Annotated in this window: 103 protein-coding genes and 3 pseudogenes; 59 read left to right on the top strand and 47 right to left on the bottom strand. The window is 72.7% G+C overall.

Going from position 1 to position 104,434, the window contains the following annotated elements; all coding sequences use genetic code 11:
• Window positions 1-54 precede the first annotated feature (54 nt).
• The gene (locus ASD06_RS18510) at window positions 55-534 is read right to left on the bottom strand and encodes a pyridoxamine 5'-phosphate oxidase family protein (protein WP_162248060.1); all 480 of its coding nucleotides are present in this window, start codon (window positions 532-534) and stop codon (window positions 55-57) included.
• Between the two features lie 145 nt (window positions 535-679).
• On the opposite strand from ASD06_RS18510, the gene ASD06_RS09720 reads away from it, so the two are divergent.
• From ASD06_RS09720 to ASD06_RS09685, 8 genes are all read left to right on the top strand, one after another.
• On the top strand, window positions 680-1,183 hold the full coding sequence (locus tag ASD06_RS09720) for a flavodoxin domain-containing protein (RefSeq protein ID WP_200941999.1): 504 nt from the start codon (window positions 680-682) through the stop codon (window positions 1,181-1,183).
• Between the two features lie 153 nt (window positions 1,184-1,336).
• Window positions 1,337-2,563, top strand: a complete 1,227-nt coding sequence (locus tag ASD06_RS09715; protein WP_056676256.1) for a NarK/NasA family nitrate transporter — start codon at window positions 1,337-1,339, stop codon at window positions 2,561-2,563.
• Window positions 2,563-3,042, top strand: a complete 480-nt coding sequence (locus ASD06_RS09710; protein ID WP_056676253.1) for a hemerythrin domain-containing protein — start codon at window positions 2,563-2,565, stop codon at window positions 3,040-3,042. Before ASD06_RS09715 ends, ASD06_RS09710 begins: the two co-directional genes overlap by 1 nt.
• An 85-nt stretch (window positions 3,043-3,127) precedes the next feature.
• A complete protein-coding gene (locus ASD06_RS09705) occupies window positions 3,128-6,880 on the top strand; it encodes a nitrate reductase subunit alpha (protein ID WP_200941998.1) in 3,753 nt (1,250 codons plus the stop codon).
• Window positions 6,880-8,628 carry a nitrate reductase subunit beta gene (gene narH, locus ASD06_RS09700; RefSeq protein ID WP_056676251.1) on the top strand — a complete coding sequence of 583 codons (1,749 nt, stop codon included), beginning with the start codon at window positions 6,880-6,882 and terminating at the stop codon, window positions 8,626-8,628. Before ASD06_RS09705 ends, narH begins: the two co-directional genes overlap by 1 nt.
• Window positions 8,625-9,341 carry a nitrate reductase molybdenum cofactor assembly chaperone gene (narJ, locus tag ASD06_RS09695; RefSeq protein WP_056676248.1) on the top strand — a complete coding sequence of 239 codons (717 nt, stop codon included), beginning with the start codon at window positions 8,625-8,627 and terminating at the stop codon, window positions 9,339-9,341. Before narH ends, narJ begins: the two co-directional genes overlap by 4 nt.
• Entirely contained in the window at window positions 9,338-10,063 is a 726-nt protein-coding gene (gene narI / locus ASD06_RS09690; RefSeq protein ID WP_200941997.1) for a respiratory nitrate reductase subunit gamma, read from the top strand. The genes narJ and narI overlap by 4 nt, the downstream gene beginning before the upstream one ends.
• Window positions 10,060-10,431 (top strand): cupin domain-containing protein, encoded by a 372-nt coding sequence (locus tag ASD06_RS09685; RefSeq protein ID WP_200941996.1) that lies wholly within the window; start codon window positions 10,060-10,062, stop codon window positions 10,429-10,431. The genes narI and ASD06_RS09685 overlap by 4 nt, the downstream gene beginning before the upstream one ends.
• Before the next feature lie 82 nt (window positions 10,432-10,513).
• On the opposite strand, the gene ASD06_RS19850 is transcribed toward ASD06_RS09685, so the two are convergent.
• Entirely contained in the window at window positions 10,514-10,951 is a 438-nt protein-coding gene (locus ASD06_RS19850) for an Lrp/AsnC family transcriptional regulator (protein ID WP_056676245.1), read from the bottom strand.
• A 106-nt stretch (window positions 10,952-11,057) separates the two neighbouring features.
• Here ASD06_RS19850 and ASD06_RS09675 point away from each other — a divergent pair, with 106 nt between their 5' ends.
• The 5 genes from ASD06_RS09675 to ASD06_RS09655 all read left to right on the top strand — a co-directional run bounded on the left by ASD06_RS09675 (window position 11,058) and on the right by ASD06_RS09655 (window position 17,643).
• Entirely contained in the window at window positions 11,058-12,188 is a 1,131-nt protein-coding gene (locus ASD06_RS09675) for an aromatic acid exporter family protein (RefSeq protein ID WP_056676238.1), read from the top strand.
• Between the two features lie 99 nt (window positions 12,189-12,287).
• Window positions 12,288-13,673 (top strand): tryptophanase, encoded by a 1,386-nt coding sequence (locus tag ASD06_RS09670; protein WP_056676524.1) that lies wholly within the window; start codon window positions 12,288-12,290, stop codon window positions 13,671-13,673.
• 57 nt (window positions 13,674-13,730) lie between these two features.
• A complete protein-coding gene (locus ASD06_RS09665; RefSeq protein ID WP_056676237.1) occupies window positions 13,731-15,122 on the top strand; it encodes an NAD(P)/FAD-dependent oxidoreductase in 1,392 nt (463 codons plus the stop codon).
• Entirely contained in the window at window positions 15,119-15,970 is an 852-nt protein-coding gene (locus ASD06_RS09660) for a GNAT family N-acetyltransferase (RefSeq protein WP_056676236.1), read from the top strand. Before ASD06_RS09665 ends, ASD06_RS09660 begins: the two co-directional genes overlap by 4 nt.
• A gap of 200 nt (window positions 15,971-16,170) precedes the next feature.
• Window positions 16,171-17,643, top strand: a complete 1,473-nt coding sequence (locus ASD06_RS09655) for a C40 family peptidase (protein WP_056676230.1) — start codon at window positions 16,171-16,173, stop codon at window positions 17,641-17,643.
• A 25-nt stretch (window positions 17,644-17,668) separates the two neighbouring features.
• Here ASD06_RS09655 and ASD06_RS09650 read toward each other — a convergent pair whose 3' ends face one another.
• Window positions 17,669-18,202 carry an inorganic diphosphatase gene (locus ASD06_RS09650; protein ID WP_056676228.1) on the bottom strand — a complete coding sequence of 178 codons (534 nt, stop codon included), beginning with the start codon at window positions 18,200-18,202 and terminating at the stop codon, window positions 17,669-17,671.
• 158 nt (window positions 18,203-18,360) lie between these two features.
• Between ASD06_RS09650 and dacB the strand changes: the two genes are divergently transcribed.
• The 10 genes from dacB to ASD06_RS09600 all read left to right on the top strand — a co-directional run bounded on the left by dacB (window position 18,361) and on the right by ASD06_RS09600 (window position 29,466).
• A complete protein-coding gene (gene dacB / locus ASD06_RS09645; protein ID WP_056676226.1) occupies window positions 18,361-19,782 on the top strand; it encodes a D-alanyl-D-alanine carboxypeptidase/D-alanyl-D-alanine-endopeptidase in 1,422 nt (473 codons plus the stop codon).
• 48 nt (window positions 19,783-19,830) lie between these two features.
• On the top strand, window positions 19,831-20,889 hold the full coding sequence (locus ASD06_RS09640) for a zinc-dependent metalloprotease (RefSeq protein WP_056676225.1): 1,059 nt from the start codon (window positions 19,831-19,833) through the stop codon (window positions 20,887-20,889).
• Window positions 20,890-21,009: 120 nt separating this feature from the next.
• Complete coding sequence (gene hpt, locus ASD06_RS20000; RefSeq protein ID WP_082537883.1) at window positions 21,010-22,530, top strand: hypoxanthine phosphoribosyltransferase; 1,521 nt, start codon at window positions 21,010-21,012, stop codon at window positions 22,528-22,530.
• Window positions 22,531-22,713: 183 nt separating this feature from the next.
• Window positions 22,714-24,750, top strand: a complete 2,037-nt coding sequence (gene ftsH, locus ASD06_RS09630) for an ATP-dependent zinc metalloprotease FtsH (RefSeq protein WP_056676224.1) — start codon at window positions 22,714-22,716, stop codon at window positions 24,748-24,750.
• A gap of 14 nt (window positions 24,751-24,764) precedes the next feature.
• Window positions 24,765-25,331 carry a GTP cyclohydrolase I FolE gene (folE, locus tag ASD06_RS09625; protein WP_056676521.1) on the top strand — a complete coding sequence of 189 codons (567 nt, stop codon included), beginning with the start codon at window positions 24,765-24,767 and terminating at the stop codon, window positions 25,329-25,331.
• Window positions 25,332-25,335: 4 nt separating this feature from the next.
• Window positions 25,336-26,238: a dihydropteroate synthase gene (gene folP, locus ASD06_RS09620; protein WP_056676518.1), complete on the top strand. Its 903-nt coding sequence runs from the start codon at window positions 25,336-25,338 to the stop codon at window positions 26,236-26,238.
• Entirely contained in the window at window positions 26,235-26,630 is a 396-nt protein-coding gene (folB, locus tag ASD06_RS09615) for a dihydroneopterin aldolase (RefSeq protein ID WP_235502286.1), read from the top strand. Before folP ends, folB begins: the two co-directional genes overlap by 4 nt.
• Complete coding sequence (gene folK / locus ASD06_RS09610; protein WP_200941995.1) at window positions 26,627-27,175, top strand: 2-amino-4-hydroxy-6-hydroxymethyldihydropteridine diphosphokinase; 549 nt, start codon at window positions 26,627-26,629, stop codon at window positions 27,173-27,175. The genes folB and folK overlap by 4 nt, the downstream gene beginning before the upstream one ends.
• A complete protein-coding gene (locus ASD06_RS09605) occupies window positions 27,172-27,660 on the top strand; it encodes a DUF3180 domain-containing protein (protein WP_056676223.1) in 489 nt (162 codons plus the stop codon). Before folK ends, ASD06_RS09605 begins: the two co-directional genes overlap by 4 nt.
• Window positions 27,661-27,789: 129 nt before the next feature.
• Window positions 27,790-29,466: an HD-GYP domain-containing protein gene (locus tag ASD06_RS09600; RefSeq protein WP_056676222.1), complete on the top strand. Its 1,677-nt coding sequence runs from the start codon at window positions 27,790-27,792 to the stop codon at window positions 29,464-29,466.
• Window positions 29,467-29,504: 38 nt separating this feature from the next.
• Here ASD06_RS09600 and ASD06_RS09595 read toward each other — a convergent pair whose 3' ends face one another.
• Genes ASD06_RS09595 through ASD06_RS09585 form a run of 3 tightly spaced genes read right to left on the bottom strand, consistent with a single transcriptional unit; the run spans window position 29,505 to window position 32,107 of the window.
• The gene (locus ASD06_RS09595; RefSeq protein ID WP_056676219.1) at window positions 29,505-30,050 is read right to left on the bottom strand and encodes a dihydrofolate reductase family protein; all 546 of its coding nucleotides are present in this window, start codon (window positions 30,048-30,050) and stop codon (window positions 29,505-29,507) included.
• Window positions 30,051-30,063: 13 nt separating this feature from the next.
• Window positions 30,064-30,894, bottom strand: coding sequence for a hypothetical protein (locus ASD06_RS09590; protein WP_056676215.1), 831 nt, complete (start codon window positions 30,892-30,894; stop codon window positions 30,064-30,066).
• A 55-nt stretch (window positions 30,895-30,949) separates the two neighbouring features.
• On the bottom strand, window positions 30,950-32,107 hold the full coding sequence (locus ASD06_RS09585) for an ABC transporter ATP-binding protein (RefSeq protein ID WP_056676214.1): 1,158 nt from the start codon (window positions 32,105-32,107) through the stop codon (window positions 30,950-30,952).
• Between the two features lie 35 nt (window positions 32,108-32,142).
• On the opposite strand from ASD06_RS09585, the gene ASD06_RS09580 reads away from it, so the two are divergent.
• The 3 genes from ASD06_RS09580 to ASD06_RS09570 all read left to right on the top strand — a co-directional run bounded on the left by ASD06_RS09580 (window position 32,143) and on the right by ASD06_RS09570 (window position 34,681).
• Window positions 32,143-32,832 (top strand): ABC transporter permease, encoded by a 690-nt coding sequence (locus ASD06_RS09580; protein ID WP_369853715.1) that lies wholly within the window; start codon window positions 32,143-32,145, stop codon window positions 32,830-32,832.
• Window positions 32,829-33,551, top strand: coding sequence for an ABC transporter permease (locus ASD06_RS09575; RefSeq protein ID WP_056676508.1), 723 nt, complete (start codon window positions 32,829-32,831; stop codon window positions 33,549-33,551). The genes ASD06_RS09580 and ASD06_RS09575 overlap by 4 nt, the downstream gene beginning before the upstream one ends.
• A 131-nt stretch (window positions 33,552-33,682) precedes the next feature.
• The gene (locus tag ASD06_RS09570) at window positions 33,683-34,681 is read left to right on the top strand and encodes a glycine betaine ABC transporter substrate-binding protein (protein ID WP_056676213.1); all 999 of its coding nucleotides are present in this window, start codon (window positions 33,683-33,685) and stop codon (window positions 34,679-34,681) included.
• On the opposite strand, the gene ASD06_RS09565 is transcribed toward ASD06_RS09570, so the two are convergent.
• Both ASD06_RS09565 and ASD06_RS09560 read right to left on the bottom strand, forming a co-directional pair.
• Window positions 34,682-35,338 (bottom strand): DUF1684 domain-containing protein, encoded by a 657-nt coding sequence (locus ASD06_RS09565; protein ID WP_056676212.1) that lies wholly within the window; start codon window positions 35,336-35,338, stop codon window positions 34,682-34,684.
• Window positions 35,339-35,975: 637 nt separating this feature from the next.
• Complete coding sequence (locus tag ASD06_RS09560) at window positions 35,976-37,079, bottom strand: NADH-quinone oxidoreductase subunit D (protein ID WP_082537913.1); 1,104 nt, start codon at window positions 37,077-37,079, stop codon at window positions 35,976-35,978.
• Between the two features lie 133 nt (window positions 37,080-37,212).
• On the opposite strand from ASD06_RS09560, the gene ASD06_RS09555 reads away from it, so the two are divergent.
• From ASD06_RS09555 to ASD06_RS09545, 3 genes are read left to right on the top strand one after another with little or no spacing between them, the layout of a single operon-like run.
• Window positions 37,213-37,695, top strand: coding sequence for a PH domain-containing protein (locus ASD06_RS09555; protein WP_200941993.1), 483 nt, complete (start codon window positions 37,213-37,215; stop codon window positions 37,693-37,695).
• Window positions 37,692-39,191, top strand: coding sequence for a PH domain-containing protein (locus ASD06_RS09550; RefSeq protein WP_082537881.1), 1,500 nt, complete (start codon window positions 37,692-37,694; stop codon window positions 39,189-39,191). Before ASD06_RS09555 ends, ASD06_RS09550 begins: the two co-directional genes overlap by 4 nt.
• Window positions 39,188-40,444 (top strand): cytochrome P450, encoded by a 1,257-nt coding sequence (locus tag ASD06_RS09545; RefSeq protein ID WP_082537880.1) that lies wholly within the window; start codon window positions 39,188-39,190, stop codon window positions 40,442-40,444. The genes ASD06_RS09550 and ASD06_RS09545 overlap by 4 nt, the downstream gene beginning before the upstream one ends.
• 4 nt (window positions 40,445-40,448) lie before the next feature.
• Here the strand turns inward: ASD06_RS09545 and ASD06_RS09540 are convergent, their stop codons facing one another.
• From ASD06_RS09540 to ASD06_RS09530, 3 genes are all read right to left on the bottom strand, one after another.
• Window positions 40,449-41,003 (bottom strand): hypothetical protein, encoded by a 555-nt coding sequence (locus ASD06_RS09540; RefSeq protein WP_056676201.1) that lies wholly within the window; start codon window positions 41,001-41,003, stop codon window positions 40,449-40,451.
• Between the two features lie 74 nt (window positions 41,004-41,077).
• Entirely contained in the window at window positions 41,078-42,103 is a 1,026-nt protein-coding gene (locus ASD06_RS09535; RefSeq protein WP_056676198.1) for an SAM-dependent methyltransferase, read from the bottom strand.
• On the bottom strand, window positions 42,100-42,822 hold the full coding sequence (locus tag ASD06_RS09530) for a methyltransferase domain-containing protein (protein ID WP_157371613.1): 723 nt from the start codon (window positions 42,820-42,822) through the stop codon (window positions 42,100-42,102). The genes ASD06_RS09535 and ASD06_RS09530 overlap by 4 nt, the downstream gene beginning before the upstream one ends.
• Window positions 42,823-42,936: 114 nt before the next feature.
• Here ASD06_RS09530 and ASD06_RS09525 point away from each other — a divergent pair, with 114 nt between their 5' ends.
• The 4 genes from ASD06_RS09525 to nadC all read left to right on the top strand — a co-directional run bounded on the left by ASD06_RS09525 (window position 42,937) and on the right by nadC (window position 47,430).
• A complete protein-coding gene (locus ASD06_RS09525) occupies window positions 42,937-43,857 on the top strand; it encodes a Rossmann-like and DUF2520 domain-containing protein (RefSeq protein WP_235502285.1) in 921 nt (306 codons plus the stop codon).
• A complete protein-coding gene (gene panC, locus ASD06_RS09520; RefSeq protein ID WP_056676193.1) occupies window positions 43,854-44,762 on the top strand; it encodes a pantoate--beta-alanine ligase in 909 nt (302 codons plus the stop codon). The genes ASD06_RS09525 and panC overlap by 4 nt, the downstream gene beginning before the upstream one ends.
• A 7-nt stretch (window positions 44,763-44,769) precedes the next feature.
• On the top strand, window positions 44,770-46,434 hold the full coding sequence (locus ASD06_RS09515) for an L-aspartate oxidase (protein ID WP_200941992.1): 1,665 nt from the start codon (window positions 44,770-44,772) through the stop codon (window positions 46,432-46,434).
• Between the two features lie 96 nt (window positions 46,435-46,530).
• Window positions 46,531-47,430, top strand: coding sequence for a carboxylating nicotinate-nucleotide diphosphorylase (gene nadC / locus ASD06_RS09510; RefSeq protein WP_056676495.1), 900 nt, complete (start codon window positions 46,531-46,533; stop codon window positions 47,428-47,430).
• Between the two features lie 73 nt (window positions 47,431-47,503).
• On the opposite strand, the gene ASD06_RS09505 is transcribed toward nadC, so the two are convergent.
• Window positions 47,504-47,734 carry a helix-turn-helix transcriptional regulator gene (locus ASD06_RS09505; RefSeq protein WP_056676191.1) on the bottom strand — a complete coding sequence of 77 codons (231 nt, stop codon included), beginning with the start codon at window positions 47,732-47,734 and terminating at the stop codon, window positions 47,504-47,506.
• Window positions 47,731-48,444 (bottom strand): DUF2975 domain-containing protein, encoded by a 714-nt coding sequence (locus tag ASD06_RS09500; RefSeq protein WP_056676189.1) that lies wholly within the window; start codon window positions 48,442-48,444, stop codon window positions 47,731-47,733. The genes ASD06_RS09505 and ASD06_RS09500 overlap by 4 nt, the downstream gene beginning before the upstream one ends.
• A 112-nt stretch (window positions 48,445-48,556) precedes the next feature.
• Between ASD06_RS09500 and lysS the strand changes: the two genes are divergently transcribed.
• From lysS to ASD06_RS09490, 3 genes are all read left to right on the top strand, one after another.
• Window positions 48,557-50,089: a lysine--tRNA ligase gene (gene lysS, locus ASD06_RS09495; RefSeq protein WP_056676186.1), complete on the top strand. Its 1,533-nt coding sequence runs from the start codon at window positions 48,557-48,559 to the stop codon at window positions 50,087-50,089.
• A 44-nt stretch (window positions 50,090-50,133) separates the two neighbouring features.
• The gene (locus ASD06_RS19340; RefSeq protein WP_200941991.1) at window positions 50,134-50,277 is read left to right on the top strand and encodes a hypothetical protein; all 144 of its coding nucleotides are present in this window, start codon (window positions 50,134-50,136) and stop codon (window positions 50,275-50,277) included.
• Window positions 50,278-50,468: 191 nt separating this feature from the next.
• Entirely contained in the window at window positions 50,469-50,810 is a 342-nt protein-coding gene (locus ASD06_RS09490; protein ID WP_056676183.1) for an Lsr2 family protein, read from the top strand.
• Between the two features lie 36 nt (window positions 50,811-50,846).
• On the opposite strand, the gene ligD (ASD06_RS09485) is transcribed toward ASD06_RS09490, so the two are convergent.
• Window positions 50,847-51,764, bottom strand: a complete 918-nt coding sequence (ligD, locus tag ASD06_RS09485) for a non-homologous end-joining DNA ligase (RefSeq protein ID WP_056676180.1) — start codon at window positions 51,762-51,764, stop codon at window positions 50,847-50,849.
• Window positions 51,757-52,707 (bottom strand): non-homologous end-joining DNA ligase, encoded by a 951-nt coding sequence (gene ligD, locus ASD06_RS09480; RefSeq protein ID WP_056676178.1) that lies wholly within the window; start codon window positions 52,705-52,707, stop codon window positions 51,757-51,759. The genes ligD (ASD06_RS09485) and ligD (ASD06_RS09480) overlap by 8 nt, the downstream gene beginning before the upstream one ends.
• Before the next feature lie 95 nt (window positions 52,708-52,802).
• Here ligD (ASD06_RS09480) and ASD06_RS19335 point away from each other — a divergent pair.
• Window positions 52,803-53,774 (top strand): annotated as a pseudogene (locus ASD06_RS19335) (Ku protein); the annotation flags it as partial.
• Between the two features lie 72 nt (window positions 53,775-53,846).
• On the opposite strand, the gene ASD06_RS19330 reads toward ASD06_RS19335, so the two are convergent.
• From ASD06_RS19330 to ASD06_RS09460, 3 genes are read right to left on the bottom strand one after another with little or no spacing between them, the layout of a single operon-like run.
• Window positions 53,847-54,458, bottom strand: coding sequence for an LUD domain-containing protein (locus tag ASD06_RS19330; RefSeq protein ID WP_056676493.1), 612 nt, complete (start codon window positions 54,456-54,458; stop codon window positions 53,847-53,849).
• Between the two features lie 14 nt (window positions 54,459-54,472).
• Complete coding sequence (locus ASD06_RS09465) at window positions 54,473-55,978, bottom strand: lactate utilization protein B (RefSeq protein ID WP_056676173.1); 1,506 nt, start codon at window positions 55,976-55,978, stop codon at window positions 54,473-54,475.
• The gene (locus ASD06_RS09460; protein ID WP_056676172.1) at window positions 55,975-56,727 is read right to left on the bottom strand and encodes a (Fe-S)-binding protein; all 753 of its coding nucleotides are present in this window, start codon (window positions 56,725-56,727) and stop codon (window positions 55,975-55,977) included. The genes ASD06_RS09465 and ASD06_RS09460 overlap by 4 nt, the downstream gene beginning before the upstream one ends.
• Window positions 56,728-57,060: 333 nt before the next feature.
• Here ASD06_RS09460 and ASD06_RS09455 point away from each other — a divergent pair.
• Together ASD06_RS09455 and ASD06_RS09450 are read left to right on the top strand one after the other, a co-directional pair.
• Window positions 57,061-59,557: ATP-dependent Clp protease ATP-binding subunit (locus ASD06_RS09455; protein WP_157371631.1), on the top strand; the 2,497-nt coding region annotated here is incomplete at its 5' end.
• Between the two features lie 88 nt (window positions 59,558-59,645).
• On the top strand, window positions 59,646-60,218 hold the full coding sequence (locus ASD06_RS09450; RefSeq protein WP_056676167.1) for a GNAT family N-acetyltransferase: 573 nt from the start codon (window positions 59,646-59,648) through the stop codon (window positions 60,216-60,218).
• Window positions 60,219-60,222: 4 nt separating this feature from the next.
• On the opposite strand, the gene ASD06_RS09445 is transcribed toward ASD06_RS09450, so the two are convergent.
• From ASD06_RS09445 to ASD06_RS09390, 12 genes are all read right to left on the bottom strand, one after another.
• Window positions 60,223-61,785 carry a diguanylate cyclase gene (locus ASD06_RS09445; protein ID WP_056676164.1) on the bottom strand — a complete coding sequence of 521 codons (1,563 nt, stop codon included), beginning with the start codon at window positions 61,783-61,785 and terminating at the stop codon, window positions 60,223-60,225.
• A gap of 112 nt (window positions 61,786-61,897) precedes the next feature.
• Window positions 61,898-62,566, bottom strand: a complete 669-nt coding sequence (locus tag ASD06_RS09440) for a hypothetical protein (RefSeq protein ID WP_056676162.1) — start codon at window positions 62,564-62,566, stop codon at window positions 61,898-61,900.
• 29 nt (window positions 62,567-62,595) lie between these two features.
• The gene (locus ASD06_RS09435; RefSeq protein ID WP_056676158.1) at window positions 62,596-64,047 is read right to left on the bottom strand and encodes a GH1 family beta-glucosidase; all 1,452 of its coding nucleotides are present in this window, start codon (window positions 64,045-64,047) and stop codon (window positions 62,596-62,598) included.
• Between the two features lie 77 nt (window positions 64,048-64,124).
• Window positions 64,125-65,009 (bottom strand): carbohydrate ABC transporter permease, encoded by an 885-nt coding sequence (locus ASD06_RS09430; protein WP_056676155.1) that lies wholly within the window; start codon window positions 65,007-65,009, stop codon window positions 64,125-64,127.
• On the bottom strand, window positions 65,006-66,052 hold the full coding sequence (locus tag ASD06_RS09425) for a carbohydrate ABC transporter permease (RefSeq protein ID WP_369853713.1): 1,047 nt from the start codon (window positions 66,050-66,052) through the stop codon (window positions 65,006-65,008). The genes ASD06_RS09430 and ASD06_RS09425 overlap by 4 nt, the downstream gene beginning before the upstream one ends.
• A gap of 15 nt (window positions 66,053-66,067) precedes the next feature.
• Window positions 66,068-67,360 (bottom strand): ABC transporter substrate-binding protein, encoded by a 1,293-nt coding sequence (locus ASD06_RS09420; RefSeq protein ID WP_056676149.1) that lies wholly within the window; start codon window positions 67,358-67,360, stop codon window positions 66,068-66,070.
• A 130-nt stretch (window positions 67,361-67,490) separates the two neighbouring features.
• Entirely contained in the window at window positions 67,491-68,513 is a 1,023-nt protein-coding gene (locus ASD06_RS09415) for a LacI family DNA-binding transcriptional regulator (protein WP_056676146.1), read from the bottom strand.
• Window positions 68,514-68,524: 11 nt separating this feature from the next.
• Complete coding sequence (locus tag ASD06_RS09410) at window positions 68,525-69,559, bottom strand: B12-binding domain-containing protein (protein WP_056676143.1); 1,035 nt, start codon at window positions 69,557-69,559, stop codon at window positions 68,525-68,527.
• Window positions 69,556-69,882, bottom strand: coding sequence for an antibiotic biosynthesis monooxygenase (locus tag ASD06_RS09405; protein WP_056676140.1), 327 nt, complete (start codon window positions 69,880-69,882; stop codon window positions 69,556-69,558). Before ASD06_RS09405 ends, ASD06_RS09410 begins: the two co-directional genes overlap by 4 nt.
• Window positions 69,879-71,141, bottom strand: a complete 1,263-nt coding sequence (locus tag ASD06_RS09400; RefSeq protein ID WP_056676137.1) for a PP2C family protein-serine/threonine phosphatase — start codon at window positions 71,139-71,141, stop codon at window positions 69,879-69,881. The genes ASD06_RS09405 and ASD06_RS09400 overlap by 4 nt, the downstream gene beginning before the upstream one ends.
• Window positions 71,138-71,629 carry an ATP-binding protein gene (locus ASD06_RS09395; RefSeq protein WP_056676134.1) on the bottom strand — a complete coding sequence of 164 codons (492 nt, stop codon included), beginning with the start codon at window positions 71,627-71,629 and terminating at the stop codon, window positions 71,138-71,140. Before ASD06_RS09395 ends, ASD06_RS09400 begins: the two co-directional genes overlap by 4 nt.
• The gene (locus ASD06_RS09390) at window positions 71,626-72,018 is read right to left on the bottom strand and encodes an STAS domain-containing protein (protein ID WP_082537875.1); all 393 of its coding nucleotides are present in this window, start codon (window positions 72,016-72,018) and stop codon (window positions 71,626-71,628) included. Before ASD06_RS09390 ends, ASD06_RS09395 begins: the two co-directional genes overlap by 4 nt.
• Window positions 72,019-72,156: 138 nt before the next feature.
• Between ASD06_RS09390 and ASD06_RS09385 the strand changes: the two genes are divergently transcribed.
• Both ASD06_RS09385 and ASD06_RS09380 read left to right on the top strand, forming a co-directional pair.
• On the top strand, window positions 72,157-72,678 hold the full coding sequence (locus tag ASD06_RS09385) for an amino-acid N-acetyltransferase (protein ID WP_056676129.1): 522 nt from the start codon (window positions 72,157-72,159) through the stop codon (window positions 72,676-72,678).
• 22 nt (window positions 72,679-72,700) lie between these two features.
• On the top strand, window positions 72,701-73,513 hold the full coding sequence (locus ASD06_RS09380; protein ID WP_200941990.1) for a polysaccharide deacetylase family protein: 813 nt from the start codon (window positions 72,701-72,703) through the stop codon (window positions 73,511-73,513).
• On the opposite strand, the gene ASD06_RS09375 is transcribed toward ASD06_RS09380, so the two are convergent.
• From ASD06_RS09375 to ASD06_RS09365, 3 genes are read right to left on the bottom strand one after another with little or no spacing between them, the layout of a single operon-like run.
• Window positions 73,483-74,532: an ATP-binding cassette domain-containing protein gene (locus ASD06_RS09375; RefSeq protein ID WP_082537874.1), complete on the bottom strand. Its 1,050-nt coding sequence runs from the start codon at window positions 74,530-74,532 to the stop codon at window positions 73,483-73,485. The genes ASD06_RS09380 and ASD06_RS09375 overlap by 31 nt on opposite strands.
• Window positions 74,529-75,338, bottom strand: a complete 810-nt coding sequence (locus ASD06_RS09370; RefSeq protein WP_235502283.1) for an ABC transporter permease — start codon at window positions 75,336-75,338, stop codon at window positions 74,529-74,531. Before ASD06_RS09370 ends, ASD06_RS09375 begins: the two co-directional genes overlap by 4 nt.
• Window position 75,339: 1 nt before the next feature.
• Window positions 75,340-76,134, bottom strand: coding sequence for an ABC-2 family transporter protein (locus ASD06_RS09365; protein WP_056676123.1), 795 nt, complete (start codon window positions 76,132-76,134; stop codon window positions 75,340-75,342).
• A gap of 28 nt (window positions 76,135-76,162) precedes the next feature.
• Here ASD06_RS09365 and ASD06_RS09360 point away from each other — a divergent pair, with 28 nt between their 5' ends.
• Entirely contained in the window at window positions 76,163-76,675 is a 513-nt protein-coding gene (locus ASD06_RS09360) for a hypothetical protein (RefSeq protein WP_056676120.1), read from the top strand.
• Between the two features lie 16 nt (window positions 76,676-76,691).
• Here the strand turns inward: ASD06_RS09360 and ASD06_RS09355 are convergent, their stop codons facing one another.
• From ASD06_RS09355 to ASD06_RS09325, 8 genes and pseudogenes are all read right to left on the bottom strand, one after another.
• The gene (locus ASD06_RS09355; RefSeq protein ID WP_235502282.1) at window positions 76,692-77,618 is read right to left on the bottom strand and encodes an A/G-specific adenine glycosylase; all 927 of its coding nucleotides are present in this window, start codon (window positions 77,616-77,618) and stop codon (window positions 76,692-76,694) included.
• 124 nt (window positions 77,619-77,742) lie between these two features.
• Complete coding sequence (gene disA, locus ASD06_RS09350) at window positions 77,743-78,828, bottom strand: DNA integrity scanning diadenylate cyclase DisA (RefSeq protein WP_056676117.1); 1,086 nt, start codon at window positions 78,826-78,828, stop codon at window positions 77,743-77,745.
• A 178-nt stretch (window positions 78,829-79,006) separates the two neighbouring features.
• Window positions 79,007-80,398 (bottom strand): DNA repair protein RadA, encoded by a 1,392-nt coding sequence (gene radA / locus ASD06_RS09345; protein WP_056676114.1) that lies wholly within the window; start codon window positions 80,396-80,398, stop codon window positions 79,007-79,009.
• A gap of 79 nt (window positions 80,399-80,477) precedes the next feature.
• Window positions 80,478-80,831, bottom strand: a complete 354-nt coding sequence (locus tag ASD06_RS09340) for a hypothetical protein (protein WP_157371612.1) — start codon at window positions 80,829-80,831, stop codon at window positions 80,478-80,480.
• Between the two features lie 58 nt (window positions 80,832-80,889).
• Window positions 80,890-81,321: pseudogene (locus ASD06_RS19650) on the bottom strand (class I SAM-dependent methyltransferase); the annotation flags it as partial.
• Between the two features lies 1 nt (window position 81,322).
• Window positions 81,323-81,584 (bottom strand): DUF1698 domain-containing protein (locus ASD06_RS19995; RefSeq protein ID WP_369853711.1); only part of this gene is annotated, 262 nt, incomplete at its 3' end.
• Window positions 81,581-82,384: a hypothetical protein gene (locus ASD06_RS09330; protein WP_056676483.1), complete on the bottom strand. Its 804-nt coding sequence runs from the start codon at window positions 82,382-82,384 to the stop codon at window positions 81,581-81,583. The genes ASD06_RS19995 and ASD06_RS09330, both read right to left, overlap by 4 nt.
• Window positions 82,385-82,483: 99 nt before the next feature.
• Window positions 82,484-84,532, bottom strand: a complete 2,049-nt coding sequence (locus ASD06_RS09325) for a zinc ribbon domain-containing protein (RefSeq protein WP_157371611.1) — start codon at window positions 84,530-84,532, stop codon at window positions 82,484-82,486.
• 100 nt (window positions 84,533-84,632) lie between these two features.
• Here ASD06_RS09325 and ASD06_RS09320 point away from each other — a divergent pair, with 100 nt between their 5' ends.
• The 7 genes from ASD06_RS09320 to ASD06_RS09290 all read left to right on the top strand — a co-directional run bounded on the left by ASD06_RS09320 (window position 84,633) and on the right by ASD06_RS09290 (window position 90,062).
• Window positions 84,633-85,439: a sugar phosphate isomerase/epimerase gene (locus tag ASD06_RS09320; protein WP_056676479.1), complete on the top strand. Its 807-nt coding sequence runs from the start codon at window positions 84,633-84,635 to the stop codon at window positions 85,437-85,439.
• Window positions 85,436-86,032: a TetR family transcriptional regulator gene (locus ASD06_RS09315; protein WP_056676106.1), complete on the top strand. Its 597-nt coding sequence runs from the start codon at window positions 85,436-85,438 to the stop codon at window positions 86,030-86,032. Before ASD06_RS09320 ends, ASD06_RS09315 begins: the two co-directional genes overlap by 4 nt.
• 167 nt (window positions 86,033-86,199) lie before the next feature.
• Entirely contained in the window at window positions 86,200-86,916 is a 717-nt protein-coding gene (locus ASD06_RS09310) for an ABC transporter ATP-binding protein (protein WP_056676104.1), read from the top strand.
• Window positions 86,913-87,647 carry an ABC transporter permease gene (locus ASD06_RS09305; RefSeq protein WP_056676103.1) on the top strand — a complete coding sequence of 245 codons (735 nt, stop codon included), beginning with the start codon at window positions 86,913-86,915 and terminating at the stop codon, window positions 87,645-87,647. Before ASD06_RS09310 ends, ASD06_RS09305 begins: the two co-directional genes overlap by 4 nt.
• Before the next feature lie 33 nt (window positions 87,648-87,680).
• Window positions 87,681-88,616: a proline dehydrogenase family protein gene (locus tag ASD06_RS09300; protein WP_056676101.1), complete on the top strand. Its 936-nt coding sequence runs from the start codon at window positions 87,681-87,683 to the stop codon at window positions 88,614-88,616.
• A 2-nt stretch (window positions 88,617-88,618) separates the two neighbouring features.
• Window positions 88,619-89,464, top strand: a complete 846-nt coding sequence (gene proC / locus ASD06_RS09295) for a pyrroline-5-carboxylate reductase (RefSeq protein ID WP_235502280.1) — start codon at window positions 88,619-88,621, stop codon at window positions 89,462-89,464.
• A 79-nt stretch (window positions 89,465-89,543) separates the two neighbouring features.
• Window positions 89,544-90,062: a GNAT family N-acetyltransferase gene (locus tag ASD06_RS09290; protein WP_056676098.1), complete on the top strand. Its 519-nt coding sequence runs from the start codon at window positions 89,544-89,546 to the stop codon at window positions 90,060-90,062.
• A 115-nt stretch (window positions 90,063-90,177) separates the two neighbouring features.
• On the opposite strand, the gene ASD06_RS09285 is transcribed toward ASD06_RS09290, so the two are convergent.
• Together ASD06_RS09285 and ASD06_RS09280 are read right to left on the bottom strand one after the other, a co-directional pair.
• Entirely contained in the window at window positions 90,178-90,846 is a 669-nt protein-coding gene (locus tag ASD06_RS09285; RefSeq protein WP_056676095.1) for a TrkA family potassium uptake protein, read from the bottom strand.
• The gene (locus ASD06_RS09280; RefSeq protein WP_056676474.1) at window positions 90,839-92,203 is read right to left on the bottom strand and encodes a TrkH family potassium uptake protein; all 1,365 of its coding nucleotides are present in this window, start codon (window positions 92,201-92,203) and stop codon (window positions 90,839-90,841) included. Before ASD06_RS09280 ends, ASD06_RS09285 begins: the two co-directional genes overlap by 8 nt.
• A 211-nt stretch (window positions 92,204-92,414) precedes the next feature.
• Between ASD06_RS09280 and ASD06_RS09275 the strand changes: the two genes are divergently transcribed.
• The 4 genes from ASD06_RS09275 to ASD06_RS09260 all read left to right on the top strand — a co-directional run bounded on the left by ASD06_RS09275 (window position 92,415) and on the right by ASD06_RS09260 (window position 95,672).
• On the top strand, window positions 92,415-93,602 hold the full coding sequence (locus tag ASD06_RS09275) for an acetoin utilization protein AcuC (protein ID WP_056676092.1): 1,188 nt from the start codon (window positions 92,415-92,417) through the stop codon (window positions 93,600-93,602).
• Window positions 93,603-93,760: 158 nt separating this feature from the next.
• Window positions 93,761-94,528: a CHRD domain-containing protein gene (locus ASD06_RS09270; RefSeq protein WP_056676090.1), complete on the top strand. Its 768-nt coding sequence runs from the start codon at window positions 93,761-93,763 to the stop codon at window positions 94,526-94,528.
• Window positions 94,528-95,295: a class F sortase gene (locus ASD06_RS09265; RefSeq protein WP_082537871.1), complete on the top strand. Its 768-nt coding sequence runs from the start codon at window positions 94,528-94,530 to the stop codon at window positions 95,293-95,295. Before ASD06_RS09270 ends, ASD06_RS09265 begins: the two co-directional genes overlap by 1 nt.
• A 176-nt stretch (window positions 95,296-95,471) precedes the next feature.
• A complete protein-coding gene (locus ASD06_RS09260) occupies window positions 95,472-95,672 on the top strand; it encodes a helix-turn-helix domain-containing protein (protein ID WP_056676087.1) in 201 nt (66 codons plus the stop codon).
• A gap of 60 nt (window positions 95,673-95,732) precedes the next feature.
• Here ASD06_RS09260 and ASD06_RS09255 read toward each other — a convergent pair whose 3' ends face one another.
• A complete protein-coding gene (locus tag ASD06_RS09255; RefSeq protein ID WP_082537870.1) occupies window positions 95,733-99,020 on the bottom strand; it encodes a M36 family metallopeptidase in 3,288 nt (1,095 codons plus the stop codon).
• 180 nt (window positions 99,021-99,200) lie between these two features.
• Here ASD06_RS09255 and ASD06_RS18495 point away from each other — a divergent pair, with 180 nt between their 5' ends.
• The 3 genes from ASD06_RS18495 (at window position 99,201) to ASD06_RS09245 (ending at window position 101,586) form a co-directional block, all read left to right on the top strand.
• Window positions 99,201-99,299 carry a 30S ribosomal protein bS22 gene (locus tag ASD06_RS18495; RefSeq protein WP_003792170.1) on the top strand — a complete coding sequence of 33 codons (99 nt, stop codon included), beginning with the start codon at window positions 99,201-99,203 and terminating at the stop codon, window positions 99,297-99,299.
• Window positions 99,300-99,388: 89 nt separating this feature from the next.
• Window positions 99,389-100,420 (top strand): NAD-dependent epimerase/dehydratase family protein, encoded by a 1,032-nt coding sequence (locus tag ASD06_RS09250; RefSeq protein WP_056676086.1) that lies wholly within the window; start codon window positions 99,389-99,391, stop codon window positions 100,418-100,420.
• On the top strand, window positions 100,417-101,586 hold the full coding sequence (locus tag ASD06_RS09245; RefSeq protein WP_235502279.1) for a lysophospholipid acyltransferase family protein: 1,170 nt from the start codon (window positions 100,417-100,419) through the stop codon (window positions 101,584-101,586). The genes ASD06_RS09250 and ASD06_RS09245 overlap by 4 nt, the downstream gene beginning before the upstream one ends.
• Here the strand turns inward: ASD06_RS09245 and ASD06_RS09240 are convergent.
• Complete coding sequence (locus tag ASD06_RS09240) at window positions 101,579-101,935, bottom strand: hypothetical protein (RefSeq protein ID WP_056676083.1); 357 nt, start codon at window positions 101,933-101,935, stop codon at window positions 101,579-101,581. The two genes, ASD06_RS09245 and ASD06_RS09240, sit on opposite strands and share 8 nt — an antisense overlap.
• Here ASD06_RS09240 and ASD06_RS09235 point away from each other — a divergent pair.
• On the top strand, window positions 101,925-102,506 hold the full coding sequence (locus tag ASD06_RS09235; RefSeq protein WP_157371610.1) for a M15 family metallopeptidase: 582 nt from the start codon (window positions 101,925-101,927) through the stop codon (window positions 102,504-102,506). The two genes, ASD06_RS09240 and ASD06_RS09235, sit on opposite strands and share 11 nt — an antisense overlap.
• On the opposite strand, the gene ASD06_RS18490 is transcribed toward ASD06_RS09235, so the two are convergent.
• Complete coding sequence (locus ASD06_RS18490; protein WP_157371609.1) at window positions 102,451-102,807, bottom strand: hypothetical protein; 357 nt, start codon at window positions 102,805-102,807, stop codon at window positions 102,451-102,453. The genes ASD06_RS09235 and ASD06_RS18490 overlap by 56 nt on opposite strands.
• 19 nt (window positions 102,808-102,826) lie before the next feature.
• On the opposite strand from ASD06_RS18490, the gene ASD06_RS18485 reads away from it, so the two are divergent.
• Both ASD06_RS18485 and ASD06_RS09225 read left to right on the top strand, forming a co-directional pair.
• Complete coding sequence (locus ASD06_RS18485) at window positions 102,827-103,363, top strand: L,D-transpeptidase (protein WP_157371608.1); 537 nt, start codon at window positions 102,827-102,829, stop codon at window positions 103,361-103,363.
• Window positions 103,364-103,385: 22 nt separating this feature from the next.
• Window positions 103,386-104,183, top strand: coding sequence for an LLM class flavin-dependent oxidoreductase (locus ASD06_RS09225; protein ID WP_082537908.1), 798 nt, complete (start codon window positions 103,386-103,388; stop codon window positions 104,181-104,183).
• Between the two features lie 76 nt (window positions 104,184-104,259).
• Here the strand turns inward: ASD06_RS09225 and ASD06_RS19990 are convergent.
• Window positions 104,260-104,434 (bottom strand): annotated as a pseudogene (locus ASD06_RS19990) (VOC family protein); the annotation flags it as partial.

The following is a 104,434-nucleotide window of genomic DNA, read 5'->3' as shown; positions in this document are numbered from 1 at the left end:
ATGGGGGTGGCGCGGGTGGGGTGGGTGGGGTGCGGTGGTCAGTCGTGGGGGTGGTCAGTCGCGGGGGGAGACGTCGCCCGCGCCGTCGTGCAGGTCGTCGGCCTTGGTCACCTGCAGCCCGCGGATCTGCTCCACGCGCAGCCGCAGGACGACGTCGGTGGCTCCGCTGCGCCACGGCAGCGGCAGGTGCGACTCAGGGGCGTCGTCGTCGCGCTCGAGGGACCCCGAGGCGATCACCGACCAGCCTGAGCGCCCGGCCGACGACACGCTGTCGACCTCGAGCTCCACCGGCACCGACGCGCCGCCCTCGGTGAGCGCCGCGAGCCGCGCGTCGACGTCCGTGCGCAACAGGACGTCGTCGCCGTCGGTGCGGTGGTTCATCACCACGATGCGCGGACGCCCGCCGTCGACGAAGGCCACCCGGGCGACGCGCACGGACGCCAGCAGGTAGCGGCAGTGCTCGGCGTCCATCGCGACGTCGGACTCCGCGCCGGGACGCGGTTCGCGGTCGGGGGACGGAGGCGGTGCGCTCATGTGCCCACCGTGGCACGAAGGCCTCGCCCGCGCCATGCCCCCCGGCCGACTCACTCGCCGTCGGCGGGACCAACGGCTCTGACCGCCCGCGCCCCCGCCGGTGACAGTGGGACCGACAGGACGCCGAGCCCCCGAGGAGGACGTCGTGCGCGCACTGGTCACGGCAGCGAGCAAGCACGGGTCGACCGCCGACATCGCCGCGGCGGTGGCAGACGGCTTGCGTCGGCGCGGGCTCGAGGCCGATGTGCGGCCGCCCGAGGCCGTCGTCGACCTCGAGGGCTACGACGTCGTGGTGGTCGGCAGCGCCGTCTACGCCGGTCGTTGGATGAAGGACGCCAAGGACTTCGTCGAGCGGCACGCGTCGGCGCTGCGCTGGCGCGACGTCTGGCTGTTCTCCAGCGGCCCCCTCGGTGACCCGCCGGAGAAGGTCGAGGAGCCCGCGGACGTCGTCGCGCTGCTGAGCGAGTCCGGTGCGCGCGGCCACGCCGTCTTCAGTGGACGCCTCGACCCTCACGACCTCGGGCTCGGCGAGCGGCTGGTGGCGCGCGCCGTCCGGGCGCCCCTGGGTGACTTCCGTGACTGGAAGGACGTCGACGCCTGGGCCGGGCGCATCGCGCAGGCCGTGGGTGCGTCCGGAGCGACCGGCTGACAGACGGGCCTTTGGTCCCTGTGCCGTCGTGCACAGCGTGACGAGGATACGTAGTGCAGCGAGCCGGCCACCGAGGGTGGCCGGCACGTCTGCTGCCCGGAACCGAGCACGCCGCTCGGCTCCCTCGACCCGCGACGAGAGTACAAAGACGTGATGACCGCCACCCGCCCCACGACCACCGAGGCACCCACCGCCCGCGGCGGTCAGCCCCTGCTGATGCTCGTCCTCGCGACGCTCGGCTTCGCGATCAACTTCTGGGCGTGGGCGCTGCTCAGCCCCCTCGGGCCGCGCTTCAAGGAGCTGCTGTCGCTGTCGTCGTCGCAGCAGGCGCTGCTCGTGGCGGTACCCGTGATCGTCGGCTCGGTCGGTCGCATCCCGGTCGGCGCGCTCACCGACCGCTTCGGCGGCCGGGTGATGTTCCCGATCGTCTCGGCGGCCACGATCGTGCCGGTGCTGGCGATCGGCCTGGTCGGCCAGGGGTCGTTCGCCGCGCTGCTGGTGGGTGGCTTCTTCCTCGGCATCGGTGGCACGGCCTTCGCGGTCGGCGTGCCGTTCGTCAACGCCTGGTTCCCGCCGCAGCGGCGCGGCTTCGCGATCGGTGTGTTCGGCGCCGGCATGGGCGGGACGGCGATCAGCGCGCTCACCACCGTGAAGCTCGTCAAGGGCCACGGCGAGTCGGCGCCGTTCGTCATCACCGCGCTCGCCCTCGCCGCCTACGCCGGGGTCGCGCTGCTGGCGCTGCGCGACGCGCCGGGGCGCACGGTGCCCACGACGTCGCTCGGTGCCCGTCTCGCGGCCACCGTCAAGCTGTCGGTCACCTGGCAGGCCTGCATCCTGTACGCCGTGGCCTTCGGCGGGTACGTCGCCTTCTCGGTCTACCTGCCGGCGTACCTCAAGACCGCCTACGGGCTCGAGCAGGCCGACGCCGCCAACCGGATGGCCGGCTTCGTGCTGCTGGCCGTGCTGATGCGGCCGGTGGGCGGCTGGCTGTCGGACCGGATCGGGCCCGTGCGAGTGCTGCTCGCCGCGTACGCCGTCGTCCTGGTCGGTGCGATCGTGCAGTCGTTCACGCCCGACCTCATGCCCGTCGGCACCATCGCGTTCCTCGCCATGGCCGCCGCGCTCGGCGCGGGCAGCGGCGCGACCTTCGCGCTCGTGGCCCGGCTCGCGAACCCCGCGCAGGTCGGCTCGGTCACGGGTCTGGTCGGTGCAGCCGGTGGTCTCGGTGGCTTCGTGCCGCCGCTCGTCATGGGATTCGTCTACGGCCGCACCGGCTCGTACGCGATCGGCCTGCTGCTGCTCGCCGTCGTCGCTGCCGGCACGCTCGTGCTCACGGGCACCGTGGTGCGCCGCGAGGCGAGCGCTCGGCCGGTCGCCTGATGTGCGAGTACTGCGGGTGCCAGCAGATCGCCGTCATCGACGAGCTCACCCGTGAGCACGACGCCGTCGTCGCCCTGATCGCCCGCGTGCGCGAGCTGCTCGCCGCGGACGACGTCGACGGGGCCGCCGCGGTGACGCGCCAGATGGCGGTCGTGCTCGCACCACACACCCTGGTGGAGGAGGACGGCCTGTTCCCCGAGCTGGCCGACGAGTTCCCCGAGCACGTCGAGGCGCTGCGCGCGGAGCACCGGGTCGTGGAGGCGGTGCTCGACGAGGCCTCGCGCGGCACGCCCACCGACCCGACGTGGCCGGCTCGCCTCAGCGACGCCCTGCACCTGCTGCGCGACCACATCCTCAAGGAGCAGGACGGCGTGTTCCCGGCGGCGCTGACGTCGCTGGACGCCGACCAGTGGGAACGCGTCGAGGTCGTGCGGGAGCGGGCCGGCAGTCCGCTCGCCACCCCGGTCACCAACTCGTGACCCAGGCGTATGCCGTTGAGGCACAAGGGTTCGCTAGGTTGAGTACTTGTCGGCACGCAACCGACACGATGGGGAGGCTCGCACTGTGACCACCGAGACCGGCGAGGCTGCGGGGCGCCCAGGCGACCAGCAGGCTCACGCGCACCTGGACGACCCGCTGAGCGAGGCCCTCGTCGGCACGCGACGGTTCTTCACCAAGGCCGAGATCAGCGCCGACCGCAGGGCGATGTTCCAGCAAGGCGGTCGCGAGGCCGACACCTTCTACCGCGACCGGTGGAGCCACGACAAGGTCGTCCGCTCCACGCACGGCGTGAACTGCACGGGCTCCTGCTCGTGGAAGGTGTACGTCAAGGACGGCATCATCACCTGGGAGTCGCAGCAGACCGACTACCCGTCGGTGGGTCCCGACCGACCCGAGTACGAGCCGCGCGGCTGCCCGCGTGGCGCGGCGTTCTCCTGGTACACCTACTCGCCGACGCGGGTGCGGTACCCGTACGTGCGCGGCGTGCTCCTCGACCTCTACCGCGAGGCCAAGCAGCGCCTCGGCGACCCGGTGCTGGCGTGGGCCGACGTCGTCGACGACCCCGAGAAGGCCAAGCGCTACAAGGCCGCCCGCGGCAAGGGCGGCCTGGTGCGCGCGTCCTGGGACGAGGCCACCGAGATGGTCGCCGCGGCGCACGTGCACACGATCAAGAAGTGGGGCCCCGACCGCGTCGCCGGCTTCTCGCCGATCCCCGCGATGTCGATGGTGTCGCACGCGTCCGGCGCCCGGTTCGTCAACCTGCTCGGCGGCTCGATGCTGAGCTTCTACGACTGGTACGCCGACCTCCCGGTGGCCTCGCCGCAGGTGTTCGGCGACCAGACCGACGTCCCGGAGTCCGGCGACTGGTGGGACGCCGGCTACCTCATCATGTGGGGCTCGAACCTGCCGGTCACCCGGACGCCGGACGCCCACTGGATGACCGAGGCGCGCTACCGCGGGCAGAAGGTCATCGCGGTGTCGCCCGACTACGCCGACAACGTCAAGTTCGCCGACGAGTGGCTGCCCGCCGCCCCGGGCACCGACGCCGCGCTCGCGATGGCGATGGGTCACGTGGTGCTCAAGGAGTTCTTCGTCGACCGCGAGACGCCGTACTTCAACGACTACGTCAAGCGCTACACCGATCTGCCGTTCCTGGTGCGGCTCGAGGAGCGCGACGGCGAGCTCGTACCCGGCAAGTTCCTCACGGCCTCGGACCTTCCGGGGGCCCAGGCGCAGAGCGAGAACGCGCACTTCAAGACCGTGCTGATGGACGCCGCCACCGGCCGGCCCGTCGTCCCCAACGGCACGCTCGGCCACCGGTTCGGCGCCGAGGGCGAGGGGCGCTGGAACCTCGAGCTCGGTGACGTCGACCCGATGCTCAGCATGGCGGCGGACGCCGGCGTCGTGGCTCACGATGCCGCGCCGTCGTCCGTGCAGATCACCTTGCCGCGCTTCGACGCTCCCGACGGTTCTGCTGCGCTGCTGGTGCGCGGGGTGCCCGTGCGACGGGTCGGCGAGCACCTGGTGACCACGGTGTTCGACCTGCTGCTCGCGCAGTACGGGGTGGCGCGCGAGGGCCTGCCGGGCCAGTGGCCCACCGGCTACGACGACGCCGACGAGCCCTACACCCCGGCGTGGCAGGAGGCCATCACCGGCGTCCCGGCCCAGGCGGCCGAGCGGATCGGGCGGGAGTTCGCGGCCAACGCCGAGGAGTCGCGCGGACGCTCGATGATCATCATGGGTGCCGGCACCAACCACTGGTTCCACTCCGACACGATCTACCGCACCTTCCTCACCCTGACGACCATCACGGGGTGCCAGGGCGTGAACGGCGGTGGCTGGGCGCACTACGTGGGGCAGGAGAAGGTGCGTCCGCTCACGGGCTACACCCAGGTGGCCAACGCGCTGGACTGGACGCGGCCGCCGCGCAACATGATCCAGACGGCGTACTGGTACCTGCACACCGACCAGTACCGCTACGACCACTTCGGCGCCGACACCCTGGCGTCCGCGTCGGCGGGTGGCCAGCTCGCAGGCAAGACCACTGCCGACGTCCTCGCGCTGTCCGCCCGGCTGGGCTGGATGCCGTCGTACCCGACGTTCGACCGCAACCCGCTCGACCTGGCCGACGAGGTGCCTGAGGGCACGACCGTCGCCGACCACGTCGTCGGCAAGCTCAAGGACGGCAGCCTGCGGTTCGCCGTGGAGGATCCCGACGCCCCCGAGAACTTCCCTCGCGTGCTCTCGATCTGGCGGGCGAACCTGCTGGGCTCGTCGGCCAAGGGCAACGAGTACTTCCTGAAGCACCTGCTGGGCACCGACTCGTCGGTGCGGGCGCACGAGACCTCGCCGCAGCAGCGCCCCAAGGAGGTCGTCTGGCACGACGAGGCGCCCGAGGGCAAGCTCGACCTGCTGCTGACACTCGACTTCCGTATGACCAGCACGACGATCTTCTCGGACGTCGTCCTGCCGGCCGCCACGTGGTACGAGAAGCACGACCTCAACACCACCGACATGCACCCGTTCGTGCACTCCTTCAACCCCGCGATCGCCCCGCCGTGGCAGACGCGCACCGACTGGGACGCCTGGCAGACGATCGCGCTGAAGTTCAGCGCCCTCGCGCGCGAGCACCTCGGCGTCCGCAAGGACGTCGTGGCGGTGCCGCTCATGCACGACACCCCGGACGCGCTCGCCACCCCGCACGGCGTGGTCGCTGACTGGAAGGCCGGCGAGTGCGAGCCGGTGCCCGGCGTGACCATGCCCAAGCTCGTCGTCGTCGAGCGCGACTACGGCGCGGTGGCCGACAAGATGAGCGCCCTCGGGCCATTGATGGACACCCTCGGGGCGACCACCAAGGGCGTGACGTTCGATCTCAAGCGCGAGGTCGAGTACCTCAAGCACAAGAACGGCGTCATGCGCGGTGGGGTCGGGGAGGGGCGTCCGTCGCTGGTGCGCGACGTCCACGTCTGCGAGGCGATCCTCGCGATGTCGGGCACGACCAACGGACACCTTGCGACACAAGGGTTCGAGACGCTCGAGAAGCGCACCGGTGTGCAGCTCGCCGACCTCGCGGCCGAGCACGAGGGCAAGCAGATCACCTTCGCTGACACGCAGAGCCGGCCGACGCCGGTCATCACCTCGCCCGAGTGGTCGGGGTCGGAGTCTGGCGGACGTCGCTACTCGCCGTTCACGATCAACGTCGAGCGGCTCAAGCCGTGGCACACGCTCACTGGCCGCATGCACTTCTACCTCGACCACGACTGGATGGCCGAGCTCGGCGAGCAGCTGCCCGTGTACCGCCCGCCGCTCAACATGGCCGCGCTGTTCGGTGAGCCGGAGATCGGCGAGACCGGCGAGCTCGGCGTGACGGTGCGCTACCTCACGCCGCACAACAAGTGGTCGATCCACTCGGAGTACCAGGACAACCTGTTCATGCTCTCGCTGTCGCGTGGCGGCCAGACCATCTGGATGAGCGCGCAGGACGCCGCGAAGGTGGGCGTGAGCGACAACGACTGGATCGAGGCGGTCAACCGCAACGGCGTCGTGGTGGCCCGCGCGATCGTGTCGCACCGCATGCCCGAGGGCACGGTGTACATGCACCACGCGCAGGACCGCCTCATCGACGTGCCGATCTCGGAGACGTCCGGCAAGCGGGGCGGCATCCACAACTCGCTGACCCGGCTGCTCATCAAACCCAGCCACCTCATCGGCGGGTACGCGCAGCTGGCGTTCGCGTTCAACTACCTCGGGCCGACGGGCAACCAGCGCGACGAGGTCACGGTCATCCGCCGTCGTTCCCAGGAGGTGCAGTACTGATGCGCGTGATGGCTCAGATGGCCATGGTGATGAACCTCGACAAGTGCATCGGGTGCCACACCTGCTCCGTCACCTGCAAGCAGGCGTGGACCAACCGCAGCGGCACCGAGTACGTGTGGTTCAACAACGTCGAGACGCGGCCCGGCCAGGGCTACCCGCGCGGGTACGAGAACCAGGAGGAGTGGAAGGGCGGCTGGACGCTCAACAAGCGCGGGCGGCTGACTCTCAAGGGCGGCAACCGGTTCAAGAAGCTGCTCACCATCTTCTCCAACCCCAAGCTGCCGTCGATCGACGACTACTACGAGCCCTGGACGTACGACTACGCCACGCTCACCAACGCGCCGGCGCAGGAGCACACGCCGGTCGCGCGACCCAAGTCGCTGCTCACCGGCGACGACATGAAGATCTCGTGGTCGGCCAACTGGGACGACGACCTCGGCGGCTCGATCTCCCACGGCAGCAAGGACCCGCTGCTGAAGAACATCGCCGACAAGGTGAAGTTCGAGTTCGAGCAGACGTTCATGTTCTACCTGCCGCGCATCTGCGAGCACTGCCTCAACCCGTCGTGCGCGGCGTCCTGCCCGAGCGGCGCGATCTACAAGCGCAGCGAGGACGGCATCGTCCTGGTCGACCAGGACCGCTGCCGCGGCTGGCGCATGTGCGTCTCGGGCTGCCCCTACAAGAAGGTCTACTTCAACCACCGCACCGGCAAGGCGGAGAAGTGCACGTTCTGCTTCCCGCGCATCGAGGTGGGCATCCCCACGGTCTGCTCCGAGACGTGCGTCGGTCGGCTGCGCTACATCGGCCTGATGCTCTACGACGCCGACAAGGTGCTGGACGCGGCGTCGACCACGGATGACAAGGACCTCTACGAGGCCCAGCGCAGCGTCTTCCTCGACCCGTTCGACCCCGAGGTGATCCGCGAGGCCGAGCTCGCCGGCATCCCGCGGGACTGGCTCGACGCCGCGCAGCGCTCGCCGATCTGGGCGCTGATCAACACCTACAAGGTCGCGCTGCCGCTGCACCCGGAGTACCGCACCATGCCCATGGTCTGGTACATCCCGCCGCTGTCACCGGTGGTGGACGTCGTCAAGGACACCGGCTACGACGCGGAGGACAAGGGCAACCTGTTCGCCGCCATCGACGCCCTGCGCATCCCGATCGAGTACCTCGCCGAGCTCTTCACCGCAGGTGACGTGAAGCCGGTCGACTCGGTGCTGCGCAAGCTCGCTGCGATGCGCTCGTACATGCGTGACATCAACATGGGCCGCGAGCCGGACGAGTCGATCGCCACGGCCGTCGGCATGACGGGGCAGGAGGTGCGCGACATGTACCGCCTGCTGGCCATCGCCAAGTACGACGAGCGCTACGTCATCCCGACCGCCCACGCCGAGCAGGCGCACTCGCTCGAGGAGCTCGCCACCGAGTGCGCGCTCGACTACGACGGCGGCCCCGGCATGGGCGGTTCGGGCCCGTTCGGCGAGGGCTCCGGCGCGCCGACGCCGATCGCGGTCGAGAACTTCCAGATGCTGCGCAACCGGCAGGAGAGCGACTCGGTCACGGCTCCGTCGGACAAGCGCGGCCGCGTCAACCTGCTCAACTGGGACGGCAAGGGGGCCCCGACGGGGCTCTTCCCGCCGCGCTCCTCCGGGCCGGACGACCCCGACGAGGGCGCGCGTGCCGGCTCGGACGGCGCCACCGGCCCCGGCGGCACGGCCGGCCTCACCGGCGGGGCGGACCACGCATGACCGCGACCCGAACGCATCCCGCGCCGGGGCTGTCAGCGACCGACCTCACCCTCGCCTGGCAGAGCGCGTCGCTGCTCATCGGCTACCCCGACGAGCAGCTGGTGTCACGGCTGCCGCTGCTGCGTGACGCGGCGTCCCGGCTGCCCGCGAAGGTGGCGGGCCCGCTGCTGCGCTTCATGGACCACCTCGAGAGCACGCCTCTCACCGAGCTGGCTGCTGACTACGTGGCGACCTTCGACCACCGTCGCCGCGCGTGCCTGTTCCTCACGTACTTCTCCACCGGCGACACCCGCAAGCGCGGCGTGGCCCTGCTGTCGTTCAAGCAGGCCTACCAGGCGCACGGTCTGGAGCTGTCGGACGACGAGCTGCCCGACCACCTCGCCGTCGTCCTGGAGTTCGGGGCCACGGGTGACCAGGCCACCGCCTGGCAGCTGCTGCTCGACCACCGAGCCGGCCTGGAGCTGCTGCGGATCTCGTTGCGCGACGGCGGTTCCCCGTGGGCGCCGGTGGTGGAGTCGGTGTGCGCGACGCTGCCGCCGTTGCGCGGCGGCGAGCGGGACGCCGTCCTGAAGCTCGCCGCCGAAGGGCCACCGGACGAGGAGGTCGGCCTCGCGCCGTTCTCGATGCCCGAGCTGGTGGGCTCGCCAGCCGGTGGCGGCGCCGACGCCGGCCCCGTGTCTCTCCCCATGCCGACGTTCGGAGGGCGATCGTGAGCACCGTCGACACCCTGCTGTGGGTCGTGTTTCCCTACGTGTGCCTGGCGATCTTCGTCCTCGGGCACCTCTGGCGCTACCGCTACGACAAGTTCGGGTGGACCACGCGTTCCTCGCAGCTGTACGAGAAGCGCCTGCTGCGCCTGGGCAGCCCGCTGTTCCACTTCGGCATCCTGTTCGTGCTCGGCGGCCACGTGATGGGCCTCGGCATCCCGAAGTCGTGGACCGAGGCGGTCGGCATCTCCGAGGGCCTGTACCACTTCATGGCGGTGAGCATCGGCACGATCGCGGGCTTCTGCACCGTCGTGGGCATGGCGATCCTGATCTACCGACGGCGCACGGTGGGCCCGGTGTTCTCGGCCACCACGAAGATGGACAAGACGATGTACGTCTTCCTCGCCGCGGTGATCCTGCTCGGGCTGGCGAACACCGTGGTGGCGAACATCTTCGGGCACTACGACTACCGCGAGGGCGTGTCGATCTGGTTCCGCGGGATCTTCCGCTTCTCGTTGCACCCCGAGCTGATGACCGAGGCGCCGATCACGTTCCAGCTGCACGGGTTGGTCGCGTTCGCGCTGTTCGCGCTCTGGCCGTTCACCCGGCTGGTGCACGTGTTCAGCGCGCCGCTCGGGTACTTCACCCGGCCCTACATCGTCTACCGCAGCCGACAGGACCGCCTCGGGCAGACCGCGCCCAAGCGGGGATGGGAGCGTGTGCGATGACCAGCGAGCACGAGCTCGGCGACGAGACGGCGCAGGAGGCCCTAGAGGGAGTCGTCGGCCTCGTCGACGTCGGTGAGGGCCTGCTGCGCGATGCCCGCAACCAGCCGGCCCGGCGGGCGGCGCGCACGATCATGGCCAGCACGGTGATGCGCTCGACCCTCATCGCGCTGCTCGACGGCGCGGAGATGAACGAGCACGCCTCGCCGCCCGCCGCGACGCTGCAGGTCGTCACCGGCCACGTGCAGCTCGTCGTCGGGGGAGAGCAGCACGACCTGCGCGCCGGCGAGCTGGTGCGCATCCCGCCACAGCGGCACGGCGTCCGCGCGCTGGCCGACGCCGTCGTCCTGCTCACCGTCGCCCTGCACTGACTCTTTCCGCAGATACCCGCGGTTCTCCGGTCGGATCGGGCCGTTTCGGCGCTGATCCACCGGAGAACGGCGGGTACCTGCGTCAGGTGGGCGGCTGGACAGGGCGGTCGGCGACCACCTCGTCCAGCACGAGGCTGCTCGTGGGCTGCCCGTACGCCGCGAGCCGGTCGAGCAGCGCCTCGAACGCCGCCAGGTCGGTGCACGCGACCACCAGCACCGAGCAGTCCTCGCCCGTCACCCGGTACAGGTCGCGCACCTCCGGCCACTCGGCCACCGCGGGGTCACGCAGCAGGCAGGTGGGCCCGTAGCAGTGCATCCGGACGACGGCCCGCACCGGACGCCCAGCGGCCGCCGGGTCGACGCGCGCCGAGTAGCCTGCGATGACACCGGAGTCCTCGAGCCGGCGCACCCGCTCAGCCACCGACGGCGCGGCCAGGTTGACGTTGCGCGACAGGGCGTTGAAGGACAGGCGCGCGTCGGCCTGCAGCTCGGCGAGGATCCGCCAGTCGACCCGGTCCACACACCCTCCTCGGCGGCGAAGGACGTCGGCGCCGTCCGCCGTCACGCTACACAGGCAGCGAGGTCACGACAGGCGAAGCCGCAGGACTGCCGCCACACTGATCACGATGAGTCGCCTCGCCGAGCAGCGTGCGGTGGTGCGCCGTCTGCGAGACACCGGGGGAGCGAGCCGACTGGTGCGCCGCTTCATCCTGCACGCCCGCACCCAGCTAGCCGCCAAGGCCACGCTGGCCGCGGTGCTGGCCTGGCTGGCGGCGGCCAGCTTCGCCGGCTCCGACATCGAGAAGTTCCGCTACTACGCGCCGCTCGGCGCCGTGGTCACGACGTACCCGAGCATCGCCTCGACGGTGCGCCAGAGCTGGCACGCGGTGCTCTCGGTCGGCGTCGGCGCGACGCTCGGCCTGGTCGTGCACGCCTGGCTGTCCGACACCGTGGTCGCGCTGGTCGTGGTCGTCGCCACCGGCATCGCGGTGGCCGGCTGGCAGGCCCTGGGCGACCAGAGCAGCTACGTGCCCATCGTCGCGCTGCTCGTCGTGGCCATCGGTGGCCACCACCCCGGCGAGTACGCCCTGGCCTACCTCAGCTTCACCGGCATGGGCGCCGCGATCGGCATCATCGTGAGCCTGGCTCTGCCGTCGACGCGGCTCAGTCCCGGCCACGACGCCGTGCGCCGCGTCGAGCGGCTGCTCGCCGACCGCATCGACGAGATCGCCGACGTGCTGCGCAGCGGCGAGCCCCCCGAGCGCGAGGAGTGGGAGCGGCGCCTGGGCGCGCTGGCGCCGTCGATGTCGCGCATGCGGCTGCGGGTCGACGAGGCGGCGGAGGCCCAGCGCGGCAACCCGCGGGCCAAGTGGCGCGGGTACCCCGCCGAGCGCCAGGTGAAGGTCGCCCGCGGCCTCGAACGGGTCGACGCACTCGTCGAGGACCTCGTCGAGATGCTCGCCCGCACCTACCGCGACGACCTGCCGCAGACGCCGCTCGCACCGCCGCTCGCCGAGCGCGCCGGTGAGGCCCTCGACCGCCTCTCCGACCTGGTGCGGCACTACCACCGCTCGCTCGATCCCGACGCCGATGCGGTACGCGCGGCCCGCGAGGCCGTCGACGACCTCATGCAGGAGTTCTCGCACGTGCCCAACGACCCCGACGACCTCGCACTGGTGGGTGCGGTGGTGGCGACCATCCAGCGCTGCCTCGACAGCGTCACGCCCGCTCGCCGTGAGCCTTCGTCGCAGTCGTAACCCGCTGCGCGGCAACGGCTCACGTTCGACAGCTCGCCCCGCTCCAACACGTTGCGCGCGCCATGTCACCGGGACGTCGCGGCCAGCACCATCGTGGTCATGACCACCGAGGCGTTCAGCACCATCATCGAGCCGTTCCGCATCCACTCCGTCGAGCCCCTGCGGCTGACCACGCCGGAGCAGCGCCGGAGCGCCGTCCGCGACGCCGGCTACAACCTGTTCCAGGTGCGCGCCGAGGACGTCCTCATCGACCTGCTCACCGACTCCGGCACGGGCGCGATGAGCCGCGACCAGTGGGCCGCCATCCAGCACGGCGACGAGTCGTACGCCGGATCGCCGTCGTACTACCGGTTCCGCGACGCCGTCCGTGAGCTCTTCCCCTTCGAGCACGTGATCCCGACCCACCAGGGGCGCGCGGCGGAGAAGATCCTGTTCGGCGTCCTCGGCGGGCCCGGACTCGTCGTCCCGAACAACACGCACTTCGACACCACGCGCGCGAACGTCGAGGCCACCGGCGCGACGGCGGTGGACCTGGTGATCCCCGAGGGCCGCGACCCGCAGTCGCTGCACCCCTTCAAGGGCAACCTGGACGTCGACGCGCTCGAGGCGTTGCTCGCCGAGCGCGCCGACGACGTCCCCGTGGTGTTCGTGACCATCACCAACAACAGCGGTGGCGGCCAGCCGGTGTCACTGGCCAACCTGCGGGCGGTGCGCGAGGTCTGCGACCGCTACGGCAAGAGGCTGTTCCTCGACGCGTGCCGCTTCGCCGAGAACGCGTGGTTCATCCGCGAGCGCGAGCCGGGCCAAGAGGGCCGCGCCGTCGTCGACATCGTGCGCGACATCGCCGCGCTCGCCGACGGCATGACGATGAGCGCGAAGAAGGACCCGATGGGCAACATCGGCGGCTGGCTCGCCATGGACGATGACGACCTGGCCGCCCGGTGCCGCAACGTCCTGATCCTCACCGAGGGCTTCCCGACGTACGGCGGGCTGGCGGGCCGCGACCTCGAGGCGCTCGCGCAGGGGCTCACGGAGGTGGTCGACCACGACTACCTGCGCTACCGGATCGCCTCCACCGCCTACCTCGGCGAGGCGCTGCGCAAGGTGGGCATGCCGGTGCTGCAGCCGACGGGTGGGCACGCGGTGTACCTCGACGCGCGGGCCCTGCTGCCCCACCTGGACCCGCTGCAGTACCCCGGGCAGTCGCTCGCCGTCGCCCTGTACGAAGTGGGCGGCGTGCGCAGCTGCGAGATCGGCACCGTGATGTTCGGCCGCCAGCCGGACGGCTCGGAGCGTGCGGCGTCCCTCGACCTCGTGCGGCTGGCGATCCCGCGACGCACCTACACCCAGAGCCACATCGACTACGTCATCGAGGTGTGCGAGCGCGTGGTGCGCACGGCGGACGACCTGCCGGGGTACCGCATCGTCGACGAACCGCCGGCCTTGCGGCACTTCACCGCCCGCTTCGAGCCCCTGCCGAGCTGACCCGAACCGCGGGTATTCAGGTGTCTGCGAGAAGGGCCGCGGTGGCAAGATCGCCGCATGAGCGACCAGCGCAGTGCCGACGTCATCGTCATCGGCCTCGGCCCGGGCGGTGAGGACGTCGCGGGCCGGCTCGCTGAGGCCGGGCTCGACGTCATCGCCGTCGACCGCGGGCTCGTCGGCGGCGAGTGCCCGTACTGGGGCTGCATCCCGTCGAAGATGATGATCCGCGCGGCGAACGCGCTGGCCGAGGCCGCCCGTGCGCGCGAGGTCGCGGGCGACGTCGGCGACATCAAGCCGCGCTGGCAGCTCGTCGCCGACCGCATCCGCGACGAGGCCACCGACGACTGGGACGACACCGTGGCCGTCGAGCGCTTGCAGGGCAAGGGCGCTCGTTTCGTGCGCGGCCACGGCAGCATCGAGCGGCGCCAGGACGACGGCGGCCTGGTCGTGAGCGTCGAAGGCACCGAGTACGTCGCCCGCAAGGCAGTGGTCGTGGCCACCGGCACCACGCCGGCCGTCCCGCCGATCGAGGGCATCGGTGACGTCGACTACTGGACCAACCACGGCTTCGTCGAGGCGCGCGAGCTGCCGGACTCGCTCGTGGTGCTCGGAGGGGGCGCGATCGGCTGCGAGCTCGCCCAGGTGGCGGCGCGTTTCGGGGTGCGCGTGACGGTGGTCGAGAAGGCGCCGCGGCTGCTCGCCGTCGAGGAGCCACGCGCGAGTGAGCTGGTCGAGCAGGCGCTGCGCGACGACGGCATCGACGTCCGCACCGGCGTGGGCGCCACGCACGTCGAGGCCCACGGCACCGGCGGCGCAGTACGGCTGCGACTCGACGACGGCAGCGAGCTCACGGCCGACCGGCTGCTCGTGGCCAGCGGTCGCCGGGTCGACGTGCGCGCCGCCGGGTTGCACACGGTCGGTGTCGACCCCGACGCCCGCGCGGTGCCGGTCGACGAGTGGGGGCGCGTCACCGACGGCGTCTGGGCCCTCGGCGACATCGTCGGCCACGGCGCCTTCACGCACATGTCGATGTACGAGGCCGACGTCGTGGTGCGCGACGTGCTGGGTCAGGGCGGCCCTGCGGCCAGCTACGACGCGATCCCGCGGGTCACGTTCACCGACCCCGAGATCGGGGCGGTCGGACTCACCGAAGCCCAAGCGCGCGAGCGGTTCTCGAACGTGCGCGTCGGCTCGGTGGACGTCGCCACGACCACGCGCGGCTGGATCCACGGGCCTGGAGGGGCGGGCTTCATCTCGGTGGTCGAGGACGCCGATCGCGGCGTGCTCGTGGGCGCCACCTCGGCCGGCCCGACCGGTGGCGAGGTGCTCGGCTTCCTGGCCCTCGCCGTGTCGGCGCAGGTGCCGGTGCAGCAGATGATCGACATGCCGTACGCGTACCCGACCATCCACCGGGGGATCCAGAACGCGTTGAAGGACCTCGGCTCGTGACGCTCGACCCCGCCGCGCTGCTCGCCCGCTACGACGAGCAGGAGCGCTCCGGCACCCACGCGCGCGACGGCGAGACCACCGAACGCGTCGGCGGGGTGCTGCGCACGCTCTACGCCGCCGACCAGGGGTTCGTCACCGCCGTCGGCCTCGACGAGACGACGGCCGACGCGGCGATCCGCGAGCAGGTGGAGTTCTTCGCCGCCCTCGACGGCGGCCGCGGCCGCCGCTTCGAGTGGAAGGTGTACGGCCACGACCGTCCCGCCGACCTCGGCGCCCGGCTCGAGGCGGCCGGCTTCGAGCCTGACGACGTCGAGGCGCTCGTGATCGGCTCGACCGACGACGTGCTGCGAGCCACCGAGGGCACGCAGGTCCCTGCGGGAGCACTCCTGCGCGAGGTGGGCGACGAGACCCTGGACGACGACGCGCGCCGCATCGCCGACCTGCACACCGAGGTGTGGGGCGAGCCGATCCCCGGCTACGCCGAGCGCCTGGTGCACGACAAGCGCGCCGACCCGCGCGGGGTGCGCCTCTACGTCGTCGAGACGGACGACGACGCGCGCCGCGTGCTCAGCGCGGCCCGCCTCGAGATGCGCCCCGGTGCCGAGCCCGGCGCCGCGCCGCTCAGCCACTTCGCCGGGCTGTGGGGCGGTGCCACCGTGGCCGACTGGCGGGGGCGGGGGATCTACCGCTCGCTCGTGCGGCTGCGCGCCCAGCACGCCGCCGAGGCCGGCGTGCCCTACCTGCAGGTCGACGCCTCACCCGACAGCCGGCCGATCCTCGAACGACTCGGCCTCGTGCAGGTCGACTGGACGCGCCCGTACGTGTGGTCGCCGCCCGGCGTCGACTGACACCTCAGCGAAACGCACCAGCAAAAACACATCGGTGTAGTTCGGCGTGTCGAGTGGCCGACCAGGGCCCGGCGCCGCAACACTGTCTCGGGACCTGTGTGACTGGTGTTCCATCTGAGGCGAGAATCGCCTACCCTCGGTCGAGCGTGCGTTGCACTGTGCGCACTCAAGTACGGCTCGTAGCTCGACGAAGGGTCCTCATGCGCGCTCGACTCCGCTTCCGCGTGCGCCGTCCGGTCGCACTCGCGGTGAGCGCTGTGGTCGCGGCGGCCGGTGTCGTCGCCATCTCGGCTCCGACGGCAACCGCCGACCCCGTCTACCCGAGCGCCGACCAGGTCGCCGGCGCGAAGCGAGCCGTCACCGACGCCGCGGCCACGGTGTCGGGGCTCGAGGCCTCGCTGGCCGTGGCGTCGTCGCGCCTGGAGGCGTTGCAGACGCAGGTGCAGATCGCGGCCGAGGCGTACGACGCGGCGCAGGTCGAGCTGCAGCAGCGCACCCAGGCCGCGAACGCCGCTGCGGCGTCCGCCCGGGCGGCGGTGGCCGCGGCCGAGCAGGCGCAGGACGACGTCGGGCAGCTCGCCGTCGACTCCTACTACGACGGTCAGGGCCTCGGCGGCCTCGAGGTGCTCATGGGTGCCAGCACCCCCGCCGAGCTGCTCAACTCGGCCGCGAGCTACCGGATCGCCAACACGGTGATCGAGCAGACCTTCGAGCGCGCGCGGGCTAGCCGCGTCGTCGCGGGTGTGATGCAGCGGCAGGCGGCGGCAGCCCTCGCCCAGCAGCAGGCGGCGGCCGCCCGGCTGGAGCAGGCGCGGCAGAACGCCGAGGCCAAGGCGTCCGCGGCGCAGGCCGAGGCCGGCACGATCGCCGCCGAGCGCTCACGGATGATCACCCAGCTCGCGTCGCTGCGCCAGACGTCGGTGCGCCTGGAGACCGAGCGGCAGGACGGCATCGCCGCCGAGCGCCGGCGGCGCGCCGAGCAGGCACGAGCGGCGGCGGCCAAGCGCGCCGCCGAGGCCGCCGCGAAGGCCGCCGCGAAGGCGGCCGCGGAGCAGGCGGCGGCCGATCGCCGGGCCGCCGAGCAGCGGGCTGAGGCCGAGCGCCGACGCCGCGAGCGCGAGAAGGCGAACCAGGGGTCGTCGGGTGGCGGCGGATCGTCGTCCGGTGGGTCGTCGGGCGGGAGCGGTTCGGCGTCGGGTGGCTCGGGTGGCTCGTCCGGTGGCTCAGGTGGCTCGTCCGGTGGCTCGGGTGGTGGCTCCGGCGGCGGGACGTCGACGGGTGGCTCCGGAGGGACGGCGCAGGGTTCGTCGTCCGCGGGCCAGGCGGCGGCGAACTGGGCTCGCAGCCAGCTGGGCAAGGACTACGAGTGGGGCGCCGACGGGCCGTCGACGTACGACTGCTCCGGCCTCACGCTGCGCGCCTGGCAGCGAGGTGGCGTGAGCCTGCCGCACTCCTCGCGGATGCAGTACGACGTCACCCGGCACGTCTCGTACAGCTCGCTGCGGCCGGGTGACCTCATCTTCTACGGCTACGGATCCGACCCCTCGACGATCCACCACGTCGGCATCTACATCGGCGGCGGGCAGATGGTCGAGGCGCCGTACACGGGCGCGCAGGTCCGCGTCGCCAGCATCTGGCGCTCGGGCATGATGCCCTTCGCCGGCCGTCCCTGACCTGATCCCGCCCAGGCGGGGTGCCTCAGGCGTGCGGTGCCTCGGCGCCGGGCGTCGTCTGCACCTTGGCGTGCGGCGGCGCGGACTTGGCGCGCTCGTACGACGCCGTGACCTCGGCCTCGGCCTCGGCCCGGCCGGCCCAGTGAGCTCCCTCGACCGACTTGCCGGGCTCGAGGTCCTTGTAGGTTTCGAAGAAGTGCTGGATCTCGAGGCGGTCGAACTCCGACACGTCGTCGAGGTCCTGGATGTGGCTCAGCCGCGGGTCGCCGGCCGGCACGCAGAGCAGCTTGTCGTCGCCGCCGGCCTCGTCGCGCATGTGGAACAGGCCGATCGTGCGCGCCCGGATGAGACAGCCGGGGAAGGTCGGCTCCTCGAGCAGCACCAGCGCGTCGAGCGGGTCGCCGTCCTCACCGAGCGTGCCCTCGACGTAGCCGTAGTCGGCCGGGTAGCGCGTCGAGGTGAACAGCATGCGGTCGAGGCGGATGCGACCGGTCTCGTGGTCGACCTCGTACTTGTTGCGCTGTCCCTTGGGGATCTCGATCGTGACGTCGAACTCCACAGCCTGGTCCCTCTTCCGCTGGTGGTCGGTGCGACGGCTATGGTCGCCGTGTCAGTGATCGCGGTCGCGCGCGGTTGCCGCACCGCTCAAGGGGTGCGCATCGCGCGTGACCTTCGCCAGTGTCCCGCACCCGGGCCAGGCACGCCCAAGGGGGGTCGATGCGCAGCCGTGCACCGCGCACCGGCCAGTGGGTCGCAGGCGCTCTCGTCGTGCTGGGGCTCGCGGGGTACGCCACCGCCGACGCCCTCGACGTCGTCCCGGGGGTCCTCACCACCGCGCCGCCTGCCGCTCCCGCCACCGCGCGCCCGACCCCCAGCGACCCGGCCCCGCAGACGGCGCAGCCCGTGCTGCCGGCGCTGTCCGACCAGGCCCCCGCGCCGTCCAGCGCGGGACTCGGGCGCGTGCTCGGCCCGTTGCTCGACAACCCGGCGCTCGGCCCGAACGTCTCGGCCGCCGTCGTCGACGCCCGGTCTGGCGAGCTGCTGCTGGGCCGCGACGTCGACCGCGGCCACGTTCCGGCGTCCACCACCAAGCTGCTCACCGCTGCCGCCGCGCTGACGACGGTGGGCGGTGACACCACGCTCGCGACCCGGGTGGTGCAGGGCGTCACCCCCGACGAGGTGGTGCTCGTCGGCGGCGGTGACGTGCTGCTCGGCAGGGGGGAGTCTCAGCCGGAGCAGACCGTCGGACACGCCGGCCTGGCGACGCTGGCTGCCCAGGTGGCCTCGGCGCTGAGCGGCGAGGGCCGCCACGAGGTCGCGGTGCGGTACGACGACAGCCTCTTCGAGGGCCGCGCGGTGAGCCCCACCTGGGACCCCTCAGACCTCACTCACGGCTACGTCGGCCACGTCACGGCGCTCGGGCTCGCTCGCGACCGGCCGCACACCGGTCACCCCGGCGCCGGGGACCCGTCGAAGGCGACAGCCGCGGCCTTCGTGCAGGCGCTGCGCCGGCAGGGAGTCACCGTCACCGGGACGCTCGCGCGCTCGCGCGCCACGGTCGACGCCCGGGTGCTCGGCGAGGTGCGGTCAGCGCCCGTCGCCAGCATCACCGAGCTCGCGCTCACCGACAGCGACAACCTGCTGGCTGAGGTGCTGGCCCGGCTGACCGCCCGCGCGATGCAGCGGCCGGCGACCTTCGAGGACTCGGCGCTCGCCGTGCTGGACGCCGTCCGGGGTCTGGGCATCGACGTCGGCACCGCTCGCATCGTCGACGGCAGCGGGCTCGGCCACGGCAGCCTGGTGCCCGCACGGGTGATCGCCGACCTGCTGGTGCTGGCGGCCGGTGACAAGGACCCTCGGCTGCGGCCGATCCTGGTCGGCCTGCCCGTCTCCGGCTTCTCGGGCACGCTCGCGCACCGGTTCACCGGCGTCAGCACGCACCGCGCCGCGGGTCTGGTGCGCGCCAAGACCGGCACGCTCACCGGCGTCAGCGCGCTGGCGGGTCTCACCGTCGACGCCGACGGGCGGGCCCTCGTGCTCGTGTTCATGGCCGACGACGTCCCGCCCACGGGCACGTTGGCGGCCCGCGACGCGTTCGACAAGGCGGCGGTCGCCTTGACCGCGTGCGGCTGCCGCTGAGCCCGGCTACGAGTCGCGGGGCCCCTGCTACCGGGTGAGGATGTGGCGATGAGCGAGGAGCTGCTCGACCGACTCGTCGACTGGGACCTGGCCGCGGCCACGGCCCGGCGGCTGGCCCGTCCCGGCCCGCAGGTGAGTGCCAGCGAGGCCACCGACGTGGTGCGCGAGGTGCGCGACGCCGCCGTCGCGGCCCGCCCGCACGTCGCCCGGATCACCGGCCTGCAGACCGCGGACGCCGAACCCGTCGTCCTGGTCGTCGACCGGCCGCGCTGGGTCGAGGCCAACCTGCAGACGCTGCGCGCCATGCTCCTGCCGGTGGTCGACAAGCTCGCGAGCCGCCGGCACCTCAACAGCACGAACGTCGTCGCCGCGCTCGGCGGCAAGGTGACGGGCGCCGAGGCCGGCGGCCTGCTGGCGTTCCTGTCGAGCAAGGTGCTCGGGCAGTACGACCTCGCGCCCGGCGGGACGCCCCGGCTGCTGCTCGTGGCGCCGAACCTCGTGCACGTCGAGCGTGAGATGGGGGTCGACCCGCACGACTTCCGGCTGTGGGTGTGCCTGCACGAGGAGACCCACCGCGTGCAGTTCACCGCCGTCCCGTGGCTGCGCGAGCACCTGCTGGCGCAGGCGACGTCGCTGGCCGGCGACCTCGCGCCCGACCCCGCCCAGCTGATCACCACGCTCGAGGACGCCGCGCGCCGGCTGCCCGAGGTGCTGCGCGGCGAGGGTGGCTCGCTCATCGACCTGTTCGCCTCGCCCGAGCAGCGCGAGCGCCTGCGCGGCGTCGCGGCCGTGATGTCGCTGCTCGAGGGGCACGCCGACGTCGTGATGGACGAGGTGGGCCCGGAGGTGGTGCCCAGCGTCGCGACGATCCGGGCGCGCTTCACCGCGCGCCGCGCGGGTGTCGACCCCTTCGACCGGATGATCCGCCGGCTGCTCGGGCTGGAGGACAAGATGCGCCAGTACCGCGACGGTGCGGCGTTCGTGCGCGGCGTGGTGGCGGAGGTGGGCATGGACGGCTTCAACGCCGTGTGGACCTCGCCCGAGACCCTCCCCACGCCGCAGGAGATCGCCGACCCGCGGGCCTGGGTGCGCCGCGTCCACCCCTGACCCGACCTCTCCCGCTGTTTGGCGCGGTGGCACCCCGTCGCCAACCTATGGCAGCTGGGGCACCCAGTCGTCACGCGCGAATGCAGCAGGGTGCCCCCGCGCCACACCTAGGCTGAGTGCGTGACCGGTCCGGACCCCGCCGTGGCGGCGGTGCGCGTCGCCGTCCGGACGGCGCTCGCCGACGTCCCGGCCGGCCGCCACGTGCTCGTGGCGGTGAGCGGCGGCGCCGACTCGCTCGCGCTGGCCGCGGCCACGGCCTTCGTGGCGCCGCGTGCCGGGCTCACGGTCGGGGCCGTCGTCGTCGACCACGGCCTGCAGCCCGGCTCCGCCGCGCTGGCCGAGCGGGCCGCGCGCACCTGCCGCGAGTTGGGACTCGACCCGGTCGAGGTGGTGCGGGTCGTCGTCCCGGACGACGGCACCGGCCCCGAGGCGGCCGCGCGGACCGCCCGGTACGCCGCGCTCGAGCAGGCTGCCGCGCGCCAGGGCGCCGACGTCGTGCTGCTCGGCCACACCCGCGACGACCAGGCCGAGACCGTCCTGCTGGGACTCGTGCGCGGTTCGGGCACCCGTTCGCTGGCGGGCATGGCCGAGCGCCGCGGCCCCTTGCGCCGCCCGCTGCTCGACGTCGCCCGGACGACGACCCGCCAGGCGTGCGAGGCGCTCGACCTCACCCCCTGGGACGACCCCCACAACGCCGACGAGCGCTACCTGCGCGTGCGCGCACGCCGCCTGCTGCCCCAGCTCGAGCAGACGCTCGGCCCCGGTGTCACCGCGGCCCTGGCCCGCACGGCTGCCCTGGCTCGCGACGACGCCGACGCCCTGGACGCGCTCGCCGCCGACCACCTGCAGCGCCTGGACGCCCGCAGCCGCGCCCCGGGCGTCGATGTCGCGCAGCTCGCCGCCCTCGCACCCGCCGTGCGGCGCCGGGTGCTGCGGCTGCTGGCCGCCCGCGCCGGCTGCCCGCCCGGCCGGCTCTCGGCACGTCACGTGGAGGCGGTCGACGCGCTCCTTACGCGCTGGAAGGGGCAGGGGCCGGTGGCGCTGCCGGGCGGCGTCCGGGCCCTGCGCCGATGTGGCAGGCTGCTCCTCGTGGACCACACCGACATGGCGGACGACCTGGCCCAAGTGCTGATCCCGGAGGAGCGCATCCTCGCTCGGCTGGCCGAGCTGGCCGAGCAGATCGACGCCGACTACGCCGGTCGTGACCTGCTGCTGGTGGGGGTGCTCAAGGGGGCCGTCATGGTGATGGCCGACCTCGCCCGCGCGCTGCACCACCCGGCGGAGATGGACTGGATGGCGGTGTCGTCGTACGGCTCGGGCACCCGGTCGTCCGGCGTCGTGCGCATCCTCAAGGACCTCGACGGCGACATCACCGGCCGCAACGTGCTCATCGTCGAGGACATCGTCGACTCCGGCCTGACCCTGTCGTGGCTGGTGTCGAACCTACGCTCGCGCAAGCCGGAGTCCGTCGAGATCTGCACGCTGCTGCGCAAGCCCGAGGCGGCGAAGGTGGAGGTCGACGTCAAGTACGTCGGGTTCGACATCGCCCCGGAGTTCGTTGTCGGCTACGGCCTCGACTACGACCAGCGCTACCGCAACCTGCGCTGCGTCGGCACGCTCGCCCCCCACGTCTACTCCTGACCAGGACCTGAACAACGTCTGACCGGAACACGCGGGGGCAGCCGGACGTTGTGCCGGTGTACCGTCTCACTGCCTGACCGTCACGGCGTGACCGTCACGTGAGCCAGCACACCAGCAGCACACACCAGCACGCCAGGAGGCGTCGACCGAGCAGGAGGATGGGGCGCCGCGAGCCCCGTGACCATGGATTTCAAGCGCATCCTTCGGGGCCCGTTCATCTGGGTCGTGCTCATCGTGCTCATCGGACTGTCCGTGCTGCGGCTGGGCTCGATCGGTGAGTCCTTCCAGCGCATCGACACCAGCTCGGCGCTGCAGCTCATCGAGCAGGGCAAGGTCGACAAGGTCAAGCTCGTCGACGGCGACCAGCGCATCGACCTCACGCTGCGCAAGGGCGAGTCGTTCACCGGTGACGGCGTCAAGAACGCCACGCACGTCCAGGCGTTCTACATCACCCCGCGCGGCGACCAGGTCGTCTCGGTGGTCAACGCCGCCGCCGACTCCGGCAAGCTGCCCGGCGGCTTCAACGACAACAACCCGCAGCCGAGCTGGGTCTCGTCGCTGCTGGTGTCGGTGCTGCCGATCCTGATCATCCTCGGCCTGTTCTGGTTCCTCATGAGCCAGGCCCAGGGCGGCGGTAACCGCGTCATGAGCTTCGGCAAGTCGCGGGCCAAGATGGTGAGCAAGGAAGCCCCCAAGGTCACCTTCGCCGACGTCGCGGGCGTCGACGAGGCCGTCGAGGAGCTGCAGGAGATCAAGGAGTTCCTGGCCGAGCCGGCCAAGTTCCAGGCCGTCGGCGCCAAGATCCCCAAGGGCGTCCTGCTCTACGGCCAGCCCGGCACCGGCAAGACCCTGCTGGCCCGTGCGGTGGCCGGCGAGGCCGGCGTCCCCTTCTTCAGCATCTCCGGCTCGGACTTCGTCGAGATGTTCGTCGGTGTCGGCGCCAGCCGCGTGCGCGACCTGTTCGAGCAGGCCAAGGCCAACGCGCCCGCGATCATCTTCGTCGACGAGATCGACGCCGTCGGCCGCCACCGCGGCGCCGGCATGGGTGGCGGTCACGACGAGCGCGAGCAGACGCTCAACCAGCTGCTCGTCGAGATGGACGGCTTCGACGTCAAGACCAACGTCATCCTCATCGCGGCCACCAACCGCCCCGACATCCTCGACCCGGCGCTGCTGCGCCCGGGCCGCTTCGACCGGCAGGTCTCGGTCGACGCCCCCGACAAGGCCGGCCGCGAGCACATCCTGAAGGTGCACTCCAAGGGCAAGCCGATGGGCCCGAACGTCGACCTGGAGGTCATCGCCCGTCGCACCCCCGGCTTCACCGGCGCCGACCTCGCCAACGTGCTCAACGAGGCCGCGCTGCTCACGGCCCGCAGCAACGCCAAGTTCATCGACGACGCCGCGCTCGACGAGGCGATCGACCGCGTGGTCGCCGGTCCGCAGAAGCGCAGCCGGGTGATGAACGAGAAGGAGAAGAAGATCACCGCGTACCACGAGGGTGGTCACGCGCTGGTGGCGGCGGCGCTGAACAACACCGACCCGGTCACCAAGATCACGATCCTGCCGCGCGGCCGGGCGCTGGGCTACACGATGGTGCTCCCGGTCGACGACAAGTACTCCACGACGCGCAACGAGCTGCTCGACCAGCTGGCGTACGCCCTGGGTGGCCGCGTCGCCGAGGAGCTCGTCTTCCACGACCCCACCACCGGTGCCTCGAACGACATCGAGAAGGCCACCGGCCTGGCTCGTCGCATGGTCACGCAGTTCGGCATGAGCGAGCGCATCGGCGCCATCAAGCTGGGCAACGAGAGCGGCGAGGTCTTCATGGGCCGCGACATGGGCCACGGCCGCGACTACTCCGAGGAGGTCGCGGGCATCGTCGACGAGGAGGTGCGCCGGCTGATCGAGGCCGCGCACGACGAGGCCTGGCAGGTGCTGGTCGACAACCGCGACGTGCTCGACGAGCTCGTCCTGCAGCTGTTCGACAAGGAGACCCTCGGTGGCCCCGAGCTGCTCGAGATCTTCCAGAACGTCCGCAAGGCGCCCGAGCGGCCGGTGTGGCTGTCGAGCGAGCGGCGCCCGATCAGCGACCTGCCTCCCGTGAAGACGCCCGCAGAGCGTGCAGCCAGCAACGGCCACGCCCCCCAGGACGAGCGCGAGCGGCCGCCGGCTGCCGTCGTCGAGGTGCCCGAAGGCGGCACCGTCGACCCCGGCGCCTGACCGGCGGAGTGGTCGTGGTCGACCAGGAGCGGGCTGCTGCCGCCGTGCGCGAGCTGCTGCTCGCGATCGGTGAGGACCCTGAGCGCGACGGCCTGCGCGGCACCCCCGAGCGGGTCGCGCGCTCGTTCACCGAGATCTACGCCGGCATCGGCCAGTCGCCCGCCGACGTGCTCACGACGACGTTCGAGATCGGTCACGACGAGCTCGTCATGGTGCGCGACATCGACATGTACTCGATGTGCGAGCACCACCTGCTGCCGTTCCACGGCGTCGCGCACGTCGGCTACATCCCCAACCCCGACGGCCGGGTCACCGGGCTGTCGAAGCTGGCGCGGCTGGTCGACGTCTACGCCCGGCGCCCCCAGATCCAGGAGCGGATGACCAGCGACATCGCTGACGCGCTGGTCGAGCACCTGTCGCCGCGCGGCGTCCTCGTCGTCATCGAGGCCGAGCACCTGTGCATGGCGATGCGCGGCGTGCGGCGTCCGGGCACGACCACGATCACCAGCGCGGTGCGCGGGCAGCTGCGGGACGCCGCCACGCGCGCCGAGGCGATGAGCCTGCTGCGCGGCCGGAGCTGACGTGATGGCGACGGTGTCGACACGGGTGCTCGGCCTGCCTGCGTCCCTGGAACGGACCGCCACCGAGCGGTGCCTCGTCATGGGCGTGGTCAACGTGACGCCCGACTCCTTCAGCGACGGCGGCCGCTGGCTCGATCCCGACGCCGCCGTGCGCCACGGGCTGGAGCTGGTCGCTGACGGCGCGGACGTCGTGGACGTGGGCGGCGAGTCGACCCGGCCCGGGGCGCAGCGGCCGTCGGCCGAGGAGGAGCTGCGCCGGGTGCTGCCCGTGGTGCGGGCGCTGGCGGCCGAGGGTGTGAGCGTGAGCATCGACACCATGCGCGCGGGCGTGGCCGAGGCGGCGCTGGGCGCCGGAGCGGTGGTGCTGAACGACGTCAGCGGCGGGCTCGCCGACGCCGGCATGGCCGACGTGGCCGCCGCCTCCCGCGCGCCGTTCGTCGTGATGCACTGGCGCGGACCGTCGCAGACCATGAACGCCCTGGCCCACTACGACGACGTCGTCACCGACGTGGTCACCGAGCTGCGCGGGCGCGTCGACGCACTGGTGGCCGCGGGGGTCGACGTCGAGCAGCTGGTGCTCGACCCCGGCCTGGGCTTTGCCAAGGACGCTGACCACAACTGGGCGCTGCTCGGCCGGCTCGACGAGCTGCACGCGCTCGGCCGGCCGCTGCTGGTCGGTGCCTCGCGCAAGCGGTTCCTGGGCTCGTTGCTGGCAGGCGCCGACGGATCGCCTCGGCCGGTGGAGGAGCGCGAGGCCGCCACCGTCGCCACCACCGTGCTGGCCGCACAGGCGGGAGCGTGGTGCGTGCGCGTGCACGAGGTGCGGCCCAGCGCCGACGCCGTGCGCGTCGTCGCGGCGAGCCGGGCGGCCGCCGAGCCGCTCGGGCCGGGCGGTAGCGCCTCGTGACCTCGCCCGTGCTGGACGCCGACGGGCGACCGCTCGACCAGATCGCCCTCGTCGGGCTGCGCGCCCGCGGGCGCCACGGCGTGCTGGAGCACGAGCAGCAGCTCGGCCAGACCTTCGTCGTCGACGTCGTGCTGCACCTCGACACCCGCGCGGCCGCAGCCGCTGACGACCTCACCGCCACCGTGCACTACGGCGTGCTCGCCGAGCAGGTGGTCGACGTCGTGCGCGGCGAGCCGGTGCAGCTGGTCGAGACGCTCGCCGAGCGCATCGCCGCCGTCGCGCTCGCGCCCGAGCCCGTGGTGGCAGCCGACGTCACGGTGCACAAGCCGCAGGCGCCGGTGGAGGTGCCGTTCGACGACGTGCAGGTGCGGATCCGCCGGTGGCGCGCGTGATCCCCGCCGACGCACCCGCCACGGTGGCGGTGGTGGCGCTCGGCGCCAACCTCGGCGAGCGCGAGGCGGCCCTGCGCGGCGCGCTCGACGCGCTGGACGTCGTCGACGGTGTGGCCGTCGACGCGGTGTCGCCCGTGGCGACGACCCGGCCGGTGGGCGGCAGCGACCAGCCCGACTACCTCAACGCCGTGGCCCTCGTGCGCACCGGGCTGGCGCCCGATGAGCTGCTCGCGGTGCTGAACCGCGTCGAGGCGCAGTTCGGGCGCGTGCGCCTGGAGCGCTGGGGCCCACGCACGCTCGACCTCGACCTCATCAGCTACGGCGTCGTCCAGACCGGCACCGAGGTGGTCAGCGACGACCCGCGCCTGACGCTGCCCCACCCCCGCGCGCACGAGCGCGCGTTCGTCCTCGTGCCGTGGTCGCAGGTGCAGCCCGACGCCCTGCTGCGGACGCCGGGGGGCGCCGTCCGCCTGGTGCGCGAGCTCGCCGAGGCCGCGCCCGACCGAGCCGATCTCGAACCAGCCGACGTCGGGCCGCTGCGATGAGGCCCACCCCCACCCTGCGCCTGCTCGCCGTGGCGGGTGCGATCACCGTCGTGGGTTGGGTCGGCCTGCGGCTGTGGGTGACCAACGGCGGCGAGCTGCCGATGGTGCCGTGGACCGCTGCGATCGTGATGCTGGTGCTCGCCGCCGTCGTCCTCGCGCTCGGTTGGCCGGTGCGGCAGTGGACCAAGGGGCGCCGTGAGCGCCCGCTCGACCCGCTGCGGGCGGCGCGCACGGTGGTGCTCGCCAAGGCCTCGCAGTACTCCGGCGCGCTGCTCGGCGGCTGGTACGCCGCCCAGGTGCTGGCGCTGTTGCCCACCGCCGACGTCGCGTCCCGACGTGCCGTGCTCGTGCGCGCGATCGTGAGCCTGCTCACCGCGGTGGTGCTGTGGGTCGTCGGCTGGCTCGTCGAGCGCTGGTGCCGGGTCGACCTCACCGACGACGACGAGCACCACGGCGGGAGCCCCGCCAGCCCCGCCGCCACCTGAGGCGCTGCTCCGTTCGGTGGAGGCACCGGGCCCGACGCTCAAGCGGCCCTGCGGTGCCGTCGAGGGGGTGACACGGAGTCCAGCAGCTGGCTCCTCTCGGTTGAGGCACCCGTGGGGCGAGGAGAGCTCGTGGCTGGCAGGCAGGACGGCGTCTGGCGCCGTCGGCCCGTGCTGTCGGCGCTCGTGCGCGCCGTCCAGTACGGCATCCCGTTAGGCGTCGGGTGGGTGGCGGCTCGGGCGGTGCGGGCTGCGCTCGCGGGGCACGCCGACCCCCTCTGGGTCATCGTGCTCGCCATGTCGACCGCGGTGGGCGTGAGCCTGCTGGCGTCGCGGCTCACGATCCGCCTGACACCCTTGGCGCTGCTGCTGCGCATGACCATGGTGTTCCCCGACCGCGCGCCGAGTCGGCTCGCCGTCGTGCGCCGCTCGACGAGCGCGGTGGAGATCCGCCACTTCCTGGACGGGGACGACACCAGCGCCCACGAGGCCGCCGTGACGATGCTCGCCCTCGTCACCGCGCTCAGCCACCACGACAAGCGGACGCGGGGCCACAGCGAGCGCGTGCGACTGTTCTGCGACCTGCTCACCCAGGAGCTGGGCCTGGACGAGCCCGACTGCGCGCGGATGCGGTGGGCGGCGCTGATCCACGACATCGGCAAGCTCGAGGTCAGCGCCGGCATCCTCAACAAGCCGGGCACGCTGGACGACTCCGAGTGGCAGGTCGTCCGCTCGCACCCGGCAGTGGGCGCACGGCTGGCCCGCCCGCTCGCCGACTGGCTGGGGCCCTGGTACCCCGGCATCATCCAGCACCACGAGCGGTACGACGGCACGGGCTACCCGATGGGGCTGGTCGGCGAGCAGATCTCGCTCGCCGGCCGCGTGATCACGCTGGTCGATGCCTTCGAGACCATGACGGCGGCCCGCTCCTACAAGGCGGCCCGCACGGTGCTCGCTGCCCGAGCCGAGCTGACGCGCTGCGCTGGCACGCACTTCGACCCCGCTCTGGTGCGCAGCTTCCTCGGCATCGCGCTGCCGCGGCTGCTGTGGGCGGTGGGTCCACTCGCCTTCCTCGTCAACGCGCCGCTCCTGCGCTGGCTCGGCGACGGCGGCGCGCGGATCGTCGACCTCACCGGGGCCACCGCCCAGGCGGCGGTCACGACGGCGGGCGTCAGCGCGGTCGTCGCCACGACGGGCGTCGCGGTGCCCGCCGTGCCGGCGTCGGCGCCCAGCCGCCCGGCCCACTCGACGCCAGCCGTGCGGCCGGCGGTGCACGCGACGCCGCAGCCGGCGTCGTCGGTCTCGGGACCGTCACCGACCTCGGTGACGACTCGGCCGACACAGGCCTCGAGCGCTGCCCGGGATGCGGCGGGTCGCAGCGAAGGGCCGTCGTCCTCAGCAGAGGGCGTGGCGAGCACAGCCGGCGAGCACGGTGCGGCTGGGCGGCAGAGCACCGGCGGCAAGCAGGGCGGCAAGCAGGGCGGCAAGCAGGGCGGCAAGCAGGGCGGCAAGCAGGGCGGCAAGCAGGGTGGCCAGCAGGGCGGCAAGCAGGGCGGCAAGCAGGGCGGCAAGCAGAGCGGCCAGCAGGGTGGCCAGCAGGGCGGCAAGCAGGGCGGCGGCACGCCCGCCACGCAGCCCCAGCCGCAGCACGGGTCGCAACCAGCGAAGCCCGGCGAGGGCGCTGCGCAGCCCGCGCCCACCCCCGCGCAGCCGTCCGGCCCCGAGCCGACGGGCGAGTCCGGCGGCGCCGGCTCAGGGCACGAGACCGCCCAGCCGCCGGTGCGGCCGAAGCCACCCGGCAAGCACTGAGCCGCGGCATCGCGGTGGTGTGCGCCGCGCAGGCTGAGTCAGCGAAGCACGCGGTACTCGACCAGTAGGTGGCCGCTGGGCGAGGTGGCGCTGCGGATCGTCTCGAGCCGAGCGAACGGGAGGCCGTCGAGCAGCCGCCGGCCGCTGCCGACGATGGTGGGGGAGACGACCAGCCGCAGCTCGTCCACGAGGCCTGCGCCCAGGAGCGTGCGGGTGATGCAGATGCTGCCGTGGATCCCGATGTCGCCGCCCGGCTGCGCCGCGAGCTGACGCACGAAGTCGACGAGGTCACCGTCGATCACCTGTGCGTTCGCCCAGGCCGGATCCAGCGGACACGAGGTCGCCACGTGCTTGGGGACGGCGTTGATGAACGACGCGAACGGCTCGATGTCGCTGGTCGGCCAGAAGGCCGCCCACTCGTCGTACGTGCGGCGCCCGAGCACCACGACGTCCTGGGTCGAGATCAGCCGCTCGCCGCTCGCGTCGGTCTCGTCGTCCCACGCGGTGAGGAACCGGTCGGGTGCCTCGGCCACGCCGTCCAGTGACAGGAAGTACGCGGCCACGACCTTTCGTCGTTCGGACATCGTCAGGGTCCTCTCAGTGGGTCATTCGGTAGCGCTGCAGCCGCCGTCCAGCTGCGCGCGCACTGCGCTTGGCGTCGTCCGCCGTGAGCACCTTCACCGGGCTCATCCACCCTTGCGACGGCTTGTGGAGCACCCAACCGTCCCCGAGGGCCACGGCGGCGTGCTGCACGAGCCCGTCGGGTGAGCGCCACACCATCACCGTGCCGAGCCGGTCGTCCGTGCCGCCGGGCAGCGTGGCGTCGGACAGCCACTGCTCGAACGGCTCGCGCTGCATCCACTCGGTGGCGGCACCAGGAACCCCGGCGGCGGCCATCACCGCGCCGAAGCAGTTCGGGCCGCTCGCGCGGGGGAAGGTGCCGGCGAGCTCGCGCGCTCCGGGCAGCAGCGACTGCGCCTGTCGCCAGGTCGTCTCGGTCACCTCGTCGTGGCGGCTCGGACGGCGGCCCTCCTCGATGTACTCGCGCAGCACCGCCTGCTCGTGGCCGGCGATGAGGGAGGGCCACCACACGAACCGGTGCCCGTCGCCCTGGCCTCTGGCGGTGTCTCCCAGCTGGTGCCGGTAGCCGCGAACGCTCGGCACCAGCTCGCGACCCAGCCGACGCTGAGCGGCGAGCAGGGCGATGCGCGTCGGGCGCTCCAGCGCGAGGAACTCCTGCTCGCTCAGCCACACCCTCGGCAGGTCAGCGTCGTCGCCGTAGATCCAGTAGGTGTCGCGCAGCTCGTCCGGCAGGGGGCGAGGGTCGGCCCGCAGCCCGGCGGCGCCGTCGAGCTCGGCGGGCAGCAGGAAGGGCTGCTCCGCCGGCGCGAACCAGCCGACCCACCGCCCCAGGAGCTCTGGTGGCACCGGATGTTCAACGCGCGCATCGTCGAACCCTAGGTCACCGAGGTGGGGCTGCGGCTCAGTGCGCGCCGGCGCCCTCGGTGGCGCCGTAACGCTGGGGGACCGTGCGGCGCAGCGCCGCGTGCACCGACGTCGGCGTCAGGACGCCGAGGTAGCGCTCGCCGTCCACGACCGGCAGCCACCCGGCGTCGTGCTGCACGATCTCGGCGAGCGCGCGACGCAAGGTGTCGCCGACGTCGGCCGTCTCGTCGAAGCGCCGCAACCGGTCGCCGACGGTGCCGGAGCCAGTGGTCTCGCGCAGGCCGACCCAGCCCCGCAGCCGTCCCGCGGCGTCGACGACGACGGCGTACGGCTCAGGCGCGTGCTCGATGGCAGCGCGGGCCTCGGCGAGCGGCTGGTCGGGGCGTACCGTCGGCGGGTGCTCGAGGTCGGTGGGCTCGATGGGCGTCACGGCGAGGCGCCGAAGGCCGCGGTCGGCACCGACGAAGTCGGCCACGAACTCGTTGGCCGGAGCCCCCAGAACCGTTGCGGGATCAGCGAACTGCTCCAGGCGGCCCCCGACGCTGAACACCGCGATGCGGTCAGCCAGGCGCACGGCCTCGTCGATGTCGTGGGTCACGAACAGCACGGTCTTGTCGAGCTCGGCCTGGATGTCGCGGAACTGCGCCTGCAGGCGGTCGCGCGCGATCGGGTCGACCGCGCCGAAGGGCTCGTCCATGAGCAGCACCGGAGGGTCGGCAGCGAGGGCGCGGGCCACACCGACCCGTTGGCGCTGGCCGCCGGACAGCTCGTGCGGGTAGCGGTCGCCGTACGTGTCAGGGTCGAGGCCCACCAGCAGCAGCATCTCGTCGACGCGTGAAGCGGTTCGGGCCTTGTCCCAGCCCAGCAGTCGCGGCACGGTCGCGGTGTTGCGCCGCACGGTCTGGTGCGGGAACAGGCCGACCTGCTGGATCACGTAGCCCATGTCGCGCCGGGCCTTCACCGGGTCGGTCTGCGTGATGTCCTTGTCTCCCAAGAAGATCCGGCCCGTCGTCGGCTCGATGAGGCGGTTGACCATGCGCAACGTCGTCGACTTGCCGCAGCCGCTGGGGCCCACGAGGGCCACCAGCTCCCCCGGCTCCACAGCGAGGTCGAGGTCCTGGACGGCGATCGTCCCGTCGGCGTAGGTCTTGCCCACACGCTCGAGCCGGATGGCGACTCCTCGGGTACCGTCCACGCGTGACCTCCTACGGCCTGTCGCAGGGCGCTCACCTGGTGGTGGGCGCCGTGTCGGCGGCCGACCAGCCACCCAATCCCTGGTTCTCACTGCAGTTCGCTCGGGAGAACACTTCCGCGATCGTGGCGGCTCTGCAAGAGCACGTGTTGCTCACGGTCGTCGCGGTCGTCGTCGCGTCGGTCATCGCCTTCCCGCTCGCGGTGCTGGCCGCGCGGCGTCCGCGCCTCGCCGGCCCGGTGCTCGGCGTCAGCGGCGTGCTCTACACGATCCCGTCGCTCGCGTTGTTCGCGATCCTCGCGCCGTTCACCGGCGCCACGCGCACCACGGTGCTCATCGGTCTGGTGCTCTACGCGCTCCTGGTGCTGGTACGCAACACCTTGGTGGGCCTGCAGTCGGTGCCGGACGACGTCATCGACGCCGCGCGGGGCATGGGCTACGGGCCCGGCCGCATGCTGTGGCAGGTCGAGCTGCCCGTGGCGCTACCGGCGATCATGACCGGCGTCCGCGTGGCCACCGTGTCCACCGTCGCGCTGGTCACCGTCGGCGTGATCGTCGGGTACGGCGGACTCGGGCAGCTGCTGCTCGCGGGCTTTCAGAACAACTTCTACCGCGCCGAGATCATGACCTCGACCGTGCTCACGGTGGCGCTCGCGCTCGTGCTCGACCTCGTGCTGCTCGTCATCACCCGCGCGTTCACGCCGTGGGCCCGCCGGAGCGCGTCATGACCGCCGTCGCGGCGCTGCCGGCGTTCGCCGCGGACGGCGAGGGCATCCTGCAGCGCACCATCACGTGGTTCAACGACCCGCTCAACTACCGCGGACCGAACGGCGTCGCCGCCCTCACGGTCGAGCACCTGTGGATCACCTTCGCGGCCGTGGTCCTGGCCTGCGCCGTGGCGCTCCCGGTGGGCATCTGGATGGGTCACCGGGGCCGCGGCGGGACGCTCGTGGTGGTGGTGTCGAACCTCTCGCGCGCGATCCCGACCCTGGCGCTGCTCACCATCTTCGCCGTCGGCGACCTCGGCTTCGGTAACCGGCCGACGATCCTGGCCCTCGCGATCTTCGCCATCCCACCCCTGCTCGCCAACGCGTTCGTCGGTGTCTCTCAGGTCGACCCCGACGCCCGCGACGCGGCGCGGGGCATGGGCATGAGCGGCTGGCAGGTGCTGCGCGACGTCGAGCTGCCGCTCGCCGTGCCGCTCGTGGCTGCAGGTCTGCGGACAGCCGTGGTGCAGGTCTGCGCGACCGCGTCGCTGGCTGCCCTGGTCGCAGGCGGGGGGCTCGGAGTGCTCATCAACCTCGGCTTCGGCCAGCGGCGCTTCGACGAGGTGCTGGCGGGCGGCCTGCTCATCGCCGTCCTGTGCCTCGTGCTCGAGCTGGTGATGGCGACGGTGCAGCGGGCGGTGACCCCTCAGGCCCTGCGCCGTGGACGGCTCGTGACCTGATCTTCAGTGATTCTGGGTCGCGCCGTGGGCTGTCAGTGGTCCACGCTTGACTCTCCTCGCGGGCCTCGGGCCTGCCGGACACGCGTGCGGAACCCCGCACGGGACACAGAAGGCACAGGAAGAAGCTGCTCATGCGAAGGCCCACTCTGATTGGCGGCGTGCTGCTCGCTGCCACGCTCGCTCTCTCTGCGTGCGGTGACGCCGGCTCGTCCGGCACCGCAGCGCCGTCGTCCAGCAGCTCTGGTGGCGCGGCGAAGGCCGCCTGCGCACCCGTGCCCGGTCAGGAGCTCGTCGTGCTCGACGACGACAAGAAGCTGCAGACGGTCGACAACCTCATCCCCGCCGTCAACAAGGCGAAGAGCTCCGACGCGCTGCTCGCCGCGGTCAACAAGGTGTCAGCCGCTCTGACCACTGACGACCTCGTCGGCCTCAACAAGAAGGCTGACATCGAGCGCCAGTCGCCGGCCAACGTCGCCAAGGAGTACGCGGCGGCCAAGGGCCTCGACGCCCCGGCGTCGGGAGGCTCGGGCGCGGTCACGGTCGGTGCGGCCAACTTCAGCGAGAACCAGATCGTGGCCAACCTCTACGCCATCGCCCTGAACGCCGCGGGCTTCGACGCCTCGGTGCGCACGGTCGGCAACCGTGAGGTGTACGAGCCCGAGCTCGAGAAGGGCACGCTCACCGTCGTGCCCGAGTACGTCGGCACGCTCACCGAGTTCCTCAACAAGAAGATCAACGGCGCCGACGCGCAGGCCAAGGCGTCCAGCGACCTGCAGGCCACCGTCGCCGAGCTGACGAAGCTGGGCGAGAAGGTCGGCCTCGTCTTCGGCGAGCCCTCGCAGGCCGCCGACCAGAACGCGTTCGCCGTCACCAAGGCGTTCGCCGACAAGTACGACGTCTCGACGCTGTCCGAGCTCGGCGACAAGTGCGGTGGGCTGGTGCTCGGTGGGCCGCCCGAGTGCCCGCAGCGCCCGTTCTGCCAGCCCGGCCTCGAGAAGACCTACGGGCTCTCGATCACCTCGTTCAAGGCGCTGGACGCCGGTGGTCCGCTCACCAAGAACGCCCTGAAGCAGGGGGAGATCGCGCTGGGCCTGGTCTTCAGCTCGGACGGCTCGCTGGCCGCCGGCTGATCACGCCTGCACCCACGGCCCGCGGTGCTGCTCCCCGACGGGGAGTGGCACCGCGGTCGTGTTGCCGGCGGGTGCGAGCGGGCAGGCCCACGCGGGGTCGTAGGCGCAGGAGGGGTTGAACGCGAAGTTCAGGTCGATCACCACGGTGCCCTCGCCAGCGCCGGCACCGAGGTCGGCTCCCTTGACGGTGTCGAGCACGTAGCGGCCACCGCCGTAGGCGCTGCGGCCGCACGTGGCGTCGCGCACCGGCACGAACAGCCCACCGCCGTACGACGCCAGGCGCCACACGTCGAGGCTGACCTCGCCGTCCGGTGCCTGCAGGCGCACCCGTCCCAACCGCTCGTACGGCACCTCACCGTCCGTGCCGGTCGTGGCGGTGAAGGCGTCGGGTCCGGCGTCAGCCGGTTCGATGCTCGCCTCGAAGCGGTAGCGCGGGTCGTAGTCGGTCACGACCAGCCCGGCGAAGTCGGCGCGGTGCTCGGGCAGGAGCGGCGTCGCGAGGTGCGTGGCGAACAGCTCGTCGCGGCCGCGCACCCAGCGGGTGTGCGCCTCGGCGGGGTCGCCGGCCTCGCGGACCTCGCGGTAGAGGTCGTGGACCCGGCGCCGCCAGTCGGTGACGGCGAGGGCGGTGGCCGCGGAGTCACGCGAGGAGGTCATCGCCCGATCCTGTCACGGTGACTCTGCGTGCCCGGTCGAGCGCGACACGCCGACAATCGGGTGACAGATGTGACTGCTGTGACGCAGTACGCTTCGTGTCGTGATTGGTAGGCACCGGGGTACTCGTTCTCTGCGCTGGCGGCTCGTCAGTGCGGTGATCGCTGCTGCCCTCGGGCGCGGCTACCACGGTAGGCACCGCCTCGAAGCGGCGGCGCTCGGCCTGCCCGCCAGCGTCTCGGCGCCGCGTACTCCGGGTGAGGCGCTCGCCGCGGTGCCGACGGTCCCCGCGCCGGTGACGCTCGTCTCGGGTACCCGGCTCGCCGTCGTCCCGGTGGCTCACAGCGCCGACCCGCTGGTCGACACCGTGCCCCACCCGGTGATCAAGCTCTTCCCCCTCCCAGTGGCCGAGGCCCTCGGCCCGGCGACGGCCGAGGACGCCGAGTCGGCGGTGTTCGCCGAGGTCGACCAGGCTCGCGAGGCGCAAGTGACCGCACAGCTCGCGGCCGGCGACCCGGCNCCGCCACACCGCCTGACCGCGTCTCGCAGATCCCCGCCATTCTCCGGCTGGTGCGGGCGTCAATGCGCCCGTTTCACCGGGAAATGGCGGGTATCTGCGCGAGGTCGGCGGGGTGAGGGGCTACTTGTCGACGTCGCCGACGACGAAGAACATCGAGCCCAGCACCGACACCATGTCGGCGATGAGGCAGCCGGGCAGCAGCCGCGAGAGCACCTGGACGTTCGCGAAGGACGCCGTGCGCAGCTTCAGCCGCCACGGCACCTTGTCGCCGCGCGACACCAGGTAGTAGGCGTTGATGCCCAGCGGGTTCTCGGTCCAGGTGTAGCTGTGCCCCTCCGGCACCCTCAGCACCTTGGGCAGCCGCACGTTCACCGGCCCCGCCGGCAGCGCCGCGAGCCGGTCGACGCAGGCCTCCGCCAGGTCGAGCGAGACGTGCACCTGCTCCAGCAGGCACTCGAGCCGGGCCAACGCGTCGCCCTCGGTGCGCGTGACCACCCGGCCCGGGCCGCCGGGCCCGAACAGCTCGCCGTATGCGAGGTACGGCTCGTCGCGGCGCAGGTCGAGGTCGAGGCCGCTCGCGCGCGCGATCGGGCCGCTGACGCCGTACGCCGCAGCGAGCTCGCGCGACAGCACGCCCACCCCGCGCGTGCGCGCCCGCAGGATCTCGTTGCCCACGAGCATGCCCTCGAGGTCAGGCAGCCGACGGCGCACCGCAGCCACAGCGGCCGCGACCCGGCCGAGCCAGCCCGCCGGCAGGTCCTCCTTCAGACCGCCCACGCGGTTGAACATGTAGTGCATGCGGCCGCCGGAGACCTCCTCCATGACGGCCTGGATCTCCTCGCGCTCGCGGAACGCGTAGAAGATCGGCGTGATCGCGCCCAGCTCCAGCGGGTACGAGCCGAGGAACATCAGGTGGTTGAGCACCCGGTTGAGCTCGGCCAGCAGCGTGCGGGCCCAGACGGCCCGCTCGGGCACCTCCATGCCGAGCATCCGCTCGGCGCCGATCACCACACCGAGCTCGTTGGCGAACGCCGACAGCCAGTCGTGCCGGTTCGCCAGCACGATGATCTGCCGGTAGTCGCGCACCTCGAACAGCTTCTCCGCGCCGCGGTGCATGTAGCCGATCACGGGATCGGCGCTGACGATCCGCTCGCCGTCCACGACCAGCCGCAGCCGCAGCACGCCGTGGGTGGCCGGGTGCTGCGGGCCGATATTGAGCACCATGTCGGCGGTGGCCAGGCCGCCGGCGCCGACGCCGACGGTCAGCTCGCGTCCGGTCTGGGCCTGGGTCACGGCCCCGAGTCTGCCATCACGTGTGCCACCACGGCGGAGCCCGCTGGTGTGCCAGCATGGCGCCGTGGACCCCTTCGCGCCGGACGACGTCACCTGGCACCCGGTCTCCGACCGGCTCGCGACGGGCCGGCGGCTCGTCGTCGGCGTGGTCTGCGCCGTCGTCGCGATCGCGGTGGTGGCGGCCGCAGTGCTGAGCGCGGTCTCGTGGTTGCTGGCCCTGGTAGCGGTGCCGGTGCTGGCCCTGGCGTGGGCGTGGTGGCTCATCGGCCGCCAGGTGCGCGCGATAGGCTACGTCGAGCGCGCCGACGACCTGCTCGTGCGGCACGGCGTCATGTTCCGGAACATCGTCGTGGTGCCCTACGGCCGCATGCAGTTCGTGGACGTCGCCGCTGGTCCGCTCGCGCGCAAGCTCGGCTACTCGTCCGTGCAGCTGCACACCGCCTCGCCCGGCACCGACGCCTCGATCGACGGCCTCGTGCCCGACGAGGCGGCCCGACTGCGTGACCGCCTGGCCCAACGCGGCGAGGCGCGGTTGGCCGGCCTGTGAGCGCACCGACCGAAGGCGGTGCCGGCCCGGTCACCGGCGACGTCACCGCCGACGACACCGCCGACGGCACGTGGCACCGACTGCACCCGCTCACGCCGCTGGTGCGCGGGTGGAAGGTCGTCGCCGTGCTCGTGGCGGTCATCGCCCAGCAGCGGGGCGACGAGCTCGTGAGCCACGGCCTGCCCTCGCGTCAGGAGGCGCTGATCAGCCTGGCCGTCATCGCCGGCGCGGCGCTCGTCGGGGGCGTGTACGCGCTGCTCGCCTGGCAACGCGCGGCGTACCGGGTCGAGGGCGACACCCTGCAGCTGCACACCGGCGTGCTGTTCCGGCAGCAGCGCCAGGCGCGGCTCGACCGGTTGCAGGCCATCGACGTCGTGCGACCGCTGCTCGCGCGGTTCTTCGGGCTGGCCGAGCTCAAGCTCGAGGTGGCGGGCGGCAAGGACTCCGCCATCTCGCTGTCGCTGCTGCGGGAGGCGGACGCCCAGCAGCTGCGCAACACCCTGCTGGCGCGGGCAGCCGGCGTCGAGTACGTCGGGCAGGTCGCTCCCGAGGCTCCCGAGCACGAGGTGCTCACCGTGTCGGTGCCGACGACCTTGGAGTCGTTCGCCCGCAGCGGGGTCTCGGTCGTGGCGGTCCTGGCGCTGGCGGCCGGCGTCGTCACGGTGGCGGTGACTCGAGAGCCTGCGGTGCTCGCGGGATTCCTCCCCGTGGTGCTCGGCGTCGGCGGCACAGCGTGGGCGAGGTTCACGTCGGCGTTCGGCTTCCGGGTGGCCACCTCGCCGGACGGCATCCGCTTGCACCACGGGCTGCTCACCACGCGCGCTCAGACCGTGCCGCCCGGCCGCGTGCAGGTCGTGCGCCTGCGCCAGCCGCTGCTCTGGCGCTCGCGCGACTGGTGGAAGCTCGAGGTGAACGTCGCCGGGTACTCCGGTGGACGCGGGGGCAGCGACGCCGGCCAGGACTCCGCGGGCCAGGAGAACGTGCTGCTCACCGTCGGCTCGCGCGCTGAGGCGCTCCTGGTGCTGCGCCTGGCGCTGCCGGCCCTCGCGCCCAGCCTCACCGAGGACGCCGCCGGGCCCACCATGCGGGCCATCAAGGCCGGCCTCACGGGCACCGACACCGCGGGCGGCTTCGTCGTCGCTCCTCGGCGCACGCGCTGGATCGACCCCATCGGCTGGCGGCGGCACGGGGTGAGCGTGCTCGACGACGTCCTGCTGATGCGCCGAGGCGTGCTCGTGCGCGAGCTGGACGTCGTCCCGCACGCTCGCACGCAGAGCCTGGGCGTGCGACAGGGACCGCTGCAGCGACGGCTCGGCGTCGCCACGTTCGAGGTTCACTCCACGCAGGGGCCGATCGCGCCGTCCGTGGCGCACCTGCCCACCGACGTGGCCGGTGACCTGCTCGACCAGCAGGCCGAGCGCGGACGCGCAGCGCGGGCTCGCCGCGGCGACCTCGACCAGGGACGTTGGATGCAGGCCCCAGGAGGACCTCGATGACCGCCACCGCGCCGACCAGCCCGGACACCTCGCTCGAGCCGCTGCGCGCGGCGTTCGACGTCCGCGACCCGGCCTTCATCGCCGACCCGTACTCGGCCTTCGACGAGGCGCGCCGGCAGGGCTCGCTGCTCTGGCACGAAGGGCTCGGCCAGGCCGTGACCCTCACCCATCGCGCCGCCGACGTCGTGCTGCGTGAGCGGCGCCTCGGCCGCGTCTTCGCCCCGCGCGCACCGGAGTCCGACTGGGGCACCTTCAACTGGCTGCACGCGGACTCCATCCTCGACAGCGAGCCGCCGAAGCACACCCGCCTGCGTCGCCTGGTGGCCGCGGCGTTCGGTCGGGGCCACGTCGAGCGGCTGCGACCGCGCGTCGCCGAGCTCGCCGAGGGCCTGCTCGACGAGTGCGACGTCGCGCTGGCCGACTCCGGCTCCTTCGACGTCATCGGCGACTACGCCGAACCCCTGCCGGTGCTGGTGATCGCCGAGCTGCTCGGCTGGCCCGAGACCGACCAGCACCTGCTGCGCCCGTGGTCGCAGGCCATCGTGCGGATGTACGAGGTCGACCGGACGCCGCAGCAGGAGGCCGCGGCGCGCGCGGCCTGCGGCGAGTTCGCCGCCTACGTTCAGGAGCTCGCCGCCGCGCGGCGCGCCGACCCGCGCAACGACCTCGTCACCCATCTCGTCCAGGTGCGCGACGGCGGCGACAAGCTCGACGACCACGAGCTCATCGCCACGGTGGTGCTGCTGCTCAACGCCGGACACGAGGCGAGCGTCAACGGCTTCGGCAACGGCCTGGTGTCGCTGCTGTCTGCTCCCGACCAACTGGAGACGTTGCGGCGCAACGTCTCTGATTCGTCGCTCGTGGCGCTCGGGGTCGAGGAGATGCTGCGCCACGACTCGCCGCTGCACCTCTTCGAGCGCACGGCCACGCAGGACGTCGAGCTCGAGCTCCCTGACCGCACGGTGCGGATCCCCCAGGGTCACAAGGTCGCCGCGCTGCTCGGTGCGGCCAACCGTGACCCCGACGTGTTCGCCGACGCCGACCGCTTCGTCGTCGACCGCGCACCCAACCCGCACCTCGCGTTCGGTGCGGGCATCCACTTCTGCCTGGGTGCTCCGCTGGCGCGGCTGGAGCTGCAGACGTCGCTGCCGGCGCTCCTGCGGCGCTACCCGGCGCTCGAGCTGGCGGCTAAACCGACGCGGCGTCCGACGTTCGTGCTGCGCGGTTACGAGTCGGTGCCGGTGCGCGGCTGAGCGGTCAGGCGCAGCGCGGGTCGGTGTCGAGCCGGGTGACGCGGCCCTGGTCGTCGTACGTCACGACGAGGACGTCGCGACTGTCGGCGTTCTTCAGCCACGTCGTGGCGCTCTGCGGCGTCGACTCCAGCCCGAGCTCGCCGCCGGTGCCCGGCACGCAGCGGTTGACCACCACGATCGCGCCGTCGGCCACCGGCGCGGTGTAGGTCTTCTCGGTGTTCTGGTTGGTGTAGCGGACGTCGCGATGAGGGACGACCTCGATGCCGTTCCGGGCGATGTCCGTGTCGCTCGTGCCCGGCAGTGTCCACCGGTCGAGCTCGATGACCGTGACGCCGCCCACCGTCGCGACGTCGGTGACGGTGCCGAGGTCGAAGTGGCGGCCCTTGACGTCGCTCGTCGCGGTCGGCGTCGGGGTGGCCGTGTGGGTCGGCTGGCTCGAGGTCGTGACCGTCACCGTCGTGCGCGGCGAGGCCCCGCCAGCGCCGCCGCACCCGCTGAGGGCGGCAGCCAGGGCCGTCGCGCCGAGCAGGGCGGCGGCGACACGTCGGGAATGCGGCACCGGCCCAGAGTCGCCAAACCGTGGCGACGCTGTCCAATCCGCCCGCGCGCCCGTCGCTGAAAGTGCCGAGGTGGTCACGCTGAGTGGAGCAGGGTGCGGGGTTCGGCTCGGTCGTGGGCGGTCGACTGCATCAGCCACCGGAAGGCGCCGAGCCCGGCCCGGTCGAGCAGCTCACCGGCGTGGCTCGCCGCGCTCACCGCCCGCAGGTAGCTCAGCGGGTCGCCCGCCGCGGTGGCGGGCGAGGGGAGCGAGCCGTCGACGCCGAGACCGAGGAGCGCCTCGCGCTGGGTGGTGCCGTGACTGCTCACCGCGCCGGCCCGCTCGCCGGCGGCGGCCAGAGCGTCGACGGCCACGTGCGCGGTGACGTCGCACGAGCCGTCGGGCACGGGTGGGCACACGGTGCCGTCGCGGTAGCCGGTGAGGGTGCCGCGGGGCGGTCGCGTCTCCCGGTCGTGGCCGTAGTCGACCGCCAGCAGCAGCGCGTCCGTCGCCTGTCGCACGAGGGAACCCCAGGCGTCGTCGCGGGAGGTGCCCACCTCGGCGCGGTCACCGGCGTGCGGGTCCACCGACGGCCACCACCGCTCGAGCCAGTGGTTCTCGCGGGGGCCGACGGGGCCGGCCAACCGCTCGCGACCGGTCGAGGCGTCGACCTCCACGACGCGCCAGGTGAGGTCGTCGGCCCGCTCGACGACGGGGCACGGCACGTCGTCCAGCCACTCGTGCGCCACGACCAGGGCGCCACGCAACCACGGCCGCAACGCTTCTGGGACGTCGGCGCCGCCGTCCGACTGGGCCCAGATCACGTCCGGTGCAAGGTCTGGCGGCCGGTCGACGACGTCGCAGCCGATGAGCTCAACCGCGATCCCGCGGGCAGCTGCGCTGCGCCGCAACGACATCAACAGCTCACCGCGCCCGCTGCCGATGTCGACCACGCGGCCCAGCCCGGCGCGCTGGGCCAGGCGCAGCAGGGCATCGGCGAACAGATCCGACGCGTGCACGCTCGTGCGGAAGTGCGCCGCCGGGCCGCCTGGGCGGCGGTAGAACCCGTTGCGGCCGTACAGCGCCTCGTGCCAGGCGACGTCCCACGCGACGAACGTCATGGACGCCGCAGCACCACGACCACGTCGGTGATGGCGAACAGGAACCGCCCCTGGTCGGCCAGCCGACGCACTGACTCCACCCATCCGCCTGCGCGTGCCGAGAGCTCCTCGTCGTCAGCCGCGGCCGCGAGCATACCCATCGCGATCTTCCACGCGAGCGACCCCTCGTCGAACCGTCGGTGCGGGTCGGCCCAGGACCGCACGTCGGCGAGCTCGAACGGCGAGTCGGCGGCCAGCCGCAGCAGCTTGCGGCCCATGAAGCCGTCGGCTCGGCTCTGCCACGACGGGACGACGCCGACGAAGCGGTCGACCAGCAGCCGGGTCAACGCGTCGTCGTCGCTCGTGAACAGCGCGGTGTCGAAGTCGGTGTGCCCGATCACCGCCAAGCCACCGGGCCGCAGCACCCGGAAGCACTCCCGAAGGAAGCCCGGCGGGTCCAGCAGGTTCTCGGCGACGTTCATCGACACGATGCGGTCGATCGTCGCGTCGTCGAAGGGCAGGGGGGCGTCGAGGTCGGCGACTCGGGACACCACGCGCGAGTCGTGGAGCAGGTCGTCATCGAGGTCGGAGCCGTGATCGACGGCGTGCACGGTGGCGGGTGCGGGCGTGGTCTCCAGCAGCTTGCGCACCGTGCGCCCCGTGCCGCAGCCGAGGTCGGCCACCACCAGGCCGTCGCGGTCGAGCTGCGCGAGACTCGCGAGCCGCTCGTGCCGTCCCATGCGCCGAGCGTAGCGACCGCGCACGCCCCCAGCGCCGCCCCAGGCGTGCACCGTGGATCCGAAGTCATGGCCCGGGGCGCCCGGGGTGGGACGCCACGCACTAGCGTCGCGTCCGTGGATGTCGGCAGCCTCGACCTGACGCCCGCGGGCGAGCGTCCCGCGCGGCTCGACGTCGGCGTGGTCGGTGCCGGCCGCGTCGGCGCCGTGCTGGGTGCGGCCCTCGCGCGCGCTGGTCACCGCGTGGTAGCCACCAGCGGCGTGAGCGCCGCGTCGCTCGACCGCGCCGAGCGGCTGCTGCCGGGCGTCCCGGTCGTGCCCGTGCCCGAGGTGGTGGCCGCAGCCGAGCTGGTGCTGCTCACCGTGCCGGACGACGAGCTGCCGGCGCTGGTGCAGGGCCTCACCGAGACCGGCGCCTGGCAGGCGGGGCAGATCGTGGTCCACACCAGTGGCCGGTTCGGGGTGTCGGTGCTTGAGCCGGCCGTCGCGCACCACGTCATCCCCCTGGCGCTGCACCCGGCGATGACCTTCGCCGGCACCGCCGTCGATCTTGAGCGGCTCGAGGGCTGCTGCTTCGGTGTCACGGCACCCGAGGCGGCGCGGCCGGTGGCCGAGGCCCTGGTGCTCGAGATGGGTGCCGAGCCGGTGTGGGTGGCCGAGGCCGATCGGCCCCGCTACCACGCGGCCCTCGCTCACGGCTCGAACCACCTCGTCACGCTCGTCGCGCAGGCGCTGCAGGTGCTGCGCGGCGCGGGCGTCGAGAGCCCCGACCGCGTGCTCGCCCCGCTGCTGTCGGCGGCCCTCGACGGTGCGCTGCGCAGCGGCGACGCGGCGACCACCGGCCCCGTGGTGCGCGGTGACGCCGGTACGGTGGCCGCGCACGTGCGCGAGCTCACCCACGAGACCCCGGACGTGTTGCCGACGTACGTCGCGCTCGCCCGGGCCACGGCGGTGCGGGCCCTGGCGTCCGGTCGGTTGTCACCCCAGGTCGCGGAGAACCTGCTCGACGTCCTGGCCCGTTCGAAGGAGCCTGAGTGACCACGCCGACCTCCACGTCCACACCGGTCGTCGCGCACACGCGCGAGGAGCTGGCGGTGGCCCGCGCAGCGCTGGACGACGGCGACGTCGCCGTCGTCATGACGATGGGTGCCCTGCACGAGGGGCACGCGTCGCTCATCAAGGTGGCGCGTCGGCGCGCCCGCCACGTCATCGTCACGATCTTCCTCAACCCGTTGCAGTTCGGCCCGCGTGAGGACCTCTCGCGCTACCCGCGCACCATCGACAGCGACCTGGCGATCTGCGCGCGTGAGGGCGTCGACCTCGTCTTCACCCCGAGCCCTGACGTCGTCTACCCGGACGGCGACCCCGGCGTCCGCGTGAGCGCCGGACCTCTGGGCGACGTGCTCGAGGGCCAGTCGCGGCCGGGCCACTTCGACGGCGTGCTCACCGTGGTGGGCAAGCTGCTGCACCTCACGCGGCCCGACCTCGCCTACTACGGCCAGAAGGACGCCCAGCAGCTCCTGCTGATCCGGCGCATGGCCCGAGACCTCGACTTCCCGCTCGAGGTCGTCGCCGTGCCCACCGTGCGCGAGGCCGATGGCCTCGCCATGAGCAGTCGGAACGTCTACCTGACGCCGAGCGACCGCGAGGCCGCGCTCGCCCTGTCCCGGGCGCTCCACGCCGGGGCCGAGATCGCGGCGGAGGGGCCGAGCGCCGTCCGTCGGGCCGCGCGCGCCGTGCTCGTCGCCGAGCCGCTCGTGCTCGTCGACTACCTCGTGCTGGTTCACCCCGAGACGCTCGAGGACGTGCCGGAGTGGTACCGCGGCGAGGCGCTGCTGGCCGTTGCTGCCCGGGTGGGCACGACGCGGCTCATCGACAACGTGCCCGTGCGGTTGGGGCCGGACGGCGGAGCGCTGCCCGCCTTCTCGGGCTCGCAGGGGTGAGCCGGGCGTGGCTCTGACGATCCCCCGGCGGCTCGTGGCGCCGCCGCCCGGCTGGACCACCAGCGCCGACGTCGTGGTGGTCGGCTCGGGCATCGCCGGCCTGACCACCGCGCTGCGGCTGCGCCAGCGGGTCGACCGCGTGCTGCTCGTGACCAAGACGGTGCTCGACGAGGGCTCGACCCGCTGGGCGCAGGGCGGTATCGCCGCGGCGCTCGACCCGGCCGACTCGCCCCAGGAGCACTTGCAGGACACCCTCGCCGCGGGCGTCGGCGTGTGCGACGTCGAGGCGGTGCGGGCGCTCGTCACCGAGGGGCCGGCGCGCGTGCGCGAGCTGGTCGCGATGGGCGCCGAGTTCGACCGCACGCCCGAGGGGGAGATCGCCCTGACGCGAGAGGGCGGCCACCACCGCGACCGCATCGCGCACGCCGGCGGCGACGCGACGGGCCGCGAGATCTCACGGGCGCTCATCGCCGCGCTGGAGGCGGTGCGCCACGACCCCGGTATCGAGGTCATCGAGCACGCGCTCGTCGTCGACCTGCTGCAGGATGCCACCGGCCGGGTCTGCGGCACCACGCTGCACGTGCTGGGTGAAGGCATGCGCGACGGCGTCGGTGCGGCGCTCGCGCGGGCGGTCGTGCTCGCCACCGGCGGTCTGGGGCAGGTGTACGCCGCGACCACCAACCCCGCCGTGGCCACGGGAGACGGCATGGCCGCGGCGCTGCGGGCCGGGGCCGACGTCCGCGACCTGGAGTTCGTGCAGTTCCACCCCACGGTGCTGTGGCTGGGCGCAGGCTCGCGCGGACAGCAGCCGCTCATCAGCGAGGCGGTGCGCGGCGAGGGTGCGGTGCTGGTCGACGGTGCGGGCGAGCGGTTCATGGCGGCGGTGCACGAGCTGGCCGATCTGGCGCCGCGCGACGTCGTGTCGCGGGCGATCGTCGACCGCATGCACGCCGAGGGCTCCTCGCACGTCTACCTCGACGCGCGGCACCTGGGGTCGCAGTTCCTCGAGCGGCGGTTCCCCTCGATCGTCGAGCGCTGCCGCTCGCTCGGGTTCGACCCGGCCACCGACCTGCTGCCCGTGGCGCCGGCGCAGCACTACGCCAGTGGTGGCGTCGCCACCGACCTGCACGGCCGCTCCTCGCTCGAAGGGCTCTACGCCTGCGGCGAGGTGGCGTGCTCGGGGGTGCACGGCGCCAACCGGTTGGCCTCCAACTCGCTGCTCGAGGGCCTCGTGTTCGCCCACCGCATCGCCGACGACCTGACGGCGCGGCTGGCTGCGGGCGAGCTGCCGTCGTCCGAGCCGGTGGAGCGGCCGGGCGGCGAGACGCTGCTCGACCCCGAGCGGCGCATCGACGTCCAGCTCGCCATGACGGCTGGCGCCGGTGCAGTCCGGAGCGCCGAGTCGTTGCAGCACACCGGTTTCGAGCTTGCGGCTCTAGCGGAGTGCACCACCGAGGCTGCGGGCTCGGCGGCCTGGGAGACCACCAACCTGCACCAGGTGGGGTCGCTGCTCGCGCAAGTCGCCGCCCAGCGCGAGGAGACCCGTGGCGGCCACCTGCGCACCGACTTCCCCGACCGCGACGACGCCCGCTGCCGCGGCCACCTCACGACCCGCCGCGCCCCCGACGGCACCCTCACCACCACCTACTCGCCTTCCCCGGTGTTCACGTGAAGTAGGTCCCCGAGCACTTCACGCGGCGTGCTGGCCGCGTGAAGTGCTGGCACGGCGTGCAAAGTCGGGGCGCAGCGCTTCGCTAGGGTGCCGCTCGTGAGCCAGCCCGCGCCGCCCGCCGTCACCCCGCCGCTCGACGTTGACGACGCGCGCGACGTCGTCCGGCGGGCGCTCGACGAGGACCTCGGCGGCCCGGACGGCGTCGACGTCACGGCCTCGGCGACCATCCCGCTCGACCAGCAGTCGACCGGACGGGTCGTCGCGCGGGCCGACGGCGTCGTGGCCGGCCTGGCGGTCTTCGCCCTGGTCTGGGACGACGTCGCCCGCCGCCTCGGCTGCCCGCAGCCGCAGGTGACGCTGCGCGCGCAGGACGGCGCGAGCGTGCGCCGCGGGGACGTCCTGGCCGAGGTCACCGGCCCCACCCAGGCGCTGCTCACCGGCGAGCGGACGGCGCTCAACCTGGTGTGCCGCATGTCCGGCGTCGCGACGCACACGCGCCGCTGGGCCGAGGTGCTCGACGGCACCGGCGCCACGGTGCTCGACACCCGCAAGACGACGCCGGGGCTGCGCGCCCTGGAGAAGTACGCCGTGCGCTGCGGCGGCGGCACCAACAAGCGCATGGGGCTGTACGACGTCGCGATGGTGAAGGACAACCACAAGATCGCCGCGGGTTCGGTGCGCGCGGCCTACGAGGCGGTGCGCGCGCGCTACCCCGACGTCGAGGTGCAGGTCGAGGTGACCACGGTGGCCGAGGCGCTCGAGGCCGTCGGCGCCGGGGCGCGATTCCTGTTGTGCGACAACATGTCCGTCGACCTGTTGCGCGAGACCGTCGACGCCGTCCGCGCCGCGACGCCCGAGCGCGTCGAGATCGAGGGCACCGGCGGGCTGACGCTCGAGCACGCACGCGAGTACGGCCTCACCGGGGTCGACTACCTCTCGGTCGGCGGCCTCACCCACTCCAGCCCGATCCTCGACATCGCGCTCGACCTCGTCTGACCGTCACCACTTGTGACGCGACGCGAACCCTTCTGCGCGCGCCGAGGGTTGAGAACTCGTCACTAGTCGGCACTCACGGCGCGAGGGTGAGGACGTCGCCCGGCTGGCAGTCGAGTGCCTCGCAGATCGCGGTGAGCGTCGAGAAGCGGATCGCGCGCGCCCGGTCGTTCTTGAGCACGCTGAGGTTGACCACCGAGACCCCGACCCGCGCCGAGAGCTCGGTGAGGGTGATTCCGCGCTCCTCGAGCAGGACGTCGAGCCGACACGCGATGCGGTGGGCCTCTGCGTCCTCGCCGCCGCTCACACCAGGCCGTCCAGGTCCTCGCGCATCGCGACGCCGCGCCGCCAGACCTCGGTCACGACGCCCAGCAGCAGCACCACGCCGAGGAAGGCGAAGCTCAGCTCCGCGCCGGGCGACACGAGCGAGCCGAGATCGCTGCTGTCGATCAACCACATGCGCACCAGCGCGGCACCCCAGTCGCCGATGAGGCCGCCGGCCGCGACCAGGCTCGTCAGCAGCATGAGCCGGTGCACGTTGCGCCGGGTGAAGGGCGAGCCGCGGTGGGCGCTGCGGGTCAGCGCCGCCAGCAGCCACAGGCCGATGGCCGCGAAGGCGGCGGGCACGACGCGCACGAGCAGCCAGGCCCAGCGCTGCGGGCCGGTCGGGCTCCAGAACTGCACCGTGACGTCGGTGGGGCCCTCCACCTCCGCGAGGTTGGGCCCGCGCCGACCGGACGCCGCGACCGCGTCGGAGCGCTGCTCGAGCGACCCGAGCTGCTGGTTGGCTGCGCGCACGGTCGCCAGCCCGGCTTCCCCCTCGATCGTGACGCGCTCGTTCATCACCAGGCTCGCGTCGGACGGCGCACCCGGCCGCCCGTAGGAGCTGACCAGTCCGAGGCCGTTGGCGCCGAGCAGCATCCAGAGCGCGGCGGCGGCGGCCAGCACCGCGGCGCCGCGCAGCAGCCACTCGACGACCGCGAGCTCGTTGGCGCCCTGGCGGGTCGGTGTGGTCATGAGGTCTCCCCGGATTGTTTATCGAATGTCGATACTATCGACTATCGATAACATCCAGCGCAAGCGCCTCCCGCGAACCGGCCGTCACCGACCCGCTCGGTAGGGTCGCCCCGTGACCGAGCAGCCCGCGCCTCCCGCCACGCCCGCCGTGCCGCCGTCCGCCGACGACGTGCCCGAGCAGATGCGCGTGCGGCGGGCCAAGCGCGAGCGGCTGCTGGCCGACGGCGTGCAGCCCTACCCGGTGTCGGTGCCCCGCACGCACACGCTGGCCGAGGTGCGAGCGGCGCATGCCGACCTCGAGGCGGGCGCCGAGACCGACGCCGTCGTCGGCGTCACCGGCCGGGTCGTCTTCATCCGCAACACCGGCAAGCTCTGCTTCGCCACGCTGCAGGAGGGCGACGGCACCCGGCTGCAGGCGATGCTGAGCCTGGCCGAGGTCGGCGAGCAGCGGCTCGCGGACTGGAAGGCCGACGTCGACCTCGGTGACCACGTCTTCGTGCACGGCCGCGTGATCTCGAGCAAGCGCGGCGAGCTGAGCGTCATGGCCGACGAGTGGCAGCTCGCGGCCAAGGCGCTGCGGCCGCTTCCCAACCTGCACGAGGGCGCCGGGCTGAACGAGGAGACGCGCGTCCGCCAGCGGTACGCCGACCTGATCGTGCGCCCCGAGGCGCGCAAGATGGTGCGCGACCGCGCCGCCGTCGTCCGCAGCCTGCGCGACACGTTCCACGAGCACGGGTTCATCGAGATCGAGACGCCGATGCTGCAGACGCTGCACGGTGGTGCGTCGGCTCGGCCGTTCGTGACGCACATGAACGCCTACGACATCGACCTGTACCTGCGCATCGCCCCCGAGCTGTTCCTCAAGCGCGCGGCCGTGGGCGGGCTGGAGAAGGTCTTCGAGATCAACCGCAACTTCCGCAACGAGGGCGCCGACTCCACGCACAGCCCCGAGTTCGCGATGCTCGAGTTCTACGAGGCGTACGGCGACTACTCCACCGTCGCCGACCTCACCCGCGAGCTCGTGCAGCGCGCGTGCGTCGCGATGCACGGCTCGACCGTCGCGGTGCTGCACGACGGCACCGAGTACGACTTCGGCGGCGAGTGGGCCACGCTGTCGATGTACGACTCGCTGTCGCAGGTGCTCGACGCCGAGGTCACCCCTGACACCTCGCTGGCCGAGCTGCGCGAGCACGCCAAGCGCCGCGACATCGAGGTCGACCCGCAGTACCTCAGCCACGGCAAGCTCGTCGAGCAGCTGTGGGAGGACCTCGTCGGAGACCACCTGCACGCCCCGACGTTCGTGCGCGACTTCCCGGTCGAGACGACGCCGCTGACGCGCGACCACCGCAGCAAGCCCGGGGTCACCGAGAAGTGGGACCTCTACGTGCGCGGTTTCGAGCTCGCCACGGGGTACTCCGAGCTCGTCGACCCGGTGATCCAGCGCGAGCGTTTCGAGGCCCAGGCCAAGCTCGCGGCGCTGGGCGACGAGGAGGCGATGCGCCTCGACGAGGACTTCCTGCGGGCCATGGAGTACGCGCTGCCGCCCACCGGCGGGCAGGGCATGGGCATCGACCGGCTGCTCATGGCGCTCAGCGGTCTCGGCGTGCGCGACACGATCCTGTTCCCGCTGGTCAAGCCGCTGTGAGGTCGGCTGCCGAGGCGGCTCGCGGCCCGGCGTAGCCTGGAGGCATGGTCAAGGCCCTGCTCGCGCTCATCCCGTCGGCCGGTGTGCTGTTCCTGTTCGTCATCGCGGTGAAGTCGATGCTCGAAGGTGACCGCCGAGAGCGCGCGGCCCTCGCCAAGTGGGAAAAGGAGCACCCCGTCGATTCCTGACCCTTTCCGCCGCTCAGGCCGCGATGTTCGGCCCCCAAGCGGTCTGAATGGCGGAAAGCGGCCGGCGTGACGGAAACGAAAATTGTTGCTGGGGCGCAAATGGTGTTTTGCTATTTCGGCCCTGAAGGAAATACGCTGCAGCCCGCAGGGGGAAATGCAACGACTGTTTCCGCCGAAAGGGCAAGATCACCATGGCGCAGAAGGTCCAGGTCGTTCTGATCGACGACATCGACGGCGGGGACGCGGACGAGACGGTGACGTTCGCGCTCGACGGCGTCAGCTACGAGATCGACCTCAACACCGACAACGCGGCCAAGCTGCGCGACGCCCTCGCGGTGTGGGTGGGCAACGCCCGTCGCGTGAGCGGGCGCGCGTCGTCCGGTCGCAGCACGTCGCGCTCGTCCGGACGCCGGTCAGCCGGCAGCGAGGACACCGCGGCGATCCGCGAGTGGGCCAAGGGCAACGGCTACCAGGTCAGCGAGCGCGGCCGCATCTCGGCCGAGGTGCGCGAGGCCTACGCCAAGGCGCACTGAGCACAGCAGTCCACCCGGGGGCCGCGCGGGCCGACGTCACGTCGGGACGCGCGGCCCCTTGTGCTGCAACGCTTCGGTGACGTGGGCGAGGTCGTCGAGCCGCTCGACGACCTCACGGTGGTGCAGCTGGGTGAGCGATCCGGCGTCCTCGATCTCGGCCCACGTGCGCGGTGCGGCGGCGTTGGGCTGCTCGCGTCCGCGAAGCGAGTACGGGCAGATCGTCGTCTTGGCGTGGTGGTTCTGGCTCCAGTCGAGCAGCACCTTGCCGGGCCGCAGCGCCTTGGACATCGACGACACGACCAGGTCGCGGCGCTCGCGCGCCAGCGACTCGGCCAGCCGCTTCGCATACTCGCGCACCACGTCGGCGTCCTGCGTGCCCGACAGCGGCGCGTACAGCTGCAGGCCCTTGCTGCCGCTCGTGACCGGCACGCACTCCAGGCCGTCGGCGGACAGCCGCTCGCGCACCAGCAGCGCGACCTCGGCGCACTCGGGCAGCGCGGCGGGCGCGCCGGGATCGAGGTCGATGACCAGCCGGTCGGGGTCGCGCTCGGTGCCTCGCGGGCCGACCTTCCACTGCGGCACGTGCAGCTCCAGGGCCGCGAGGTTCGCCAGCCACGTGAGGGCCGCGAGGGAGTCGACGAGCGGGTAGGTGATCCTGCCGCGGTCCTTCGACGACCCCGGGGCGTCCAGCGTCACCGTGTGCACCCAGTCCGGCGTCCCCTGCGGCACCGACTTCTCGACGAACGACGGCGCCGCAACGCCATCCGGCCAGCGGAAGCGACTCACCGGTCGCTTGGCGAGCAGCGGCAACATCGCCTGGGCGACGCGCGCGTAGTAGTCGATCACCTCGGCCTTCGTGGTGCCGGTCGCCGGGTAGAGCACCTTGTCGAGGTTGCGCAGGCGCAGCCGGTGGCCGTCGATGTCGACCTGCGCCTCGTGCACGGAGTCACTCACGGCGCAGGTCCTCCAGTCGCACGTCGGTTCGCACGCCACGCATCGCGGGCTGGCGCAGGCGGCCCTGACGGCCGTAGCCGAGGTGCGCCACCTCGATGCACAGCTCCGGGCGCACCCAGTGCGTGCCCCGCGCGTCCACTGGGGGCACCGGGTCACTGAACGGAGAGGTGTCGCTCGCGAGCGGCGTGAGCAGTCGGGTGAGGTCGGCCGATGCCGTCGGTCCGATGCCCGCGCCTACCTTGCCCAGGTACGTCAGGCCGCCCGCGCCGTCCGGCAAACCCACCAGCAGCGACGCCAGGGTCGACGTCGTGCCGGTCTGCGCCCGCCAACCACCGACGACGGCGGTCTGCGAGCTGCGGTGCGCGCGCTTGAGCCAGTCGCGGCTGCGTCGTCCCGGTTGGTAGAGCGACGTGCGGCGCTTGCTGACGATGCCCTCCAGGCCGCTGACGCGCGTCGCCTCGAGCAGCGCCTCGCCGTCGTCGAACACCGCCGGCACCTGCCAGCAGGCGTCGCTGCCGTCGCCGAGCTCGAGCCGCTCGAGGGTCTGGCGGCGGTCGTCGAAGGTGCGTCCGAGCAGCGGCACGCCGTAGAGCCGCAGGACGTCGAAGACCACGTACGACACCGGGAACCGCTCAGCGAGCGCGCGCGCCCGGCGGGGGTCGCGCACGTGCATGCGGTCGGCCAGAGCGCCGAAGTCCGGCTTGCCGTCGGCGAAGGCCACGACCTCGCCGTCCAGCATGCCGTCGGCCAGAACCGTTGCCAGACCTGCGAGCTCGGGGAACGTCACCGTGACGTCGGCCTCGGTGCGCGAGGTCAGCCGCAGCTCGCCGTCGGTGACGTCGGCGAGCAGGCGCATGCCGTCCCACTTGACCTCGTGCGCCCACGTCTCGCCCGGCGGGACGGCGGACTGGGGGTCCGCTGCGGTGGCGAGCATCGGGCGCATGGGCCCATCCTGCCTGTAGCGTCGTCGTCGGACACGTCGACGTGTCGCCGTGATGGGGTCGTGCCACCGCACGAGAGGAGCCGGCTGTGCGAGCGATGTGGAAGGGCGCGGTGTCGTTCGGGCTGGTCAACGTGCCCGTGCGCATGTACACCGCCACGACGAGCCACGACGTGTCGTTCCACCAGGTGCACCGCAAGGACGGCGGCCGCATCAAGTACCGCCGCGTCTGCCAGGTGTGCGGCGAGGAGGTGGCCTACGACGAGATCGCCAAGGGCTACGAGTCCCCGGACGGCGAGCTGGTGGTGCTCACCGACGACGACCTCGCCGAGCTGCCCGTGAGCGGCAGCCGCGAGATCGAGGTCGAGCGGTTCGTGCCGGCCGAGCAGATCGACCCCATGCTGTTCGAGAAGAGCTACTACCTCGAGCCCGACAAGACCGGCGTCAAGCCCTACGCGCTGCTGCGCGAGGCCCTGCGCGAGGCCGACCGGATGGCGCTCGTGCACATCGCCATCCGCAACCGCTCGACGCTGGCGGTGCTGCGCGTGCGCGACGACGTCATCGTGCTGCAGACGATGCTGTGGCCCGACGAGATCCGCGCCGCCGACTTCGAGGACCTCGGCGACGCGAGCGACCTGCGCCCGCAGGAGCTCGCGATGGCGTCGTCACTGGTCGACTCGATGACCGGCGACTACGACCCCGACGAGTTCGACGACGAGTACCGCGACGCCGTCGAGGCGTTGGTGGAGGCCAAGCTCGAGCGCGGCGAGAGCGCCAAGCTGCCCACCGAGGGCGTGTCGGCGGCGGCCGACCGCGGGCAGGTGCTCGACCTCATGGCGGCGCTGCAGCGATCGGTCGACGCGGCCAAGGGCAAGCGCGGGGCGAGCGCCGCCGAGGCGGTGCAGGCCAAGGCCGAGGAGGTCGCCGAGGAGGCGCCGGCCAAGAAGTCGGCTGCGAAGAAGTCGACTGCGACGAAGGCCGCGACCAAGAAGACGGCGGCGAAGAAGGCGGCGACCAAGAAGACTGCCGCCAAGAAGACAGCCACGAAGAAGGCGGCGGCGAAGAAGACCNCCCGCCGATTTCCGGCCACAGGTGCCCTGAACGGCCCCGCGCAACCGGACTTCGGCGGGTATTTGCGGGAGTCAGCCGGCGAGGACGACGACGAGCGTGCGCGGCCCGTGCACGCCCTCGACCCGGTCGAGCTCGATGTCGCTCGTGGCGCTCGGCCCGCTGATGAACGTCAGCGGCGCGGTGGGGTCGAGCAGCGCCAGCCCCTCGGGCACGGTCTGCACGATGTCGCTCACCCGCACCACGCACACGTGCAGGTCGGGCACCAGGCTGATCGCCCGGCGTCCGCAGTCCGGCGACCCGTCGAGCACGATCGTGCCGGTCTCGGCGATGGCCACGGCGCTCGCGGTGACGACCCCGTCGAGGGCGTCCAGCGCTCGGGCGTCGAGGCCGTCGTCGACCACCGCGCCGTCCGGACGCCAAGCCTCGGGCAGGCCCGAGGGCACCACCACGTCGGGGGCACGGCGCCGCCGCAGCACGTCGCGCACCGCCTCGCCGATCGCGTCGTTGTCGCCGCCGCACCGCACCACCTCGGCGCGGTAGTCGACCAGCCGCTCCATCAGCAGGGCCATCAAGGGCAGGCTGCCGGGCGCGTGCTCCCCGAAGCGCCGGTGCTCCGGCGGTGTCTGGGACGTCGCACCCGCCGCGGCTGCCTCACCCACCGCCTCGCGCACGCGCCGCAGCATCTCGTCGCGCGCGCTCACGACGCACCGCCCCGCGTGCGCGCCCACCACTCGCGGAAGGTCTCGCGCGGCGGCGTCGGCACGTCCCGCGAGGCCGTCCAGCCCGACAACGGCGGCGGCACCGGCAGCCGCACCCGACCCCGCCGCACCAGCGGCCGCCCCAGCCGCGCCGCCCGCCCCGCCCGGGCGAACCGGTCGGCGTCCGCCATCACGTACGCCGCCGCCGCCATCGCCACCGCCTCGGACGTCGGCACGCGCCGCGCCGCCGCAGCGCGCTCCACGTGCTCGGCCCGCAGCCGCACGAGCAGCGCGGGGATGTCGATCTTCACCGGGCAGGCGTCGAAGCAGGCGCCGCACAGCGAGGAGGCGTAGGGCAACGAGTCGTTGTGGCTGCTGCCGTCCAGGCCCGTGAGCAGCGGCGTCAGCACCGCGCCGATGGGCCCGGGGTAGACCGACCCGTACGCGTGCCCGCCCGTGCGCTCGTAGACCGGGCAGACGTTGAGGCACGCCGAGCAGCGGATGCAGTGCAGCGCGGTGCGGCCGAGCTCGTCGGCCAGGGCCGCCGTCCGGCCGTTGTCGACCAGCACGAGGTGCACGGTCTGCGGGCCGTCGCCGGGCGTGACGCCGGTCCAGGCCGAGGTGTAGGGGTTCATCCGCTCACCGGTCGACGAGCGCGGCAGCAGCTGCAGGAACACCTCGAGGTCGGCCCAGCGGGGAAGCACCTTCTCGATGCCCATCACGGTGATCAGCGTCTGGGGCAGCGTGAGGCACATCCGGCCGTTGCCCTCGGACTCGACGACCATCAGCGTGCCGGTCTCGGCGATGGCGAAGTTCGCACCGCTGACGGCGACGCGAGCGCTGAGGAACTTGTCGCGCAGGTAGCGCCGCGCGGCCTCGGCGAGCTGGCGGGGGTCGTCGGTGAGGCCGGGGTCGACGTCCGCCATCTCGCGCAGGAAGATCTCGCGGATCTCGCTGCGCCCGCGGTGGATCGCGGGCACGAGGATGTGTGACGGCTGGTCGTGCCCGAGCTGCACGATGAGCTCGGCGAGGTCGGTCTCGATCGGCGTGATGCCGCCCGCCTCGAGCGCCTCGTTGAGCCCGATCTCCTGCGTCGCCATGGACTTGACCTTGACCACCTCGGTGACCGGGGCGTCCGGCGTGCCGGCCGCGCGGGCCAGTCGCAGCACGGTCTGGTTGGCCTCGGCGGCGTCGCGGGCCCAGTGCACCTGGCCGCCGCGGGCGGTGACGTTGCGCTCGAGCTCCTCCAGCAGCTCGGGCAGGCGCGCCATCGCCTCGGCCTTGATCGCCGAGCCAGCCGCGCGCAGCGCCTCCCAGTCAGGCACCTCGTCGACGACGGCGGCGCGCTTGGCCCGGATCGTCGACGTCGCGTGGGCGAGGTTGCGGCGCAGACGGCTGTCGCGCAGGGCGTCGCGGGCGGCGTCCGGGAAGTCGCGCGGCGCGGCCAGGTGCCCGACCGAGAGGTCGGCGTGCCGACTGCTCGGCAGGCCCAAGAACGTGCTCACGACAACCCCTCGCTGCTGGCCAGCACCTCGGCCAGGTGCATGCTGCGGACGCCGGCCCGCAGCCGCCCGAGGCCGCCGCCGATGTGCATGAGGCACGAGGCGTCGCCGGCGGTGACGACCTCGGCGCGCGTCGCGAGCACGTGCGACATCTTGTCGGCCAGCATCGCGGTGGAGGTGTCGGCGTTCTTCACGGCGAAGGTGCCGCCGAAGCCGCAGCACTGGTCGGCGGCCGGCAGCTCGACCAGGTCGATGCCGCGCACCTCGCGCAGCAGCTGCAGCGGGCGCTCGCCGACCCGCAGCATCCGCAGCGAGTGGCAGGTGGGGTGGTAGGTCACGCGGTGGGGGAACGACGCGCCGACGTCCGTGACGCCCAGCACGTCCACCAGCAGCTCGCTGAGCTCGAAGGTGCGCGCAGCCACCGCCTGGGCCCGCGCGGCGAGCGCGTCGTCCCCGAAGCGGCGGGCCACCATCGCGTGCTGGTGGCGCACCGAGCCCGCGCACGACCCGGACGGCGCCACGACCGCCTCGGCGCCGTCGTCCAGCGCCCGCTCGAACACCTCGACGTGGTGGCGCACGAGCCCCAGGGCGTCGCCGGCGTACCCGGTGTTCGTGTGCATCTGGCCACAGCACGTCTGCTGGTCGGGGAACACGACCTGGTGCCCGAGGCGCTCGAGCACCGCGACCGTGGCCCGCCCGACGTCGGGGAACAGGACGTCAGCCAGGCAGGTCACGAACAGCGCGATGCGCACGGGCCGACCCTAGGCCCTGCGAGGGCCGGGGGACACCGCAGCGGCCGCCGTACTTGTCGAGGGTTCCGCCCGGTTGTCGAGGGGTGCAACCCTCGGCAAGCGGAGTGTCGCCCACTGAACGTGATCAACGGGGGAAGGGCGCGCGAGAGATTCCGCGCAGGGCGAACCGACCGGCGATCGCGGAACAGGCTCAGGTACCGATGACGTTGAGCCGATCAGACGCAGGTCTGCTTTCGTCTGGTGACCGTGAGGTCACGATGTGGGCGGTGAACGGGTCGACGTCGTATCACGGGGATAGCATCAAACGTGGCGAGGGAGGGGAGAGCCCCGCTNTGTCGTGCTGGCGCAAGAAGAAGCCCGCATGCTCAACCACAACTACATCGGCACCGAGCACATCCTGCTCGGGCTGATCCACGAGGGCGAGGGAGTCGCCGCGAAGGCGCTCGAGAGCCTCGGGATCTCGCTGGACGCCGTGCGCGAGCAGGTGCAGGAGATCATCGGCCAGGGCCAGCAGGCGCCGTCCGGTCACATCCCCTTCACGCCGCGCGCGAAGAAGGTGCTCGAGCTGAGCCTGCGCGAGGCGCTGCAGCTCGGCCACAACTACATCGGCACCGAGCACATCCTGCTGGGCCTGATCCGCGAGGGCGAAGGTGTCGCCGCGCAGGTCCTGGTGAAGCTGGGCGCCGACCTCAACCGCGTCCGCCAGCAGGTCATCCAGCTGCTGTCGGGCTACCAGGGCAAGGAGCCCGCGGCCACCGGCCCCGCCGAGGGGACGCCGTCCGGCTCGCTCGTGCTCGACCAGTTCGGTCGCAACCTCACGCAGGGCGCCCGCGAGGGCAAGCTCGACCCGGTGATCGGGCGTGAGAAGGAGATCGAGCGCGTCATGCAGGTGCTCTCGCGCCGCACCAAGAACAACCCGATCCTCATCGGCGAGCCCGGCGTCGGCAAGACCGCCGTCGTCGAGGGCCTGGCCCAGGGGATCGTCAAGGGCGAGGTGCCCGAGACGCTCAAGGACAAGCAGATCTACACCCTCGACCTCGGCGCGCTCGTGGCCGGCAGCCGCTACCGCGGTGACTTCGAGGAGCGCCTGAAGAAGGTGCTGAAGGAGATCCGCACCCGCGGCGACATCATCTTGTTCATCGACGAGATCCACACCCTCGTTGGTGCTGGTGCGGCCGAGGGCGCGATCGACGCGGCGTCCATCCTCAAGCCGATGCTCTCGCGCGGTGAGCTGCAGACCATCGGTGCGACGACCCTCGACGAGTACCGCAAGTACATCGAGAAGGACCCCGCGCTCGAGCGCCGGTTCCAGCCGATCCAGGTGGCCGAGCCCAACCTTGCCCACACCATCGAGATCCTCAAGGGCCTGCGCGACCGCTACGAGGCGCACCACCGCGTCTCGATCACGGACGCCGCGCTGGTGGGCGCGGCCACGCTGGCCGACCGCTACATCAACGACCGGTTCCTGCCCGACAAGGCGATCGACCTCATCGACGAGGCGGGCGCGCGCCTGCGCATCCGCCGGATGACCGCCCCGCCGGACCTGCGCGAGTTCGACGAGCGCATCGCGGCCACCCGCCGCGAGAAGGAGTCGGCGATCGACGCGCAGGACTTCGAGAAGGCCGCCGCGCTGCGCGACACTGAGAAGCGCCTGCTCGCCGAGAAGGGTGAGCGCGAGAAGCAGTGGAAGGCCGGCGACATGGACGTCGTCGCCGAGGTCGACGAGGAGCTCATCGCCGAGGTCCTCGCCACCGCCACGGGCATCCCGGTGTTCAAGCTCACCGAGGAGGAGTCCTCGCGCCTGTTGCGCATGGAGGACGAGCTGCACAAGCGGATCGTCGGCATGGACGACGCCATCAAGGCGCTGTCGCAGGCGATCCGGCGCACCCGCGCCGGCCTGAAGGACCCGCGCCGTCCGGGTGGCTCGTTCATCTTCGCCGGCCCCACCGGCGTCGGTAAGACCGAGCTCGCCAAGACGCTCGCGGAGTTCCTGTTCGGCGACGAGGACTCGCTGATCCAGCTCGACATGAGCGAGTTCAGCGAGAAGCACACCGTCTCGCGGCTGTTCGGCTCCCCGCCCGGCTACGTCGGGTACGAGGAGGGCGGCCAGCTCACCGAGAAGGTCCGCCGCAAGCCGTTCTCGGTCGTGCTGTTCGACGAGGTCGAGAAGGCCCACCCGGACATCTTCAACTCGCTGCTGCAGATCCTGGAGGACGGTCGCCTCACCGACTCCCAGGGCCGGATGGTCGACTTCAAGAACACCGTCATCATCATGACGACCAACCTCGGCACCCGGGACATCTCCAAGGGCCAGGGCGTCGGGTTCTCGTCCGGCAACGACACCTCGACGAACTACGAGCGCATGAAGTCGAAGGTCAACGAGGAGCTGAAGAGCCACTTCCGCCCCGAGTTCCTGAACCGCGTCGACGACACGATCGTCTTCCCGCAGCTGACGCAGGACGAGATCATCCAGATCGTCGACCTCATGCTCGCCAAGCTCGACGAGCGCCTCAAGGACAAGGACATGGGCATCGAGCTCACGCCCGCGGCCAAGGCGCTGCTCGCCGAGCGCGGCTACGACCCGGTGCTGGGTGCGCGCCCGCTGCGCCGCACCATCCAGCGCGACGTCGAGGACGTGCTGTCCGAGAAGATCCTGTACGGCGAGCTGAGGGCCGGCTCGATCGTCCTGGTCGACGTCGAGGGTGAGGGCAAGGCCCGCCAGTTCACCTTCGCCGGTACCCCCAAGGCCACGGTGCCCGAGCCCGCTGCGGTGGGTGCGCCGTCCGAGGGCGGCACCGAGCCCGGCGAGCACGGGACCGCCTCGGCCTGAGGCGGCGAGCCAGTCCGACGACGAGGGGCGGGATCCGACAGGGTCCCGCCCTTCGTCGTGCCCGGGCGAACCCGGGCAGACTGGGCTCATGACGAGCACCCCGTGGCCTGCGCGTGTCGGTTCCGTCGTGCTGCGAGACGCCGGTCGGGAGGACGTCGAGGCCATGCTCGCCTTCCGCAACGACCCTGACGTCAACCGGTTCATGCTGCGCACCAGCGTCGACGCCGACGACTTCCGGCGCGACTGGGCGGCGGTGGCCGACAGCCCCACGGACTTCTCCTGCGTCGTCGAGCGCGACGGCGAGGTCGTGGCGATCGCCTTCCTCGAGGTCGTCGACGGCATGGGGCAGCCGGGGATGCCCCGGGGCACCGAGGGCCTCATCGGCTACATCGTCGACCCGAGGGTCTGGGGTCAGGGCATCGCCACCGACGTGGTGCAGGGCCTGCTGGACGCCGCCTTCGGCCCCCTCGGGCTCCGTCGCGTGACGGCAGGCTGCAACGCCGACAACCCGGCGTCGGCCCGGGTGCTGGAGAAGGCCGGGATGCGGCGCGAGCAGCACGGCGTCGAGGACTCCTGGCACGCCGAGCTCGGCTGGGTCGACGGGTACCAGTACGCGATGCTGGCCACCGAGTGGCGAGCGCGGCAGCGGGCGCGGGCCTGACGCGTCAGGGCGTCGAGGGCGTGGTGCGTCGGCGCTTGGCGGCGTAGAGGTCGTCGTCGGCGAAGCGGTACAGGTCGGTGCGCGACATGGTGGCGTCGTCGCTGCGCACGCCCGCTCCGGTGCTGATCTGCAGGCGGCGTCCGCCCAGCAGCGACGGCCAGTCGTAGGCCGCCACCAGGGCCCGCAGCGCCGCGTCGCGCTCGGCGAGCTCGAGGTCGTCGGCGCAGTCGCCGACCAAGACGGCGAACTCGTCACCCCCGAGCCGCACGGCCGCGTCACCGGGCCGCAGCACGTGCTGCACGAGGCCACCGAAGACGCGCAGCACCTCGTCGCCCACGCCGTGCCCGAGCCGGTCGTTGACCTCCTTGAACTCGTCGAGGTCGATGAGCAGCAGCCCGTCGCTCGCCGGGGCGCCGGCGCCGTCGGCGAGCCAGGTGTCGAAGACCCGGCGGTTGCGCAGGCCGGTCAGGGCGTCGGTGGTGGCCTCACGCAGCAGCTGCTCGCGCTCGGCGCGTCGGCGCGAGACGTCGATCTGCGCTCGGGCGGCGTCCAGCATGCCGAGCCGGGCGTCCCAGCGCGTCGCCGCCAGCCGGTCGATGTGCTCGGCCTGCGCGCGCAGCGCCAACGACGGACGGCGGCTGCGCAGCACGAGGGCGCGCACCCACGAGGGGATGGTCGACCCGCCGGAGGACGTCGAGGTGTCGAGCGGCAGGGCCTTCGCGGCGGACCGGGCCCGACGGCGGTGACCGGCCCGGTGCAGCGCCAACGCCCACGACGCTTCGAGCAGGGGCAGCAGCTCGACGTCGCCGAGCGACCGCAGGCTGGCGACCGTCGTGGCCACGGTGCGCTCGTGACGCAGCGGGTCGGCGTCGCCGAGCAGGGCGACGACCTGGCTGCCGGCGTCGGCCACCTGCCGCCACAGGTGCGGCATCGCGGTGCCCCGCGCGGCGTCGACGGCGACGGCGGCGCGACGCAGCTGTTCGCGCGACTCGTCGTCGCGGCCGACCTCGGCGAGGGCCAGCGCCCACTCGACCCGGACGAGCACGCGGTCGACGGCGATCGCCGCGCGCTGGGCGGTGGCGGGGTCGAGGCCCTCGCACTGCTCGGCGTACTGGTACAGCTCGTCGACGAGCTCCCACAGTCTCAGGCTGTTGTAGGCGGCGGCCACCACGACGTACGCGGTGCTGCGCTCGGACGCGGGCTGCTGGGCGTCGTCGAGCAGGCGCACCGCCTCGGCGGCGTCAGCGAGCAGGGCCGCGGTGTCTCCGCGGGTTCCCGCGAGCACAGCGCGCACGCCGAGGCCCGCGGCCTCCAGCGCGGTCGCGGACGCTGCCCGCGCTCCCGTGAGCAGCTCCTCCAGCGTGGCCCGCGTCTGCTCGCTCGGCCCGTGGACGAGGCCGTGCACGCAGCGCACGAGGTCGAGCAGCAGCTCGACGTGCGTCCAGCCGCGCTCGCGAGCCCGATGGTGGGCTCGCTCGGTCGCCTCGAGCGCGACGTCGGGTGCGTCGCCCTGCACGGCCTCGAGCAGGCGGTAGGCCTCGTCGAGAGCGCGGCGCTCGTCGTTCACCCGCCGCTCCCTCGTCTCGACACCGTCGGCTGCTCACTCTAGGTCGGCAGCACTGTGCGCGCCCTTTACGATCCTCACCCGCGCGTCTCACGACTCGGCGGGTCGACAGCAGTCAGGCGCTGAGGTCCTTGTCGGCCATCTCCCACGCGTGGTCCATCACGTGGAAGGCGGTGTGGCGGATGAGGAACGGCAGGTTCCACGACCGCATGCGCTTGCCCTCGCCGGCGTTGTAGGCGCGCATCAGGGTGACGTAGTCGTCGCGGTACTGCTGGATCGCCGTCGGTGAGGTGAGGCTGCCCTCCTCGACGCGCAGGCCGAGGCGCTTGGCGAAGTCCAGGCTCTCGACGCGCAGCACGTGAGCGATGATCTCGTCGCGCTCGCGGCCCCCGCCGCGCGGTCCCTTGGCCAGCTCAGCCGACACGCGGGCACCGACGGCGTCGAAGTGGGCCCAGCACGCGCGCAGCAGGGCGATCTTGCGGTCGAGCTCGGCGTCGTCCATCGGCTCGGTCTCGAGCGCGGACGGCGCGAACGAGATGCCCCAGAAGTCGGTCGATCCCGTGCCGACCTCGTCGAGCACGAGCTCGATGTCGCCCTGGGCGTCGAGCTCGTCGCTGAGTCCGGCGGCCTGCGCGATCGGCCGGTAGCGCTCGCGGTACGCCTCGAGCGTCTCCACCGCCTGGTCGGCGGTCTTGGCGCCACGGCTCCACCCTGGCCAGTCGACGGCGAACGCCACCGACTTCTTGTCCTTCGGGCCCCTCTGCAGCACCGCGCGCACCGGCATGCGTCGGATGCTACGCGCGGGTGGCTGCCTCAGGCGGTCGGGAGCTCGCCGGACGCCACGACCTTGGCGTACCAGCGCCCGCTGTCCTTGATCGTGCGTGCTTGAGTGTCGTAGTCGACGTGCACGACCCCGAAGCGCTTGGAGTACCCGAACGACCACTCGAAGTTGTCGAGCAGCGACCACAGGTAGTACCCGCGCACCGGCGCGCCCGCGTGGATCGCGTCGAGCACCGCAGCGAGGTGCTGGTCGAGGTAGTCGATGCGGGCCGGGTCGTGCACGGCGCCGTCGTCCGACACCTGGTCGGGGAAGGCCGCGCCGTTCTCGGTGACCATCAGCTCGACGCCGGGGTAGTCGCGGTGCAGCCGCAGCAGCAGCTCGGTCATGCCTCGTGGGTCGATGGCCCAGCCCATGTCGGTGTGCTGGCCGGGCTGCTCGGGGAACTCCACGTCGTCGCACGCGATCCACGGGCTGGCCGCGCTGGCGTCGTGGCCGTCGGCCGTCTGCCGCGGCGACGAGCCGTCCCAACGGCGTACGAGCGTGGGCGAGTAGTAGTTCAGGCCGAGGACGTCGGGCACCTGGTGCACGAGCTCGAGGTCGCCGTCGCGCACGAACGACCAGTCCGTGACGCCGGCGGTGTCGTGCTGGACGTCGGCCGGGTAGCGCCCGCTCATCACCGGGTCGAGGAACACGCGGTTCTGCAGCCCGTCGATCCGCCGCACGGCGTCGCGGTCACCCTCGGACGACGCGAGCAGCTCGTCGGAGTAGGCCGTGCCGTCGGGCGCGTGCACCCACGCCAGGTTGAGCGTCAGGGCGACGCGAGCCGACGGCACGGCAGCTCGGATGGCCGACGTGGCCAGGCCGTGAGCGAGGTTCAGGTGGTGCACGGCCGCCAGCGCGGACGCCGGATCCTGGCGTCCGGGAGCGTGCACGCCGCTGGCGTAACCCAGGTACGCCGAGCACCACGGCTCGTTGAGCGTGATGAACGTGTCCACCTGCGGCGAGAGGGCGCGGGCCACCACCGCTGCGTACTCGGCGAACCGCTCGGCGGTGCGGCGCTCGGCCCAGCCGCCGGCGTCCTCGAGCGCTTGAGGCAGGTCCCAGTGGTAGAGCGTGACGGCGGGCTCGATACCCGCGGCCACGAGCTCGGCGACCAGCGCCCGGTAGAAGTCCAGCCCTTCGTCGTTCACCGGGCCGAGCGCGTCCGGGGTGACCTGCGGTGTGATGCGCGGCCACGCGACGGAGAAGCGGTACGAGCGCAGGCCGAGGTCGCGCATGATCGCGACGTCCTCACGGAACCGGTGGTAGTGGTCATCGGCCACGTCGCCGGTGTCGCCGTTCGCGACCTTGCCCGGGGTGTGGCTGAACGTGTCCCAGATCGACGGCGTGCGGCCACCCTCGGCCACCGCTCCCTCGATCTGGTACGACGCCGTCGCCGAGCCCCAGAGGAAGTCCTCGGGGAACTGGCGGGTGTTCTGAGCCACGTGCTGCCTCGTCTCCTGGTGGGTGGGTGTGGTGGATCCTTCTTCGACGGTACGTCGATCGGTCGCTGGAGGGCGGTTCACCCCTTCACCGCGCCCGCGATGATCCCGCTGACGACCTGCCGCCCGAGCAGCACGAACACGACGATCACGGGCAGGGTGCCGATGAGCGTGCCGGCCAGGATGATCGACTGGTCGGGCACGTAGCCGCCGCCGAGGTTGTTGAGCGCGACCTGCACCGTCGGGTTCGTCGAGTCCAGCGCGATGATCGGCCAGAAGAAGTCGTTCCAGGCCGCCATGAACGTCAGCATCCCCAGCACCGCCATGCCCGGCCGGGCGATGGGCAGCACGATGCTGATGAACGTGCGCGTGGTGGTCGCGCCGTCGACCCGCGCGGCCTCGAGCAGCTCGGCGGGCAGCGACTGGCTGAGGAACTGCCGCATGAAGAAGACGCCGAACGCGCTGACGAGTGAGGGCAGGATCACCGAGCCCAGTCGTCCGGTGAGGTGCAGCGCCGACATCACCTGGTAGAGCGGGACGACCCCCAGCGTCGGCGGGATCATCATCGTGCCCACGGCCACGGTGAACAGCACGACCTTGCCGCGGAACCGCAGCTTGGCGAAGGCGAAGCCGGCGAGGGTGCAGAAGAGCACCGTGCTCACGGTGATGCAGCCCGACACGATCACCGAGTTGAGCAGCGCCTTGCCGATGTTCTGCTGCTCCAAGGCCGCTTGGATGTTGTGCAGCAGGTTGCCGCCGGGGGTGAGCGGCGGCGGCACCTGGTTGACCTCGGCCATCGTGCGGCTCGCCACGACCAGCATGTAGTAGAAGGGCAGCACGAACAGCACCGCCGTGAGGCCGAGCAGCACGTAGGTGACGGGCCCGGCGCGCAGACCCGACGCCGCGGGTCGGCGCGCGCGCCGTCGGGAGCTGCCCACGGCGCCGGGCAGGGGCACGGTGGTCATCGCTCGCTCCTCGTCCGCCAGCGCGCCAGCGTCGTGTTGACCAGCACCAGCACCACGATGAGCAGGAAGGTCACCCACGCCACCGAGGCCGCCTTGCCGAGCTGCAGGTACTGCCAGCCCTGCTGGTACATGAACAGGCCGATCGTCTGGTACTGGTGCACCGCACCGCCGTCGGGGACGCCGTTGCCGAACAGCAGCGGCTCACCGAACAGCTGGGTCGCACCGATCGTCGACACCACGATCGTGAACAGGATGGTCGGGCGCAGGCCGGGCAGCGTCACGTGCCGGAACTGCTGCCAGCGGCTGGCGCCGTCGATGGCCGCCGCCTCGTAGAGGTCCTGCGAGATCGACTGCATGCCGGCCAGGTAGATCAGCGCGTTGTAGCCGGTCCAGCGCCAGGTGACGATGATCGAGATGGCGATCTGCGCCGTCCAGTTGCCGTTGCGCCAGTCGATGGCGCCGATGCCGAACCACGACAGGATCCAGTTGGCGAAGCCGTTGTCGCGACCGAACAGCTGGGCGAACACCAGCGTGGACGCCGCCACTGACGTCGCGTACGGCATGATCATCGAGACGCGGAAGAACGTGCGCACCCGCATCGAGTAGTTGAGCAGGTGCGCGAGCCCGAGGGCCAGCAGCAGCTGCGGCACCGTCGAGATCACGCCGATGGTGAACGTCGTCCACAACGCGTTGTAGAACAACGGGTTCGTGAACAGCCAGCGGTAGTTGTCGAGCCCGATCCAGCTCATGTCGGAGCCGAGCTGGTAGTCGTGCAGGCTGATCCACGCGGTGTAGACGAGCGGGAAGAGCCCGAACGCCCCGAACACCAGGAAGAACGGTGCGACGTACGCGTACGGCGCGGCCCGGCGTTCGACGTGGAACAAGCGGTGGCGCCAGCCGCGGGGCGGCAGCGGTGCCGAAGACGGCGACCGCGACGTGGACGAGCCGGGCGGCGTGACCGCCGGGCCGGCGGAGGAGGCTGCGACGGCGGGGAGCGCAGCGACCTCCGGGGCCGGCCCGGCGGTGGTCCGGTGGGACACGATGAACAGGCCTCCGCGTCAGCCGAGCTGGTTCTTCAGCTGGTCGCGCAGGGTGTTCCACGCCTTGTCGGGTGCGACGTTGTTGGACTCGACCGACTGCAGCGCGGTGCCGATCTGGTTGCCGATCACGCCGTCGTCCTTGCCGTGGATCTGCGTCGGAGCGGCCTTGGCGATGTCACCGAAGACCTTGCCGATGGCTGCGCCGCTGAAGTAGTCGTCCTTGGTGTCGGCCACCAGCGGGAACGCCTTGGTGTTGGACGGGAAGTTGCCGACCTTCGCGAACACCGTGGCCTGCTGCTCCGGCGCGGTCAGCCAGGCGATGAGCTCAGCGGCCTGCTTCTGGTGCTTGCTGCTCGCGGGGATGCCGAGGTAGGCGCCGCCCCAGTTGCCGCCGACCCCACCGGGCAGGGTGGTGACGTTCCACTTGCCGCTGCCGGCGTCACCGGCCTTGCCCTTGATGTAGCCGATCATCCACGAGGGGCAGGCGATGGTGGCGAACGAGCCGGTGCTGAAGCCCTGGTCCCACTCGGGGGTGAACTGGCCGAGCTTGGCGGTCAGCCCCTGCTGGGCGGCCTGGGCGCCGAGGTCGAACGCGTGCTTCACCGCGGGGTTGGTGTCCCAGATCAGCTTGCCGTCGGCGTCGTAGAAGATCTCCTTCTCGGTCGACATCACGACGTTGTAGATGCCGCCGGCCGAGTCGGTCCACGCCGTGCCCTTGGGTGCCTTGGCCTTGAACTGCTGGCCGAGGGCGATGTAGTCGTCCCAGGACGTCATCTTCGCAGCGAGCTGCTGGGGGTCGTCGGGCAGACCGGCCTGCTTCAGCAGGTCGGTGCGGTAGCAGATGCCAGTGGGGCCGATGTCGGTGCCGAGGCCGACGACCTTGCCGTCCTTGGTGGTGGCGGCCGCCTCCTTCCACTCCGGGTAGTCGGCGATCTGGCCGCTGGCCGAGGTCTTCTTCAGGTCGACCCACTTGCCCGCCTGGTTGGCGACGACGTCGGTGATGCGGCCCACCTCGATGCCCTGGACGTCGGAGGCGCCGCGCCCGGACGCGAGCTTGGTCTGCAGGGCGGTCCAGTAGTTCTTCTCCTGCTGGGTGGAGTCGTACTTGATGGTGATGTCCGGGTGCAGCTGGTGGTACTTGTCGAACAGCCCGGCCTCCTGGTACCCGAAGGTGCCGAACAGGCTGACGGTGAGCGTGGTGGCGCCGCTCGCGGCGGCCGAGTCGTCGCTGCCCCCGCCGCAGGCGGTGACGCTGAGGGCGGTGCAGATCGTCGCGGCCGCCAGGGCGGTCGCGGGCCGTCGCAGGTGCATCCGGTGCTCCTTTCGGCCCGAGGGCCGGGGGTTTCGAGGGGGCGGACGGTGAGGGCGTCGCCGACGTGAGAGCGCTCTCACATTGGTCGCAGATCCTCGCGGCACCTCCTGGGGGCTGTCAAGAGCCGGGTCAGCAGGTGTCGCGACGCACGAGCTCGGTCGGCAGCACCACCGACGGCTCGACCGCGTCGCCGGCGACGATCGCGGTCAGCACCCGGGCCATCTCGCGGCCCAGCTGCTCCATGGGCTGGCGCACCGTCGTGAGCGGAGGGTAGGCGACCGTGGCGAGGGTGCTGTCGTCGAAGCCGACGACCTTGACGTCGCGCGGTACCTCCAGCCCTGCGTCGTGCAGCGCACGCAGGGCGCCGAGTGCCATCTGGTCGTTCGCCACGAAGACGCCATCGGGGTGGACGCGTTGCCGCAGAAGGGTTTTCATGGCACGAAAGCCCCCCTCGGTGGAGAAGTCGCCGGTGGCGGTGCGGGACGCTGCGGGCCGCTGTCCGGCCGCTCGCAGCTCCTGGGTGAAGCCCTCGAGGCGGTCTTGGGCAGCCGGCATGTCGAGAGGTCCGGTGATGGTCGCGAGGCGCCGGCAGCCGGCCTCGAGGAGGGCTCGTGTGGCGGTGCGCGCGCCGCCCAGGTTGTCGGCGTCGACGTAGGGCACGTCGTCGTCGGATCGGAAGGGGCGGCCCGACAGCACCACCGGGATCCCGACCTTGCGCAGCCGCGAGGGCAGCGGGTCGTCACCGTGCAGCGACACGAACATCGCGCCGTCGACGTGGCCGCCGGCTGCGAACCGGAAGAACTGGTCGTGCTCGGCCTCGGTCGACAGCACGACGAAGACCAGCTGCAGGCGGTGGTCGGCCATCACCTTGTGCGCGCCACGCAGCACCGCCGGGAAGAACGGGTCGGCGAACACCCGCTCCTCCGACTCCGACACGACGAAGGCGAGGGAGTCGCTGCGGCGGGTGACGAGCGAGCGGGCGGCGCGGTTGGTGACGTACGACAGCTCGGCCGCCGCCGCGAGCACCGCCGCTCGCGCGGCCTCGCTCACGCGCGGCGAGCCGGCCAGGACGCGGCCGGCGGTAGCCCGCGACACGCCCGCCCGTGCGGCCACGGACTCCAGCGTCGGCGCGCTCGACGTGTCAGCAGTCACGCTGCTGGAGTCTAGGCCGAGCGCGTGAGCCGAGCGTCGACCGCAGCGCGCGCCGTGTCGACGAACTGCCGCACCCGCTGGACGTCGGGCACCACCTCGCGCACGGCCTCGAGGCCCGAGGTCAGGGCGACGTCGGGCACGTGGCGCGCCGCAAGCAGCTCGTGCAGCCACTCGACGAACTCGACGAACAGCGTGGCGTCGTCGACGAAGAGCGCGGCCGACAGGAACTCCACGATGTGCTCGAGGTCCTCGCGCGTGCGGTCGAGCGCCGCTGACGGGTACTGGCGCATGGCCGGGAAGCGCTGCTCCAGTCGGCCCATGGCCTGCAGCGCCAGGTCGTGCGCGCCTGACCGCAGCAGCGGCGCCGCGTCGTCGGGGTGGGGCAAGGCCGGGGCGGGGTCTGCGTACCGCGGCCACGTCGGTTGGCTGAGCAGGCGCACGGCGTCGGTGGCGGTGGGCGCCCAGCCGTTGGCGCCGAGGGCTCGAGCCCATCGGCCGTCCGCGCCGAACCCGCGGCCACCAGCCACCACCGGCACGCCTGCCCCGCGGGAGGCCTCGATCATGTGGCGAGCGTGCGGCAAGGAGGTCGACACCGAGCACGACAGGCCGATGACGTCGGGCCCGACGTCGTGCACGTACTGCGCCAGGTGCTGGGCGGGCAGCGAGGCTCCGAGGTAGTGGACGTCCCAGCCGTTGACCCGCAGGGTCTCCGACAGCACCCGGGCGGGAAGGGCGTGCCACTCGCCCTCGACGCAGCACACCACCGCGGTGCCGACCCGCGTCGGGGTCGCGTCGGTGGCGGCCGCCAGCGCGGCGACGACCTCCTCGCTGATGCTCGTGGCGATGTGCTCTCGGGCGACGTTCCACTCGTTGCTCGCCCAGCGCCGTCCCACCTCGACCTGGGCGGGGCAGACGAGCTCGCTGAGCGTCTGCTCGATGGTGCTGCCGGACTCCAGCGACTCCAGCGCGAGCCGGACGGCGCCGCGCCGGTCACCGGCTGCCAGGGCGGCCCAGTACCGCTCGCCCAGCGGCGTGCCGGCGCTCACCGGGCGACCACGTGGAACTGCTCGACGCGCACGCCCTTCGGCTGGTGCGGCGCGCCCGGGATGCGGGCGTGCGAGCGCCGGTGCTCCTCGCTGCGCATGTACGCGCGGAAGTCCTCGGGCGCGGCCCACCAGGTCATCATGAGGTAGCGCGTGGCGTCGCGGGCGTCGCGCCAGACCTCCAGGCGGCGGAAGCCGGCGTGCTGCTCGACCTCGCCGAGCCGGTCGGCGAAGGCCGCCTCGAGGACGTCGCCGCTGCCCTCCGGCACGCGCAGCTCGCTCAGCACGGCGTAGTCCGACGGTGGGGCTGCAGGCGGGTCGCTCATGCGGCGCCTTCCAGGTCGGGCTGGATCGCGAGCACCGCGATGTCGTCGTGCGAGCGGCCGCGCAGGTGCTCCATCGCCGCCTGCTCGATGCGCTCGCCGATCGACTGGCTGGTCATGCCGACGCAGTCCGCGAGCAGCGTGCGCAGCCTCGTCTCGCCCAGCAGGCTGCCGTCGGGGCTGCGGGCCTCGGTGACGCCGTCGGTGTAGAGCACGAGGGTGTCGCCGGCGTCGAGCTGCACCCGCACCGTGGGCACCCGCGCCTCGGGCAGCAGCCCGACGAGGGTGCCGGTGGGGCCGACCTCCTCGACGCGGCCGTCGGCGCGCAGCACGAGCGGCGGCGGGTGGCCGCCGTCGGCGAGCACGACGTCGAGCCCGTCGTCGCGCGGCTCCAGGCGCGCCCACACCACCGTGACGAAGCTCGCCGATCCCGACAGCAGCATCGACTGGTTGAGCACGCCGAGGACCTCGGCGGGGTCGTCGTGGGTGACGCTCGCGACCCGCAGCGACTGGCGCACCTGCCCGGTGAGCACGGCCGCGCCCACGCCCTTGCCGCAGACGTCGCCGAGGGCGAGGCACCAGTGCCCTGACTGGCTGCGGTGGAAGTCGAAGAAGTCCCCGCCGATCTGGGTCGTCTCGACCGCCGCCCGGTAGCGCGTGCCCAGCCGGACGCCGGGCACGTCCGGCACCGCGGGCGGCAGCAGTGCGGTGCGCAGCGTGGTGGCGAGGGCGCTCAGCTGCTCGTACACCAACGCGGCGTCGATCGCCAGGGCCCCACGGTCGGCGAGCATCTGCACCATGCGGCGCTGGTCGTCGTCGAGCGGCTCGGACGCCGGACGCATCAGCACCAGCAGGCCTCGGGGGGTGCCGCGGGCCACGAGCGGCACCTGCAGCCACTCCACGCACCCGGCCGCCTCGAGCGCCTCGGCGGCCACGGCGTCCGGCACGCCGAGGGCCGTGAGGTGGTGCACCTCGCGGGCCAGCCCGGAGCCGGGGCCGGGCACGGGCCGACGCGCCGCGCGGGCGGCGTCCTCCTCGACGACGGGCGCCTCGTCGTGCGCGACGTGCATGCGCAGCACGCGCAGACCGTCGGTGACGCCGGCGTACGCCCAGTCGGCGAGGCGCGGCACCGCGAGGCTGAGCGTTCGACCCAGCGTGCGGCGCAGGTTGAGGGTCGCTGCCAGCGCGAGCGTCACCTCCGCGGCGAACGCCAGCGCGGGGGCTGAGGGAGCTTCCTTGAGGTCCAGGCTGCTGCTCGTCATCCGCTTGACGACCGGCTCGAGCGTTGGCTGCGGCCGGCGTTCTCGGCGACGTGCGAGCGCTGGTCGGCACGTGAGGCTCGCAGCTGCACCACCGGTGCGCGCCCCCGCGGCTTGCGCAGGGGCAGGCGGAACCACAGGGCCTTGCCGTCGTCGCGGCGCTCCATGCCCCAGTCGGCGGCGACGGCGGCCACGATCCGCAGGCCGCGCCCGCTCTCGGCGAGCGCGTGCTGCTGCACCTGCGCGGTGAGCTCAGGCTCGCCGTCGATCACCGTCACCGTGAGGTGGTCGTCATCGGCCGTGAGCTCGAGCACGAGCGGGGTGCGGGCGTGCTTGACGGCGTTGGCGATGAGCTCGCTCACGGCCAGCTGGGCGTCGTCCGTGCAGTCGGGCACGCCGAACTTCGTGAGCGTGTCGCGCACGAAGTGCCGAGCCCGCGTGACGCTGGTGACCTCGGGCGGCAGCGACAGCTCACCGATGGGCTGGCTCATGACGCACCTCCGCGGGTGCTGCCGCCCACGTTGACGTCGGAGTGGTGCGGCGTGCGGCTGATGGCCGCGGCCACCGTGGGGTACTGCGGGAACACCTGGGTCAGGCCGCAGATCTCGATGACCCGCTTGATCAGGTGGTGGGTGTAGACGATGCGCACCCAGCCGCCCCGCTCGCTCACCGCGCGGTGGGCGAGCACGAGGTCGCGCACGACGCTGGAGTCGATGAAGGTGACGTCGAGCAGGTCGACGACGAGGCGGTCGGCGCCGCCCGCGACCGCGGAGTCCAGGGCCCGCGAGAGCTCGTCGGTCGCGGCGTCGAGCTCGCCGCTGGCCGTGACCTGGACGACTCCGGGATCGGGGCGCACGCGGTCACCTCCCTCGCTGGGCACCCAGGCACGCTACCTCAGAATGTGCTTGCAGGCGCATCGAGCGCCTTCCGCGGCGAATTCCCCGGAACATCGACGCGTGAGCCGGCCCAGGCGTACGTCTTGCGGGGAATTTGCCGCGCAGACGGGGAGAATGGCCCGGTGAGTGAGGCCCAGCGACCCCGCAGCGTCCGGATCCGTCCCGCCCGCACCAGCGACGTCCGGGCGATCCGCGCCCTCGTGGAGCCGCTCGCGCGCGAGCGGGTGCTGGTGAGCAAGGACGCCGTGGCCTACTACGAGGGCTTGCAGCAGTTCCTGGTGGCCGAGGCGGACGGCGGCGTGCTGGCCGGGTGCGGCGCCCTGCACGTGCTGTGGGACGACCTGGCCGAGGTGCGCACGCTCGCCGTGGCGCCGACGTTCCTGGGTCAGGGGGTCGGCGGCGCGCTGCTGGAGTCGCTGGTGACCGCAGCGAGTGAGCTGGGGGTGCGCCGGCTGTTCTGCCTGACCTTCGAGACCGACTTCTTCGCTCGTCACGGCTTCCACCCGATCGACGGCGCGCCGGTGACGCCAGAGGTCTACGCCGAGCTGTTGCGCTCGTACGATGAGGGCGTCGCGGAGTTCCTGGAGCTCGACCGGGTGAAGCCCAACACCCTCGGCAACACGAGGATGCTGCGCGAGCTCTAGCGAGACGACAGGGGGAACGGCGGTGCGCAGGACCTGGGGGGCGGTGCGGCGGCCGCGCACGCTGGCGGTGCTCGCGACCGCCGTGTGCCTCGTGCTGGCCGGAGCCACCGCGAGCACGGGCGCCGTGCACGTGCAGCACGCCAGCGACCGCTCGGTGCAGGCGGCGCAGGCGGTGAGCTCGGCGCCGGTGTCGGTGGGCGTCACCGCGGTCAGCCCGCCGACGACCGCCGGTCGCCCGACCTCGCCCGCGCCTCGACCGCACCGCGCCGACGCCGCGTCGCGGCGGCCGCCCACCGGCAGGGTGGTCTACCTCACCTTCGACGACGGTCCCGACCCGCACTGGACGCCGCAGGTGCTCGCGCTGCTGGCGCGCTACCACGCTCGCGCGACGTTCTTCGAGGTCGGCTCGCAGGTGCGCGACCACCCGCAGGCGGCGGCGGCCGTGCGCGCCGCGGGGCAGGCCGTCGGCAACCACACCGGTCACCACCAGCGCCTCACCGACCTCGACGCCACAGCCATGCGAGAGGCGGTGCTGGCCGGCCCACGCGGTACCACGTGCCTGCGGCCGCCGTACGGCTCGGTCGACCACCGCGTGCGGGCGCTCGCGGCGCAGCTGGGCCTCACGATCGTGCTGTGGAACGTCGAGACCGATGACTGGGCGAAGCCCGGGGTCGCCTCCATCGAGCAGCACCTGCTGCACGACGTGCGCCCCGGCAGCACCGTGATCATGCACGACGGCGGTGGTGACCGGTCGCAGACCGTGGCCGCACTGCGTCGCGCGCTGCCGGTGCTCGCCGCCCGCGGCTACCGGTTCGAGGCCGTGCCCGGCTGCTGAGTCGGCTGCTGAGTCGGCTGCTGAGTCGGCTGCTGAGTCGGCTGCTGAGTGAGGTAGAGCCGGCGCACGACGTCCTCGATGTCGGGCTCCTCCACCGACAGGTCGCGCACCTCAACCCGGCGGCTCACCTCGGCCAGAACCGCTGCAGCAGTAGTGCTCTGCGGGGTGAAGGCGAGGCGCTGGCGCAGACCGTCGGCCTCGGTTCCCACCAGGCGCGTGCCCGGCACGTCGTCGAGCGGCGCCCACGGCTCGGCGAGGTCGACGACCAGCACGCGCTCGGCGCCGACCCGCCCCACCAGGCCCGGCAGGCTGCCGTCGTAGGCGAGCCGCCCCTGGTCGACGACGAGCACGCGCTCGCAGAGCCGCTCGATGTCGCCCATGTCGTGGGTCGTGAGCAGCAGGGTCGTCCCGTGCTCCGCGCGCTGCTCGCGCAGGAACACCCGCAGCCGCTCCTTGCTCAGCACGTCGAGGCCGATCGTCGGCTCGTCGAGCACGACGAGCCGGGGGCGGTGCAGGAGCGCCGCGGCCACCTCGCCGCGCATGCGCTGGCCGAGGCTCAGCTGGCGCACGGGCTGCTCCAGGAACGCGGCGAGCTCCAGGCGCTCGACCAGCTCGTCGCGTCGACGCTGCCACTCGCCGTCCGCGATGCCGTGGATCGCGGCGAGCACCCGGAACGACTCGTGCAGCGGCAGGTCCCACCACAGCTGGCTGCGCTGCCCGAAGACGACGCCCACGTGCCGGGCGAGCTCGCGGCGTCGGCGCACGGGGTCCAGGCCGCACGTCGTCACCCGGCCCGACGTCGGCACGAGGATGCCCGTGAGCATCTTGATCGTCGTGGACTTGCCCGCGCCGTTGGCGCCGATGTAGCCCACCGACTCACCGGCCTCGATGGCGAAGGTGATGTCGTCCACCGCCGTCACCACGTGCCGTTCGCGCCGCAGCCGGCCGGTCGAGCGACGCAGCACGAACTCGCGGCGCAGCGACTCGACGGCGACGACGCGGGTGGTGTGCTCGTTCATCCGCCTGCTCCCGTGTAGTGCCTGATGCCGGCTCGCCAGCAGGCCAGTCCTGCGGCCGCTGTCAGCACCGCGGCCAGCGGGGTGAACCACCCGAGCCAGGCCGGCAGCCCCGGGGGTCCGGGATGCCCGGTGATCACGAGCGTCGGCAGGTACGCCGTGAAGGCGGCGGGGACGACGAAGGTGAAGAAGCTGCGCACCGCCACGTGCAGCACGCTCGCGGGATACGCCGAGACGTACGACGAACCGTACGTGAACGCGTTGGTGAGCTCGTAGCCCTCGATGAGCCAGAACTGCACCCCTGCGGCCGCCACGAACAGCGAGCCGAAGATCACCGCGCCGGTGAGCGGCGCGAGCAGCAACATCGCGACCGCGCTCGCTGTCCACTGGTCGACGGCGAGCGGCAGGGCGATCACGAGCACCACCACGGCGACCGCAGCCCGACCCAGCCGGCGCAGCGACACGTCGCTGGTCACCAGCTGGGCCAGCACCGGGAGCGGTCGCAGCAGCATCGCGTCGAGCGTGCCGGCGCGCAGGTACGTCGGCAGCTCGTCGAGGTGACCGACGACGACGCCCGCCAGCGAGAAGGACAGGTTGGCCAGGGCGAAGACGAGCAGTGCCGGGCCGATGCCCAGCCCGCCGAGGGCGTCGACGTTGTGGAAGATCACGTAGATCTCCGCCGCCTCCAGCAGCCCGACGCCGACGGAGCCGAGCAGGTCGAGAGCGAAGCTCGCGCGGTAGCTCGCCTGCGCGCGCACACGTGACCCCAACAGCGCGCGGTAGGCCCGCAGGGGGTGCTGCGCCGACACCTCAGCCACCTTGCACCACCAGACGGCGCGTCGCTCGAGCGGTGACGACGCGGCCGACGCCCAGCATCACGACGAGCCACAACGCCTGTGTCGCAACCGTTGTGGCGCCGTCCCAACCCCCGGCCCGGCCGGAGATCACGTCCACAGGAGCCTGCAGCATCGACGGAAACGGCGTGGCGGTGGCGAGCGCCGACATCCAGCCCGGGAACCAGTGCACCGGCACGACTAAGCCGGTGAGCACGTTGGAGCCGACCATGTAGAGGGTCAGCAGCCCGCGCATCTCGACCACCCAGAACGCCGTGAGGTTGAGCAGGTAGCGGCAGGCGAACGACACCGCGACGGCCAGCAGCACGCTCACCGCCCCCAGAGCGAACGGCTGCACCTCGTGCGGCACCGTGAGCCCGAAGAACGCGATGCCCACGAGCAACGGCGGCAGGCCCCGGGGGAGCAGCTCGTACGCCGCCCGCCCGAGGTCGGCGGCGAGCCACGACAGCTGCAGATCCACCGGGCGGGCGAGATCGACCGCGATGTCGCCGGTGCGGATGCGGTCGGCCAGCTCGCGCGAGCCGAACACCGCGACGGGCGCGATCAGCGCCTGGCAGAGGAACGCGTACGTGGCCCCCTGGCGGGCGTCGTACCCGGCGATCGCGCCCCCCGCCGAGGCGATGGCCGCGAGCGTGATGCTGGCCTTGACCACGCCGAACACCGTGTTGGTGAACGCGCCGGCCACGGTGGCGCTGCGGTACGCCGCGTAGCGCCGGAAGCCGGCGACGCCGTAGGCCAGCAGTGAGCGCACAAACGCGAGACTCTACTACCGTGGCGCGGTGCCCGAAGTCGCCTCGCCAGGCCCGATCCCGGTGCGGGTCGGGGCGCTCAGCCGGGCGCAGCTGGTCGCCGCCCTCGAGGCGGCAGGCGTGGGGCTCAACGCCTCGGCCGAGCTGCTGCTGCGCCACGAGGCCTTCGACCAGCAGCGGGTGGAGGCCTTTGAGGTCGTGCAGCGCACCGTCGGGCAGCTCGGCCTCACTGACGGCGCCCCGCTGTCGACCGTGCTGGCGACGGCCCAGGCGCAGGGGCTCTCACTCTGCCCGCTCGTCACCGGGCCGTACCTGCGCCTGGTGATGCTCGACCAGCAGTCAGCGCCCGACTCGGTGCTGTCGAACGGCTCGGCCCCGTCCGCGTCTCTCACCGTCGCCTCGCTGCCGCTCGACCACGGCGACGTGCTGCCCAAGGGCTTCTACCTGCGGGTCGTCGACGGCCGGCCGTGGCTGCGCGGCTACCACGCGACCGACGAGCACGTGTGGTCACCGGACGACCGCCTGGTCTTCCGGGTCGGCTGATCGCGTCGCCGGACTGCTACTGCGGGAGGCGGTAGCCGTCGGCGGTCGGTTCGGCCAGGCCGTCCTCGACGAGCGAGGCGAGGCAGCGGTCGCGTTGCCGGGAGTCACGCAGCTCGTCGTCCGGCACCGCGGCGGCGAGCGCGTCGAGCCGCACCGGCGCGCTCGCGCCGCGCAGCACCGCGAGCAGGCGCCCGCGCACCTGGCGGTCGGTGCCGTGCCACGCTTGTCCGCGCCGCGGCGGCCCGTCGTACGCCGGTGAGCCGGCCAGGCGCCAGGCGCACCGGTCGGCCACGGGGCAGTCGACGCACCGGGGCGAGCGCGCCGTGCAGACGACCGCACCGAGCTCCATCACGGCCACGGCCCACCGCGCCGCCGTCGCCTCGTCGTCCGGCACGACCCGCTCGGCCAGGCGCAGCTCGGCGGCGGTCAGCGACGGCGCGGGCAAGGCCTCTCCCTCGACGGCACGCACCAGCACCCGGCGCACGTTGGTGTCGACCACGGCGTGGCGACGTCCGAACGCGAACGACGCGACGGCCGCCGCGGTGTAGGTGCCGATGCCGTCGAGCGCCAGCAGGTGATCGAGATCGGCAGGCACCTCACCGTCGTGGCGCTCGACGATCTGCCTGGCCGCCGCGTGCAGCCGCAGTGCGCGGCGGGGGTAGCCGAGCCGGCCCCAGTGCCGGACGGCGTCACCGGGGCTGGCCGCCGCCAGATCGGCGGGCGTCGGCCAGCGGCGCATCCACTCGAGCCAGACCGGCTCGACGCGGGCCACGGGCGTCTGCTGCAGCATGACCTCGCTGACCAGCACACCCCACGGCGTGCGGTCGGGCGCGCGCCAGGGCAGGTCGCGCGCGGCGGCGTCGTACCAGCGCAGCAGCGGGTCGACGAGCCTGCGGCCGCCTGCCTGCCGCACCGGGTGGCCGCCTTCGAGGCGCGGGGGCACCCCGTCGCCATAGGTTGGCGACTGGGGCACCCCGTTGCCATCAGCGGGGCGCGCCGGTGTTACCACTGGGTGCCCCCGTCGCCATAGGTTGGCCGCAGGGTGCCACCGCGGCCGAACGAGACCGTCAGACGTAGCGCTCGAGGATGCTCGACTCGGCCAGCCGCGACAGGCCCTCACGCACGGCCCGGGCGCGGCCCTCACCCACGCCGTCGACGGCCTGGAGGTCCTCCAGCCCGGCGGCGAGCAGCTTCTGCAGGCTGCCGAAGTGCTCGACCAAGCGGTCGACGATGGCCCCGGGCAGGCGCGGCACCTTCGACAGCAGGCGGTAGCCGTGCGGGCTGACCGCCGCATCGAGGGCGTCACCCACGACGCTGTAGCCCATGAGCCGGGCCACTGACGCGAGGTCGAGCAGCTCGGTCGACGTCAGCTGGCCGAGGGTGGCGAGCATGCCCTCGATGTCGGCGTCAGAGGAGTCGGCCGGGAGGTAGTCGCGGATCACCAGCGTGCGGTCGGGGCCGACGCCGCCGATGAGCTCCTCGAGCTGCAGCGTCAGCAGCCGCCCGTCACTGCCGAGCTCGATGACGTAGCCAGCGATCTCGTCGCTGATCCGGCCCACCATCTCCAGGCGTTGGACGACGGCCGCCACGTCGCGCACGGTCACGAGGTCCTCGATCTCGAGCGCCGACAGCGTGCCCGTCACCTCGTCCAGCCGCAGCTTGTACCGCTCGAGGGTGGCGAGCGCCTGGTTGGCGCGCGACAGGATCGCGCTGGAGTCCTCGAGCACGTGACGCCGGCTTCCGACGTACAGCGCGATGATCCGCATCGACTGGCTCACGGCGATCACGGGGTAGCCGGTCTGCTTGGCCACGCGCTCGGCCGTGCGGTGACGCGTGCCTGACTCGGCCGTCTCGATCGAGGGGTCGGGCACGAGCTGCGTGCCCGCCCGCAGGATCCGCGACGCCTCGCGGTCGCACACGATGGCGCCGTCCATCTTGGCCAGCTCGCGCAGCCGCGTGGGGGAGAACTCGACGTCGAGCGGGAAGCCGCCGCTCGACAGGCTCTCGACGGTGCGGTCGTGGCCCAGCACGATCAGCGCGCCGGTGCGGCCGCGCAGGATGCGCTCGAGACCGTCGCGCAGCAGCGTGCCGGGAGCGGCTGCGGCCAGGGTGGATCGCACGAGGTCGTCCTCGCTGAGCTCTGCGTTCGCCACGTGCGTTCCCCTGCCGGGCCGGTTGTCTGACACCACGTTGCTTCACACCACGCTGTGCATCACAGCACGTGCGACGCCGCCCTCGCGGTGCCGCTGCGCGGCAATCGTAACCGCGTGCACGGCCTGGGCGGATAACGTCCAGGTATCGACGGCGCGTCCTGCACCGGTCGACCGGTCGTCAGACGGCCCGCAGCATGGCCGAGCGGACGGCGCTCGCGAGGTCGGGGATCTCGATGACCTTCATGCCGTCGGGAATGGTGGCCGAGCCGACGGCGCCCTGCGGCACGATCGCGGCGCGAAACCCCAGCCGGGCGGCCTCGGCCAGCCGGCGGGGCACACCGCCCACTGGGCGCAGCTCACCGGCGAGCCCCACCTCGCCGAACGCGACGGTGCCCGGGACCAGTGCGCGGTCGTTGGCCGCCCCCGCGAGGGCCAGGGCCACGGCCAGGTCGGTGGCGGGCTCGGTGACGCGCACGCCGCCGACGGTCGAGACGTAGATGTCGGCCGAACCGATGCGCAGCCGGGCGCGTCGCTCGAGCACGGCCGTGAGCATGGCGACCCGGCTGCCGTCGATGCCGGAGGTCGCGCGGCGCGGCTGGCCGACACTCGGGGCCACCAGCGCCTGCACCTCGGCCAGCAGCGGTCGGCGTCCCTCGAGGGTCACCGTGACGCAGGTGCCGGGCACGGCCTCGCGCTCGGTGCCGCCAGGTGACAGGAACAGGCCGGACGGGTCGGGCAGCCCGACGATGCCGGTGTCGGACAGGTCGAAGCAGCCGACCTCGTCGGTGGGCCCGTACCGGTTCTTCACCGCGCGCACCAGGCGCAGACGGGAGTGCCGCTCGCCCTCGAACTGCACGACGACGTCGACGAGGTGCTCGAGCACGCGCGGGCCGGCGATCGAGCCGTCCTTGGTCACGTGGCCCACGAGCAGCGTCGCGATACCGCGGGCCTTCGCGGTGGCGATCAGGGCCGCCGCGACCTCGCGCACCTGCGACACGTTGCCGGCTGCGCCGTCGACCTCCGCCGAGCCGATGGTCTGCACCGAGTCGATGACCACGAGATCGGGCTGCACCTGCTCGATGTGGCCGAGCACCGCGGCGAGGTCGGTCTCGGCCGCGAGGTAGAGGGTGCGCGCGAGCGCCTCGATGCGCTGGGCGCGCATGCGCACCTGGGCCGCCGACTCCTCGCCGGTGACGTAGAGCACGCGCCTGCCCTCACGCCCTTCTCGGCCGCACACGTCGAGCAGCAGGGTCGACTTGCCGATGCCGGGCTCACCGGCGACCAGCACGACGGCGCCGGGCACGAGGCCGCCGCCGAGGACGCGGTCGAGCTCACCCACGCCGGTAGGGCGCACCTGCGCCTGGGCGACGTCGACGTCGAGGATCGGCTGGGCGGGCGCTGAGACCGCTCCCGCGGTGGTGGTGCGCACGGGCACGCCGCCCACCTCGCCGACGGTGCCCCAGGCCTGGCACTCACCGCAGCGGCCGACCCACTTGGATGTCGCCCAGCCGCACTCGGTGCAGCGGTAGGACATCTTCGGGGCGCTCTTGCGCGCGGCGGGACCAGCCATGACCGCGACTGTAGAGGGCGGCTCCGACAGGGGGTGGCCCCTGCCGATCGCCTGTGGACGACGGCAGTGCGTGAGCGGGTCAGCCCGCCTTCGTGCCCGCCATGATCGCGGCCAGCATGATCAGCGTCATCGCGGGCACGATGCCGATGACCAGCCAGGAGAAGTTCCGCGTGCGCAGGTACGCGGCGAACGAGATGCCAGCTCCCACGAGCGCGCCGAGCACCGTGAACCCCGTCGACAGGCCGATCTTCCACCCGGGGGCGCTCATCGTGCCGGGCGAGACCACGAACGCGGGGGCGACGATCGCGAAGACGTACGCGGCGGCGACGAGACCCAGCTCGACGAGTGAGATCGCCGGTGGCTTGTCCATGTGGTGAAGCGGCGGGTTGTGCGCCCTCAGCGGAGGCGCTTGGTCCTTTGCGTGCGCGCTCATGGCACCACTATCCGCCGATTCCCAGGCCGTGCAAGCGGTACCGGGCATCTGCTGGCCTTCAGAAGTGCCGCCAGAACAGGTTCGCGGCGTAGTCGATCTCGAGGCCGCGGCACTCGGCGAGCAGGCCGGCTGCGGCGTCCGGCGTCAGCTCGATGCGCACCACCGCCTCCAGCTCGGCGCGGTCGCCGAACACCCAGCGGACGTCGAGCGGCTGGCGGTGCCAACCCTTGCGGGCCCAGAACCGTTGCACCGCAACGGGATCGTATCGAGGCAGGGAATGCCGGAACCATCGCCCGAAGGTCGACCGCGTGGCGTCGACGTCGACCACGAACGCCGTGCCACCCCGCCGGACGACGCGGGCCAGCTCGGCGAGGCCCGGCTCGCAGCCGGGGCCGAAGAAGTAGGCCCAACGCGCGTGGACGACGTCGACCGAGGCGCCCGGCAGTGGCAGCTGTTGGGCGGTGCCGGTGAGCACCTCGATCCGCCCGGCNCCCCCCGCCGCTGCGCCGCCAGCGCGAGGGGCGGGTGCGGCTCGACGCCCACCACGCGCGCGGCGTCAGCGGCGAAACTCGGCAGGTGGTACCCGCTGCCGCAGCCGACGTCGAGGACGACCTGGTTCCGCCAGTCGTGGCGGCTGCGGATCGCGGCGTCGATGACGCCGTCGGGGTCGACGGCGCGGTTCTCGACCTCGTACGTCGCGGTGTGGCGCCAGATGTTCGGGCTCGGGACGACACCAGAACCGTTGCTGCTCAACGCTCCTGAGCGCCCAACGTCGCAGGGTGCACCAGCAGGGGCAGCAGCTTGCGTCCGGCGGCGCTACGGCGAGCGGTGGCGACCGTGGCGAGGTGGGCCTCGCACCGGCGGGCCAGCTCGTCGTAGGCGCCGTCACCCATCAGCTCGCGCAGCTCACCCTCGTTCGACCGGAACACGGGCTCGGCGCCGACGTGGGCCTCGGTGTTGCTGCTGCAGTACCAGTCGAGGTCGTGGCCGCCCGGACCCCAGCCGCGGCGGTCGTACTCGCCGATGGAGGTCTCGAGGTACGACGTCCCGTCGGGCCGCGTGACGGTGCGGTAGGTGCGCCGGATCGGCAGCTGCCAGCAGACCTCGGGTTTCAGCGTGTGGAAGGGCACGCCGCGCCGCGCGGCCTCGTGGTGGAACGCGCAGCCGTAGCCGCCCGGGAAGTCGGGAGAGTTGAGGAACACGCACGCACCGTCGACCACGCGGGTCTTGCGTTCGCCGTCCTCGCGCTCGGTCCAGCCGCCGGGCCCGGTGCCCTCGGGGTGCTTCTCCCACACCTCGGGTGAGAGCTCGGCCACGATGCCCTTGACCCGCCGGTAGTCGGCCTTCTCGGTGAAGTGCGCGCCGAGGGTGCAGCAGCCGTCGAGGGGCCGGTCGGCGTAGATGCCCTGGCACCCGCGCCCGAAGATGCAGGTCCACGACGACGTCAGCCAGGTGAGGTCGCACCGGAACACCTGCGCCTCCTCGTCAGGCGCCGGCGTGGGGTCGACGAACTCGACCCAGGTGCGGGCGATGTCGAGGGAGGTCTCAGGCACGCGCACAGCGTACGGGCCGCGGCGCGGGCCCGGGTTCGGGCCGGTCAGGGGGTCAGGGGGTCAGGGGGTCGGCGGGTCAGCGGGTCAGCCGGTCAGGGGTCAGCGCAGGTGGCCGAGCCAGTGGGCCGCGGCGATGGCGTCGCGCCGGCGCTGCTCGTAGCGAAAGCCCATCGCCAGCATCAGTGCGCCCGCGAGGCCGAGGGTGAGCCACCGGGGCAGCGCGACGGCGTACGGTCCGGCCTGCGCGAGCGCGACGACGACGCTCGCCGCGACGCCGACGACCACGGGTGCCTGCTCGCGCAGCCGCACGCCGACCGCGGTGACCGCGACCGCCGCCGCCAGCGTGGACACCGGCCGCACCAGGCCGGCGTCCGGCACGCAGGCCAGCGCCGAGGGCAGCAGCCCCGCGGCCAGCCCGGGGCCGACCGTCGTCCACGAGGGCGCGCCCGGCGTGCGACGACGCCGCACCAGGCCCGCCCCGAGCGCCAGCACCGCCAGGGGCAGCGAGTAGGCCTCGACGGCCCGCACCTCGGCCTCGATGTCGAGCGACCAGGTGGCGGCCGAGCACAGCGCGACGCCAGCGACCGCGACGAGCCCTCTGCGCGGCAGCGCGCCGTACAGCAGAGCCGCGGCCCCCACGACCCCGAGCGTGATGGCGAGCAGCACCAGGGGGCGGTCGGTGGACACCAGCGCGTACGCCGCCGCGACGGCGGTGGCGACGGTGGCCCCGAGTCCCAGGCCCGGCTCCTCCTGACCCTCGCGCCGGGCGGCAGCGCCGGCCGCCAGAACCACTGCGGCCGTGGTGGTCGCGGCCACCCGGGCCCAGTCGGCGCCGGCGTGGGCGAAGGCGCCGACAGCGAGGGCGGCCGTGACGCCGGCGTACGCCCACAGGAGCCGGCGAGCGGCTCGGTCGACCGCACGCGACCCGGCGGCCGCGGCGACGCCCGTGACGATCAGCCAGCTGCCGGTGGCTGACCACGAGGCGTCGGGCTCGGTGACCGACACGAGTCCGGCCAACCAGGCGAGCGCCACGGTCGCGGGCAGCAGACCTGTCGGTAGGCGGGTGGCGTTGCGGCGCAGGAGGCTCACGGTGCCGAGCACCGACGCCGCCGACGAGAGCGCGGCCAGACCCCACGGACCGGCGTGGTGGGTCTCGGCGACCACGACGACGACGGTGAGGGCGTACGCCGCCACTCGGGCCGCCGCTCGCGGCCCGTCGGAGGTGCGACGGGCCGCCACGACCAGCCCGGCCACCAGCACCGCGGCCGCGCCGACCGCCGGAAGGCCCGCCGTCGTCGTGCTGGTGGCGACCGCGGTCGTGCTCGCCTGCCCGCCGAGCAGCAGCCAGACGCCCGACACCACGACGATCGCGACGAGCACCGGGCGGCGCACCGCCTGGGCCAGCACGAGAGCTGCGCCCAGGCCGGCCGCCCAGGCACCTGCGGCCACCAGCGCGACCGCCGTGACCTCGGCGTCCAGCGAGCTCACCAGGGCGCCCGGCCAGGCGCCGAGCACGAGCACCGCCGCGATCGGGAACACCAGTGACCGGTGGGCCGCCCGCGACGCGCCGAGCAGGACGAGCGCCACGGCGGGCAGGGCCAGGAGCCAGTACGTCGGCGGCTCGAGCCGGTCGCTCGCGAGCAGGCCGTAGTGGCGGACCGCGAAGGCGTCGAGCAGCGCGAGGCCCACCGTGAGCACCGCCACCGCTTCGGCGGACGCCGCGAGGCCGCGCCGTCCGAGCGCGCGGGCACCAGCGATGCCTGACACCGTCACGAGCGCCAGCACGGCGGCCTGGCCGCCCGTGCCGATGCGCCGCCAGGCGACGGCGATGAACACCACCGCGGCCACGAACAGCAGCACCACTCCTCCGGTGAGCAGCAGCTGCTGCACCGTCCACGACCGCACGCGGCGTGCCCGCGGCCCAGCAGGCTCACCTGGGGCAACGGGGCGGGACTCGGGTGCTGTGGCCGGTGCCGGTGCGCTCAGCTGAGCGAGCAGCGTGGTGCGCTCGCGAGAGAGCGCGGCGAGCTGCTGGTCGACCTGCCAGAGGCGCTGCGCTTCGGGCCCGACGAGCCGGACGCCGCACGCCGGGCACGCCGGTGCCCGGTCGGGGAGCGGTTGACCGCAGCCGGGGCAGGGGATCGCCATGGGATCAGCCTGCCCGGCGGCGGCGCGCTGCGAACAGGGAACAAGGACTCACCGCGCGAGCGCGGCGCGGACGACACCTACTCTGGCGGGTATGGACGACGTGGTGCGCGTGCCGGCGGCGAAGGTGTCGCTGTCGACCGCCTCCGCCTACCCGGAGTCCTGTGCCACGTCGTTCGAGATCGCCAGCAGGCTGGGCTACGACGGTGTCGAGATCATGGTGTGGACCGACCCCGTCAGCCAGGATCCGGCTGCGCTGCAACGACTCTCCGACCACTACAGCCTGCCGATCGTCGCCATCCACGCGCCCACGCTGCTCATCACCCAGCGAGTCTGGGGCAGCGACCCCTGGCCCAAGCTCGACCGCGCGTGCGAGGTGGCCACGCAGGTCGGCGCCGGCACCGTCGTCGTCCACCCGCCGTTCCGCTGGCAGCGCGACTACGCGCGCGGGTTCGAGGCCGGCATCCGCGATCTCGAGGAGCGCACGGGGCGCCGGCTCGCGGTCGAGAACATGTTCCCCTGGCGGGCGCGCACCCGGGAGATCCAGGCCTACCTGCCGGGCTGGGACCCCCTCGGGTTCGACTACGACCACGTCACCCTCGACCTCTCGCACACCGCGACGGCGGGGTCGGACGCGCTCGCGATGGCCGAGGCGCTCGGCGAGCGGCTCGCGCACGTGCACCTCGCCGACGGGCTCGGGTCGGCCAAGGACGAGCACCTCGTGCCGGGACGGGGAGCCCAGCCGTGCGCCGAGCTGCTCGAGCGCCTGGCGGCACGCGACTGGGCGGGCAACGTCGTCGTCGAGGTGTCGACCCGGCGGCTGCGCACGCGCGAGGAGCGCGAGGCCGACCTCGCGGAGGCGCTCGCCTTCGCGCGGCTGAACCTCGCGGCCACCGGGGCGCACGGGTGAGCCGCAGCCCCGAGCCGCGACGGCGGGGGCGCCGTCCTGCCGGGTCGGACGCGCGAGCCGACATCCTGGCCGCGGCGCGCACGGAGTTCGCGGCCCAGGGGTACGACGCCACCAGCCTGCGCGGTGTCGCCCGGCGCGCGGGCGTCGACCCGGCTCTGGTGCACCACTACTTCGACGACAAGGCGACGCTGTTCGCGACCGCGCAGGACCTGCCGGTGAGTCCGGCGTCCGCGGCTGACGCGCTGCTGAACGGACCGGTCGAGGAGCTCGGTGAGCGGATCGTGCGGTTCTTCCTCGCCACCTGGGACGCCCCTGAGGGGCGCGAGCGCATCGTGGCGCTGCTGCGCTCGGCCAGCAGCCACGAGGACGCCGCCCGCACCCTGCGCGAGTTCCTCGCGCGCGAGATCTTCGGGCGCGTCGTCGTCGCGCTGGGCGCTGAGGATCCCGAGCTGCGCGGGTCGCTCGTGGCCACCCAGCTCCTGGGGCTGGCCATGGCCCGCTACGTCCTGCGCATGCCCGCGGTGGCCGAGGCGCCGGCCGACGAGCTCGTCGCGTGGATCGCGCCGTCCGTGCAGCGGTACCTCACGGCCTGATCCCTCCCCGCCCTGCGCCGCCCCCCAGCGCGTTGCGCCGTCCCGACCGCTTTGCGCCGCCCGGGCCGCTGCGTGCGCCGGTCAGGCCGCGGTGGGGTGGCGCAAACCGGTTTGGGTGGCGGAAAGGGCTGGTGCCGGGGCGGTCACAGGCGTAAATTCATCGCATGATGAATGAAGCGGCGATCGAGATCCGCGGGCTGCGGGTGACCCGGGGGCACCGGCGGGTCATCGACGGGCTCGACCTCACGGTGCCCAGCGGTCAGGTGGTGGGACTGCTCGGCCCGAGCGGCTCGGGCAAGACCACGCTCATGCGTTCGGTCGTCGGGGTGCAGCGCGTGGACGCCGGCTCGATCACGGTGCTCGGACGCCCCGCCGGCCATCGCGACCTGCGCCACCAGGTCGGCTACGTCACGCAGGCGCCGAGTGTCTACGAGGACCTCACCATCGCCGAGAACCTCGAGTACTTCCGCCGGGTGCTGGGCGCCCCCGCGTCCGACGTCGCGCGGGTGATCGACGAGGCCGGCCTGAACTCCCACCACGACGCCCTGGTCTCGCGGCTGTCGGGTGGCCAGCACTCACGCGTATCCCTCGCGGCCGCGTTGCTCGGCAGCCCTCGCCTGCTGGTGCTCGACGAGCCGACGGTCGGCCTCGACCCGGTGCTGCGGCGCGACCTGTGGGACCTGTTCGCCCGCATCGCGGCTCGCGGCGCGACGCTGCTCGTGTCGAGCCACGTCATGGACGAGGCCACCCGCTGCGACCGCCTCGTGCTCATGCGGGACGGCGTCGTGCTGGCCGACGACACCCATGACGCCCTGCTGCGGCGCACCGGCACCCCGGACGTCGAAGCCGCGTTCCTGTCTCTGGTGGAGGGAGTGCGGGCATGAGCGCACGCCTCACGGCAGCCACCGCGGCCCGGGTGCTGCGCCAGCTGCGACACGACCACCGAACCCTCGCGATGCTCCTCGTCGTGCCGTGCGTCCTCATCGGGTTGCTGGCCTGGGTGTTCGACGGCACACCGGTGTTCGACCGCCTCGGGGCGCCGCTGCTCGGCGTCTTCCCCTTCGTGGTGATGTTCCTCGTCACGAGCGTGACCACGTTGCGCGAGAGGCGGTCGGGCACGCTCGAGCGGTTGCTGGCCATGCCGCTGGGCAAGCTCGACCTCGTGGGCGGGTACGCCGTGGCGTTCGGGGCGCTGGCGGTCGTGCAGGCGGCGGTGGCCACCGCGTTCGCGATCTGGGTGTGCGGCCTGGACGTAGCCGGCCCGGTGTGGATGCTGCTGGTCGTCGCCGTCGCCGACGCCGTGCTCGGCTGCACGACGGGCCTGCTGCTCAGCGCCTTCGCGACCACCGAGTTCCAGGCGGTGCAGTTCATGCCGGCGGTCGTGCTCCCGCAGTTCCTGCTGTGCGGCCTGCTGGTGCCACGAACGCAGCTGAACTCGTTGCTGCACAGCGTGTCCGACATCCTGCCGCTGTCGTACGCCGTCGATGCCATGAGCAAGGTGACGGCGCAGCCGGACGTGACGTCGGGCCTGCTCGGCGACCTGCTCGTCGTGATGGTGTTCGCAGCGGCCACCGTGACGCTCGGCGCTGCCACGTTGCGCCGCCGTACCGCGTGACATCGCAGTGCCGCCCTGCCGTAGCCTGACGCCATGCTCCGGGATGCCCTGCTCCAGATGTCGAGAAGCTCGCGGGTCCGCGACGTGGTCGAACGAGCGCCGGTGACGCGCAACGTGGTGCACCGGTTCGTGCCGGGCGCCGACGTCGGCGACGCGGTGCGCGCGGCAGCCGAGCTCACGGCGTCGCATCGGCTCGTCACCGTCGACCACCTCGGCGAGGACACGTTCGACCTCGCGCAGGCGCGCGCCACCCGCGACGCCTACCTCACGCTGCTCACGCAGATGTCGGAGGCCGGCCTCACTGAGGGCGGCCGGGTCGAGGTGTCGGTGAAGCTCTCCGCCGTCGGGCAGGCCCTCGAGGGCGACGGCGAGAAGATCGCGCTCGAGCACGCGTGGGACATCTGCTCGGCCGCCCAGCAGGCCGGCACCACCGTCACCCTCGACATGGAGGACCACACCACCACCGACTCCACGCTGTCGGTGCTGCGCGAGCTGCGCCGCGACTACCCGTGGGTCGGTGCGGTGCTCCAGGCCTACCTGCACCGCACCGAGGCCGACTGCCGTGACCTCGCCACCGCCGGCTCGCGGGTGCGGCTGTGCAAGGGCGCCTACAACGAGCCCGCGTCGGTGGCGTTCGCCGACAAGAGCGAGGTCGACCGGTCGTACGTGCGCTGCATGAAGGTGCTGATGGACGGCGACGGCTACCCCATGCTCGCCACCCACGACCCGCGCCTCATCGACATCGCCGGAGCGCTCGCGGCCCGCGCCGGCCGAGCCGAGACGACGTACGAGTACCAGATGCTCTACGGCATCCGACCCGACGAGCAGCAGCGCCTCGCCGACCAGGGCCACCTCATGCGCGTGTACCTGCCGTACGGCGCCGACTGGTACGGCTACTTCATGCGCCGCCTCGCCGAGCGCCCGGCCAACGTGACGTTCTTCCTGCGCTCACTCGCCACCCGGAGCTGACCGTGACCGACGCGCCTGAACCGACGACGTCCCCTCGCGCCGAGGGGCCGGTGGCCATCCTCGGGGCCGGGGTGATGGGCGAGACCCTGCTGTCGGGCTTGCTGCGCGCCGGCCGTCCGGTCGACTCGCTGGTCGTGAGCGAGCGTCGTCCGGAGCGCGTCGCCGAGCTCACCGAGCGGTATGGCGTCCGGGTGGTCGACAACGCGGCCGCAGCAGGCGAGGCGAGCACCGTCGTCCTCGTCGTCAAGCCGCAGGACATGGCGAGCGCGCTCGCTGACGTCCGCGAGGCGCTGCGGCCCGGCACCCTCGTGGTGTCGCTCGCGGCAGGCACCACCACCGCGACGCTCGAGGCCGGGTTGCCGGCCGGCACCCCGGTGGTGCGGGTCATGCCCAACACCCCGGCGCTCGTCGACGAGGGCATGGCGGCGATCAGTCCCGGCGAGCACTGCGACGACGCGCACCTCGCCGAGGCCGAAGAGCTCATGCGCTCGTGCGGGCGCGTGATCCGGGTGCCAGAGCAGTACCAGGACGCCGTCACCGCGATCAGCGGGTCGGGGCCGGCGTACATCTTCTACGTGGTCGAGGCGATGATCGAGGCCGGCGTGCTGCTGGGGCTGCCGCGGGCGACGTCCACCGAGCTCGTCGTGCAGACCCTGTTCGGCGCCGCGACCATGTTGCGCGAGACCGGCGAGCACCCCACGGTGCTGCGCGAGCAGGTCTCGAGCCCCGCCGGGACGACGATGGCGGCGTTGCGGCAGCTCGACGACCACAAGGTGCGCGCGGCGTTCCTGACGGCGATGGAGGCGGCGCGCGACCGCAGCCGCGAGCTGGCGTCCGGCCAGGGGTGAGCGGTGTGGGTCTCCGGTGCCGGGATCTTCACCTGTCCGCAATGTCCAGGTGAGCCTCGCGTCTGGGAGGCTGTGCGCCATGAGTGAGCTCAGCGTGCGCGTCCTCGGTGGCGACGACTGGCAGACGTACCAGCAGGTGCGCCTGGCCGCCCTGCGCGACGTCCCGGAGGCCTTCGCCTCCTCCTACTCGGAGGAGAAGGACTACGACGAGGCGTTCTGGCGGCTGCGGATCGAGCGCTCGGCGCGCCTCGTCGCGCTGGTCGACGACGAACCGGTGGCCACCGTGTCGGTGGGGCAGGCGAGCGAGCCGGACGTCGGCGAGCTCTTCGGGCTGTGGGTGCGGGCCGACTACCGCGGGCGCGGCGTCGCCTGGCAGCTGACGCAGGCGGCGGCGCAGCACGCCAAGGACGCCGGCCGGCGGGCCCTCAAGCTGTGGGTGTCGACCGACAACGGGCGCGCCGTGGCGTTCTTCAGCAGCGCCGGGTTCCGGCCGGCCGACGAGCGGCGTCCGATGACCAACGACGCGCGCACCGAGGAGCTGGCGATGGTGCTCCCCGTGGGCGACGACCCCGGCTGGGTGCCCACCACCCAGCTCTGAGCTCTCGCGTCGGTGTCCCGGTGGGGCGCTTCACTGCATTCCCCGATGGCCACTGGGGCGCCCAGCTGCCATAGGTTGGCCGCGGGGTGCCACCGCGCCACAACCACGGGAGAGCTCAGGGGCGGGCGGCGAAGCGCTCGATGAGCTCGGTCTGCCCGCTCACGATGAGCAGGTCGTGCTGGCTGATCTTGGTGCTCGGTACGGCGTAGGTGAAGTCGCGCCCGGGCGACTTCACGCCGACGACCGTGACGCCGTACTTGGCGCGGATCTGCGACTCGGCCAGCGTGAACCCGCGCGTCTCGCGCGGGGGCGCCATCTTGACGATCGCGAAGCCGTCGTCGAACTCGATGAAGTCCATCAGCTTGCCCGCCACCAGGTGCGCCACCCGGGCGCCCGCGTCGCGCTCGGGGTAGACCACCTTGGTGGCGCCGATGCGTTCGAGGATCTTGCCGTGTGCCGCGGTGATCGCCTTGGTCCAGATCTGCTTGATGCCGAGGTCGACGAGCGTGGCGGTGGTGAGCACGCTCGCCTCGATCGACGTGCCGATGCCGACGACGGCGACCGGGAACTCGGGTGCGCCGATCTGGCGCAGCGCCTCCTCCGACGTCGAGTCGGCCTCGACGACGTGGGTGAGGCGCCCCGACCACTCCTGCACGAGCGCGGGGTCGTGGTCGACCGCCAGCACCTCGTGTCCCAGGCGATCGAGCGACTGGGCGATCGAGCTGCCGAAACGGCCCAGCCCGATGACGAGGACGGCGTGTCCGGACGGCGGGGTGCTAGCCAACGACGGGCCTTTCTTCGGGGAGGCGGACGACGCGGCGCCGGTCGCGCAGGGCGAGCGCGGCGGCCAGGGTCATGGTGCCGGTGCGACCGGCGAACATCAGTGCCGTGAGGACGTACTTGCCGGCGTCTGGCAGGTGCTGGGTGTAGCCGGTCGACAGCCCGCACGTCCCGAACGCCGACACGGCCTCGTACAGCACCACGTCGAGGCTCTCACCGGTGATCGCGAGCAGGGCCATGGTGGCCACGACCACCAGGGTGGCCCCGGCGAGCAGCACGGTGACCGCGAGGCGCAGGCTCGCGGGCGGGATCCGGCGTCCGAAGGCCTCGACGTCGCGGTCGCCGCGCGCCTCGGCGATCGTCGCCAGCACCAGCACGGCCAGGGTGGTCACCTTGATGCCGCCGGCGGTCGAGGCGCTGCCGCCGCCGATGAACATCAGCAGGTCCTGCAGGGCCCACGTCGACTGGTGCATGTCACCGACGTCGAGGGTCGAGAAGCCGCCTGAGCGCGGCATGACACCCGCGAACACCGCGTTGAGCAGCCGGTCGCCGAGCCCCATGCCGCCGAGCGTGCGCGGGTTGGTCCACTCGAAGGCGGCGAACGCCACGATCGACAGCGCCAGCACGATGAGCGTGGTCGCCAGGGTCAGCCGGGTGTGCAGGTTCCAGCGGCGCCGGCCGTGGCGCACGCCGTCGACGCGGCGCAGGCCCTTGGCGACGCTGAGGAGCACCGGGAAGCCGAGGCTGCCGACGAAGACGCCGATCGCCAGGGGGCCCAGCACGAACGGGTTGCCGACCCACCCCGAGATGCCGCCGTCGTGCACGACGAACCCGGCGTTGTTGAAGGCGCTGATGCCGTAGAAGAGCGAGTGGTAGGCGGCGCTGCCGACTCCCTCGCCGGAGGCCAGGAAGCTCGGCAGCAGCACCACGGCGATGCTCACCTCGAGCGCCGTCGAGCTGATCACGATGGCCCGCAGCAGGCTGCCCACCTCGCCGAGCCGCAGCGCCTTGGTCTCGCTGGCGGCGATGATCCGCTGGCGCAGCCCGAGCCGGCGCGAGACGGCCAGGCCGAGCAGCGAGGCCAGCGTGATGATCCCGAGGCCGCCGACCTTGATCGCCACCATGATGATCACCTGGCCGGTGCCTGACCAGTAGGTGGCGGTGTCGACGGTGGTGAGCCCCGTGACGCACACGGCCGACGCCGCGGTGAACAGCGCGTCGGCGAACGGCGCGCGCTGGCCGCTCGCCGTGGCCACCGGCAGTGACAGCAACCCGGTGACGGCGGCGATGACGAGCGCGAAGACGGCGAGGGCCAGGCGAGCCGGCGAGCGGCGGGCCGCTCCGTCGAGCCGCTCGCGCATCCAGCCGACGAGACTGGTGCGCGGCTCTCCCGGCGAGGCGGACAGCGCGGACGACGCGGCGACCGGGTCGCTGGCCGTCATGGCGGCGTCCTCTCGGTGGTGCTCGCGAGACTGCGAGCGCGGCTCGTGCGGTCGGACCCATGGTGCCCGGTGAGGGGGCGATGAGCACCGTCGGGCGCGCCGCGGCTGGGGGCCGGGGTAGCGTCGGGCCATGGCGACGCAGGCCCGCGTGATCTGGGACGAGAGCTTCACGCGGTACGACTTCGGCCCGTCGCACCCCATGGCGCCGCTGCGGCTGGACCTCACGGCTCGGCTGGCCCGGGCGCTCGGCCTCTTCGACGACCCCCGTCGGGTCGAGGTGGTCGGCGCCGAGCCGGCGGACGACGCCCTGCTCGAGACCGTGCACGACGCGGCCTACGTGGCGGCGGTGAAGGCGGCGTCGGTCGACCCGTCGTCCGCAGATCTCGAGCGCGGCCTCGGCACCGAGGACGACCCGGCGTTCGTGGGCATGCACGAGGCCAGCGCGCGCATCGTGCAGGGCAGCGCCGACCTCGCCTCCGCGATCTGGCGCGGTGAGATCGAGCACGGCGTGAACTTCTGCGGTGGGCTGCACCACGCGATGCCTGACCGGGCGAGCGGGTTCTGCGTCTACAACGACGCCGCGGTCGCGATCCGGCGGCTGCTCGACGAGGGCGCCGAGCGCGTCGCCTACGTGGACGTCGACGTGCACCACGGTGACGGCGTCGAGCGGGTCTTCTGGGACGACCCCCGAGTGCTCACCATCTCGGTGCACGAGAGCGGCCGCGTGCTCTTCCCGGGCACCGGGTTCCCGGAGGACATGGGCGGCCCGCACGCCGAGGGTGAGGCCGTGAACGTCTCGCTCCCGCCGGGCACGTCGGACGCCGGGTGGTTGCGCGCCGTGCACGCCGTCGTCCCGCAGCTGGTGCGGCACGTGAGCCCGGACGTGCTGGTCACCCAGCACGGCTGCGACAGCCACTTCCTCGACCCGCTCGCGCACCTGGCGGTGTCGGTGGACGCCCACCGCGCCGTGCAGCGCTCCATGCACGACCTGGCGCACGAGGTGTGCGACGGCCGTTGGCTGGCGCTCGGCGGGGGCGGCTACGAGATCGTCGACGTCGTGCCGCGGTCGTGGAGCCACCTCGTGGCGATCGCGGCCCACCTGCCGATCCCGACCTCGACGCCGGTGCCGCAGGACTGGCTCGATCACGTGCTCACGCTGCTGGGCCGCCCCGGCCCGGCGCACATGGGTGACGGGCGCGACCCGTGGTGGCGCTCGTGGGAGGTCGGCTACGACCCCGAGGACGCGGTCGACCGGGCGATCATGGCGACGCGCTCGAAGGTCTTCCCGGTGCACGGTCTCGACCCCTGGTTCGACTGACGACCGACGCAGGGCAGTCGTCGCAGCAACGCCGCGCCGCCCCCCGCTGACATCTGCGCCAATCCGAGTGTTGGTCGGCTCCGAACGAGACGCATCAGGCCGATCCCTGCGCTGCCTCTTCGGGCAGTACCGCCGGCCTACGACGCGAGGAGAAGCGAATGCGAACCAGAGCTCGAGTGGCCGGGGCGGCGCTTGGCGCGGCAGCGTTGTTGCCGGTGATCGGTGTGGCCGCGGCCCAGGCCGCGGATGGCGGCAGCACGATGGCCACGTTGCGCCCGGTGGCACTGAACGGCGTCAAGGGCGGTGGCACCGCGATGGTGCAGGTCCACGGCACCACCATCGACGTCACGATGGCGGCCTCCGGCCTGCTGGCGGACAGCCCGCACGCGGCCCACATCCACTTCGGGGCCGACGCGCGGCACGAGTGCCCCGTGGCCAGCGACGACAAGGACGGCAACGGCACGCTGAACACCACCGAGGGCGGCCCGGCGTACGGGCCGATCGTGGTGTCGTTGACCAAGACGGGCGACACCTCGCCCAAGAGCGGCCTGGCGGTGGACCGGTTCGACACGGCTCCGGGCGGCAAGATCTCCTACGAGCGCGGAAGCATCACGGTCTCCCCGGCCGTCGCGAAGGCCATCGCGGCCGGTCAGTCCGTGGTGGTCATCCACGGTGTCGACCACAACGACGACGGCAAGTACGACGGTGCGGCCAAGAGCGACCTCGACCCCAGCCTGCCCACTGAGGCGACCGACCCGGCGCTCTGCGGTGCGCTGCGGGCCATGCCCGCCGGAGCGGTCGAGACCGGCGCTGGCGGCGCTGCCGGCGGGGTGGACGAGGGGCTGCTGCTCGCCGGTGGTGCCCTGATGCTGCTGGCGCTCGGTTCCGGTAGCTACCTGGTCCGTCGAGAGCGGTCGCGAGTCTGATGCGGCACCGCGCCGAGGGTGAGGGTGGGCAGCCGCCTGAGCGGCCCCACGGCCAGGGGCCGGCCCTCGGCCGTGGCCACCGCGGCGTCGCCGCGGTGGCCACGACGGTGCTGGCCGCGGCCGCGGTCGTGCTCCTGGTGGCCGGCTTCAGGTCATCGGGTGGACCGCCGCAACCCGCCCACCGCACCGAGACCGTAGCGCCGGCGACGAGCAGTGCCGCGCCGTCGAGCACCCCGAGCGCGCCGGCGTCCTCGTCCGGTACCGCAGGGGGTTCCGTTGCCCCAGCCGCCGACTTCGGGCCGGTGCTCGACCGTTCGCGACCGGTGCGCCTTCGCCTCCCGTCGCTCGGCGTCGATGTCACTCCGCTGGTCGACCTGGCCCTCGACTCTCGCGGGCAGCTGGCTGCGCCGTCGCGGTTCGACCAGGTCGGTTGGTACGCCGATGGACCGGCGCCCGGCGAGCTGGGGCCCGCGGTGCTGGCCGGTCACGTGGACTCCAAGGCCGGCCCTGCGGTGTTCTTCAAGCTCGGTGCCCTGAAGCGCGGAGATGCCGTGCTCGTCACGCGAGCCGACGGCCTGGTCGCTCGGTTCGTCGTCGACGAGGTCGGCCGGTACCCCAAGGCGCGCTTTCCGACGGAGCGGGTCTACGGGACGGCGCGTCACCGAGCGGAGCTGCGACTGATCACGTGCGGCGGTGCGTTCAACCACCGCACGGGGCACTACCTCGACAACATCGTGGTCTACGCCCACCTCGTCGGATCGACGTGAGTGGCTACCGGAGAGCATCCCGACACGCCGCAGGGCGCTAGGTGCTTGACCACCCGGGTGAATCGTGATCCCAGGACTTCCCCAGGAGTCACACCAGCCCCTATGGTGGACCCGCGCGGTCGATCGCCGGTGGGGAAGCCGGCGACGCCGCGCCCTGTCATAGGACCGGTGGACACATGCCGAAGGACAACAAGCTCGCCGAGGTGCGGTTCCTGACCGTCGCCGAGGTCGCGTCGATCATGCGGGTGTCGAAGATGACCGTGTACCGGCTCGTGCACGCGGGCGAGCTGCCGGCCGTGCGGGTCGGTCGCTCCTTCCGGGTGCCGGAGCAGGCGGTCGACGACTACCTGCGCGGCTCGTACATCGAGACCGCCTGACTCACCGCAGCGGCGGTCGGTCCCTCGGGGGCCGACCGCCGCTGCGTGCGTCTGCGGTGCTCAGCCCGCGTCGCGCGCGGTGAGCGTGAAGGGCACGTTCGCGCCGGTGTAGAGCTGGGTCAGCACGTACGCCGTGCCGCCCGGCACCACGGTGGACTCGTCGGCCGCAGCCGTGGCCGCACTGCCCTTGAGCGAGCAGTCCGACCCCAGGAAGTACAGGTCGAGGTCGTGGCCCGCGGGCGTCGACTCGCCGCCCGTGACGCTCACCGTGTGCTGCCCGTCACCGAAGCCCGCGGGCAGCTTGCTCACCCACCCGTCGGCGCCCTGGCTGCTGACCGGCAGCGCGCAGGTGGTGGTGAACTCCGCGCCGGTGACGCCGAAGACGTTCTGCAGGCCGGTCGGGTCGCCCGCGGCGGGGTTGCCGGTGACGATCGTGCCGCTGTCGGTGAACGGCGCATCAGGTGCCGGCGCGGTCGGGGTCAGCGCGCCGGAGGAGCCGAAGGCCTGGATCTCGGCCACCTGCGCGGCGGTCGAGGTGTCGCCCTGCACGCTGTCGGCGAAGAACCTCACGTACGCGGCCTTCACCGGGCTCGACAGCGTGAACGTGCGGTAGTTGAGGTCGGGCGCCGTCGGCCGGGGAGCCTGGTAGCCGAAGGCCCCCGTGCGCACGGTGCGCCACAGGACGCCGTCGTCCGAGACCTGGACGGTGAAGTCCTTCAGCGTCGCGAACCTGCCACCGCCGACGTTCGGGAAGGCGCTCACCTGGATCCGGTCGATCGTCGCCGGCTTCGCCAGCTTCACGGTGACGCGCTGGTCGGGCCCGGCGTTGTACGGCGTGCTGGACGTCGCCGTGCGCCAGACGCTCGCGGCGGTGTCGTCGAAGGCGAACGTGCCGGGCAGGCCGTCGTCCTGGCTGGACGTCGACACGACCTTCGCGCCCGATGCCGTCGACAGCAGGTTCGGGGCCAGGCGCAGGGTCTTCGCGGTCGTCTTCCCCGCGCTCACCGCGAGCGTGAACGACTGGACGCCGAAGCCGGGCGCCTGCACCAGCACGGGGTAGCTGCCGGCCACCATGCGCAGCGCGGCGCCCCCGGTGCTGCTGGTGCGGGCGGCAGGGGTGACCCGCGCCTCGTAGCGCCCGATGATCACCTTGGCTCCGCTCACGGCCGCGCCGGTGGTCGCGTTCACCACCTTCAGCGACAGCGTGCCGTTGCGCACCGCGGCCGGGTGGTCGAAGGCCGGCACCGGGTCGGTGTCGTCGCCGGTCTGCGTGACGGCGGAGGCGCCGGCGCCGCGGGAGGCGAAGACGCTCCAGATGAGGTCGGTGTCGTCGCCGTGGTAGCGGTCGACGTCCGCGGCGAGGATGCCGTCGCGCGCGTCGAGGAACGACGGGTCGGGTGCGGTGAGCGGCATGGCGTCGGTGACCAGCCGGGCGGCGACCTCCGCGCCCTTGGCGGCGCCGTACTTGGCGACCAGGCGCTTGCGCAGGTTCCACAGCATGGTGGTCCAGATCTCGCCGTCGGCGTGCACCTCCGGGCCGGTGACGTCGTAGCCGATGTCACCGAAGCCCGTGGGGTTCTGGTCGTAGTCGTAGTTGCGGATGCCGCGGGCGGCGTTGCCGGTGACGTACTGGCCCACCACTGCCTTGGTGGTCAGGCCGGCGGTGAACAGGTGGTTGAGGCCGTACCAGTCGCCCCAGCCCTCGCCCATCGAGCCCGCCTGCTGCGAGCCCAGGGCGCTGCCCCCGGCGACGTACCGGTTCGACAGGCCGTGCACGTACTCGTGCTCGACGACGCTGGCGTCGAAGTTGCCGTCGCTGAACGGGCCCTCGAAGGCGTCGTCGATCGGCTCCCACAAGAACATGCCGCTCCACGGTGGGATGCCGTCGTCGAGCGTGAGCATGTAGGCGTTGTCGCGTCCGGTGTACGTCGGTGCGCCACCGCTGGCCGCACCAGCGTGCACCAGGCCGAGGATCGGGTCGCCGCCCTGGCCTCCGGTGCCGGCGCCGTCCGTGACCTGGAAGTTGCCGGCGCTCTCGGTGAAGCCGAAGCCGTACAGCTCGTCGTGGATCCGGTTGTGCTGGTAGAAGAGGTTGGTCGCCGCGGAGTTCAGGTCCTCGACGTACGACGGCGGCAGCGCGCTGCCCTTCGTTGCGGCCCAACGGTTCTTGTACACGTAGTCGAACTGCCCGGTGGGTGCGACCGGGCGCGGCGCCTGGTCGGCCGGCACCAGGAAGTTGGAGTAGTTGGCGTAGGTGCTGGCGTTGTTGCCGATGGTCGTGACGCCGGTGCCGACGACGCCGGTAGGGTCGACCCAGCCCTTGGGGGACTGCGCCGTCGGCCCGAACGACCGGCTCACCGGCTGGCCTCCGCTGGGCGCTCCCGGGTAGTTCTCGTAGACGGTTCCGGACGCGTCGTGCGCGGCCAGGGACGCGCGGTACAGCACCGCACCGCTGGAGGCGTCGACCACCACGTCCCAGGCCTCGTCGAGCGCCTTCACGAACTGCACGCGGTAGGCGGCGCGGGCGCCGTCCTTGGTGGGGAAGGCCACCTGCTTGACGTACGACGGGCCGGCGAACGCCCCGCGGTCGAAGACGGTGTAGCCCGCGCGCGTGCCGAGCTGCTTGACCGCCGACAGGACGCCGGGGGCCAGCGCCCCCGACACCTTGGTGAGTGCCTCGCCGGCGCTCAGCGCGTACGACCCCGTGAGGTCACCGTGACCGACGGGGTCGCCGGCGTACGACGCGATCTCGCCGGCCTTCGTCACGGCCACGGTCATCCGGCCGCCGCGCACTGCGGGCTTGCCGTCGAAGGTCTGCACGAACGTCACGACGTGCGTGCCGGTGCCGGGCAGGGCGTGGTCGCGCGCGACGGTCAGCGCGGCGATGTCGGCGTCGGTGAGGCGGAACGCGTCGGCGTGCTCGGTCAGCCAGGCCCTCGCCACGTCGGCGGCCTCGCCGGTGCGGGGGCTGGTGAGGTAGCCACCGTCGCGCCGCAGGGAGCGGGGCGTGCCGAAACGGCGGTCCCAGGTGAGCCGCGCGCCGTCGCCAGAGGCGGCCACGAGGGCGGCGGCGGCGTCACGCTGCGCGGTGGTGGGTCGCACGGCCCGCGTGACGTCACGCACGTCGAGCACGGCGTCGAGATTGTCGGTGGCGCCGTCCAGCAGGGGCAGGTGAGGACTGGCCTCGACGGCGGCCGCCCCCGCAGGCAGGCCAGCCGCCACCAGCGCGACGGCGCTCAGCAGTCCCCCGACGGCCAGGGCGCGACGAGCGGGGCCGGACGGACGGGAGGGACGGGAGGGACGAGCCGCTCGGGCGGCCGAGCGGGGTCGAGGACGGGTGGCGGACATGGGCGCTCCTGGCGTCGGGCGGCGGGTCGAGGGGTGGTCCGGTGCCGCTGGTGACCGCTTCAACGAGCGCCCGTGCCGGAGGTCACGCGCCGGGCGGTACCATGGGAGGGATCGGTCGGCGTCGCTGAGGCTCCCGGCCGCCTGTCGACGTCTGACCATCTCCGAACGACGAGGTACTCCATGGGCTCGGTCATCAAGAAGCGCCGCAAGCGGATGGCGAAGAAGAAGCACCGCAAGCTGCTGCGCAAGACGCGCCACCAGCGTCGCAACAAGAAGTGAGCAAGCGGCCCCCGCACCCACCAGGTCGGGGGCCGTTTCGCATACCCTGAGGCGCGACCACACGCACTGACGAAGGCGGGTGAGCAGGTATGGGGCAGGTGGTGCTCGTCACCGGCGTGTCCCGGTACCTGGGCGGTCGCTTCGCGCGCGTGCTCACCGAGCACCCCGGCGTCGACCGCGTCATCGGCGTCGACGTCGTGCCGCCGCCGCACCCGATCGGCGGCGCCGACTTCGTGCGCGCCGACATCCGCAACCCGATCATCGCCAAGGTCATCAGCCAGGCGAACGTCGACACCGTGGCGCACCTCAACGTCATCGCCACCCCGCTGTCAGCGGGGGGCCGGGTGACGATGAAGGAGATCAACGTCATCGGCACGATGCAGCTGCTCGCGGCCTGCCAGAAGGCGCCCAGCGTGCAGCGGCTGGTGGTCAAGAGCAGCGGGTCGGTCTACGGCTCGTCCCCGCGCGACCCGGCGATGTTCACCGAGGAGATGGGCCCCAAGGCGTTGCCCCGCACGGGATTCGCCAAGGACTCCATCGAGGTCGAGGGCTACGTGCGCGGCTTCTCCCGGCGTCGCGCCGACGTCGATGTTTCGGTGCTGCGGTTCGCCAACATCATCGGCCCGGGCATCTCGACGGTGCTCACCGACTACTTCACGCTGCCGGTCGTGCCGACCGTGCTGGGTTTCGACGGCCGGCTGCAGTTCGTGCACGAGGACGACGCCGTCGGTGCGCTCGTCGCGGCCACGGTCACCGAGGGCGTGGGGCTGGTCAACGTCGCCGGGGACGGGGTGGTGACGGTGAGCCAGGCGGCCCGCCTCGCCGGCCACCCGACGGTGCCGGTGCCGCTGCCTGCCAGCGGGTGGCTGAGCCAGGTGGTGCGCCGGGCTCGACTGGCGAACCTCCCGCCCGAGCACCTGCAGCACATGGCGTTCGGCCGGGTGCTCGACACCACGCGCATGCGCGAGGTGCTCGGGTTCGAGCCAGCGTTCACGACGGCAGAGGCGTTCCGGGCGTTCGTCGCCAGCGGCCGGGGCCCCGAGCCGAGCGTGCTGCCGGCGATCCAGTCCGCGTTGGGCGCGGCCGAGCGCTGGACCCGAGCGATGGGCACCACGGCGTGAGCGAGGAGGGGCGGGTGATCCCGCTCGACCGCGGCCGGTCCGCGCGCTCGGCGCGGGGTGCCGACGCAGTGGCCGCCGGCGCGCGTCGGGCGTCGGGGGAGCGAGCGCGCCGACGCCGGACGCCGTTGCTCAGCGAGGTGGCGCCGGACGACGCCATCGCGGAGCCGACGCCGGAGGCGGTGAGCGCAGGGGCCAGCGCGAAGGCTGATGACGCCGCGCCCGAGCGCGGCACCGACGGTGATTCCGGACTCGACCCTGCGGCGCTCGTGCGGTACGCCGTCGAGGCCGTGGTCGAGGCGCTCGTGGCCGAGGGCCAGCGAGCCGGTCTGGCCGACGTCGACCGGCACGTCGCCAGCGCCCTGGCGTTCCTGCGGCGACGGCTGGCGGGCGACTACGTCGTCGACGAGTTCGGGTTCGACGCCGACCTCACCGAGGCTCTCCTGCCGGCGCTGCGGCCGTTGTACCGCAACTGGTTCCGGGTCGAGGTGCGGGGCATTGAGAACATCCCGGCCAGCGGCGGGGCACTGGTCGTCGCGAACCACTCGGGCACCATCGCGCTCGACTCGTTGATGACCCAGCTGGCCGTGCACGACGAGCACCCCGCCCACCGCAACCTGCGCATGCTCGGTGCCGACCTGGTGTTCGCGACGCCCTTCGTCGGGTCGATCGCGCGCAAGACCGGTTCTACGCTGGCCGCCAACCCCGACGCCGAGCGGTTGCTCAGCTCAGGCGAGGTCGTCGGCGTGTGGCCAGAGGGGTTCAAGGGCATCGGCAAGCCCTTCAGCGAGCGCTACAAGCTACAGCGCTTCGGCCGGGGCGGTTTCGTCTCGGCGGCGCTGCAGACCGGCGCCCCGATCGTCCCCTGCTCCATCGTCGGGGCCGAGGAGATCTACCCCGTGCTCGGCAACTTCAAGACGCTCGCTCGACTGCTGGGCCTGCCCTACCTGCCGATGACGCCGACCTTCCCGTGGCTGGGTCTGCTGGGTCTGGTGCCGTTGCCCAGCAAGTGGATCATCGAGTTCGGGACGCCGATCGAGACGGCTGCGCACCAGGAGTCGGCCGACGACCCCATGCTGGTCTTCAACCTCACCGACCAGGTGCGCGAGACCATCCAGCAGACGTTGTACGCCCTGCTCATGCAACGCCGGTCGGTGTTCTTCACGTGAGGCTCGCGCGTGCGGCACTCGTGGTGGCCGGCCTCACGGTGGTCGCCGCGTGCAGCAACGGTGCGAGCCCGACAGCGTCCTCCGCCACGACGTCGACGACCACCTCACTGCCCCGCACGACGTCGTCGACCACCACCTCGACGCCCCCGCCGACGTCTTCACCGGCGAGCACACCGACGAGCACGAAGAGCTCGCCCAGCGCCACCACGTCGCGTCCGTCACCGACGTCGAGCGCGCCGTCCGACGAGTCGTTGGCTGCCGTACCCCGCGCCGGCGCGGAGCCGAAGGTGCGCTTCCCCGACAACCCGCCGGCCGTGGGTGCCGGAGCGAACGCGCGGGTGTCGAGCATCCCGGACTCGTTGTGGCGCAAGATGGTCGGCTACTCGTGGACGTCGGGCTGCCCGGTAGGGCGCTCGAGCCTGCGCTACGTCACCGTCAACTTCTGGGGCTTCGACGGCAAGCGGTCGCGCGGCGGCGTCGTCGTGCACCAGGCAGTTGCCGGGCCGGCCGCCCGCGCGTTCACGGCGCTGTACGAGCAGCGCTTCCGCATCCGGCAGATGCAGCCGATGGACTCCTCCTGGGGCCACAACCCCAAGGGCCCGGGGGCCGACGACTACGCGGCCATGGCGGCCGACAACACCTCGGCCTTCAACTGCCGGTACGTCGGCGGCCAGGAGTCGCGCAAGGTGTGGTCGAACCACGCCTACGGCAAGGCGATCGACGTCAACGACTTCGAGAACCCGTACGTCGACGCCTCGGGCCGGGTTTACCCCGACCCCTACTTCGTGAGCCGCCGTGCGGCCGCTCCCGGCGTGTTCTCGTCGTCGCGCAGCGCGGCCGTCCGCGCGTTCACCAGCCAGGGTTTCAGCTGGGGCGGCCTCTGGCGGCACCCCGACTACCAGCACTTCGACGCCTCATGAGGCGCTCGCTCGCGCCCGCTGTCGCCGTCGGCGCGGTGGCGCTGCTCGCCGCGTGCGGCGGCGCGCCCGAGGAGTCGGTGGCCACGCGGCCAGTGCCGTCGTCACCGGCGACGACGTCATCCTCGACGACGCCCACCCCCACGCCGGCGACACGCAGTGCCCGACCTGCCGCGCCAACAGCCACCGTCTCGCCGACGCGCACCGCCAGCCGCACCGCCACCCGGACGGCGAAGCCGAGTCCCAGTACGGCCCGCACCACCCGGCGCGCCACCGCCACCCGCACCTCGCCTGCGGCGGTCACGTGCGACGTCCCGCGCGGCGTGAGCGCGACCCAGGTGGTGCTGGTGACGTCGTCTGGCTCGCGCGCCACGGTGCGGGCCTGCACGCGCACCGGTGGCCGTTACGTGACGTCGCTCGGGCCCTACGCCGGCCACGTCGGCAAGAACGGCGTGAGCTCGGCCAAGCGCGAGGGTGACCTGCGCACTCCGGCCGGCGTGTTCGCCTTGCGCGGTGGGTTCGGCGCGCGGTCGAACCCAGGCCTGCGCATCGGGGCGTGGCTGCGCGTCGACTCGCGCGACGTGTGGGTCGACGACCCGTCGTCCAGCCTCTACAACACCCACCAGCGCACACCTGCGGCGGGCCGCTGGAGCAGCGCGGAGCCGTTGCTCAACACACCGGCCTACAGCTACGCGCAGGTGATCGGCTACAACGAGGCCCGCACGCCTGGCCGGGGATCCGCGATCTTCCTGCACGTCGACCTCGGCCACGGCACCGCGGGGTGCGTCTCACTGCCGACGTCCGGCCTGCTGGCTGTGCTGCGCTGGGAGCGCTCGGGTGCCGTCATCGCCATCCGCTGACGCAGTCGGCATGATCGGGCCCATGACCACGCGCCGCGGCCTGTTCGTCGCCCCGTTCGACGCCTTGTCCGACCCCCGTGTGGTCGGAGACCTGGCCGCTGCGGCCGAGCGGGCGGGATGGGACGGCTTCTTCGTCTGGGACCACCTGCAGTACGGCGAGCGCGTGCGGGCGATCGCCGACGTGTGGACCTGCTGCGCCGCAGTGGCGATGCGCACCGACACGTTGCTGTTCGGGCCGATGGTTACGCCGCTGCCGAGGCGTCGGCCGCAGGTGCTGGCCCGACAGGCGTCGAGCCTGGCGGTGCTCTCGGGCGGCCGGTTCGTCCTCGGTCTGGGACTCGGTGACGACTGGGTGGGGGAGTTCAGCGCCTTCGGTGACGAGCCGGATCCCAAGGTGCGCGGCCGGATGCTCGACGAGGGGCTCGAGGTGCTCACCGGCCTGCTGTCCGGCGAGCCCGTCGACCACGACGGAGCCCACTACACGGCCCGCGACGTCGCGTTCCGTCCCGCACCTGCCGTGCCGATCTGGCTCGCAGGGCGGTACGGCAACCAGGCGCCGATGCGGCGGGCGGCGAGGTACGACGGGTTCTTCGTCATCGGGCTCGATCGCCCCGATGACCTGCACCAGCTGACGGCCGACCTGGCCGAGCACTCGCCGGCGACGGGCTTCGACCTCGTGGTCGACCTGCGCCCCGATCAGGACCACACGCCGTGGCTCCACCGCGGTGCCACGTGGGTGCTGACGCGGATCGGGCCGTTCGACCTCGACCTCGACGAGGTCCGCCGCATCGTCGACGCCGGCCCGGCCCCTGGAAGTTGATCACGTTAAGTGGGTGACACGCCGGTTCCCAAGGGTTGCAACCCTCGATAAGCGGAGTGTCACCCACTTAACGTGATCAACGGGGGAGACCGCGGCTCGTCGTGAGGTCTTCGGCGAGCATGACGATGATGCCGCTGGGGCCGCGCACGTAGGTGAGCTTGTAGACGTCCTCGTACGTCGCGACGCCGCGCAGCGGGTGGCAGCCGTGGCGCGCAGCGATCTCGAGGGCCGCGTCGAGGTCGTCGACCGAG

It is taken from the genome of Angustibacter sp. Root456 (assembly GCF_001426435.1).
In the GTDB taxonomy this organism is placed as follows: Bacteria; Actinomycetota; Actinomycetes; order Actinomycetales; family Angustibacteraceae; genus Angustibacter.
This window is presented reverse-complemented; position numbering and strand designations above follow the sequence as displayed.

Bases quoted from the DNA above. Each gene is read 5' to 3' on its own strand.
- ASD06_RS18510 (WP_162248060.1), bottom strand. From the start codon at position 534: ATGAGCGCACCGCCTCCGTCCCCCGACCGCGAACCGCGTCCCGGCGCG.
- ASD06_RS09715 (WP_056676256.1), top strand. From the start codon at position 1,337: ATGACCGCCACCCGCCCCACGACCACCGAGGCACCCACCGCCCGCGGC.
- ASD06_RS09710 (WP_056676253.1), top strand. From the start codon at position 2,563: ATGTGCGAGTACTGCGGGTGCCAGCAGATCGCCGTCATCGACGAGCTC.
- narH (WP_056676251.1), top strand. From the start codon at position 6,880: ATGCGCGTGATGGCTCAGATGGCCATGGTGATGAACCTCGACAAGTGC.
- narJ (WP_056676248.1), top strand. From the start codon at position 8,625: ATGACCGCGACCCGAACGCATCCCGCGCCGGGGCTGTCAGCGACCGAC.
- ASD06_RS09685 (WP_200941996.1), top strand. From the start codon at position 10,060: ATGACCAGCGAGCACGAGCTCGGCGACGAGACGGCGCAGGAGGCCCTA.
- ASD06_RS09675 (WP_056676238.1), top strand. From the start codon at position 11,058: ATGAGTCGCCTCGCCGAGCAGCGTGCGGTGGTGCGCCGTCTGCGAGAC.
- ASD06_RS09670 (WP_056676524.1), top strand. From the start codon at position 12,288: ATGACCACCGAGGCGTTCAGCACCATCATCGAGCCGTTCCGCATCCAC.
- ASD06_RS09665 (WP_056676237.1), top strand. From the start codon at position 13,731: ATGAGCGACCAGCGCAGTGCCGACGTCATCGTCATCGGCCTCGGCCCG.
- ASD06_RS09655 (WP_056676230.1), top strand. From the start codon at position 16,171: ATGCGCGCTCGACTCCGCTTCCGCGTGCGCCGTCCGGTCGCACTCGCG.
- dacB (WP_056676226.1), top strand. From the start codon at position 18,361: ATGCGCAGCCGTGCACCGCGCACCGGCCAGTGGGTCGCAGGCGCTCTC.
- ASD06_RS09640 (WP_056676225.1), top strand. From the start codon at position 19,831: ATGAGCGAGGAGCTGCTCGACCGACTCGTCGACTGGGACCTGGCCGCG.
- ftsH (WP_056676224.1), top strand. From the start codon at position 22,714: ATGGATTTCAAGCGCATCCTTCGGGGCCCGTTCATCTGGGTCGTGCTC.
- folP (WP_056676518.1), top strand. From the start codon at position 25,336: ATGGCGACGGTGTCGACACGGGTGCTCGGCCTGCCTGCGTCCCTGGAA.
- ASD06_RS09605 (WP_056676223.1), top strand. From the start codon at position 27,172: ATGAGGCCCACCCCCACCCTGCGCCTGCTCGCCGTGGCGGGTGCGATC.
- ASD06_RS09595 (WP_056676219.1), bottom strand. From the start codon at position 30,050: ATGTCCGAACGACGAAAGGTCGTGGCCGCGTACTTCCTGTCACTGGAC.
- ASD06_RS09575 (WP_056676508.1), top strand. From the start codon at position 32,829: ATGACCGCCGTCGCGGCGCTGCCGGCGTTCGCCGCGGACGGCGAGGGC.
- ASD06_RS09570 (WP_056676213.1), top strand. From the start codon at position 33,683: ATGCGAAGGCCCACTCTGATTGGCGGCGTGCTGCTCGCTGCCACGCTC.
- ASD06_RS09565 (WP_056676212.1), bottom strand. From the start codon at position 35,338: ATGACCTCCTCGCGTGACTCCGCGGCCACCGCCCTCGCCGTCACCGAC.
- ASD06_RS09560 (WP_082537913.1), bottom strand. From the start codon at position 37,079: ATGGTGCTCAATATCGGCCCGCAGCACCCGGCCACCCACGGCGTGCTG.
- ASD06_RS09545 (WP_082537880.1), top strand. From the start codon at position 39,188: ATGACCGCCACCGCGCCGACCAGCCCGGACACCTCGCTCGAGCCGCTG.
- ASD06_RS09535 (WP_056676198.1), bottom strand. From the start codon at position 42,103: ATGACGTTCGTCGCGTGGGACGTCGCCTGGCACGAGGCGCTGTACGGC.
- ASD06_RS09530 (WP_157371613.1), bottom strand. From the start codon at position 42,822: ATGGGACGGCACGAGCGGCTCGCGAGTCTCGCGCAGCTCGACCGCGAC.
- ASD06_RS09500 (WP_056676189.1), bottom strand. From the start codon at position 48,444: ATGACCACACCGACCCGCCAGGGCGCCAACGAGCTCGCGGTCGTCGAG.
- ASD06_RS19340 (WP_200941991.1), top strand. From the start codon at position 50,134: ATGGTCAAGGCCCTGCTCGCGCTCATCCCGTCGGCCGGTGTGCTGTTC.
- ASD06_RS09490 (WP_056676183.1), top strand. From the start codon at position 50,469: ATGGCGCAGAAGGTCCAGGTCGTTCTGATCGACGACATCGACGGCGGG.
- ligD (WP_056676178.1), bottom strand. From the start codon at position 52,707: ATGCGCCCGATGCTCGCCACCGCAGCGGACCCCCAGTCCGCCGTCCCG.
- ASD06_RS19330 (WP_056676493.1), bottom strand. From the start codon at position 54,458: ATGCTGCGGCGCGTGCGCGAGGCGGTGGGTGAGGCAGCCGCGGCGGGT.
- ASD06_RS09450 (WP_056676167.1), top strand. From the start codon at position 59,646: ATGACGAGCACCCCGTGGCCTGCGCGTGTCGGTTCCGTCGTGCTGCGA.
- ASD06_RS09440 (WP_056676162.1), bottom strand. From the start codon at position 62,566: ATGCCGGTGCGCGCGGTGCTGCAGAGGGGCCCGAAGGACAAGAAGTCG.
- ASD06_RS09430 (WP_056676155.1), bottom strand. From the start codon at position 65,009: ATGACCACCGTGCCCCTGCCCGGCGCCGTGGGCAGCTCCCGACGGCGC.
- ASD06_RS09420 (WP_056676149.1), bottom strand. From the start codon at position 67,360: ATGCACCTGCGACGGCCCGCGACCGCCCTGGCGGCCGCGACGATCTGC.
- ASD06_RS09405 (WP_056676140.1), bottom strand. From the start codon at position 69,882: ATGAGCGACCCGCCTGCAGCCCCACCGTCGGACTACGCCGTGCTGAGC.
- ASD06_RS09400 (WP_056676137.1), bottom strand. From the start codon at position 71,141: ATGACGAGCAGCAGCCTGGACCTCAAGGAAGCTCCCTCAGCCCCCGCG.
- ASD06_RS09395 (WP_056676134.1), bottom strand. From the start codon at position 71,629: ATGAGCCAGCCCATCGGTGAGCTGTCGCTGCCGCCCGAGGTCACCAGC.
- ASD06_RS09375 (WP_082537874.1), bottom strand. From the start codon at position 74,532: ATGAACGAGCACACCACCCGCGTCGTCGCCGTCGAGTCGCTGCGCCGC.
- radA (WP_056676114.1), bottom strand. From the start codon at position 80,398: ATGGCTGGTCCCGCCGCGCGCAAGAGCGCCCCGAAGATGTCCTACCGC.
- ASD06_RS09340 (WP_157371612.1), bottom strand. From the start codon at position 80,831: ATGAGCGCGCACGCAAAGGACCAAGCGCCTCCGCTGAGGGCGCACAAC.
- ASD06_RS09325 (WP_157371611.1), bottom strand. From the start codon at position 84,532: ATGGCGATCCCCTGCCCCGGCTGCGGTCAACCGCTCCCCGACCGGGCA.
- ASD06_RS09310 (WP_056676104.1), top strand. From the start codon at position 86,200: ATGAATGAAGCGGCGATCGAGATCCGCGGGCTGCGGGTGACCCGGGGG.
- ASD06_RS09305 (WP_056676103.1), top strand. From the start codon at position 86,913: ATGAGCGCACGCCTCACGGCAGCCACCGCGGCCCGGGTGCTGCGCCAG.
- ASD06_RS09300 (WP_056676101.1), top strand. From the start codon at position 87,681: ATGCTCCGGGATGCCCTGCTCCAGATGTCGAGAAGCTCGCGGGTCCGC.
- ASD06_RS09290 (WP_056676098.1), top strand. From the start codon at position 89,544: ATGAGTGAGCTCAGCGTGCGCGTCCTCGGTGGCGACGACTGGCAGACG.
- ASD06_RS09280 (WP_056676474.1), bottom strand. From the start codon at position 92,203: ATGCGCGAGCGGCTCGACGGAGCGGCCCGCCGCTCGCCGGCTCGCCTG.
- ASD06_RS09275 (WP_056676092.1), top strand. From the start codon at position 92,415: ATGGCGACGCAGGCCCGCGTGATCTGGGACGAGAGCTTCACGCGGTAC.
- ASD06_RS09270 (WP_056676090.1), top strand. From the start codon at position 93,761: ATGCGAACCAGAGCTCGAGTGGCCGGGGCGGCGCTTGGCGCGGCAGCG.
- ASD06_RS09265 (WP_082537871.1), top strand. From the start codon at position 94,528: ATGCGGCACCGCGCCGAGGGTGAGGGTGGGCAGCCGCCTGAGCGGCCC.
- ASD06_RS09260 (WP_056676087.1), top strand. From the start codon at position 95,472: ATGCCGAAGGACAACAAGCTCGCCGAGGTGCGGTTCCTGACCGTCGCC.
- ASD06_RS09255 (WP_082537870.1), bottom strand. From the start codon at position 99,020: ATGTCCGCCACCCGTCCTCGACCCCGCTCGGCCGCCCGAGCGGCTCGT.
- ASD06_RS18495 (WP_003792170.1), top strand. From the start codon at position 99,201: ATGGGCTCGGTCATCAAGAAGCGCCGCAAGCGGATGGCGAAGAAGAAG.
- ASD06_RS09250 (WP_056676086.1), top strand. From the start codon at position 99,389: ATGGGGCAGGTGGTGCTCGTCACCGGCGTGTCCCGGTACCTGGGCGGT.
- ASD06_RS09240 (WP_056676083.1), bottom strand. From the start codon at position 101,935: ATGCTCGACACCCGCGCGTTCGCTCCGGCACCCACGGCCGGCGGGTTG.
- ASD06_RS09225 (WP_082537908.1), top strand. From the start codon at position 103,386: ATGACCACGCGCCGCGGCCTGTTCGTCGCCCCGTTCGACGCCTTGTCC.